Here is a 94,398-nt window from a genome sequence, read left to right on the forward strand (position 1 = left end):
CCGACATCGCGACCAACACGACCGACATCGCGACCAACACGACCAACATCGCGACCAACACGACCAACATCGCGACCAACACGGCCGACATCGCGACCAACACGGCCGACATCGCGACCAACACGACCAACATCGCGACCAACACGACCAACATCGCGACCAACACGGCAAACATCGGGACCAACACGACCAACATCGGGACCAACACGGCCAACATCTTGACCAACACGGGTAACATCGCGACCAACACGGCAAACATCTCGACCAACACGGCAAACATCGGGACCAACACGGCCAACATCTTGACCAACACGGGTAACATCGCGACCAACACGGCAAACATCGCGACCAACACGGGTAACATCGCGACCAACACGGCAAACATCGCGACTAACCGTGGAATAGCCGCAGATGGTATCGCTATTGCTCTTGCTTCTAAGACTCCCACCATCATGCCTGGACAGAACTATGCAGTTACGGCGGCACTAGGTAACTTTGATTCGTCTACCGCATTCGCTTTAGGTGGTGCTATGAGAATTGGCGATCAAATACAGGCATTCGGCACAATCGGCACTGCATTTGGCTCAGGGGAAATAGGGACCAGCATGGGCGTTCAGTGGAATTGGTAAAGACGGTAACGTATAAATAAAAGTGATGACCTTGATCCGCTTCGTGACATATATTTGCACCCAAACGATTTTTGTTTGGGTGCTTACCGCGGGCCTTTCTTTGGCTCAAGAAAAGGCACCTGCAGAAGCGGGTTGGGGCGTCACTTGTTTAACAGACAGAGTTTGCGAGCTAAAAACCGAGATTGTAAGCGGCGCAACAGTTGCAGCTAGAGTTAGCATCATTCATGTTCGCGGAGAATTCTGGCTTCAATACACCATACCACTTGGAGTGGATCTCAGGCGTGGTATACAATTATCCATAGATGATGGCGAAAGTTTTGAAACGACGATAACCAGCTGCACGGCTTACGGCTGTACTGGGCGTTTAGATTTAACTCCTGAAATCATCGAAAGTATGCAGCAGGGTAATATCTTAAGAATATTTTTCGTGCGCCCATCTGTTCAAAGGGTTTTCCTAATACCCTTTTCACTGGTGGGATTCACCGCTGGTTTTGTAGGCCTCACTGAACAGCTGTAACGGCATCGCCAAGTTGTTTGTCCTATCTGGTTGCCGTAGGTGGTTTTCATGAAAATTCCGCCTGATATGCCGCGCCTGAAAGGTTTTCGTTTTCCCCGTGAGATCATCGCCTACGCGGTCTGGGCGTATCACCGCTTCGCCTTGACGGCGGATGTTGAGGATTTTCCGACCGCGCCGCTGTCAACTCAACGCAGCTTCATACCGCCACGCCCGCACCGATGCTTTCAACCTCTGGGCTGACTACACCGCCGAAATGGCGGCATGAGACATGCCTTTGCCTGTCCTTCGCAATCTGCCCTAAACAACTTGGCAATACCGTTTCGACTTATTATTGAGACACAATAATGAGGTGAAACGCTCGAAACCTACTGATGTTGCGGGCGTTTCGAAATCAACTTGTGTCTCAAGTTAATCTCGAAACGCTTTAGGGGCGGAGCGCGGCGTGATCGTCAGCCGTGAGACCATCCGCCTATGGGCAACCGGTTTGGGGCGTATTTTGCCGATTGTATCCGTCGCGGACAACCGTGCCCTAACGACAAATGGCACATGGACGAGGTTTTGATCCCGATCAATGGCGGGAAGCACTGGCGGTGGCGTGCGGTCAACGCCAATGGCGACACACTCGACATTCTGGTTCAGACACGCCGCAACACGAAGGCCACCAGGCGCTTTCTGCGCAGGCGATTGCTCAATTCGGCCAACCAAGGGCTGTCACCACCGACAAATTGCGCGGCTCCATCGAACCGATCACCCGCCAGGCACCTGGTGCCGATCACTGGGCCCACAAGGGGCTCAACAACAGGATCAAGGGCAGCCATAGGCCGACGTGGCGGCGAGATAACCGCCTGAGGGGCTTCGGGCAGGCTGCATTCGGCCAGATGAAAACAGCTTGTCAATGCCCTACCAATAGCTGCAAGCAAGCTATTGAGAAGGAGCGCATTCTTGCCTGCACGAATGAAGAAAACCCTTATCGCCCTATTCTGCACTCAGCCGGAAAGACCCCTGTGACGGCGATGCAGCCTGCCGTCCAGTCGCGGACATTCATTGGGTCGGTCCCCTTGCGCGGTCCGCCGTGGATGAAAATGTTGCCACCGGGCGACTTTCCTTGAGCCTGCGCAAAAGCGATGTCTGCCGCGTTGGGATATGAGATGCCACTTGACAGGTGAAAGAGGCTGTCCGGGTTGCGCCGATCAATCACGTAGGAACCCTCCGGCGTACAGCCGTCCCCCTCGAACTGCTTGTGGCCTTCAGGGGCAAAGCCTAATTCGATGGGATAGGTCCACAAGACGTCATCCGCCCCGTCCAGAACCAGAAAGCGCTGTGCCTTATAGATGCGTAGCCGGGTCACTTCGGGTCCGTTGTACGACCGGAACTTGCTGGCCAGCCTTTTGGGTGGGCGGCCAATCCGCCTACCCAAAAGGCGCGTCGTGGAAATCTAGTGTTTGTCACTGCTCGCCCACTGATTTGCCGCCCGACAGCCCGTCCTTGATCCGGTGACCGTTTAAAAGCCGCAGCGCATTGGCGACCACCAACAGGGATACACCCACATCCGCAGCAATGGCGCCCCACATTGAGGCCATGCCGAACGCGGTCAGCCCGACGAACAGCGCCTTTGTTGTCAGCGAGATGGCGATGTTCTGGTGAATGATCGACATGGCGCGGCGGGAATGGCCAATGAGCCACGGCACGCGACCGATATCATCAGTCATCAGCGCGATGTCGGCCGTCTCGATGGCGGCATCCGACCCGACGGCCCCCATGGCGATACCGTAATGTGCCCGCGCCATGGCAGGGGCATCGTTCACGCCGTCACCGATCATGGCCACCATGTCATGTGTCGCGACCAGCTCTTCGATGGCAGCGACCTTGTCTTCGGGCAGCAGTTCGGCGCGCACCTCGTCGATGCCGACCTCGGCCGCCACCGCACGGGCGGTGCGTTCATTGTCGCCGGTCAGCATGACGATTGTCTTTACACCCTTGGCATGCAGCTCCGCCACGATGCCCTTTGCATCGGGACGGATGCGGTCGCGCAGCTCCAGAATGCCGGTCACGCCTGTTTCATCCCCGACGGCAACGAGCGTGCTGCCGGCCCCTTCGATCCGGTCACGCAGATCAGCCGGGATGGCACTGCCAAACCCTCTTTCTTCGGCGAACCGGTCCGAACCAAGCCAGATGGAGCGCCCGTCGGCGCGCCCTTCCAATCCCCGCCCCGGCACCGTGCGTGTGTCTTCGGCGGCAGACTGGTCAATCCCGTCAGCTTCGGCACGCGCCAGGATGGCACGGGCCAGCGGATGCGAGGACCGCGCCTCCAGTGCCGCCGCACGCCTCAACAGGTCTTGTGCCGACGCACCACCCAGCGGGTAGACAGCCGCCACTTCAGGTTCACCCATGGTGATCGTTCCGGTCTTGTCCATCGCCAGCGCGGTGGTGTGCCCTGGCGCTTCGACATAGGCGCCCCCCTTGATCAGCACACCCGCGCGCGCCGAAGCGGTGAGCGCGGCAACAATCGAGACCGGTGTCGAGATGACAAGCGCACAGGGACAGGCGATGACCAGAAGCACCAGTGCATTATAGAACCAATAGTCCCAGGTCCCGCCAAGAAGGAGAGGAGGCAGCACCGCAATGGCGATCGCCAGCAGCATGACGATTGGCGTGTAGATGCGCGCGAATTTGGCAACCCACTGTTCGACCGGCGCGCGGCGCGCATGGGCGTCGCCGACCATGCGGATGATTTTCGCCAGAACCGTGTCCGATGCGGCCTTGGTCGCTCGTACCGTCAGTGTGCCTTCGCCGTTGATTGTGCCGGCATAGACGTCATCGCCCGGCTCCTTTGGCACAAGCGCGCTTTCGCCGGTAATGGGAGCCTGATCGACGGCTCCCGCCCCCGCCACCACTTCACCGTCGAGGGGGATGCGGTCGCCGCCGCGCACAATGAAGCGATCGTTCACGGCGACTTCTGCCGCAGGCACATCGATTTCGCTGCCATCTGATCGGATCACCCGAGCTGTTGGCGGCGCCAGATCAAGCAAGGCCGATACCGCGTTGCGGGCCCGCCCCACACTCCAGCTCTCAAGGTAAAGCGAAAGTGAGAAGAAAAACGCAACCGTCGCGGCCTCGAAGAATTCGCCCAGCCCGATGGCACCCGCCACAGCGACCACCATCAACAAGTTCATATCAGGGGAAACCCGTCGCGCAGAAGACCAAGCCTTGGGCGCAACCAGCCAGACCCCGAAGAGAATTGCCACCGCGAATAGCCCTGATTCCGCGAGAGGCATTGTCGTCTCTCCATGCCCAGCGAACAGCCCGACCGCCCCCCCCATGCCGGTTTCAACGATGTGGTAGAGAAAACCTGCCGCCCAGAAGAAGCCGCTGAGCGCGGTAAAACGCTTTTGACGTGCGAGATGCGCGGCCTGATCTTCTGCTGCGTTGTCGGCGTCCCACGGTTTTGCGCTCATGCCGGTACTCGCGACCAGCTGCAAAACCTCGTTGTCCGAAATCCTGACTGCGGTATCCAGAATCGTCATCCGCCCATTGATAACATCGAACGCCAGATGCTCAGTCCCGCCGACTTTTGGACCGACCACCCTATTCAGGATTGCCACCTCTTCGGCACAATCCAGACCGGAGACTTGAAAACTTCGCCCATTCGAGGGGATGGGTTGTGCCGGTCCCGTGTTGGCTCCAGCACCGCAGCACGCAGCACCTTTTCCATGAGAGTGGGGAGCTACGCTCGTATGTTTGTGATCATCACCATGATCGTGACTGCAATCAGAGCTGTGCTCGTGGGTGTGGCGGTGGCCATTGGAAGACATGGTATTGACCTCGGGATTCGTTCATTCCACATTGAGATAGCCCCTACAGTAACTAGAGCTTCAAGAGCTAAAACAAAAACTTGGTCAAGTAAGGACACCGGCCTGCGGAACCTTGAAACGCGTTGCCAAGTCTGAGGACGCGGCTGACCTGCCAAAGAGTGAGATAGATATGCTTCAAAAATATGCGGTGATCATGGTTGCAACATTAGCCCTGACTGGCTGTGTGGTACCTCTGAAGGAAGACAACGATCCATTCAGGGTCGGGAATATTCCAGAGTCTGTCGCAGCCCTCGCCGCACCCAACCAGGATCTCAACACGGCACAGCTACGTCCCGAAGATAATTGCTATTGGTATGCGCATAGTGGGCCGGTGGAAACGACCTTGGTCCCGTTGCGATCAGCAGGCGGCAATCCCATCTGCGTCGCGCGCCAACCCTGATTGGCGCGTCCGAGCGCCGGATTGACAGCGCAGCTTGGATCAACTCTGCGGCGTCACGCTGTCCTCGGCCGAATATAGGAACGCCGTCGAGCCAATCTCCACATTCGGATACAGATCGTTTATGTGCGCCATGACCATCCGGACGCAACCGGAACTTGCTCGGCCGCCGATGCTTCGCGGCTGTGGTGTACCGTGGATGCGCAGATAAGTGTCTCGGTCACCGACATAGAGATAAAGCGCCCGTGACCCGAGCGCGTTCTCAGGTCCGGGTTCCATACCGTCAGCGATGTCGGCGTAGAGCTCCGGGTCGCGGTTAATCATGTTCTGTGTTGGCTGCCAATGCGGCCACCTGACCTTGCGCTTGATCGTGTAGACACCCGGCTCATAAAGTTTGCCGCGAGCGATCGCGACGCCGTAGCGCATCGCAGTGCCGCCTTCCTCGATATGGTAAAGATAGCGCGCCACGGCATCCACATGAATGTCACCGGCCACAAGACCATCTTTAGCTATAACCCGCTGCGGCAAAAAGCGCGGGTGTAGGCCCCACGGGTTTGATGTGGCTGGGTTATAGCCCGGCGGTGTAACCTGTGCATCCCAAGCAGCTTTTTCCGCTTCAGTGGGCCAGGTGTCAGCAAGGAGCGGACTCGAGATAGACGCCGAGAACATTGCAGCAGTCGTCTGGATGAAGTGTCGTCTTGTCAGCATGTACCGTGCTCCGCGCAGTTTCTAATTTGGTGCTGGATCTGTCAGATCGATTTTCTTTATGCTAAAATGTCTAGCAACTAGAGGTTCAAGGGTTAAATTTTCACTTTTCATCTAATGGAGTGAAGCCCCCGGCTGCCAGCCGGTCCGCTTCAGCGTATTTTTGCTGATCTTCTTCCTCGGAATCTGAAGCCCCGAAGGGGCTTTGTCACGTCGCTATATAACAACCTGACAAAGCCGTTCGTGCGAGTTGCCTATTCAGGCTTCGATCACAGAATTCAAATAAATGCGAAGCCGCTTGGCCGCGTTTGCGAGATGGCGCTCTGCCGCATCGGCCGCCGCCGCTTCGTTCCCTGCCTCCAAAGCGTTGTATATGGCCTCATGCTCCTCTTGAACCGCCTCCATAAGGTCAGCGTGGTTGGTCTTGGTGTTGCTGCGGGCCTGACGGATGATGTTACGTGCGCTGGATTCCAGGTGCTGGCAAAGCGAGACAAAATGCTGGTTATGCGTAGCCTCAACGATCGCTTGGTGAAACTGATAATCTTCTTCATCGCCCAAACGATCGCTTGCGATGGCATATTCCATGCCAATCAGTGCCCGCTTGATCTTTTTCAGATCCTCCGGCGTGCGGCGTTTCGCGGCGATGCGGGTGGCCGCGACTTCAATGGTCACGAGCAGCTCCATCGCCTCTTCGAGCTGACCTACGTCAGAGACAGAGAAGGTCTGAAAGCGGAAAGCATTTGTTGCATCGCGCCGTGTCACATAGACGCCGCTTCCCGCGCGCGCGGCGACAAGCCCGTCGGATTTCAGCTGCGAGAGCGCTTCGCGCACCACCGCACGGCTGACCTTGTATTGCGTGCAAAGGTCACGTTCGGAGGGCAAGCGATCCCCGATCTCCAAGGCACCTGTCGAGATCTTCATGCCCAGGTCCTGTGCGATCTCGTCTGGCAGATGCCCGCTGCGCAAGGGCGCATTTTTTTGCGGCTGGTCCGCTGTGATTCGACTGGATTCTGACATTTCTGCTCCCATCTTTCGGACTATGATAGATGACTGGTCTGACAGGTTGAAGGGATTAAGCTCAAATATCTTCAATAATTGCGGGGCTGAACATCCAATCTCAACAGAAAACTCTACGCGGCAATAATTGGTCTGATCAATTATTGACTGGTAAGACCATTTTGTGTCATCACCTGAATGGCTGATGGGGGGCCCGGCTCTCCTCGCTATTCAGACATGTCAGGGAGGACATTATGGGATTTCAGGAAATCGCACGCGGAACGGCGGCCATGGTGCTCATCCTGGGGGCTGCAACAGCAGCGCAGGCAGAGCCTTTGAAACTCGCGCTGGTGGAAACACTGTCTGGGCCTCAGGCCTCGACGGGACTACTCTATCGGGACGCAGTGAAATATCAGATCGGCAAGATCAACGCAGCAGGCGGTTTCGGCGGCACGCCGATCGAGCTTCTCGAATATGACAATCAGGGTGGCCCGGTGGGGGCTGCGGACCGTGTGCGCGCGGCGATTTCCGATGGCGCAGACGTGATCCTTCAGGGGTCTTCGTCCGCCGTTGCCGGTCAGGTGACCGAAGATGTGCGCAAACATAACCTGCGCAATCCGGGCGACGAGGTTCTTTACATCAACCTCGGCAGCGAGGCGATGGAACTGACCGGTGCCAAGTGCCACTACTATCATTTCCGCACCAGCCCGAATGCCGCGATCCGCGTCAATACGCTGTTGGACGGGATGAGTGAGGCAGGCGTTCTGGGCAACAAAGTCTATGCGATGAACCAGAATTATTCCTGGGGCATCGACGTGCAGGACAACACCGCCGCTGCGGCCGACCGCCTTGGGTTCGAGATGGTCGAAAAGACGCTGCACGACGTCAACAAAATCCAGGACTTCTCGCCCTATGTACAGCGCGTTCAGGCAGCCGGGGCCGACACGGTTATCACCGGCAACTGGTCAAACGATCTGCTTCTTTTGATGAAGGCGGCGGGCAGCGCGGGTCTTGATGTGCGCTTTGGCACCGCTTTTCTTGATCAGCCCGGCAACATCGGCAACGCCGGTGCGGTGGCCGAGGGTCATTTCCTCTCTGCGTCGTTCAACCCGGAAGTGAACCCGGAAAAGACCGACGTATTCATGGAAGACTACAAATCCGTCACCGGCCACTATCCCAGCTATGTGGAACCCACCGCCGTGTTTGGCATGATGCTGCTGCAAGAGGCGCTCAAGCAGGTGGAGCCGACCGAAGACGGTCTGAACGCCTCGGATCTGGCCGCCGCACTTGAAAATGCCTCTGTGGAAACGCCGATGGGCACCCTCTCGATGCGCGGCGCGGATCACCAGGCCATTCTGCCGATGATCGTGCAAGAGGTCAGCCGCGATGCGAAGCACAAATCCGACGGCACCGAATTTGGCTTTGTTCCGGTCAAGGTGATTTCCGCCGCTGATGCGGAACAGCCGGTGCAGGACAGCTGCCAGATGAAACGCCCGGGCTAACCCCGGCCAACACCTAAGCGCACAAAATGCTTGTGGCAGTCGGGGCTTTTCAGGCCCCGACCATCGAGCCGCTATGCCGATGCTTACGGAGGTCAGTGTGGACCAGATACTCTTCGCCTTGCTCAACGGCACCATCTACGGGCTCTTGCTCTTCATGGTTTCCGCCGGTTTGACGCTCATCTTCGGGATGATGGGGGTGCTCAACTTTGCGCATGCCTCCTTCTACATGCTTGGCGCATATTTCGCCTATACGCTTGAGCCCCTGACCGGGTTCTGGCTGGCAATCATCTTGGCGCCGATCCTTGTCGCGGGCACGCCCGACGATTTGAACGCGCGGCCGGAAATCACCGACGAATGGCTGGCTGTGTAGGGGGACATGCGATGCAAGTGATCTCATTTCTGGTGGAGGTGTCGGTATGATGTTCGATTTCACCAACCGCACGCTGGTTCTGACCGGGGCCACTGGCGGCATCGGCCGCGCCGTGGCCGAGCTGTTTCACGCGGCAGGCGCAAACCTCGTGCTGGCCGATCTCGATGCTGACGCGCTGGTGCAATTTGCGGCAACGCTGACCGCACCAAAGGGCGGCTCGGTCCAGACCCTCGCGGTGGATGCTGCCAGTCCCGAAGACGCAGACCGGATCGTTGCGGCCGCGGCCCGGCTTGGTGGGATCGACTTTCTGGTGCCCTGCGCCGGTATCTACATGGCCGAGCCTTTCGCCGGGATGACCGACGATCAGTGGCGACGCACATTGTCCATCAACCTCGACGGGGTGTTCTATCTGACCCGCCGGTCGGTCGAGCACCTGAAGGCCGGATCGGCCATCGTCAACCTCAGCTCGATGGCGGCCCATCGGGGGGCCAAGACCAACGCACATTACGGCGCCTCAAAGGGCGCGATTGGCGCCATGACCCGGGCGCTTGCCAACGAACTGGCCCCGAAGACGCGGGCCAATGTGGTTGCTCCCGGCATCATCGACACGCCGATGACGCGTGATCTGATCGCGACGCGCGGCAATGACACGCTCAAACATACCCCGCTTGGGCGGACCGGGACGGCATCCGAAATCGCCACCGTGATCGCCTTTCTATGCAGTCCGGCGGCAAGCTTTGTCACTGGCGAAACCCTGCATGTCAACGGCGGGCTTTACATGAGCTGAACGGCCACGCGCCGCCACGAACACCTGCCTTTCAACCCGACGGCCCCGCAGGCCGCTCCCAAACCAGAGGAGAACAACCATGACCATCAGGTTCGATTTCACCGGACGCACCGCGCTTGTGACGGGTGCTGCGTCAGGTCTTGGCCTTGCCATGGGGCGCGCTCTTGCTGGCGCGGGCGCAAATGTCATGTTGTTCGATCTGGACGAAGACGGCGTGCGGGCGGCGGCAGAGGGTCTGAACGCCGACCATCCCGGACACGCCAGGGCGCTGGCTGGCTCGGTGACCGACACGGCGGCCATCCATGCGGCCTGTGAGGCGGCGGTGGCCTTTGGTGGCTCGCTTGATGTTGTGATGAACAATGCCGGAATTGCCGGTAATGCGCCCTCTCTCGATCTGGACGAGGCGACCTGGCGGCAGACCATCGACGTCAATCTCAGCGGGGCCTTTTTCGTCGCCCAGGCCGCAGGCCGGGTTATGGCCGCGCAGGGCGGTGGCAGCATCGTCAACACCGCCTCGATGTACGGCGTTGTCGCCGCCCCGGAACGTGCTGCCTATTGCGCCGCCAAGGCGGGGGTGGTTGCCCTGACCAAGGTTCTGGCCATTGAATGGGCCGACCGCAACATCCGCGTCAACGCAATCGCCCCCGGCTATGTGCGCACCGCGCTGACCGAAACACTTGGCCGTGAGGGGCGCATTGATCTTGACGCCCTGACCGCGCGCGTCCCCGCAGGGCGACTTGGGACGCCCGAGGAAATCGCGTCCGCCTCTCTCTTTCTCGCCTCAGAGACCTCCGCCTATGTGACCGGCCAGACACTGGTCGCCGATGGTGGCTGGTCTTCCTACAGCTATTTGTAAAGGACACCTGACATGCCAATCTATGACGATCTGACGCCGAAAACCTTCTGGCGTGACATCAAAGCCTCGGACGAGGAACGCAGCGCGCTTGAACCCACAATCGGGCGCACGATGCTAAGCCAGCTGCACCTGATCCGCGCCTTCGAGGAGAAGGTGCTGGAGCTTGCCGGACAGGGGCTTGTTCACGGGCCTGCCCACTCCGCAATTGGTCAGGAAGGGGGCGCTGTCGGCTCTGCCATGGCGATGCGCGGCTCTGATCAGGTCAACGGCTCGCACCGGGCGCACCACCAGTTTCTTGCCAAGGCGCTGGCCTATGCAGCACCCGAGGGGATCGACCCGGAGAAGAGCCTGGGCGAGACGCTGCGCCATCTGTCCAAGCGTACCCTGTCGGAAATTCTGGGCCTGTCGGAAGGTTTCTGCAAGGGGCGCGGCGGGTCGATGCACCTGCGGTGGGCCGAAAGCGGCAACCTTGGCACCAACGCCATTGTGGGCGGCGGTGTGCCCATGGCGGCGGGTGCGGCATGGGCGCATAAACAGGCGGGCACGGGCGATGTGGTCTATACCTATTTCGGCGATGGCGCGGTCAATATCGGGTCAGTTCTTGAGACGATGAATATCGCCGCCGCGTGGAAGCTGCCGATCTGTTTCTTCATTGAAAACAACCGCTACGCCGTTTCGACACATGTCGAGGAAGTGACCGCGGAAACCCGCCTGTCGGCGCGCGGTCTGGCCTTCGGCATCCCGGCGCTGCGGGTCGACGGGATGGACACGCTGTCGGTTTATCTGGCCGCTGAGGAGGCCAACAAGATCATGCGCAAGGGCGAAGGCCCGGTCGTGATCGAGGCCGATGTCTATCGCTATTTCCACCAGAACGGCGCGCTGCCCGGCTCTGCCTTTGGCTATCGCAGCAAGGAAGAGGAACTCGAATGGCGCGAACGCGATCCGCTGGACGCCATGGCGCGTGACCTGATGGAGCGTCAGATCATCGGCGCACAAGGTGTCGCGGACCTGCGCGGCCAGTGTCAGGCGATGATGGAGGAGATCGCGGGCGAGCTGATCGAAGACGTCGATGGCAAACGCCGCATCGTGCCTGCGCTCTGGCCAGAAGAGAGCTTTCGCGATTTCGGTCTGCGGGGCGATCTTTCGGAATTCAACGGCGCGCGGTTTGAAGAGATGGAAGACCACTCCGGCACGCTCAAGCAGAACGTCAAATTCATTGATGCCGTGGCCGATGTCATGATGCGCCGGATGGAGACGGACGACCGCGTCGTGGTCCTGGGCGAGGACGTTCACCGTCTGAAAGGCGGCACCAACGGCGCCACCAAGGGCCTGTCGGAAACATTCCCTGATCGCTGCCTCGGCACGCCGATTGCCGAAAACGCCTTTACCGGACTGGCGGCGGGCATGGCCGCTGACGGGCGGGTGCGTCCGGTGATCGAATTCATGTACCCGGATTTCATGTGGGTGGCGGCAGATCAGGTGTTCAACCAGATCGGCAAGGCGCGTCATATGTTTGGCGGCGACAGCCCCATGCCGCTGGTTCTGCGCACGAAGGTGGCGATGGGCACAGGCTATGGCTCGCAGCACTCGATGGACCCGGCCGGTATCTTTGCGACCGCCCCGGGCTGGCGCATCGTCGCCCCGTCGACGCCTTACGATTATGTCGGGCTGATGAACGCGGCCTTGCAGTGCGAGGACCCGGTTCTGGTGCTCGAACATGTCGATCTTTATGCCTCCAAGGGCGCGGGGCCAGCGGATGACCTTGATTACATGATCCCGCTGGGCAAGGCCAAGGTTGTGCGCGAAGGGACCCGCGTGACCGTCCTGACCTATCTGGCCATGGTCGAAAAGACCCGCGAGGTGGTCGAGCGTCTGGGCGTGGATGCCGAGATCATCGACCTGCGCAGCCTTGATCGCGCCGGGCTCGACTGGGAGACCATTGAGGCCTCGATCGAAAAGACCGGCAATGTGCTGATCGTGGAACAGGGGGCGGCGGGCACGTCCTATGGCGGCTGGCTGTCCGATGAGCTTCAACGCCGCTCATTCGATGCGCTCGATCAGCCAATCAAACGGGTGCATGGCGCGGAAGCCTCCCCCAGCATTTCCAAGGTTCTGGAAGCAGCGGCCTGTGCGCGTGCGCAAGACATCGAAGCGGGCCTGCGCGAGGTCATGGCCGACCAGGGCTTGCCCCTGGCGGCGGAATAAAGCGAGAGAAGGAGAAAACACATGCCTAAGGAAATCATACTGCCTTCGCTGTCCGCCGGGATGGAAGACGCGGTGATCGCCACCTGGCTCAAAGCCGAAGGCGAGGCCGTCACAGCCGGAGAGGCTTTGGCCGAGGTTGAAACCGACAAGGCGACGATGGAGTTCGAGGCCGAAGCCGATGGGGTCATCGGCAAGATCCTTGTTCCCGCCGGCGCGCGTGCCGATGTGAATGCGGTGATTGCCGTGCTGCTTCTGGACGGGGAAGATGCCAGTGCACTTGATGGCTATGCACCGGGCGGAACGGCCCCGGCTGCGGGCGTTGAAGTGCAGACCGATGCGCCCAGCACCGAGACCCCCAAAGCGGCCCAGCCTGCAAAAGCCGCGGTCAGCGCCCCGGCCTCACCGCTTGCCCGCAGGATCGCCGCACAAAAAGGCGTCGATCTTTCCGGGTTGACGGGGTCTGGCCCACGCGGTCGCATTGTGCGCATCGACGTGGAGCGCGCGGCAGCGGTCGGGACAACCGCCCCCCCCGTTGCGACCCCCGAGCCTGCGACGGCCCCGACCAACCTGGCGGGCATCGGAGACTATGAGGCAATCCCGCACACCGGCATGCGCCGCACCATTGCGCGGCGTTTGCTGACGTCGAAAACCACCGTGCCGCATTTCTACCTTGAGGCCGATTGCGACATCGAGGCACTGCTGGCGCTGCGCACGCAGATCAACGAAGACCGCGAGAAAGCGGATCGGATTTCAGTCAATGATTTCATCGTCAAGGCGGTGGCAAAGGCGCTGGCCAAAGTGCCTGCCGCCAATGCAATCTGGACCGAGGATGCGGTTTTGCAACTCAAGTCCATCGACATTTCAGTCGCCGTCGCCACCGAGGGCGGGCTGATCACGCCGGTTCTACGCGGTGCCGATCAAAAGAGCCTCGGCGCGCTGTCCGCAGAGATGAAGGCGCTGGCCGCCAAGGCGCGCGACGGCCGTCTCAAACCCGAGGACTATCAGGGCGGCGGCTTCTCGCTCTCCAACCTTGGCATGTACGGGGTCAAGAGTTTCTCGGCGATCATCAACCCGCCGCAAAGCTGTATTCTGGCCGTCGGGGCCGCCGAACGTCGCCCTGTCGGACGCGGCGATCAGATCGTGCTGGCCCCGGTGATGAGCGTCACCCTATCGGTCGATCATCGCTCTGTGGACGGAGCTGTGGGGGCCGAATGGCTCGCGGCCTTCAAGGCAGGCATTGAAGCCCCGATGAGCCTGTTGGTGTAAGCGCAATGATCACAGGACATACCAAAACACTGGCGATCCTCGCCGATCCGGTCGCGCATCTTCGCACACCTCAGGCGCTGAATGCGCGATTTGAAGCCGAGGGCGTGGATGCCGTCCTTGTTCCGTTGGAAGTGCCACCCGAAGCACTGGGCGCGGTGATCAAAGGGCTCGCGGGGGTGCGCAATTTCCCCGGCGCCGTCGTCACCGTGCCACACAAAACCGCCGTGCCCGCGCTTTGCGATGCGCTGAGCGACAGGGCGGCGGCGGCGCAAAGCGTCAATGTCATCCGGCGCCGGGCGGACGGGTCGCTTTACGGCGATACGCTGGATGGCGAAGGCTTTGCCCGTGGTCTGGAACAGGCGGGCATTCCCGTTCAGGGAAAACGGATCTTTCTGGCGGGTGCCGGCGGCGCCGCGAGCGCGATTGCCTTTGCGCTGGCCGAACGCGGCATCGCGGCACTGAGTGTCGCCAACCGGTCGTTGGACAAGGCAGAGGCGTTGGTCGCACGGCTGGCCGCACATTTCCCCGATGTGGCGTTCACCACCACCACGGATCCCGCCGGGCATGACATTGCGGTCAACGCCACCTCATTGGGACTGAACCCCGACGATGCCCTGCCCTTCGATCCGGAAAACCTCAGCCCCGGCACCTTGGTGGCCGAGGTCATCATGCAGCCTGAGATCACGCCGCTTTTGCAGGCCGCCGAGACGCGGGGTCTGCCAATTCATCCAGGCAATCACATGCTGGAAGGCCAATTGTCAGAGATATTACATTTTCTGACCCGCGAAGACGCGAAAGAGGAGAAATGACATGAGTGTACGTCTGGAAAATCTGCGCGCCACTGGGCTCATACGTGACGCCAATCGGTATTGCCAAGTTGTTTAGGGCTGATTGTCAAGGACTGGCAAAGGCATGTCTCATGCCACCATTTCGGCGGTGTAGTCAGCCCAGAGGTTGAAAGGTATTGCCAAGTTGTTTGAATGTGCGATGGCCCGTAAATGCAATGCAGGAATATTCCAGCTGACTTGCCGCGCCTGAAGGGTCCAACCCGAGGTCAGGGCTGCCCCGTCGCGGGTGAAGGTGATGACGCCAGCTGCGCTCCTCGAGGGTGAATTCGATACCAACCTGCCGAATACGAGTGGTGGCTTACTTCTTAGGAATTTTAATATTAAAAATAAGTAAGTTATGACTGAACTGCCAAACGGCGGCCCGTGGGTGTTGGACCCCTGGAAATTGCAACTTCCAGGGGTCCACAAGGCGTCAAAAGCTGGTGTATGCGGTCTTGGATGTCGTGAAGAACTCACGCGCGGCGCGTCCCTGTTCGCGCGAGCCATAGCTCGAGCCTTTGCGGCCGCCGAAGGGCACGTGATAATCCACCCCGGCGGTTGGCAAGTTGACCATTACCATGCCGGCCTGGGACCGGGTCTTGAAGTCCTCGGCAAACTTCAGCGAGGTTGTGCAGATACCCGAAGACAGGCCCAAGGGGCTGTCATTCGCGATCGCGACCGCCTCATCATAGTCAGCGGCCTTCAAAACGCTGACAACCGGGCCGAAAATCTCTTCGCGTACGTGCTGCATCTGGTTTGTGCAGTTCGCGTAAACGGTCGGTTCCATATAGAAGCCGGGCGTGTCGCGGGTAAGCACCTCGCCACCACACAAGCGTTCGGCGCCCTCGCTATCGGCGATGCTGATGTATTTGAGGTTGGTTTGCAGTTGCCGGTCGTCCACCGCGGGGCCGATCTGCGAAGCGGGGTCTAGCGCATGTCCCACCTTCAGGGCGCGTGCGGCATCCACCATGCCGGTGACAAGCGCGTCGTGAATACCGGGGGTGGCGATGATCCGGGTGTTTGACGTGCAGCGCTGGCCTGTCGACAGGACCGAGCCGCCAATGGCGCAGTCGATGGCGGTTTGCAAATCGGCGTCATCCATCACGATCAGGGGGCTTTTGCCGCCCATTTCCTGCTGCACCTTGCCGCCGCGTTCGGCCACCCGGGCGCGAATGCCCGCACCGGTGTGTTCGGAGCCAGTGAAGGAGACCGCCGCCACATCAGGAGAGCACACGATCTCTTCTCCAACAACGCTGCCGCGCCCCATGACCAGGTTGAACACGCCAGCAGGCAGACCCGCCCGCGACAGGATTTCGGCCAGGGCCCAGCCACAGCCGGGTGTCAGGTCTGCCGGTTTGAACACCACCGTGTTGCCATAGGCCAAGGCCGGAGCGATTTTCCAGGCGGGAATCGCGATGGGATAGTTCCAGGGCGTGATCAGCCCAACGACGCCCACAGGTTCGTGACGCACCTCGACCCGGACACCGGGGCGGACCGACGCCATGGACACCCCTTCAATCCGCAAGGCTTCCTGTGCGTAAAACTTGAAGACATGCGCCGCGCGCGTCACCTCGCCGATGCCTTCGGAGAGGATCTTGCCCTCCTCCCGCGACAGCAGTTCGCCCAGTTCCTCTTTGCGCGCCAGCAGCTCGACACCGACAGCCTCAAGCGCGTCGGCGCGTGACTGGGGTGTGGATTGCGCCCAGGCGGGGGCGGCGGCTTTTGCGGCGGCGATCGCCTGACGCGTCTGTTGCGCGCTGGCACGAGCATATTGGCCAATCACATCACTTGTGTCCGAGGGGTTGATATTCTCAGCCCAATCGGTGCCGGGGACCCAGTCCCCGGCGATAAGATTCAGTTTTCCCATGGTGCCGTTCCTTAGTTTTCTTTGACCAGCCGGGTCACGTCGTCGAGCGATTTCTTCACGATGGCGAACAGATCATCGACCTGCTGTTCGGTGGTGATCAGTGGCGGGCAGAAGGCGACCGCATCGCCCAGGTTGCGCGAAATCGCCCCGTTGCGCAGCATGGCAGCGTTCATCAGCCCGCCCAGGGCGCCGACCGGTCCGGTTACGGATTTTGTCGCCTTGTCGTTGACCAGTTCCAGCGCCGAGATAAAGCCGACGCCGCGAACCTCGCCAATCAAAGGGTGATCCTGAAGGCTGTCGAGCTTCTTGTGGAACCGTGCCCCCATCGTTCGCGCCTTGGCCACCAGGTCACGCTCTTCGATGATCGCGATATTTTCCAGCGCGACCGCCGCACCCAGTGGGTGGCTGCCGCCGGTAAAGCCGTGCCCCAGCACACCGATCCGCCCGCTTTCTTCGGCGATGGGCGCATAGAAGCGATCGTTCATCATGAACGCGGTAAAGGGCACATAGCTGGAGGTGATCTGTTTCGACATGATCATCACATCCGGCTTCATCCCAAATGTGTGCGATCCGAACATCTGTCCGGTGCGGCCAAAGCCACAGATCACCTCGTCGGCGACCAGCAGGATGTCGTATTTGTTCAGCACCGCCTGGATCTTTTCCCAATAGGTCTTGGGGGGAACGACGACACCCCCCGCCCCCATCACAGGCTCGGCAAAGAAGGCCGCGATGGTCTCGGGGCCTTCGGCCTCGATCATGGCTTCCAAATCGGCGGCACAGCGGCTGGCGAACTCTTCTTCACTCTCACCGTCCTGGCCGTCTTTCCAGTAGTGCGGGCAGGTCGTGTGCAGCACCCGGTCGATGGGCAGATCGAAAGAGCGATGGTTGGTCGGCAGACCTGTCAGGCTGCCGGCGGCGATGGTGACACCGTGATAGCCGCGCAGGCGTGCGATCACCTTCTTGCGTTCGGGCTGGCCCATGGCGTTCGAGCGATACCAGAGCATTTTCAGCACCGTGTCATTCGCCTCGGAGCCTGAGTTGGTGAAGAAAACCTTGCTCATGGGCACCGGCGCAAGCGAGATCAGCTTTTCTGCCAGATCAATGGCAGGCCCGTGCGATTTGTGACCAAAGTTGTGATAGAAGGGCAGTTTCGCCATCTGATCGGCCGCCGCCTTGGCAAGGCGCGGTTCGTTAAAGCCAACCGCAGCGCTCCAGAGGCCGGAGAGCGCCTCGATATAGCGGGTGCCCTCGCTGTCATAGACATAGATGCCTTCACCGCGCTCGATGATCATCGGGCCGGTCTCGGTATGTGCCGCGGCATTGGTGTAGCCGTGGAAGTGATAGGCGATGTCGCGGGCCTCGGGGGAATTGGGGAGGAATTGCTTATCGTTCATAGGGGTGCCTTGTTCGTACAGTGTTAGATGTGCTGACCACCGTTGATCGGGATTTCCGAGCCGGTGACATAGGAGGATTGTGTGCTGGCCAGGAAGTGAACCACCTCTGCCACTTCTTCGGGACGACCGAGGCGCTTCATCGGAACTTCCCGGTCGACGATCTCTTGTGTGCCGGGCGACAGGATCGCGGTTTCAATCTCACCGGGTGCCACCGAATTGACCCGCACGCCCGAATGGCCGAACTCATGCGCTAGCTCGCGGGTCAGGGTCGTGAGGCCCGACTTGGACACGGCATAGGCCGCACCGGCGAAGGGGTGGACCTGATGGGCAGCGATAGAGGAAACGTTGACGACCGATCCTCTGACCTGCCGCAACGGCTCCATCAGTTCCTGGCACAGCATCAGGGGGGCCACCAGGTTGACATGCTGCACATCCAGAAAGGTCTGGATCGGGGTGTTGAGGGCATTCATCCGCCCGCCCGCCGGCCCTTTGGGCGAGATGCCGGCGTTGTTGACCAGGGCATTCAGGCCGCGACCGCCGATTAAGCGGCGCAGATGTGCGGCGGCATCCAAAATAGACTGACCTTTTGACAGGTCCACCTCGATGTGCCGCACAATTCCATCGGCCCAGGGGCAGTAATCAGAAAACGGGGTCCGCGCCAGAGTGATGACTTCCCACCCGTTATTGTGAAAATGCCTGACGATCGCATGGCCGATCCCACGGCTTGCGCCGGTCACGGCGACGATAGGTTTGCGATGATCAGCTTTTATCTCTGCCATATCCTATGCTCCTATATGCGCGGCGGCGGTTGCAAAGGCGCGGGCATCCTTGCTGTCAAACGACAGCTGGGCAGGTGTTCCTTTGGCCATGCTGACCAGCGGGTTACCAGCCCGAAGTTGCGTCACAATCTGACTGCCGTCTGTCAGTTCGAAAATCATCTTCGCGCTGGCGCCGTGATAGATGGTTTCCACCAGCTTTGCCGAAAGAGCATTGGTTGCCGCACCGGTGGCGTTGATGGTCATCCGCTCCGGGCGCACTGACAACACGGCACTTGTGCCCGATGACACGTCCCCGGCGGCAGTCGCGTGGACCACCTCGCCTGTGGGTAGATGCAATGTGACATCCGTGTCGCTGCGCTCTGCGATGCTTGCTGGCAGCATGTTGGTCTCGCCGATGAAATCGGCAACGAACTGGTTGGCGGGGCGCTCGTAAAGCGTTGCCGGTTTGTCGATTTGCTGGATACGGCCATCTTCGAAGACAGCAATCCGGTCGGACATGGTCAGTGCCTCGTCCTGATCATGGGTCACGAAGACCATGGTGATGCCAAGGTTTTCGTGAATGTGCTTGATCTCGACCTGCATTTCTTCGCGCAACTTCTTGTCGAGCGCGCCAAGGGGTTCGTCCATCAGGACCAGTTCCGGGTCAAAGACGAGGGCGCGCGCAACGGCGACACGCTGTTGCTGACCACCCGAAAGCTGCTTTGGGTAACGCGCGCCAAATGATCCCAGCTGAACCAGATCGAGTGCTTTTCGGGCGCGGTCCTCAATCTCGGATTTGCCAAATTTACGCACACGAAGCGGATAGGCGACATTCTCGGCCACGGTCATATGCGGGAACAGGGCGTAGTTCTGAAAAACCATGCCGATGTTGCGGTTGAAAGGCGCGACACTATTGAGCGTTTTGCCGTTCAGCCGGATCGTGCCGCGGGTTGGTGGCTCGAACCCCGCCAGCAACATCAGGGCCGTGCTCTTGCCCGATCCCGAAGGGCCAAGCAGGGTCACAAATTCCCCCTTTGCGATCGAAAGGTTCAGATCCTTGATGACAAGGTTTTCACCATCATAGGTCTTCTGAATGCCGTCGAATTCTACGAAATTGTCCATTTTCTTATCCGTTCTTCTGGCCGCGTGCCGCGGCATATTGCGCCAGTGCCAGGATCGCGATGGAAACGGCGATCATCACGGTGGCCACTGCGGCGATTGTGGGGTCAAGGTTTTCGCGGATGCCCGAGAACATCTGCCGGGGCAGGGTGTATTGCTCGGTTCCCGCAATGAAGAGCGCGACGATGACCTCGTCAAACGAGGTGATGAATGCAAAGAGTGCGCCCGACAGGATCCCCGGTGCGATTTGCGGCATGATCACAGAGGTAAAGGCGAACCACGGTCGCGCGCCCAGCGAATAGGCCGCCCGCCGCTGGTTCTGGTCGAAACCTTGCAGGGTGGCCGTCACGGTGATGACCACGAAGGGTGTGCCAAGGATGCTGTGGGCCAGGATCATGCCGGCAAAGGAATTGGTCAGACCCAGTTTGGTATAAAAGAAGTAAGAGGCCACCCCGGTGATGATCACCGGCACGATCATGGGCGTCAGCAGGAACGCGGTCATCAGGCCCGGAGCTGGGCAATGGCGTCGTGTCAAGCCGATGGACGCCAGCGTGCCCAGGGCGGTTGCCACGACCGTCGATGCCGCAGCAATGACCAGACTGTTCTTCAGCACTTCGCCCCAGATCGGGTTTTCCCACAGCACCCGGTACCAGCGCAGGCTCCAGCGTTCGACCGGATAGCTCAGGATGCTGTCATGGGTGAAGGATAGCGGGATGATGGTGATGATGGGCAGCACCAGAAACCCCAGAATAAGGACCGAGGTAACGTAGGTGGCCAGCACGGTCAATTTCTCGGCACGGGTCAGGGAAGGATCAAACATGGCTTACACTCCCATCGACACGCGGCCATTGCCGGTGATGCGTTGATACAGGGCATAGAGCACCATCGTGACGATCAGCAGGTTCAGCGCCAGCGCCGAGGCCAGCCCCCAGTTGATCGTATTGTTGGTGTAGAATGCGATGAAATAGCTGATCATCTGATCCTTCGGGCCACCGACGAGGGCGGGGGTGATATAATATCCGATGGACATGATGAAGACGAGGATCGCCCCTGCGCTCAGCCCCGGCAGGGTCTGGGGGAAATAGGCGGTGAGGAAGGCATAAACCGGTCGCGCCCCAAGGCTTTTGGCCGCACGCATGTAGTCGCGCGGGATGGCCTTCATCACGCTGTAAAGCGGCAGAACCAGAAACGGCAGAAGGATGTGAGTGAGTGCGATCAGGACGCCGAAGCGGTTGAAGACCAGCGTCAGCGGCGCGTCGATCAGGCCGAGGCCCTGAAGCGCAGAGTTGATCGGCCCTTCCTTTTGCAAAACGATGACCCAGGACGCCGTGCGCACCAGCAGTGATGTCCAGAAGGGAAAGAGCACGCCCAAGAGCATCAGGTTGCGCCATTTCGGGCTTGCCTGCACCAGCGACCAGGCCAGCGGATACCCCAGCACGCAGCAGATCAATGTCACGGCGAGGCTGATCAGCAATGTGCGCAGAAAAACATTGACGAAAAGTGCCTGATCGGGATCCACGCGGACCAGATTGCCCTCGATATCACGTTCCAGATCCAGCGATTTGAGCAGGTAAAAATCGGTGTTTGGCTGTGCCGAACGACGCATGGCAGCCAGATATTCGGGGTCGGTCCAGCGGTCATCGCGCTCCGCGAACCAATCGGCGAATGTGCCCGGTTCCGGGGTTGTGCGGCGGCTGGCGCGGCTGGCGCTTTTCAGCATGGTGGAGAAACCCGGCTGATCCTGATTAAGCCTACGCCCCACTTTGCCGGTGGTGCGGGCCTCGTCTGCTTCGCGGATATCCTGAAACAAGGCTTCGTAGAAGGCTTCGTCAAACGGAGCATCCGCGCGCAGGTGTTCTGCGGAGCGGGGGAAATTATCAGCGTAAGTCGGACTATGCACTGCGCCGGTCAACAATCCGAGAATTGGCAGGGCGAAGAACACGATTACCAATGCAAGCAGGGGCAGGACCAAAAGCGCGGCAGAACGTGTTTTGCGTCGGTTTGCGCGGGCCAATTCGCGCTTTAGGCCTGATGCCGCCGGCCTGGCCTGAAGGGATCCCGCGTCGGCGGGGGAAGAAAGAAAGGTCATGATTGGGCCTTTGGTTCGACGGGTTTCGTGGGCCGGCCTAGGGGAGAGATCAGCCGGCCCTTGAGAGCGGTTTACGGGATTACTGGGAGGCCCAGTTGTTGAACCGCTCGTTCAGCTCTTCGATGTGGTCGATCCAGAAGTCGGTGCTCTGATGCAGCGCATTTCCCAGATTTTCCGGTGCCGTCGGAAGCTGCGACTTGACCTCGGGTGCCACAGAAGCCCCGGCCGCCGGGTGGATCGTGCCATAGGGGATGGTGTTGGACAGAACCGCCTGCCGCTCGGGCTGGTTGGTCAGGTTCACAAAATCATAGGCGGCATCCATGTTCTCGGTCCCGCTGACAATCGCCCAGCCATCAAGGTTATAGATCTGGCCATCCCACACGGTGGCAAAATCCTGACCTTCCGATACGGCAGTGGAAATGCGGCCATTATAGGCGCTGGTCATGACCACATCGCCCGCAGCCAGCCATTGCGGCGGCTGGGCACCGGATTCCCACCACTGGATATGGTCCTTGATCTCATCAAGCTTGGCGAAGGCGCGCTCGACACCTTCAGGCGTGGAGAGCACGTCATAGAGGTCGTCTACGGCAACGCCATCAGCCATGAGTGCGGTTTCCAGCGTGAACTTGGCGGATTTGCGCAACGCACGCTTGCCGGGCCAGCGTTCGACGTTCCAGAAATCTGCCCAGCTTTGCGGGCCGTCATCGCCCAGTTTGGACGTGTCATAGGCCAGGATCACCGAATAGACGATGGTGCCCACGCCGCAATCGCCCATAGGCGCGCTGTCGATGAACTGTTCCTTGCCGCCGAGGCGATCCCAGTCGATGCGCTCGATCAGACCCTCGTCACAGGCGTTCTCCAGTTCGGGCCCTTCCATCTGCACCACATCCCAGGTGATGTCGCCGGTTTCGACCATGGCCTTGATCTTGGCCAGCTCGCCATTATAGGCCTCATCACGCAGCGGGCCGTGTTCGGCGATATAAGGCTCGAAGTAAGCTTTGCGCTGTGCCTCCTGATAGGCGCCGCCGAAGCTGATGACCGTCAGGTCACGTGCCTGTGCGGCGCTGGCCGCCATCACTGTTGTCAGGGCAATGCCGCCCATCAGTTTGGTTCCAAGTTTCATATTTTCCTCCCTTGGATGGTGAATTTATTCTTTGAGTTTTTTCAGGGCGCGCGCGCCGATCTCCTCTCCGATCGGAAAGGCAGAGGTCGCTGCGGGCGACGGGGCGTTGCAGACATGGATCGAGTGGCGCGTTTCGCGCAGCAGGAAATCGTCGATCATCTTGCCATCGGCACCGACCGCCTGGGCGCGGATCCCGGGTTCATAGGGTTCAAGGTCTTCGAGCTTCAGATCCGGGCAGTATTTCTGGCATCGTTTCAGGTAGACGGATTTCAGCAGCGATCCGCTAAGCTCATGAAGGCCAGGCCGCAGGCTGCGCGCCATCAGTTTCCAAAACCCGGGAAACGCCAGCGACCGACCCAGATCCGCCCAATCGGGCCGGTTGCCCGCATAGGTTTCCCGACCCAGCGAAAACATCGCATTGGGGCCAACTGTGGAATAGCCGCCGATCATTTTCGTCAGATGAACGCCAAGAAACGGAAGGGACGGGTCCGGCACAGGATAGATCAGGTGGTTGACCTGTACCTTTGAGCGGTCTGCGACCCGATAGTATTCGCCGCGAAAAGGGATGATGCGAAAGTCATCCGCAACCCCGGACAGGGCCGCGATACGGTCCGCCTGCAACCCGGCGCAGGCCACCACCAGACGTGTTGACAGGGCGCCGCCAGATGTGGTCACCACGGTTTCATCCGTGCGCTCCTCAAGCCCTGTGACGGCCTGACCGAACAGGAAATCCACACCTGAGCTTTCTAACGTCCTGTGCAGCACCCGGCAAATCTCGCCATAATCAACGATACCGCTGGCTGGGGAAAACAGCGCGCGCACGCCGCGCACCATGGGTTCGCGCTCGGCAAGCTCTTCGCGGCTCACCGGCTGGACAACCTGCCCGTTCTGGGTGGCGCGGCGTTCCAATTCGTCCAATGCGGGTATTTCTGACGCGTCGGTCGCAACAATCAGTTTGCCGCAATTCTCATACGCGATCTTATGGGTGTCGCAGAAGTCTTTTGTAGCCTTGGCACCGGCGGTGCATAGCCTGGCCTTGAGGCTGCCGGGCGCATAATAGATTCCGGCATGAATGACGCCGGAATTATGTCCGGTTTGATGCAGGCCGGGTCCAGGTTCCTTGTCGATGACGACAATTTTCCGATCCGGTGCGGATTGGTGCAAAAAATGAGCAGTCGCAAGTCCGACGATCCCCGCACCAATAATTGTCACATCGTATGTGTTGCCCGAACTTTGCATTGCCCCCCCTTTGGTTTCTGAATGGAGGGTCTATACCGTGAAAGTTAGGCTATAAATTTCAAATTTGATGACTTAAGTTAAACAAAACGAAACAAACGATCAGAGTAAAGGTCATTCCATGCGACAACGCTCGCCCTTTAGCGGCAATCTTTCGGACGTTGATGTGTCCTTGCTGCGCGAGTTCATGGAAATTGTGGCCGCAGGCGGCATCACAGCGGCCGAGCCGCGCCTGAACAAAAGCAAGTCAGCGATCAGTATCGGATTATCCAAGCTGGAACAGCGGCTTGGGGTGCGCTTGTGCGAGCGTGGCAGATCGGGGTTTGCGCTGACCGAACAGGGTCGCCTGATCCACACGGCGACAGAACAGCTGATGTCCGAAATCAACCGGTTCTCGGATTTTGTCGGGTCCGCGTCGCATCGGCTTGAGGGCGAAGTCAGCGTGATGATCGACGACAGTTTCATCTTTGAAATGGAACAGCCCATCGCGTCGACCATCGCCAAGATGAACGAACATTATCCTCAACTAGACCTGAAGATCCGGATGACCGCCCCTGATCGCGTTCTGGAATCTGTTCTGGAAGGCAATGCTGACCTTGGATTCACCGGGTTAATTCGGAGCAGTGATGCGTTGAACCTCATGCCGATGTTTGAAGAAGAGATGGGGCTTTTCTGTGGTGCCGATCACCCGCTGTTCAACATACCCGAGGCAGAGTTGTCATATGAGATTTTGCAGCGCTACAGTTTTGTCCGCACCGGCGTCACGCAAACCGAGGAGTTTAGAAACTTCCTGTCTGGCCTCAGTTTTCAAGCCTCCGCACCAACCATTCTGTCCCGGATCCTGCTGATCCTGTCTTCACGTTATCTGGGATTTGTCCCGCTGGCCTTCGCGGCATTCTGGGAGGGCAAAGGGTCGATCCGTGAACTCCGGGTTCCCGGAAGCCGGGTCAAGATCGGGTGCTATCTGGTTCACAGGAAGTCGCGCCCCCTTGGTATGGCGGCAGGAATATTCAAAGACACTTTGAGCGAAGAGGTTAAGAAACACGTCGCAAGCCTGCCGAAATAGAGACGGCTCTTATTGGGGGAAAGGGGCTTTGGGCCGTAGGTTTCGTGCCCCTCACAACGCCGCGACCCTCATCGCCTAACGCTCTGCCCTTCAAGGTCCGGGGCGTTGGCCTCAAGTGTTTGCAGAAACGCGTTTCGTCCCTGGTCGATATCTGCGGAGATCCATTTTTCGGCGGCGTCGCTGTCCCGTCTGGCAAGAGCGTCAATCACCTTGTCATGCACATCATCGCCCCGATAGGTTTCAATCGCGCCTTCGAAATATCGCGACAGCATTGGACCCATCATGACCCAAAGCTGCTCGATATGGCTTACAAGGGTCTCCTCTCGTGACGCCTTATATACCCCGAAGTGAAACTCGATATTGCTGCGATAGGCCGCGCCGCGCTGTTCGGGAAGGCGGGAGGATTGATATGTTTCGTTCACCTCTTTCAGGGTCTGGAGTTCCTGCGGTGATATCCTTTCGGCGGCCAGTCTCGCCGCCAGCTCCTCCAGCGGCGTCCTGACCAGAATGACCGACCGGTAGCGATCCTTGGTCAACTCGGGGACCTGTGCGAACCGGCCCGATTTGTATTCAAGAGCCCCCTCGCTGACAAGGCGCAGGCAGGCTTCGCGAACGGGGGTAATGGATGTCCCGATCTGATCGGCAAGGTCTTGCAGGATCATCCGTTGCCCTGGGGCATACTGCCCTTCCAACAGGCCGGTTCGAAGAACCTGATAGACACGCAACGACAGGCTTCCTTTAGAGATCTTGTTGGGTGCCGCGCCGGATATACGGTGTGTGCCGGAAGAAGAGGGCGCTTGATCGGGTGTAATAGGGTTTCCAATACTCAACTGCGGGCCTCAATGGATTTAATGTAGGTGGCTCATGGGCCCACTACGCTTTCACAGGTCTTTGGCGCAGCACTTTCGGCTTGTCGCGTGACTTCGTTGGTAACTGATAAATTATCAGTTTTCTACACCCCAAGGTTTGTCGGGTCGAATAGGGATGCCCGATCCCTTTATCCTGATCTTTCTTTTTTAAGCGCCAGTTCACCCTCACCTGATGTCCGCGGCCATAAGGTTCAAAGCACTGCTGCTTGCAGAATATTTACAATTTATAAAATATAAAATAAGAGTCCTGCAAAGTAGCGCCGAAAGAAATGCAGACTCGCTGTCACGTGGGGGAAAGATGATTGGTAAAAGAATAAAGTCACAGTTTGATGATGCCCCGATGGGGTGTGATGCCACCGATGTCGTAATCGCCAAGGTGCAATCATGACGTTTTTGACACCCGGGTCCGACCCCGCGCCGCAAGGGCAGGGCATCGCCTATGATGGTACGACATATGTGCCGTTGCAAAACGCGGTCATCTCAATGCTGGATCGCGGCTTCGTCAGGTCGGACGCGACATATGATGTGACCCATGTCTGGAATGGCAGGTTCTTTCGCCTGGACGATTACGTCGAACGTTTCTTCACGTCGATCGCGGCCCTTGGGATGTCCATTGATGAGACCCCGGAGCAGGTCAAAAATGTGCTGCACGAATGCGTTGCCCGCAGCGGCTTGCGTAATGCTTACGTCCAGATGACCTGCACGCGCGGAGTGCCGCCCTCGGGGTCACGAAACCCGAAAGAGTGCAAGAACCGGTTCACCGCTTTCGCGCAGCCCTTTGTCTGGATCGCAACCCCCGAGCAGCAGAAAACCGGTGTCCACATGATTGTGGCTTCCAACGAACGGATTTCCTCCAGGGCGGTCGATCTGCGGATCAAGAACTTTCACTGGCTGGATCTGACCGCAGGCATTCTGGAGGCCTATGAGCGCGAGGCGCTGATTGCGGTCCATCCCGGACCCGATGGCAAGCTGACGGAAGGTGCCGGCTTCAACCTCTTTGTCGTCAAGAACAACACCCTTTCGACCCCGGATACCAACCTGTTTGAAGGAATGACGCGCCGGACGGTCATTGAAACGGCGGACCGGTTGCAGCTGAACGTCGAGGTCCGCCCCGTCGATCGGACAGAGCTTGAGACCGCCGACGAAGTCTTCGTGACAAGCACCGCAGGCGGGATCATGCCGGTCACGAAGATCGACGCACAAGCTGTGGGCGAGGGAACTCCGGGCGCCCTGACCCGCGCCGTGCAGGATCTTTACTGGTGCTTGCACGAGACACCGGAATTCACGACTGCGGTGCGTTACCCCACCGGGATCGGGACTGAACAGGCCCCAAAAGGCACCGATCAGGATCATGCGCGACAGCCCGCAGACCGAGGGGAAAGCAATGAGTAAGACAAAAGTGCCAGGACTTCGCGGGGTCGAGCATATCGGCTTCACCGTACCCGACCTTGATGAGGCCACGCGCTTTTTCGTCGATGTGCTCGGCTGCGAGCAATTTTATGATCTGGGGCCTTTCAAGTTCGACAACGACTGGATGACACGTCAGCTGAATATCCACCCGCGCACCGTCATGAAGAAATTGCGGTTCTTTCGCTGCGGGCATGGGCCGAATTTCGAGGTATTCGAGTATGATGCACCAGACCAGCGCGCCGAACCGCCGAAAAACAGCGATGTCGGCGGTCATCATCTGGCCTTTTATTCTGACGATTTCGACGCGACCCTGACTTGGCTGCGCGCCCATGAGGTTGAGATCCTCGGCGATCCGGTCGTGCGCCATGAGGGGCCATCGGCAGGTCAGACCTGGGTGTATTTCCTGACGCCGTGGGGGATGCAGCTGGAATTGGTCAGTTTCCCGAATGGCAAGGGCTACGAGGCCGACACAGACCTGCGCCTCTGGAGCCCCGTGAAGCCGGAAGCATAAGCCAAAGCACCACTCCGGCGATATCTTTCGCTTGTCCCAGGCGCCCGCTGGGTATCCTCGGCTCCAGAAGCGTGTGGCGACCAGTAATCTTCAGGGTCTTGGTCATCATTCTGGTTTCGATCTGTCCGGGCAAACCGCATTCACCCGAACCTCGGGGGCGATTTCCAATGCAGAGTTTTGGTCAGGCCGATCAACCCGGCCTTTGAAGTGGCATAAAGCGCAATGTCTGGTATTGCCAAGTTGTTTAGGGCAGATTGCGAAGGACAGGCAAAGGCATGTCTCATGCCGCCATTTCGGCGGTGTAGTCAGCCCAGAGGTTGAAAGCATCGGTGCGGGCGTGGCGGTATGAAGCTGCGTTGAGTTGACAGCGGCGCGGTCGGAAGATCCTCAACATCCGCCGTACTCAAGGCGAAGCGGTGATACGCCCAGACCGCGTAGGCGATGATCTCACGGGGAAGACGAAAGCCCTTAAGGCGCGGCATATCAGGCGGAATTTTCATGAAAACCACCTACAGCAACCAGATAGGACAAACAACTTGGCAATACCCGCCCATGGACCAGACGGACAGGTGACAGAGCACCCGCCCTGCCCTATGTTGCCGGGGATTCGTTATGGCCTTCAACCAGGTCTCCATCTGGAATTTATCAGTTGGATCGCAGGAGGATTACAGAAGGGCCTCGGGGGGATTACTGGGAAATCTCGGGGAAATATCTTTGGGATTGCCCTTAATTTTCAGGGCAAAAGGGGTTGCATACAAATGTATGCTGAAATATATCACCCATAGCTAGCTTCCCCCGGCCCGCCAGATTCTGCTCTGCCCCGGCGTCGAAAGCTGAAACCAAACTCTAACGCGTAGGGATCGTCATGAGCTTGTATACCGACTATCTGACCGAGATCGAAACCCGTAAGGCCCAAGGCCTGAACCCCAAGCCGATTGACGGTGGTGACCTGGTTGCCGAGCTGATCGAACAGATCAAGGACACCGGCAACGAACACCGCGAAGACAGCCTCAAGTTCTTCATTTACAACACCCTGCCCGGCACCACCTCTGCCGCTGGTGTGAAAGCGGCCTTTCTGAAAGAGATCATTCTGGGCACGGCCAGCGTGGCCGAAATCACCCCGGATTTCGCCTTTGAACTGCTGTCGCACATGAAGGGCGGCCCGTCGATTGATGTGCTTCTGGACCTGGCTCTGGGAGAGGATGCCGCCATCGCCGCTCAGGCGGCTGAGGTCATGAAAACGCAGGTCTTCCTTTACGAAGCAGATACTGACCGTCTGGAAGACGCCTACAAGGCCGGCAATGCCGTGGCCAAGGACATCCTGGAAAGCTATGCCAAGGCTGAGTTCTTCACCAAGCTGCCCGAGGTGGAAGAAGAGATCAAAGTGGTCACCTATATCGCCGCCGAAGGGGATATTTCGACCGACCTGATGTCGCCGGGCGCCGAGGCGCATTCGCGCGCTGACCGCGAATTGCACGGCCAGTGTTTCATCACCCCCGAAGCGCAGGACGAGATCCGCGCCCTGCAAAAGGCGCATCCCGATGCGCGCGTGATGATGATTTCGGAAAAAGGCACCATGGGTGTGGGATCCTCGCGTATGTCCGGGATCAACAACGTGGCGCTGTGGATGGGCAAGCAGGCCAGCCCCTATGTGCCGTTTATCAACATCGCCCCGGTTGTGGCCGGCACCAACGGCATCTCGCCGATTTTCCTGACCACTGTTGGCGTGACCGGCGGGATCGGCATCGACCTGAAAAACTGGGTCAAGAAGACCGACGCTGATGGCAATGCGGTTCTGGATGAAAACGGCGACCCGGTGCTGGAACAGACCTATTCGGTGGAAACCGGCAAGGTGCTGACCATCAACACCAAAACCAAGAAACTCTATGATGCGGACGGCACCGAACTGACCGACGTGTCTGCCTCCTTCACCCCGCAGAAGCTCGAATTCATGAAGGCTGGCGGCTCTTACGCCGTGGTCTTCGGCAAGAAACTGCAGACATTTGCAGCCGAAGCCCTGGGGCAGGAACTGAAATCCGCTTACGCACCGTCGAAAGAGATTTCGATCGAAGGTCAGGGCCTGACCGCGGTTGAGAAGATCTTCAACCGTAACGCCCGCGGCACCACCCCCGGCAAGACGCTCTATGCCGGTTCGGATGTGCGGGTGAAGGTGAACGTTGTCGGGTCGCAGGACACCACCGGCCCGATGACCGCGCAGGAACTCGAGGCGATGGCCGCCACCGTGATTTCCCCGTCGGTTGACGTGGGCTATCAGTCAGGCTGTCACACCGCGTCTGTGTGGGACAAGAAGGCACAGGCCAACATTCCGAAACTGATGCAGTTCATGAATGATTTTGGCCTGATCACTGCGCGTGACCCGAAAGGCGTCTATCATTCCATGACCGACGTGATCCATAAGGTGCTGAATGACATCACCGTGGATGACTGGGACGTGATCATCGGCGGCGACAGCCACACCCGTATGTCCAAAGGCGTGGCCTTTGGCGCAGATAGCGGCACCGTGGCGCTGGCGCTGGCCACTGGTGAGGCCGCCATGCCGATCCCGGAATCGGTGAAAGTGACCTTCAAAGGTCAGATGGCCGATCACATGGATTTCCGCGACGTGGTGCACGCCACCCAGGCCCAGATGCTGCAGCAACATGGCGACAACGTGTTCCAGGGCCGCATCATCGAGGTGCATATCGGCACATTGCTGGCTGACCAGGCCTTCACCTTCACCGACTGGACCGCCGAGATGAAGGCGAAAGCCTCGATCTGTATCTCGAATGACGAGACGCTGATCGGGTCGCTGGAACTGGCCAAGTCGCGCATCCAGATCATGATCGACAAGGGCATGGACAATGCAGGCCAGACCCTGCAGGGCCTGATCGACAAAGCGGACAAGCGCATTGCCGAGATCAAGTCGGGCGAAAATCCTGCCCTGACCCCGGATGACAACGCAAAATACTTTGCCGAAGTTGTGGTGGATCTGGACCAGATCGTTGAGCCGATGATCGCTGACCCGGATGTGAACAACGACGATGTGTCCAAGCGCTACACCCACGACACGATCCGTCCGATCTCGTATTACAACGCAGAAAAGACCGTGGATCTGGGCTTTGTCGGCTCGTGCATGGTGCACAAGGGCGACATCAAGATCGTGGCACAGATGCTGAAGAACCTCGAAAAGATCCATGGCTCTGTCACCTTCAAGGCCCCGCTTGTGGTGGCGGCCCCGACCTACAACATCATTGATGAGCTGAAGGAAGAAGGCGACTGGGAGATCTTGCAGAAATATTCGGGCTTCGAGTTTGACGACCTGTTCCCGAAAACCCAGGCACGGACCGAGTATGAGAACATTCTCTATCTCGAACGTCCGGGCTGCAGCCTGTGCATGGGCAACCAGGAAAAGGCCGAAAAAGGGGATACGGTGCTGGCCACCTCAACCCGCCTGTTCCAGGGCCGCGTCGTGGCCGACCTGCCCGAGAAGAAAGGCGAAAGCCTGCTCGCCTCGACCCCGGTTGTGGTCCTGTCCGCCATTCTTGGCCGCACCCCGACCCTTGAGGAATACAAGGCCGCCGTGGACGGTATCGACCTGACCAAATTCGCCCCGCCGCAAGACGTGCCCAGCACCGCGAAATCGGTCCATTTCTAAGATCCCGCTCAATATCCCGACGGGACAACAGAACACGGCAGGGGGGCGCATGCGTCCCCCTGTTTCATTTTACCTGTTTCATTTCAAATACCCCCTCTGGGTCAGAAGGCTTCGTCCTTGACCGATTGCATCGACACATGGGTCGAGGTGCTGGCCACAAAAGGCAGGCCGGAAATCACCTCTCCCAGAATGGTGCGATAGGATTGCATGTCGCGCGTGCGCAGCTTCAGCAGATAATCAAACGCCCCGGCAATCATGTGGCACTGTTCGATTTCAGGCGCCGCCTGCACCGCCGCATTAAACGCGCTCAGCGCCGCTTCGGTTGTATCCGTCAACTCCACCTCGACAAACACGACCTGATCCAGCCCAAGCTTCTCTGGATCCAGCATCGCCTTGAAGCCGTGGATATACCCCTCAGCCATCAGGCGCTTCATGCGCAGCTGGCACGGTGTCTTGGACAGGCCCACCCGGTTTGCAAGCTCGGTCACCGGCAGGCGCCCCTCCCCCGACAGAATCTTCAATATTTCCCGGTCATATCGGTCGAGATTCCCATTTTCAGCCATTCTTCATATCCTTTGACCCATTCTGAACGGCAAAATAGGTCCCTTGGGCCACAAACTCAATCACTTTAGGCATTCTGCCTTTTTGTTCTACGCTACACTTATCCAACCTAGAAACCCCGCCGACCTTTGACACGGCCCACTCTCACGAGGACCGCAATGACCAAGCTGACCCATATCCGCTCCACCCTGCGCGCAAATCACCTGCGCGACGAGCGTGCCGTGCTGGCCGACCTGACCGCCGCCCACCCGTTCAGCGCCGCCGAGCGCGCCATGGCCCGCAATGCCGCCACCCGGCTGGTCGAGGACATTCGCGGCCACAGCGATCCGGGGCTGATGGAAGTGTTCCTGGCCGAATATGGCCTGTCGACCAGCGAAGGCGTCGCCCTGATGTGCCTGGCCGAGGCGCTGCTGCGCGTGCCCGATGCAGATACGATCGACGCGCTGATCGAAGACAAGATCGCCCCCTCGTCCTGGGGCCAGCACCTTGGCCAATCCTCCTCCTCTCTGGTCAATGCCTCGACCTGGGCCCTGATGCTGACCGGCAAGGTTTTACAAGAAGGCGAAGGGGTGATTGCCACGCTCAAGGGCGCCGTGAAACGGCTGGGTGAACCGGTGATCCGGGCGGCTGTTGGCCGCGCGATGAAAGAGATGGGCGCGCAGTTCGTGCTGGGGGAAACCATCAAAGAAGCCGTGAAGCGGGGCAAGAAGAAGGAAAAGGAAGGCTATACCTATTCCTATGACATGCTGGGCGAAGCGGCGCTGACCGCCGAAGACGCCAAGGGCTTCCTCACCGCCTATTCCGATGCGATTGCCAATCTGGCCGCGGAATGCCGCTCAGGTGACATTCGTGAAAATCCGGGCATCTCGATCAAACTGTCCGCCCTGCACCCGCGTTACGAAGTGGGACAGCGCGACCGGGTGATGAGCGAGCTGGTGCCGGTGACGCTAAAACTGGCCCAACAGGCCAAGGCCGCCGGGATGGGCTTCAATATCGACGCGGAAGAGGCCGACCGGCTGGAACTGTCGATGGATGTGATCGAAACCGTGCTGCGCGACCCCTCGCTGGCCGGTTGGGACGGGTTTGGCGTGGTGGTGCAGGCCTATGGCAAACGCGCCGCCCAAGTGATCGACTGGCTTTATACACTGGCCGAAGATCTGGATCGCAAGATCATGGTGCGCCTGGTGAAAGGGGCCTATTGGGACACCGAGGTAAAACGCGCGCAGGTCGAAGGGCTGAAGGGCTTCCCGGTCTATACCCGCAAACTTGCCACCGACATCTCTTATATCTGCAACGCCCGCAAGCTGTTGGGGATGACCAACCGGATCTACCCGCAATTTGCGACCCACAACGCCCACACCGTGGCCGCGATCCTGCAGATGGCCGGCGACAACAGATCGTTTGAATTCCAGCGCCTGCACGGGATGGGCGAAAGCCTGCACGACATTGTGCTGAAACAAAACGGCACCCGCTGCCGCATCTATGCCCCGGTCGGCGCCCATCGCGACCTCCTGGCCTATCTGGTGCGCCGCCTGCTTGAAAACGGCGCCAACTCCTCTTTCGTGAACCAGATCGTCGACGAAGACGTGCCCGCCGAAACCGTCGCCGCCGACCCGTTTGAGGCCTATGGCGCAGGGGGGCAGAACGCCGCGGTCAAAACGCCTGCAAACCTGTTCGGTTCGGAACGGGTCAACTCGAAAGGCTGGGATCTGCATGATGAAGACGACCTGGCCGATATTGTGGCCGCCCGCACCCCGTTCAAAACCAAAACCTGGGCCGTGGGCCCGCTGATCGCAGGCGATGTGGAAGGGGACAGCGCGCATAAGGTGATCAACCCCGCCAACCCTTCAGACGTGCTGGGCGAGGTCACTCAGGTCTCCGCCAAAGATGTGGAAACCGCGCTGAACGCCGCCGCCCCCTGGGATGCGGATGCCGCCACCCGCGCCGAGGTGCTGAACCGCGCCGCCGATCTTTACGAAGAACATTTCGGCGAAATCTTTGCCATCCTCATCCGCGAAGCCGGGAAAACGCCGATGGATGCCATTGCCGAGCTGCGCGAAGCGGTCGACTTCCTGCGCTATTACGCAGCGCGGGGTCTGGAACAGAAACTGCCCGCCCGCGGGGTGATGGCCTGCATTTCACCTTGGAACTTCCCACTGGCGATCTTCTCGGGCCAGATTGCCGCAGCCCTGGCAGCAGGCAATGGCGTGCTGGCAAAACCGGCTGAACCCACCGCCATCATCGCCACCCGCGCCGTGCAGCTGATGCATGAGGCCGGCGTGCCAGTCTCAGCCCTGCAACTCCTGCCCGGTCGCGGATCGGTTGTCGGCGCGCGCATCACCTCGGATCCGCGCATCAAAGGCGTCTGCTTCACCGGCTCCACCGCCACCGCCCAGACCATCAACCGCGCCATGGCCGAAGGCGTCGCCCCCGGCGCCCCGCTGATCGCCGAAACCGGCGGGCTGAACGCCATGATCGTCGACAGCACCGCCCTGCCCGAACAGGCGATCAAGGATATCGTGGCCTCAAGTTTCCAATCCGCCGGCCAGCGCTGCTCAGCCCTGCGGATGCTTTACGTGCAGGAAGATGTGGCCTCCCCGTTCCTCAAGATGCTGTATGGCGCAATGGACGAACTGGTGGTCGGCAACCCCTGGAACCTGTCCACCGACACCGGCCCGGTCATCAACGAAGGGGCCCGGCGCGAGATCCAGGACTATATCGAGGCCGCGCGGCGCGACGGTCGCCTGCTGAAGGAACTCAACACCCCGCAAGACGGCACCTTCATCGCCCCCACCGTTCTGTCCGTCTCCGGCATTGCCGATCTGGAAAAAGAAGTGTTCGGTCCGGTCATGCATGTGGCCACCTTTAAATCCGATGAGCTCGACGACGTGGTGGCCGCCATCAACGCCACCGGGTTCGGGCTGACCTTCGGGATGCACACCCGCATCGACGATCGGGTCGAACAGGTGACCTCGCAGCTGAATGTCGGCAATATGTATATCAACCGCAACCAGATCGGCGCCATCGTGGGATCTCAACCCTTCGGGGGCGAGGGCCTTTCCGGCACCGGCCCAAAGGCAGGCGGCCCGAACTACGTGCCCCGCTTCACCCAACCCGACAGCCGCACCCTCGCCGCCGAGGCAGGATCAACCGTGGATCTGGCCCGCCTGCAGGCCGCAATTGACGCAGCCCCCCGCCCCGCCCGGCGGGCCCTGACCTGCGACGCCCTGCCCGGCCCAACCGGCGAAAGCAACATGCTGTCCGTCTATGGTCGCGGGCTGTTCCTCTGCACCGGCCCCACATTGGCCGCCGCAAAAGAACAGGCCGAAATTGCCCGGGCCCATGGCTGCACCAGTGTGATCATTGCCCCCGGCGCCTCGGGCGAACACGCGGTGGACGGAACACTGGATCCCGCAAGCCTCACCGCGCTGACCGGGATCGACGGCGTGGTGTCCTGGGCAGAAGAGGCGCCCCTGCGCGACATGCGCCGTGCGCTCGCCGCCCGCAGCGGTGCGCTGGTGGCACTGATCACGGACGAGGATTTCGGTCCACGCTGCCTGATGGAGCGTCACATCTGTATCGACACCACCGCAGCCGGTGGCAATGCCTCCCTGCTCGCGCAAGCGAGCTAAACCGTCCACCACATGAAAAACCGGGAGCCCCCCATATGCGGCTCCCGGCCCTCTTTTTCTTGCTGAAAATACCTCGGGGTGAGACCCGCAGGGTCGAGGGGCAGCGCCCCTCCCGTCAAACCGCAATCCGGGGGCGCCCCGAAGCCTCGGCACTCACATCCGCATCCAAAAACACCTCGCGCCCATCAATTGTGGCGGTCCGGATATTGCGATCTGCCCGGGTGTGGATCCCCTCCGCCCCCGCCGCTTCCGCCTCAGCCTGCGCTTGCACCAACAACAGCTCTTCCACCCGGGCCATGGCCGCATCAGCGGAAGGGAAATCCTCGGGTCCCTGTTCCAGATGCGCCCGGAACTTGCCTTCGGAGGGGCTTGTCACACTCGCGCTATGGCGAATGGTGATCCGCCCCACCACCGCGCCAATGGCATTGGCCACATGGGCGTGGCGCGGCAGTTTCATCTCACAGCCCAGCCGCGCGCCAACGGCGGGGTAATAGGTCGGCGCCGACGCCCCCAGCCCCACCACCGGAAGGTTCAGACCGGTGTCGATGCGCACAAGCCCACGATGCGCGCCCAGCCCACGCTGGGTCAGCACATGGCGGGCCAGCTCCTCTGGCGACAGGTCAAACCCATCCTCTTCCTGCGCAAAGGCGCTTTCCAGCAGCGCGATCCCGGTCTGGTGTGTCAGCTGATCAATGATCATCCGCGCCACCTCTTCGGCGGATTGCGTCAGCACCTTGCCCGCCCCGGTGCGCTGGCGGCCAAACAGCACCAGCGCCTTTTCCGCCGCCGCCCGGTCCCAGGCCGCATTCAGCCCCAGAACATGGCTCGCATCCGAAGGGGTGATGCCCGAAATCTGCACCAGCCCGCGCTCGATCAGGCGGCGCAGCGCCATATATTCCAACCGCGAGGAGAGCACCTCCCCCAGCGCGTGAATCTCCTCCCCGATCCGGTCCAGCAGCCCGGTTTCCCGCGTGCTCAACCCGGTGCGCAGCGCCCCTTTCACAGGGCGCACGAAACGGGCAAAATGCTCCCCCAGATAAGTGCTTTTCAGCTGTGTATCCAATACCTTATGCACCAAATCAGGGGCTTCTGTGGCAATCAAGGATACCGGCAGGACGCGACGCGGGCCAAGGGTGATCTGGCCCTCAAGGCCACTTTTCACCAGATGCGCCTCACTGTCTCCGCCCAGGCCGGTGGTGCGCATCGCAACCGCTTCGACCATGGTGCGATAGGGGCCAACGCGGGCGCCATCGGGATCAATCGCCGGGCGCCCATCGCGCAGCAGCGCCACATCGGTGGTGGTGCCGCCAATATCGCTGACCAGCGCCTCGGCCACACCCGTCATCCAACGCGCGCCAACAATGCTCGCCGCCGGACCGGAGAGGATGGTCTCAATCGGGCGCTCCAGCGCAAACTCCGCCGAAATCAGCGCGCCATCCCCGCGCACAACCATCAAGGGCGCATCCACACCCAGTTCAGCCAGCCGGGCCTGCGCCCGCGTGATCAGCCGGTTGATCATGCCGATCAGCCGCGCATTCAACACGGCGGTCAGGGCGCGTTTCGGACCGCCCAGCTTGGCCGACAGGTGGTGCGAGCAGCTGACCGGTTTGCCCAGACGGTCTTGAATGATCTCCGCCACCCGCCGCTCATGCCCGGTATTGCGGGTGGCAAATTGCGCGCCGATCGCAAAGGCGGACACCTCATCACCATGCGCCTCCAGCCATTCCACCAGCGCCGCCTCATCCAACGGGGCCGCCTCATTGCCGGCATAGTCATGGCCGCCCGCGACCAGCGCAAAAGGATCGTCCCCAATCGCCTCGGAAAGCCCGTTGCGCGCCATGTCCTTTTCGTCAAAACCGATCAGGACAAGCCCCACCCGCTCGCCCTGCCCTTCGATCAGGGCATTGGTGGCCAGCGTGGTCGAAAGCGACGCGAGTGTCACATCTTTGGGCGACACCCCAGCCTCCGCAAACACCGCCTGCGCCGCCAGACCGATTCCCTCAGCCAGATCGTGGCGCGTGGTCAGGGATTTGGCGGCGGCAATCACCGTCTTTTCATCTTCGATCAGAACCGCATCCGTATAGGTGCCGCCCGTATCCACGCCCAATGCCAATGCCATGTCTCTTCTCCTGTTTCGCCCTTCTCACATAGCGCCCCACCCTGCCCCCTGTCAGGCGATTTCCGACCGCAGGAGTCGTTTTTCACATGTCCCGACACAAAGCACCGCTTGCCTTTTCAAAAACTATAGATAATATCTCCAACCAAATGTCACCTAACGGGGTTTTATCTATAAATGGAAAACGGCAAGAAAATCTGGACCCGGGAAGAGGCGCTCGCCCTGCATGACCAACCGCTGATGGACCTGCTGTTTCAGGCCCAGACCGTGCATCGGGCCAATTTCGACCCCAACAAGGTGCAGATGTCGCGCCTGCTGTCGATCAAGACCGGCGGCTGCGCCGAAGACTGCTCCTATTGCTCACAATCAGCCCGGAACGGCTCAAAACTCACCGCCTCCAAACTGATCGAGGTCGAGCGCGTCCTGTCCGAAGCCCGCAAGGCCAAAGAGGCCGGGGCCACGCGCTATTGCATGGGGGCGGCCTGGCGCGAACCCAAAGAACGCGACATGGACCAGCTCATCGCCATGGTCGAAGGCGTCAAGGCCATGGGCATGGAAAGCTGCATGACGCTGGGGATGCTCGACGATACGCAGGTCATTCGCCTGAAAAATGCAGGCCTGGATTACTACAACCACAATGTCGACACCTCGGAACGGTTTTACCCCGAGGTGATCACCACCCGCACCTATGCGGACCGGATCGACACGCTCAATCGGGTGCGCGAAGCGGGGATCAAGGTCTGCTCTGGCGGCATCCTTGGCATGGGCGAGGAAGGACAGGACCGGGTTGATATGCTGGTGACCCTGGCCAACCTCGAAGAGGCCCCCGACAGCGTGCCGATCAACATGCTGATGCCGCAGGAAAACACCCCGCTGGCAGACCTGAAACCGATTGATCCGATCGCTTTTGTCCGCGTCATCGCCACCGCCCGCATCATGATGCCGCTCTCACATGTGCGCCTGTCGGCAGGCCGCAGCGACATGACGGATGAGATGCAGGCAATGTGTTTCTTCGCCGGGGCCAACTCGATCTTCTGTGGCGACACGCTGCTGACCGCGGACAACCCCGAAGACGACAAGGACATGGCGCTGTTTGCCCGGCTCGGCCTTAAACCGATGGTCGCGGCCGACCATATGGATTGCGACAAGAAGAAAGCCGCACAGCAGCCCCCGATCCCCAACCTGCGCCCTTTTGGGGCCAGCACCGCCCCGGTTGAGGCCGCTGAATGAGCGTCACCGCCCGCCTGTCCGGCGCACTTGACGCCCTGTCCACGCGCCATCGCAGGCGGGCGCTGATCCCGCGCGCAGGGCTGGATTTTGCCTCGAATGACTATCTTGGTCTGGCCGGGTCAGAGCTTTTGCAGGCGGCGGCACGGGACGCATTGTCGCGCAATGTGCCCCTGGGGTCGGGCGGATCCCGGCTCTTACGGGGCAACCACGCAGAGCATCAGGCGCTTGAGCAGGAGGCCGCGCTGTTTTTCGGCGCCGAGGCCGCGCTTTTCATGGGCGGCGGGTTTCAGGCCAATCAGGCGATTTTCTCCACCCTTCCCGCGGCGGGCGACCTGATCTTGCATGACGCGCTGGTCCACGCCTCGGCCCATGAAGGGATGCGGCTGGGCCGGGCTGAGGCGCGCGCATTTGCCCATAATGACCTGTCATCGGCCCGCAGCACACTGGCACGCTGGCGCGCAGAAGGCGGGGCGAAGCGGGAGCGCGCTCAGGTCTGGATTGCGGTGGAATCGGTTTATTCGATGGAGGGGGACGTGGCCCCGCTGAAGGAGCTGGCCCGGTTCGCCGCTAAGGAAAACGCAGTACTCGTGGTGGATGAGGCCCATGCCACCGGTGTGTTCGGGGCGCGCGGCGAAGGGCTTGCCCATGGGGCGGCGGGGCCTCTTGGCGATCACCTGCTCACGCTGCATACCTGTGGCAAGGGGCTGGGGGTATCCGGCGGGCTGATCTGTGGCGCGCGCGTCATGATCGACACGCTGGTCAACCGCGCGCGGCCCTTCATCTTTGCCACGGCCCCGTCACCTTTTGATGCGGCCCTTGTGCGGGCGGTGCTGGCCGGGCTGGCCGAGCACCCCACCCGCGTGCGGGCCGCGCAGGCCCGGATCCGTCATGCCCATGACGAAGCCGCACGAGTGCTGGCCCTGCCTGACCTCTCAAGCCAGATCATCCCGGTGGTGCTGGGGACCGATCAGGCGGCGATGCGGGCGGCGCAGGATCTGCAAAACCTGGGGTTCGACATTCGCGCCATCCGTCCGCCCACCGTTGCGCGTGGCACCGCGCGGCTGCGTGTCTCAATCACCGGGAACGTGACCCACCCGCAGATCACGCAGTTGATGGAGGCCATCGCCGCCACCTGCCCCATGGCACCTCCGCACCCCTCAATGGAGCCCCTCGCATGAAACCGCTTGTCGTGACCGGAACCGATACCGGGGTCGGGAAATCCATCATCGCAGCCGGACTGACCGCAGCCCTTGGCGCGGCCTATTGGAAGCCGGTGCAATCCGGGTTGGAGGACGAAACCGACAGCGCGCTGGTGGCCCGCCTGACCGGCGTCACCCCGCTGCCCGAAACCTATCGCCTGCCCCTTCCGGCCTCGCCGCACCTGTCCGCCGAGGCGGCCGGGGTCGAGATCGACCTTGCAGAGCTGGCCCTGCCCGAGATCGACGGGCCTTTGGTGGTGGAGGGCGCAGGCGGCGTGATGGTGCCGCTGACACGCCGGCATTTCTACCTCGACCTGTTTGCCCGCTGGCAGGCACCGATTGTGCTGGTCGCACGCACCCAGCTGGGCACAATCAACCACACCACCCTGTCGCTGCGCGCCCTGCGCGGGGCGGGGTGCCACGTGGTTGGCGTGATTTTCAACGGCCCGCCGGACCCCGAGGTCGAACAGACCATTTCCGAGATGAATTCCGTCGCCCATCTTGGCCGCCTCGCCCCCCTGGACGAGATCACACCCGACACATTGCGCAGGGGCTTTGGCGCGATCGACATGCCCACCATCCGGAGCGCGCTATGAAAGACACGCTTTCCCCCCGCGCCTTTGACGCCACCCATCTGTGGCACCCCTATACCAACGTGGCCGATCCCGGCCCAATGCATCTGATCACCGGGGCGGAGGGCATCTGGCTGACCCGGGACGATGGCGGGCAGATGATCGACGCCATGTCCTCTTGGTGGTGCACCATTCACGGCCACCGCCACAAGCAGATCACCGCGGCGATGAAAGCGCAGATCGACACGCTGCCACATGTGATGTTCGGCGGCCTCACCCATAACCCGGCGATTGAGCTGGGCCGCAAGCTGGTGGGGCTTCTGCCGGACGGGCTGGACCGGATCTTCTATTGCGACAGCGGGTCCGTGGCGGTGGAAGTGGCCATGAAAATGGCGGTGCAATACCAGATCGCCACCGGCCACAGGAACAAGGTGGAATTTGCGACCATCCGCGGCGGCTATCATGGGGATACCTGGAAGGCGATGAGCGTCTGCGATCCGGTGAACGGGATGCATGGCCTCTTTCACGGCGCGCTGCAGATCCAGCATTTCCTGCCCCGCCCCGCCGTGACCATTGATCAGGACTGGAGCGACGACCCGGTGACAAACGGCCTCGCGGCCCTGTCAAAACTGCTGATCGACAAGGGCGACCGCATCGCAGCCCTGATTGTCGAACCGGTGGTGCAGGGCGCTGGCGGAATGTATTTTTACCACCCGCACTACCTGAAAGAGGCAAAAGCCCTCTGTGCTGCCCATGACGTGCTGCTGATTTTCGACGAAATTGCCACCGGCTTTGGCCGCACCGGCGCGCTGTTTGCCGCCGAGATGGCCGACACGACGCCGGACATCCTGTGCCTCGGAAAGGCCCTGACCGGCGGGCATATCTCTTTTGCCGCCACCGTGACCACACAGGACATCGCCTATGGCATCGGCCGATCAGAGGCGGGCGTGTTCATGCATGGGCCGACCTATATGGGCAACCCCCTTGCCTGTGCAGCCGGGGCGGCCAGCCTGTCGCTGATCGAAACCGGCGCGTGGAAGGCACAAATCGCCGCAATAGAGACACAGATGAAGGCGGAACTCGCCCCCGCCCGCAGCCTGCCCGGCGTGCGGGACGTGCGGGTTCTGGGGGCAATTGGAGTGATCGAAATGCATACTCCGGTTGACCCGCGCGTGGCCCATGCGGCCGCCCCCCGAACCGGGGTCTGGCTGCGGCCCTTTGCCCATAACATCTATACCATGCCGCCCTTCATCATCCCCCCCGACGACCTGTCGCGCGTGACCGCCGCCATGGTCGAGCTTGCAAGGGGGCATGGATGAACGCCCGATGGCTAACCCGAACCGGCGCCCCCGCGCTGATTATCCTTTTTGGGGGATGGGCGCTTGGACCCGAGCCATTTGCGCCACTCACCGGGGGGCAGGCCAGAGATCAAACAGGGGATCAAACAGGGGATCAGGATCTGCTGTTTGTCGATGATTACCGCTGTCTTGACCTGCCCCCGCCCGACCGCACGGCCTATGAAACCGTCACTGTTCTGGCCTATTCCTTCGGGGTCGCTTCGGCATTGCACTGGCTTGATCAGACCGGCTTTTCCCCGGATCACCTTGTTGCCGTGAACGGCACCCCCTGCCCCGCGGATCCGCAAAAGGGCATCCGGCCAGAGGTGGTCCGCGCCACGGCCGACGGGTTGACCGAGGCAAGCTTTGCCCGGTTTTGCCGCCGCGCCGGGATGACCGCCCCGCCACAGATCGACATCGCCCCCCGGCGGGATGAACTTCTCGCGATCCTTGCGCGGGGCAATGCCAGACCACGGCATTTCGACAGGATCTGGATCTCGGCCCAGGACCGGATCATCCCCAGCGCCGCCCAACGCCAGGCCTGGGCCGCGCAGGCAGATCAGATCCGAGAGATCAACGCCCCACATATGCCGTTTGCCCCCGGCCAAACCTGGCAGGGCTGGCTGTCATGAATGCGCTCCCCTCCCCTTCGGCGCCCCCCTCCGCCCGCGTCGGGCGCAGCTTTGCCCGCAATTTCCAGACCTATCACGCCAATGCCCGCCTGCAGGCCGCCATTGCAACGCTTCTGGCCCGCCGGTTGCAGCACCATGGCGCACCGTCCCATTTTGCCAGCGGGTTCGAGTTTGGCTGCGGCACCGGGCATTTGACCGGGGCGCTCCGCGCGCGGTTCACCTTTGGAGAGCTGACCCTGAACGATCTGGTGCCTGAGGCGGCCAAGGTGGCGCGCGCCCATGGGGCCGCGTTCCACCCCGGAGACATCCGTCGCACCCCCTGGCCGGACAGGCCCACCCTGATCGCCTCGGCCTCGACCCTGCAATGGATGCGGGATCCGGCGGCACTGGTGGCGCGGGCGGCGGACCAGCTTGCCCCCGGTGGCTGGCTGGCGCTGTCCGGGTTCGGACCACAGCAATATCGCGAACTGTCCGCATTGGGGTCGGCGGCAGGCGCACCGGGCCTGTGCCACCCCGAAACACTTGCCGCCCCCCTAGAAGGGTTCAGGATCCATGAAGCACGCGGGCGCTGTCATCGTCTTTGGTTCACCTCTGCGCAGGAGGTGTTGCGTCATTTGCGGGCAACCGGTGTGAACGGGGCGGCCCGCGCGGTCTGGACCCGGGCGTGTCTGCGCGACTTCTGTGACGGGTATCGGGCCCGGTTCGAGCAGGATGGGCAGGTCTCGCTGACCTATCACCCGGTCTGGCTGATTGCGCAGAAACCGGCGGCGTGAAGAGGGGCGCGCAGGGGCGGAGCCTGCAAGCAAAAACTTTAAACTTCGCCTCTGCGGCGGTCAGAAACTTTAAACTTTGGCATTTTGACCCGTGTGAAACTTTAAAGTTTCACACCGGCCGGATGTTCAGCCCCGCGCCGGCCCACACCCCTCACAGCACATCAAGAGAGGTCTTGACCCGATCCATCACCACCGCCGTTTTGAACCGGTTGATATTGCTCTCCTCAAAGAAATAATCCTGGGTGAAGGCCTCGTATTCCTTGATATCCTTCACCGTGAGGATCAGCACGAAATCCCCCTCACCGGTGGTATAATAACATTGCTGCACAGCGGGGGCATGGCGCATCTTGCGTTTGAACGCATCCAGCGAGGCGCGGTTCTCACGCTCCATCATCACCTCAACGATAATGGTCATTTCACGGCCAAGTTTTGCGGGCGACAGCACGGCGATCTCCTTTTCGATCACACCGCTGGCGCGCAGTTTCTGGAGCCGCTTCTGCACCGCGGGTGGCGACAAACCGACATCCTGTCCAATCGCCTCTGCGGTCATGCGCGCATTGCCCTGCACAAGGCGCAGGATCGCCAGGTCCTTCTCATCCATTCTGATTTCCATCACAGTTTTGCCAATTTGGTCTGAATTTTATCGCATATTGCCGAAATTGATACGCCATACCTCGTCTATTTTGCGGAATTCTGAACCTACCACAGCACGAGGACCCCCACGAGGACCCCATGGACGACTTCCATCGCCGCCTGACCGCTTTGCGACACGACCTTCACCGGCACCCCGAACTGGGTTTTGAGGAAACCCGGACCAGGCAGGTGATTGCAGACCACCTTCGCGCCCTTGGGATTGAGGTGGAGGAAGGTGTTGGGATCGTTGGTATTTTGCGCGCGGGACGGGGCAACCGGGCGATTGGGCTGCGCGCTGATATGGACGCGTTGCCAATCCATGAAACCACGCAACATGACCATGTTTCGACCACACCGGGGAAAATGCATGCCTGCGGCCATGACGGCCATGTCACCATGCTGCTGGGGGCTGCCGAGCGGCTGGCCCGGACCCCGGATTTCGACGGCACGGTGGTGTTCCTCTTCCAACCGAACGAGGAGCACGGGCTGGGCGCCAAAGCGATGATCGACGACGGCCTGCTGACCCGTCACCCGATTGACGAGGTCTATGCCATCCACAATCTTCCCGGCGCGCCACTGGGTCAGATCTCATCCCGGACCGGTCAGATCTGCGCCAGCGAAAGCCTGTTTGAAATCACCCTCCAGGGTCAGGGCGGTCATGCCTCGATGCCCCATACCGGCGTGGACGCAATCACGGTTGGGGCGGAACTGGTGCTTGCCTTGCAGACCATCGTGTCGCGCAAACTGGCACCCGGCGCCGGTGCCGTGGTCTCGGTGACCGAGTTCCTGACCGACGGGCAGCGCAATGTCCTGCCCGGACGGGCCGTTTTGAAAGGCGATGTGCGCGCCCGCCTCCCCGAAGACCGCGAGGCGGTGGCAGGGTTCATGCATCAGATTGCACAGGGCGTTGCCGCCACACATGGCGTCACGGTGGACGTTCAGTTCAACACCGAATTCATTGAAACCCTTAATGCCGAAGCCCCGACACAGGCGGTCTACCGCGCGGGCGAGGCCGCGGGCTGTGATGTGGTTCGCAACCGCCCCCCAATGAGCTTTTCCGAGGATTTTGCCCATTTCTCCGCCGCGGTGCCGGGATGTTTCCTGCTCCTGGGCAATGGCGAAAAGGGGCCGCATGGCCAACCGCTGCACGCCAGCGATTACGATTTCAACGACGCTCTGCTGCCCATTGGGTCAGAGTTCTGGGTGCAGCTGGTCCGCGACCGTCTGCCCCCCCGCACAGACTGAAAGGACATCTGATGCACAGCGCCTTCTCGACGGCATCCCTCCTCCACACCAAGGGCAATCCGCAGCCCGCCAAAGCGGCGTTTTCCGTTCTGTCAGAACAGGATTTCGCCGCAAGCTGGGCCGAGATCACCGCCTGGCCGGGCTATGCTCCGACCCCGCTGATCTCACTTGCCGGGCTTGCGCGCGAAATCAATGTGGGTGCAATCCACTATAAACACGAAGGACCGCGGTTCGGGTTGGGCAGTTTCAAGGCGCTTGGCGGGTCTTACGCCGCCTTGCGGGTGTTGGCACGTGAACTGTCCGCCCGGCTGGGACAGGAAATCACCCCCGCCGATATCCGCACAGGCCGCTATGCCGACGAGGTGAAAGACATCACTCTGGTGTCTGCCACTGATGGCAATCACGGCCGGTCGCTGGCCTGGGGGTGTCAGACCGTGGGCGCCCCCTGTCGCATCTATATCCATGCCGAGGTCAGCGAAGGGCGCGCCGAAGCCATGCGCGCGCTGGGGGCGGACGTGGTGCGCATCAAGGGGGATTACGACGAAAGCGTCCTGCTGGCAAAATCCGAAGCCGACGAAAACGGCTGGTTCGTGGTCTCGGACACCTCGTGGGAGGGGTATACCGAACCGCCCCGCGATGTGATGGCAGGGTATGGCGTGATGACGCGCGAGCTCTGCGAGGCCCTCGATCAGGCCCCGACCCATGTGTTTTTACAAGGGGGTGTGGGCGGGCTGGCCGCCTCGGTCGCAGCCGGATTGCGGCAGTATTGGGGGCAGGACGCGCCACGCGTGGTGATCGTCGAACCCGAACTGGCGGCCTGCCTGTTTGACAGTGCCAGGGCGGGCAAGGCCACCAATTTTGCCATTCAGCACGAAACCATCATGGCCGGACTGTCCTGTGGGGAACCTTCGGAAATGGCATGGGACATCCTTACGGAGGAGGCCAGTGACTTCCTGACCATTCCCGACAGCATTGTCGCACCAACCGTGCGTCTTCTGGCACGGCCCGAATTTGGGGATGAGGCCATCGAGGCCGGGGAAAGCGCCGTGGCGGGGCTGGCCGCCCTGATTGCGGCCCGACAGGATCCAGCCCTGTCCGACACACTTGGGCTGGACGCCCATTCGCGGGTGTTGTTTATCGGCTCAGAAGGGGTGACCGACCCGGATATTTTTGCAGCCATCATGGACGGGCAGGACAATGTCTGATGAATTGACCCGCGGCTTTCCTGAACAGGAGTTTGCCACCCGCACCGCAGCAGCGCAGGCGCGCATGGCGGAAACCGGACTGGCGGGGATGTTGCTGCTGAGCGAAGCAGAGCTGCGCTATTTCAGCGGGTTTCACACGCTGTTTTGGCAAAGCCCGACCCGCCCGTGGTTCCTGTTTGTGCCCCTTGAGGGCAAACCGATTGCAATCATCCCCGAAATCGGGGCCGCCCTGATGCGCCAGACCTGGGTTGAGGACATTCGCACATGGGCCGCCCCGGCCCCGGACGATGACGGGATCAGCCTGCTGACCGACCTTCTGTCGCCCCTTGCCGCACGGGGCGCAACCATCGGTGTGATGAAGGGCCACGAAACCGCCCTACGTATGCCGCTTGGCGATTACGAGCGGCTGATGGCGCAGCTCCCTGGTCTGCATATCGCCGATTGCACGGCGATTGTGCGCGGGCTGCGCATGGTGAAATCCGAACGCGAGATTGAAAAGCTCACCCGGATCTGTGCCATCGGGTCACACACATTCGCCGAGGTGCCCATGCTGGCCCATGAAGGCCAGGCCTTTGAGGACACGTTCCGCGCCTTTCGCCGCGAAGCCCTTTTGCAGGGCGCGGATGATGTGCCCTATCTGGTCGGTGGGGCCGATCAGGGGGGCTATCATGACGTGATTTCGCCCCCGTCCCGTCGCCCGCTGCAAAAAGGGGACATCATGATGCTGGATACCGGAATGACCTGGGACGGGTATTTCTGCGATTTTGACCGCAACTGGGCAATTGGTCAGGCGGATGATGCGTCACGCCGCGCCTATGATGTATTGTGGCGGGCCACCGAAGCCGGGATTGCGGCGGCCCGGCCCGGCGCCACCTGCGCGGATCTGTTTCATGCAATGCAGCGGGTCATTTCCGAACTGGATCAGAGCGGTGCCTCGGATGGCGATGTCGGCCGGTTGGGTCACGGGTTGGGAATGCAGCTGACCGAATGGCCCTCTCATGTGGCCTGGGACCAGACGGTGATCGAGGAAAACATGGTGCTGACGCTGGAACCCTCGCTGAGCTATGGCGATGGCCGTATCATGGTGCATGAAGAAAATATCGTAGTGCGGGCGGAGGGGGCCGAGCTGCTCTCTCACCGCGCTGCCCCGGAATTGCCGGTGATCTCATGAAACTTCCATTTGAAACCGACATGGGCATTGGCACCCAAGCCACCCTGGGCACCGTGGTCTTGGAAACGGACGAAACGCTGGAGCCGGAATTTGCCCGGATGGTGCCCCGCCCCGGTGTGGCGCTTTACCATACCCGCATTCCGATGGTGGCAGAGATCGCCCCGGACACATTGGCGAAAATGGAGGCAGACCTGCCCGCTGCGGTCCGGCTTCTGCCCCCGTCCCTGACATTTGATGTGATCGGCTATGGCTGCACCTCTGCCGCCACCGTGATTGGATCAGAACAGGTGGCAAAAGCGATCCAGACCGTGTTTCCCGGCGTGTTGGTCACGGATCCCCTTGCCGCCCTGATCGCCGCCGGGCGGAAAATCGGGGCAAGACGGCTTGGGTTTCTGACACCCTATGTGGCCAATGTCTCCAGCCGGATGCGCGGCAGATTGCAGGATGCCGGATTTGAGATCGCAGGGTTCGGCTCTTTCGAAGAAGGGCGCGACCCGGTGGTGGCCCGGATCAGCGAGGCCTCCATCCTGAACGCGGCGGTCACGGTTGCCAGAGCGCAACCCTGTGACGCGATCGTCATCTCCTGCACCAACCTGCGCTGCCTCGATATTCTGGACGAGATCGAGGCCCGCACCGGGGTAACGGCGCTTTCCAGCAATCAGGCCCTGGCCTGGCACATGCTGCGACTGGCCGGCGTGCAGGATCCCCAGATCGGGGCGGGCCGACTGTTTCGAGAGTTCTGACCGGTATCACATCTCGGCCTGTTTCATCCGCGCCATCAGGTTGGTTTTCAGCACAAATTGGTGAAACAGCGCCGCTGCCACAATCCAATGCGTCAAGCGCACGTTTTGCCCTTGCCCTGCCGCGCACAGTAGCGTTCTCTTTCCCGGATTACCTCTGCTGCGGAGTCCCCATGTCACCGACACGTAAAATCAGAATTGGCCTGAATGGGTTTGGCCGGATCGGCCGCTCGATCCTGCGCATCCTGCTGGCAGACCCGAGCGAGTTTGAGGTCGTTTTCATCAACGATATCGAGCCGTTGGATACCTGTGCCTATCTGTTCAAATATGACAGCGTGTTCGGGCCCTGGGCCGGCACGGTCGAAACCGGGCCGGAAGCGCTGATTGTCAACGGCCAGAGGATCCCGTTTCATGCCCATCCCGACATCAGCGTGATGGACCTGTCGGATGTGGATATCGTGTTCGAATGCACCGGCATGGCGGGCAAACGCGCCATGGCCGAGCGAGGTCTGGCAGCGGGGGCCTCTCGGGTGCTGATTTCCGGCCCCTCGGACGAGGCGGACATGACCGTGGTTCTGGGCGCAAATGATGCGGATATTGCTGACCACAAGATCATCTCAAACGCCTCCTGCACCACCAACGCACTGGCTCCGCTGCTGGCAGTGATCGACCGGGAGTGGGGGTTGATCGGTGGACACATGACCACGGTGCATTGTTATACCGGAAGCCAGCCAACCGTGGACAAACCCCGCGCCAACCCGGCGCGTTCGCGGGCCGCCGCCCTGTCAATGGTGCCCACCACCACTTCTGCACATCAGCTGGTCGGAAAAGTTCTGCCCGCGCTTGCAGGTAAAATTGAAGCCCGCGCCATCCGCGTGCCCACCGCCTCGGTCTCCTGCATTGACCTTGTGGTCGAAGTGGAACACGACATTCCCGAGGGTCTGGCCCGCGCCCGGCTGAAGGAGATTGCCCAGTCCAGCGCGGTGCTGGGATGGACCGAAGAGCCGCTGGTTTCGTCAGATCTGCGGATGCGCCCGGAAAGCCTGGTGATTTCAGGGCCTGAACTGTCGATCAGTCCTGGAGGGCTGCTGCGCGTCTTCGGCTGGTATGACAATGAATGGGGCTTTTCCAACCGAATGCTCGACATGGCGCGGCGGATGCGGCAGGGTATGGATTGTTGACAATCCATCCAACCATCGGGCGAGGATCCCATGACCGGCTATCTCACCACCCATGTTCTTGACACCGCACGCGGCTGCCCCGCCGAGGGCATTTCCATCACCCTGTTTCGCCTTATCGGGGATGCGCGGGAAGACATTGCTCAGGCCGTAACCAATTCAGATGGGCGGACCCACACGCCGATCCTGCCGCCTGACAGGTTTCAAACGGGTCAATACGAGCTGGTTTTCTCTTGCGGAGCCTATCTGCGCAAATCCGGGCAGGTCGGCGACTGGACCGGCGATGATCTGTTATTTCTTGATCAGGTGCCGATCCGTTTCGCCATGTCGCAAGAGGCACATTATCACGTGCCCCTACTGCTCTCCCCATACGGCTATTCCACCTATCGGGGCAGCTAAGCGTTTCCGGGCAGATCTGGGTCACAACTGCAACCGGAAACGCCTTTTGTTCAGCTGCGCGACAACACGCTGGCGGGACGCGCCCGGAACAGGGCCTGTGTCAGCAAGCCCGCGATCACCGCTTTCACGATATCCCCCGGCACGAAGGGCGCCATGATCGCCGCGGACGCTGCCACCCCTTTGCCCGTCACAAAGACAAATCCAGCAATGCCAAACGCATAGACCACCACGATGCCGCCAATCATGGCTGCCAGCCCCGCGACCACAGCCAGGTTGCCTGCGCGCATCTTTTCAACAATCAGACCGATGACAAATGCGCCGATCGGGAAACCCACAAGAAACCCAGCGGTCGGTCCGGCGAACACTCCAAACCCGCCACGGCCACCGGCCAGAAGCGGCAAACCGATTGCCACAAGCAGCAAAAACAGCAGCACCGCCAGCGCACCGCGACGGGCCCCCAGCACCGTACCGCACAACATCACCCCAAGGCTTTGCGCCGTGATTGGCACCCCGAACCCCAGCGCAATCGGCGGGATCAGCCCCAGCGCGGCAATCAACGCCGCAAACAGCGCAATCAAAGTCACATTCCGTTCCATAACCCTCACTCCTTCAGGATCGTATTATTTATTTGTGTCTGACATCTGCATGGCCTGAAACCCACCCCTTGCGCGCAAGGCATCGGCCACATGATCCGCATCATCCAGCGCCTGCACCGTAAAAGGTAGCACGATACGCCAGCCGGGCCGGCGGGTCGAACGCGCCTGCCACGCCATGCGCAACCCCTGCCCTTTCTCAACCAGAACCGGTGTGAAACGGATGACCAGAGCGATTGCGATTTCAAGCGCCTCCGCCCGCAGCCCAACCCGCCGCAACGGCCGGGTGATCCAGCGGATCACCGCAATGAAATCCGACAGGCGCGTGGTCATGGTGACAAGATTGGCCAGCCCGACCGCCGTCATCATCCGCAGAACGATCACACTGCCCGCCTCGTAATCTGCGGTGACCAGATGCCAGGCCGCCATCAGGGCCACAAACGGCCAGATCACCCGCACCGCGCGCCAGCCCGCTTTGGCAAATTCCATTCCGGGCAGCGCATAGAGCACCACCATCAGGGCAAAACCCGCCAGCTGCGGTGGGATCGTGCGCGCCGAGAAAAGGGCGACAGTTGCGCCCCCCAAAAGCGCCAGCTTAACCCCGGCGGGCCAATCATGTGGGGGGTCTTAATTGGCGAGGTCAGCGAGATCATTACTCTCTCCTTGCCGCGCCATTTCATCCAGATAGGCAGGCAGCAGAGTATCCGGCGCCCCCTGCCCCACCAAACGGCCCTGATCCAGCCAGATCACATCGTCATACCCGGTCAGGTCCTCTGGCGCATGGGTCACATGCAATAGGTGGCCATCATAGCGGGCAAGACGCCGTGTCAACTGTGCCCGAATGGGCAGGTCCAGACCGGAAAAGGGTTCATCAAGGATCAACCATTTCGGGCGCATCGCCAACACTGACATCAGGCACAAAAGTTGCTTTTGCCCCTGTGACAGCTGACTGACATGAGCATCTCGCCAATGTGTTACCTGATAGTCTGCAAGCCATGTTAGAGCCTGTTTTTCTGCCGCCTCCCTCGTCTCTCCCATCTGGGTCAGACCAAAACACAGCTCTTCCAGAACCGTGGGGAAAATAATCTGGTGATCCGGATTCTGAAACAGGATCCCAACAGCGGACAACGCCGCTTTGCGATTTTTGGAAGGAGAGATGCCGGCGACCCTGATTTCGCCCGTATCCGGGTCCAAAAGGCCGGCCACAAGGCGAGACAGCGTGGTTTTCCCGGACCCATTGCGCCCAACAACCCCCACGCGCCGCGCAGAGACCGACAGTGACACATCCGCCAGGATTGCCTTTCCATCGCGTGCATAAGATACGTCGTCAAACCGTATCCCGTTCATGGGCTGCTGCTGTTGCATGTGTTGCATCGGTCCCGAAAATCTCCCGGCCATCCACCGGATTCGTTCATTGGCAGGGTTTTACGCGCATCGCACCATAAATGCCGCAAGAAAATGCACCAACATCATTTGGGAAAACCTGGGCTGCGCATCAATCATTGAACACCCCTCAGATTGAGACCCCCCGTAATCAGCCTTGATGCACCAATGGATGAGTAGATCCGGGCAGGTTAGAGACTGTTTTTGGACGAATTCTCCCCTAAAACCACAAGCGACCCGGCGGCGGCCAAGGCATCCTCCCGATCATGGGTCACCATCAGAACAGGCAGGTTTTGCGACCTCGCCTGCTCAAACACAACTGCGCGGATCTGATGGCGCAAGGTTTCGTCCAGCCCTGAGAACGGCTCATCCAGAAGAAGGGCCCGCGGCCGTGAAAGCAGGACACGCATCAACGCCACACGTGCACGCTGCCCCCCCGATAGCGTCGCAGGATCGCGGTCTGCAAATCCTTCCAACCCAACTTGTGCCAGTGCGTGTTCTACCGTGGCCCTGCGCTGTTCACGCCGGCCTCCGGGCGCCAGACCAAACGCCAAGTTCCCGCCGACCGACAGGTGTGGAAACAACAGGGCATCCTGGAAAAGGATCCCAATCCGGCGCAAATGAGGAGGCCTGTCGGTAATGTCCTCTCCGTTCAATATGATCCTGCCGCGCAGATCAAAAGCCGGAGCCAAGGATCCGATCACGGCAGACAGAAGGGTCGATTTCCCAACCCCGGATGGCCCCATGAGCGTCAGCACCTCTCCGGGACTGATATGCCGGTCCAATGACACCAACGGCGTTTTATTGTGAGTGATTTCGACCCTATTCAGGCTCAATCCCATGGATTTATCCTTCATGTCGCAACCCCAATCTATTGCGCCAGACCAGCGCAGGGACCAACAGTGCCAGGGCGAAAGGCGCAAGCGCCACCACGGTCTGCAACAACGCAAACACACCAATCGCGCGACGATCGCCCCCGGATGACAGGGCCAGAGCTTCAGTTGTCAGGGTTTCCACCCGGCCGCCGCCCATCAGCAGGGTTGGCAGATATTGCCCAACCGAAACCGCCACGCCGACCGCAAGCGCCGTCAGGACTGGTCCCAACAGCATTGGCAGGCGGATCTGCCAAAACACCCGGTTCGCAGAAGCGCCAAGCGACGCCGCCACCAAAGCCTGCCGCTGATCCCATTGTCGCCACGGATCCTGAAGAGAAAGGCGCATGTAAGGCAACACAAAGACCAGATGAGCCAGCAGCACCCCTGCCCTGCCCGTCTCGATCCCAAACGACAGCATCAAGGTCTGTAAGCCCGGCAGGAACGCGGTTTGCGGCACCAGAAGCGGCAGATACAGAAGCCACATCCCACGGCTGCTCAGACGTTTGCCCTGACGCTCTTCTGCTTCAAGGCATCCTATGGTCAGAAACAGACCCAAACTCACCACAATTCCGGCAATCAAAGCGGTTTCAAGCGTGGCATTCAGGCTGCCCGTGGCATGTCGTTGCCAGCTGCGCAGGGTAAACTGGTCCGGCAACAGGTCAGGAAAGGTCCAAAACCCAGCAAATGACCAAACCAACATTCCCAACAGGCCCAGCATGAGCCACAGAACGACGCTGAACGCCAAGAACAGCCCTCCACCCCGTGCGGCACCATCCACCTCAAACCGAACGCCACGCGCCACCAGAAGGCCACAGAGACCCGCCAACACCCGTTCCAGCCCCCACCATAGGGCGAGCCCCCCCAGAACCAGCCCAAATTGCAGCAATGCGCCCGCAGCGGCGCGCAATCTGAACGCCAGATCGGGGTCCGACATCCAGCGCACAATCTGAACAGAAAGGGTGGACGGCGTGGAAGGCCCAAGGATGACCGCAACGTCAACCACAGACATGGACCATGCCAGCACAACCAAAACCGGCAGTCGAATCCGTTGATAAATGGCGGGGAACACAGCGATCAGCCAACCTGCGACACGCCCATAGCCCAGGGATTGCGCCACAATCAGCCGCCGGTCTCCCCCAACCTGGCCCAACGCAGCAATGGACATCAACAACAGGAACGGAACTTCTTTCATCACCATTCCCGCGATCAGCGAAAGCCCCGCCGGGTCCTGCAGGATCAACAGATCCGGCGGTCGCTCCCACCCGGTCAGACCGGGTGAGATCAGTCGAAACACCCAACCGGATGGCGCAATGAGGAACGCGAACCCAAAGGCTGCTGCCGCATGCGGCACCGACAGTAATGGCGAGAGCGCGCGTTCAACCCAGGCAAACCATCGGGTGCCCGACCACCCCGCGAGAATCAGCGCCACAATGAGCAGTGACAAAGCGGCTGCCGCAAAACCGGTGGTCAGAGACAGCCAAACCGATGCCCCCAACCCCGGCCAGGCCAACAGGTCCCGAAACGGCTCGGTCGATGGGCCGACATAGCCTGCGGCGGGCAGATGGCCAAAAGCGGGTAGGACCACGCCATAGAGTCCGGCAAAAACCGGGCCAAGCAGCACCAGAAGGGTCAAGCCCGGTAAGACAGACAATAGGCTGGCTCGGTTTGACATTCACGCTCCCGACTGACGCATATCAGTCCCTAAACAGGCGAATAGAGACAATTTTACTGCGACACACCGTAACGGGTTTGCCAGTCTTCCGAAATGCGCGTCATCCAGCTCGGATGAGGTTCAGCCTGCGCTTGCCCCAACTCTTCCGGCGACAAGGTCGCAATCCCCAAATCGAGGTCGGCAAACCGGGCTTTATCAGCATCAGACAACGCTGCAACATCCAGCACCGTGCCATATCCAAGCACATTCGGATCCTGGGCTCGGGCCTGCGCTTCTGGGCTCAGCAGAAAGTCGGCCAGAACCATGGCCCCTTCCTTGGAACCGGAATTATAGGGAATTGCCACGAAGGAGGCATTGCCAATGGTACCCTTTTGCAGGACGAATGTGCGGACCGTGTCAGGCAACTCATAGTTTGCAATGGCTGTTGACGCCGCACCTGGGCTGAAGGAAATCGCCAGATCCAGCTCTCCGTCATTGATCAGCTGGATTTGTCTGGTTCCGTTGGGAGGATACGCCCTGCCCTCGCGCCACAGAACCGGAGTGAGCTCTTCCAGATATGCCCAAAGCGGTCCGGTTACGTCGGCATAGGTTTCATCCGACATCGGTTGCGACAACAACGTGGGGTCTTCGATCAGGTCAACCAGCATCTGTTTGAGAAACGTGGTTCCCAGAAAGTCAGGCGGTTGAGGATAGGTAAATCGACCCGGATGCGCTTTTGCCCACTCAAGGATCTGCTTGGCCGACAGCAAAGGCGCATCGATATCTGCAGTGTCATACATGAACACGACCTGCGCCATCGCCCAAGGACTTTCATATCCTTCAACCGGAACGGTGAAATCGGTGCGTACCGTTTTGCCCTCAACATCAACATACCGCCAGCCGGGAAGCTGTTCGGCAAAAGGCCCAAACAACAGGTTTGCTTCTTTCATCGAAGCAAAATTCGCACCATTGATCCAGATAAGATCAATCGCACCATCATCGTCCTTACCCGCCTGTTTTTCCACAAGCACCCGCGTCACCGCATCCGCCGTATCGGTCAACTTCACATGTTCAACCGTCACCCCATATGCTTCCTGCACCCGCTGGCCCGCCCAGGCAATAAACGCATTGGTCGTCGGCGATCCGCCCCAGGCATTCCAATAGACAGTTTGCCCCTCAGCTTTTTGGAGCACGTCACTCCAGTTGCCCGGATCTGTGTCGGCCTGCGCAGAGAACGGGACCAACGCCCCGAAAACGGCTGCCTTCAACATTGTTTTGATCATGGTCTCTCCATCTTTCATATCAGGTCAGAACAGTTTGGACGCGCCAAATACGCGCAACCCGGCCGTGAGGAAGCAAAGGATACCGAACCCCCAGGCCAAAACCGGGAAAATTGCTGGGAAGAGGCAAAGAATTGCAAAAAATGCAATAGTTTCAGTGCCTTCTAGAACTCCATTGGAGTAATATAGCGTTTTCACACCTTGCGCGCGCGTCTCTATGCCAGCTTTGGCCGCCAGAATGGCATATCCAAGAAAGCTGGCGCCATTGGCATAGAAGGACAAAAGCAGAAAGGCCCCAGCAGAAGCGTTGGTCGCGGGGTCCGCAAGGACAAATGCGAACGGAACAGCCCCGTAAAAAACAAAGTCGCAAACGATGTCGAGATAGCCTCCAAATGCGGTCGGCCCGCGTGTTCGAGCCACCGCACCGTCAAGCCCATCCGCCAGTCGAGAAAGCAACATGAAGACAAGAGCAACAGAATAGATTTGCGCAACGATAAGGCCGGCAGCAATCAGCCCCAACCCAAGCCCAATCAGGGTCACCATATTGGCAGAGATACCCAACGCCGCCACGCCCTGCCCCATTTTATTCAACGGAGGATCAATCAGTTTTCGCATGACACGGTCGAGCATCAGTTTCTTGTTCATCTTGTTGGTTTCGGATCTCGTCACCATCCGGTCTAGGAGGAATAACGCCCTTGGTCCATTGCGCAAACAGAAACGTGAGAACTTGTTAAAACGGCAAGTCCGGTCCCGCGGGCCTGAGACACAGGAAGGTTTCGCGGCGAAACCTCCTTCAGTCCGAGAGGAGTGCTGTAAGTTCAGCAGTCAGAGCCTCTATAATGGCTTCGTCCACACCAGCCCCTTCCAACCGAAGAAAAAATCCGCTGGCATCTTTGCCGGACTTTATGACCACAGGCTCCCCACGGCGAAGAGCCTTGAACCGATCTTTGGCGGAAACTGCTTTTCGTGAATTTTTCGGACGCCCCCCTCGAGTACTGTCTTTTGGGCCTTCTTCCGCCGCTTCAATCACCGGCAACAGAGCTGACCATTCCTCCTCAGCAGAGTGCAGCTCTCCATGGGCAAGGCGCTCACGCAAGGCTTGAACATGCCCCATGCGCAAGGCACCCGCTAGACGCAGCCCCTGCTTCTCCGTCAGTTCCGACGCAAACAACATCAGGTCACCCATCTCTTCAAAGACATGTGCAAACGAACGCACCTTCGATCGCTTTGCTTTGGACGCCGACGCAAACAAGGCGGACACTGCGTCCTCAACAGTCTCAAATGCGCCCTTTTGGGTCGAAATCACGGCAATTCTTCCGCGCTCAAAGTGGCTCAGCTGTGAACGCACCTCGTTTTCTTCGACCATGGCGACAAATGCGTCCGGAACAGTCTCTATGGGCTTGATTAGAGCCTTAACTGTCTTGAATTGATCCCGCCCGGTTTCAGCAAGGAGATCTTTGACTGCCAGGACACGCCTAAACCCGGAAACAACGCCAAAACGGTGAGGGTTGCTTGCGTCGTTCAACTCGTAAAGCTCTACGGGCAGTCGAAGCCCATTGGCCGAAATCGAGGTCTTCAGTTCCTCAAGCTCAACTGGGTCGATATTCACGCGATCCCTGATCATATCCTCAAGGTCGATCTTACTCAGATCAACCTCTACCATGACAAGACCTCGCCCTCGGGCGACCCGAAGCTCGTCAGCATCTGCGGCGTCTTTCGCAATTTTTTCCCGCGATGCCGTATCCAGAACGGGGCTTTGACCAGCCGCGTCCGCCGCCACTTGGGCAATCGGCGCCATGGCACCTTTCATGGGGGTTTCGCGGCGAAACTCTTGCTCCAGCCTATCCAGATCAGCTGCTGAAGGGGCTTGTAGTTTCCGTCGTTTTGCCATCTCAAACCTCCTCAGCGTCATTCATTTGAAGATCTCGCCACCAGCAACCTAGGATCAGTTCCTTCACCTCGGCCCATGTGCGATCAAAGGTTTCCCGGCCCCGCACATATGTATCCCGATTAAACTCTCGGTAATCAGCCTCATAAATCCCATTCACTTGCTCACCAGCCTGCCCGACCATCGCCGTAACTTCCTGACGATAGGTGGTCATGAAATCCCCGAAATAAGCCTGGATGACATTTGCCAGATCTGTCTGCTGAGCCGCATCAAACCTGGTGATCAGGGCGCGGACCGCATCCCATTCAAAGCGGACCTCCTCCAGCCCATGCTGACGTCGCATGGCATTTTCTCCCTCTTCGATTGATGCAAAGGTGGAATACAACATGTCAAAAAACCGGCCCGTAGAGTCGAATTCTAGAAAAGACGCGCCGAGCGGGATCAACAGAATATCGGCGGCCGCCAAGGCATTGATGGTCAGATATCCTAGGGCGGGGGGGGTATCCAGGATGATCAGGTCATATTGAGAGAGCAGGTTTTCACTCTCCAGAAAACCAGTCAAGGCGTCCCAAAGCGGCCAGGAGCGCAGTTGCATCCGCCAGACCGGCACCTGAAACTCAGCCCAATACAGGTTCAATTGGGCGCCGATCAGATCGATATTTGGCCAATGGGTGCTTTGAATAACGCGCGTGGCGTCAAATTCCAGCGCCTCCTTGAGTGTCTCGTCAAGTGGTAGGGTAGGGTGCCCGGCAGCGGCACGCACCTTGTTCTCTTCTTCCAAGAACTGGGCATAGTGCTTTGCCATGAGCGGAAAAGCGGTTTGCCATTCATCCTCAACCTGACCGCCCATGATCGACGTCATCGACCCCTGACTGTCGAGATCAATGACCAGAACCTTATACCCGTCCAGCGCTGCGGACATGGCCAGATGCGCCGCGGTTGAGGTCTTTCCAACACCGCCTTTGAAATTCGCAACCGCCAGAACTTTTGCGTCCAATCCTTCCGGGCGCCATGGGCGGTATTCACGTGTCGACACACCTTCTGCGGCGAAATAATCGCGCAATGTCAGAACGTCGGATAATGTGAACCATTTTGAGCCACCATCGCCTTCTCCTTGTGGGAGTGACGGGTTTTGTTTCAGAACTCTTCGAAAATGCGCGGGAGCAACTGGAATGAGGTATTTGCAAACTTCCCAGGTTGAAAACTTACGTAGCCGTTTTCGGCCATCCGGCGCATAGCCCCGCTTGGCCAAATCATCCCGACCACGCGCGGCAAAGCTGGCAGCCTTTGCAAATCTTGCCGTGTTAATTGGTTCGGAAAGTTTGCCTGCGGCCTCTTCTGGGTTAATGTTGAAATACGGAGGAGGAGGTGTTTGAGCTGCTCTAGCCATGGCTTTTCCCATATGTGCGCTTTTTCTGCATTTATTGCGTAAACCATATGACATGACGGTTGCAATGAAAACATCCGATTGGAAAGGGAAGGGTTTCGTCACGAAACCATAAATATTGGCAACAACAATGCTTTATTTTTTTTAAGGTATTTAGAATCTTTCGGGCATAAAACAAACGCAATTCCAAAGGCTTAACTTCATTAGGGGACCTGCTTACAGGAGTAAAGGAACCCTTTGACAGGATCAGGGGCACCAATACCCGTGTTGGAGAGGTCTGATTCGCAGGGAGAAGGGGCCCTGCCTCCAGTTTCTGAGGATAACTCACGCTTTTTGTGGATAACTGGGGTAAATGGGCGCGCCGCAGTCCCGTGTATGGGTACCTAAAACTCCCAAAGGTACCTGTTTCCGGTCCCGCAGAACTTCGCAAAGGAACCCGCTGCCGACTTGTCATAAGGTGCCTATCATGCGATTGTTGGCCAGTTTCAAAGAGGTCGAGCAGAATGGACCCGATTCCCAAAGACCGCCTGACAGGCGCATTACGGCGTGAAAGCGTCAAAAAGAACGTGGCAGCAATCCACGTATCCGGCAAGTTGTCTCTGTTGCAGCGAAAGCTGTCCAACGTGCTGTTGCTGAATGCCTATGATACGTTGACCTCTCAGGCCTGCCACAGGATTGACGCCCGAACCCTGTGCGCGATGATTGGGTATAACTCAAACGATTTCGATACTTTGAAAGCGTCGTTGCGCGGATTGGCCGAGACGGTTGCGGAATGGGATATGCTGGACGAAGCGGGGCGGCAGGAATGGGGCGTTTCGGCGTTGCTGTCCTATGCCAAGCTGAAAGGGGGGGTCTGCGAATATGCCTATTCCCCTGCGTTGGCAGAGAAATTGCATGACCCCAAGGTGTTCGCCCTCATAAACCTGAATATTCAGCGGCAGTTTACCGGCGGGCATGCGCTGGCGCTTTATGAGAACTGCTTTCGCTTTGTGAATACCGGGTCAACCGGATGGTGGACGCTGGAGATCTTTCGCCGGCTGATGGGGGTGGATGACAGTGACTATTACAAAAGTTTCAAACACCTGAATGCCAAGATTATCAAACCCGCCGTGGCAGAGGTGAACAAGGTCAGTGACATCATCGTCACGCCGGAAATCCGCAAGATGGGGCGGGCGGTGACGGACATTCGTTTCCTGATCAAACGCAACCCGCAGCTGACCATTCTGGATATTGATGACGGCAAGGGGCTGCGCAACACGGCGACCTATGACCGCCTGACCAGGCTTGGTGTGAGTGATCGCCTGGCGCGCCAGTGGATCGGCCAGCATGGCGATGTTTATGTGTCAGAGAAGATTGATCTGGTCGAGGCGCGGGATGGGGTGAAAAGCCCGGTCAAATACCTGTCGGCCGCAATTACCGAGGATTACCAGCCACCGGAAACCGGGCAGGGCAGGGCGGTCACGCCACAAACGCGCGCCCGCGGGGCCCGGATTGGGCGTGTGCTGGAGGTGGCCAACAAGCGTTCCCCTACACAAAAAGACGCTGATCGCCGCCTGTTCATGAGCCAATTGTCCGACCCGGATGCGCGGGATGATTTTGAACGGCATGGATGGACCTCGGCATTGAATGTCGAGGCGATCTTTGCCTTTTGGGAAGATATGGTGCCTGGCCTGTTCGAGGATCTGAGCAGCTGACCGAGATTGGGGGCGCTGCACTCAGGCGGCTGATGCGGTGTAAGAGGATTGTCGCAACGCGCAGGGCGTCACCTCATACACGGTGCGGAACCAGCGGGTCAGGTTTGATGTTGCGCCAAACCCCGTGGCAATAGAGATTTCACGCAGCGGCATGCTGGTCAGCGTGATCAGTTGATGCGCCCGTTCAAGCCGCAGGTTTCGATAGACGGCAAGGGGCGTTTCCCCGGTCAGGTCCATGAAACGGCGCTGCAACTGCCGGGACGAAATATTGTGCCGCTCCGCCAGTTCTTCGATCGCCAAGGGTTGCTCCAGATCCGCCTGCATCGTGTCCAATGCCGCGCAGATCAGGCGATCACCCCCGGATTTTTGGCGGATCTTCAGGGCAAATTTGCTCTGGCTGCGCTCAAAGCCGGTTTCCAGCCCGATATAGTCGCCCAGAGCGCCCGCCACATAGTCGCCGTGACGATGGGCAAATTGTTTCAGCAACAGGGTCAGGGCGGCAAAGCTGCTGATGGCGCTGTCGATGCGGCCGGAAGAGGCGTATTTCATGCCGATATCACCGCAGATCAGGCCTTCCTCTTCCGCGGCGGCGAGGAAATTTGGGTGAATGGCCAAGGGCAGGTCAGAGGCCTGACCGGACTGGCACAGAAGAAAGATGGCACCGCCAACGAGGACAGAGCGCCCGGAAAGGCGCAGGATCTGTTGGGCGCGGCCACGTTCCTCGCGCGAAAAGGACCAGCGAGACCGGATATCCCCCAGAAACAGGACGGTCCGGTCGCGCCAGTATAACGGGTCACTTGCGGGGCTGTCGGTAAGCGTATGGGTATCGACAACATATAGGCTGTTCGGCGCCAGATCATTGGCCGCCGAAAAAAGGTCGTTGAACATCTGGGCGCTGGCCGCGTTTGCGCGGGCCGGCAGGATAATGTTCACGTGATGCATGGTCAGGTGGGCCGCGGGGGCGGGCAGGGCGGTCTCATTATCGAGAGCGGCGGGAGAAATCTGGTTCATTTCTGTCTCCTGCTTGGGGTCAGACCCCGCCAGCGAACTGGCGGGGCAGAGTGTTTTGGACGTGCCAGGCCTTACTCGGCGGCGTCTTCGTAGGCCTCCATCGGGGGGCAGGTGCACACGAGGTTACGGTCGCCATAAGCGTTGTCCACGCGGTTGACCGGGGACCAGTATTTGTCGACCCCCAGGGACCCGGCCGGGAAACAGGCTTCTTCGCGGGAATAGGGTCGATCCCAGTCCCCCACCAGATCGCGCACCGTGTGCGGCGCGTTTTTCAGCGGGTTGTTTTCCGCGTCGATCTTGCCGTCGATGATGTCCTGCGCCTCACCGCGGATCGAGATCATGGCGTCGCAGAAACGGTCCAGCTCGTCCTTGGGTTCCGACTCGGTTGGTTCCACCATCAGCGTGCCCGCCACCGGCCAGGACATGGTCGGTGCGTGGAAGCCGCTGTCAACGAGGCGCTTGGCGATGTCGTCCACGGTCACGTGGCCCGCTTCGTCCAGCGGACGGGTGTCGAGGATGCATTCATGCGCGACCCGGCCCGTTTCCGAGGTGTAAAGGATCGGGTAGCTGTCCTTGAGGCGCGCCGCGATATAGTTGGCGTTCAGGATCGCCACTTTTGTCGCTTGCGTCAGGCCAGCACCGCCCATCAGCAGCACATAGGCCCAGCTGACCGGCAGGATCGAGGGCGAACCGAAGGGTGCGGCGGAAACCGGTCCAATGGCATCGTTCAGCTCTGGGTGGCCGGGCAGATAGGGTTCGAGATGTGCACGCACACCAATCGGACCCATGCCGGGGCCGCCCCCACCATGCGGAATGCAGAAGGTTTTGTGCAGGTTCAGGTGGCTCACGTCACCGCCGATCTTGCCCGGTTGGGCCAGCCCGACCATGGCGTTCATATTGGCGCCGTCGATATAGACCTGACCGCCAAAATCATGGGTGATCTGGCAGACCTCCTGCACGGTTTCTTCAAACACGCCGTGGGTGGACGGGTAGGTGATCATGCAGGCGGCCAGCTGTTCGGAATGTTCCGCAGCCTTGGCCTTGAAATCCACCACGTCGATATTGCCGTTCTCATCCGCTTTCACCGGCACAACCTTGTAGCCCACCATCTGAGCGGTGGCCGGGTTGGTGCCGTGGGCCGATGTCGGGATTAGGCACACGTTGCGGTGTCCCTCCCCACGGGCCTCGTGGTAATTGCGGATGGTCATGAGCCCCGCATATTCGCCCTGGGCGCCTGAGTTCGGCTGCATCGAGATCGCGTCATATCCGGTGATCTGGCACAGCTTGTCGGAAAGATCCTCGATCATTTCCTTATACCCAAGCGCCTGATCTTCCGGCACAAACGGGTGCAGGTTGGCAAATTCGGGCCAGGTGACCGGGATCATTTCGATCGTGGCATTGAGCTTCATCGTGCAGGACCCGAGCGGGATCATCGCGCGGTCAAGTGCCAGGTCACGGTCAGCCAGACGGCGCATGTAACGGGTGATCTCGGCCTCGGCCCGGTTCTTGTGGAAGATCGGGTGGGTCAGATACTCGCTTTCACGCAGCGCATAGTCGGGCAGGCGATAGGCGCGGTTGGCGACACTGTCGTCTTTCTTGTCGATGCCAAAGGCCCCCCAGACCGCTTCGATGGTCTCGGCGCGGGTCTGTTCGTCAAGCGAAATGCCGATGCGGTCGTCGCCCACCTTACGCAGGTTCACGCCACGGGCCACGGCGGCCTCCATCACGGTTTTCTGCAGAGGGCCAACCTTGATCGTGATCGTGTCGAAGAACACGGCCGGATCCACCTTGAAGCCGTGCTCTTCCAGCCCGGCAGCGAGGCGCGAGGTCTTGCGGTGCACCGATTGTGCAATCGCCTTGATCCCGTCGGGGCCGTGGTAAACGGCATACATCGACGCCATGACCGCCAACAGTGCCTGGGCGGTGCAGACGTTGGAGTTGGCTTTTTCGCGGCGGATATGCTGTTCACGGGTCTGCAGGGCAAGGCGATAGGCCTTGTTGCCGCGACTGTCGATCGACACGCCGATGATCCGGCCCGGCATGGAGCGTTTCAGCTTGTCACTTGTCGACATATAGGCCGCGTGCGGACCACCATATCCCATCGGTACACCAAAGCGCTGGGTTGAGCCAATGGCGATATCGGCCCCCATCTCGCCGGGAGATTTCAAAAGCGCCAGAGCCAGAATATCCGCAGCGACAATTGCAATGCCCTTGTGTTCATGGATTGCGGTGATCTCGGCGGTGAAATCACGCACATGGCCGTAGGTGCCGGGATATTGGAAAATGGCCCCGAAATAGGCGCCGGGTTCCAGCTCGTCCGGGTCGGCCACGGTCACGTCGACCCCCAGCGGCTTGGCGCGGGTCTTGATCACTTCGATGGTTTGGGCGTGGCAGTTGCGGTCGACAAAGAAAGCGGCGGCATTCGATTTCGACTTGCTGGCGCGTTTCGCCATTGCCATGGCCTCGGCCGCGGCGGTGGCTTCGTCCAGAAGCGAGGCGTTGGCCACGGGCAGCCCGGTGAAATCCGAGACCATGGTCTGGAAGTTCAGAAGCGCCTCAAGGCGGCCTTGGGAAATCTCGGGCTGATAGGGGGTGTAAGCCGTGTACCAGGCCGGGTTTTCCAGAATGTTACGCAGGATCGGGGCAGGCGTGGTTGTGCCATAGTAACCCTGACCGATCAGAGAGGTCAGAACCTTGTTCTTGTCCGCCACCTGTTTCATGTGGAAAAGCGCGTCGCGCTCGGTCATTGCATCCCCCCAGTCCAGCGCATCTTGCTGGCGGATGGAGGAGGGCACGGTGGCGTCGATCAGCTCATCAAGGGTTTTGAAGCCGATCACTTTCAGCATGTCGGCCATCTCTTGCGGCGATGGGCCGATGTGGCGGCGATTGGCGAAATCATAGGCTTCGTAGTCGGTCAGTTTGAAAGCCATGCTGTGATCCTTTGCGTGGGAGGGTCCCCCGCCGGGACGGGTCCGGCGGGGCCGTGAGGGGATGTGGTGGATTTAACCGATAAAGGTTTTGTAGCCGTCCAGATCCATCAGATCTTCCAGCTGCGCAGCGTCGGACAGTTTGATCTTGTAGATCCAGGCACCGCTTTCCGGGCTTTCATTGAGCGAACCGGGGTTGCCTTCCAGATCCTCGTTCACTTCGACGACAACGCCGTCCACCGGAGCATAGATCTCAGAGGCGGCTTTGACCGACTCGATCACACCGATCTCATCGCCTTTTTCAAATTCATCATCGGCTTCTTTTTGCTCGATGAAAACAACTTCGCCCAGCTGGTCGGCAGCGTGTTGGGTGATACCGATCGTGGCGGTGTCCCCTTCAACGGTCAGCCATTCATGTTCTTCGGAATAATAGGTGGTCATAGGGACTCTCCTGTCTGGTAGTGGGGCGCGGCGGGAAAGGTAGTCGCCGCGCCGTTTTCAAAGCGTTAGCGTTTGTAGTTCTGCTGGACGAAGGGCAGGGCAACAATCTCAGCCGGTTGTGCCTTGCCGCGGATGATCAGATTGACCTTCTCGCCTGTTTCGCCATGTCCTTTGGCAACATAGCCCATGGCAACCGGACCACCAACCGTGGGGCCAAAGCCACCCGAGGTGATCTCGCCGATGGTGTTGCCGTCTGCGCATTGGATTTCCACACCCTGACGGGCGGGCGCGCGGCCTTCGGGCTTGATGCCCACCAGTTTGCGGGCCGGTCCCTCAGCCAGTTCCTTTTGAACGCGATCAGCCCCCGGAAACCCGCCTTCTTCCTTGCGGCGCTTCTGGATTGCCCAGCTCAGGGACGCTTCGATCGGCGAGGTGTCATTGTCGATATCGTTGCCATAAAGGCAAAGACCGGCCTCAAGGCGGAGCGAGTCACGCGCGCCGAGGCCTGCGGGTTCACAATCCTCATGGGCAAGGAAAGCACGGGCCAAGTCGACGGCTTTGTCTTCCGGGATCGAGATTTCATAGCCATCTTCGCCGGTATAGCCCAGACGCGAGATGCGGCATTCGATGCCGTTGATGTCAGCCACGGTGGTTTCCATGAATTTCAGCTCGCGCGCAGCGGGGCAAAGCTCGCCCACCACGTCTTCGGCTTTCGGGCCCTGCACGGCCACCAGTGCGCGGTCGAAGATCTCGGTCACTTCAACGCCATCCAGATGGGCCTTCATATGCGGGATGTCCTGGTGACGCATCGAGGCGTTGACCACAACAAAGAAATACTCACCGGCGTTTGAGACGATCAGGTCGTCCATGATGCCGCCGTTTTCATTGGTGAAGAAGCCGTAGCGGGCCTTGCCCTCTTTCAGGGTTGCATAGGCCTGTGGGCAGATGGTTTCCAGCTTCTCACCGATGTTTTCGCCTTTCAGGATCACCTGACCCATGTGGCTGACGTCAAAGAGGGCGGCCTTCTCGCGGCAATGCTTGTGTTCGCCCATGATCCCCATCGGGTATTGCACGGGCATTTCCCAGCCGGCGAAATCAACCATCTTGCCGCCAAGTTCCACATGCAGGTCATAAAGCGGGGTGCGTTTGGGGGCATCGGTCATGTCAGTGCCTTTCCTCTGAGCTCGGCGGGCCCGCCGCCAGTAATGTCGTGTAGGATAGAGTGCCGATGACCGGCACTCGTTGATTTTTGTCAGTCGCGCACAACGGTCACAGTGCAATATGCGTTGCGCACCACGCGGGCCAGGTTCGGGCCGATTTCGTAATTCGGGAAATCGCCCTTGGACGAGGCCATGATGATGTGGTCAAAGCCTTCCTTATGGGCCAGCTTCAGGAGCGGCATGAATTGCAGCATCACCTGAAGCAGAAACCCTACCCCAAGAAACAGGATCAGCGGCTCCCACACGACGCCATTGATTGCACCTACGATATCGTTCAACGCTTCCATGGTTTCCTCTCCATAGCGCTCATCCCGCCGCGCCAATTTCGGCCTGACCCGTTTGGCGCGGTTTGGTCTGGTTCACGTGTCGCTTTTGGTGGTCGGAGCGGCGTCTTTTCCTCAGCGTTACGCGAAGCGCGTTCCTTATAGGAAACTTTTCCACAATGGGCAACAAAAGTATGCCGATGTGCACATGTCGGGATTTTGACATGTAAAGTGTGCAGGGATAGGCTTTTAGAAAATAGGGAGAAAAGTGCCGATGGAATGGATTCCACGTGAGGAAAACATTGCAAATGCGGATGTAGAACAGGCCCCGGATGGTGAGGTTCTGGGTAAAATGATTCGAGAAGCGCGCAAGGATAAAGGGCTGACACTGGAAGAAGCCGCAGGGGCGGCAGGTATTGGCAGGTCGACCCTGTCCAAGATCGAAAACAACCAGACAAAGCCCAGTTTCGATATCATTCGCCGCCTGATGCAGACACTGGAACTGGAAACCCCACAGCTTTTCGTGCAATCCGCCAAGTCCGATATTTCTGGCCGCCGCGATTTCACCCCGTCAGGGCAGGGCGAACACAAGGAAACGCGCACCTATGACCATGAACTCCTGTGCAACGAACTGACGTCAAAACGCATGGTGCCCTATATCTCGACCATCAAGGCGCGCGAGGCGGCGGATTTTGATGGTTGGGTGCGTCACAGCGGCGAAGAGTTCATGTTTGTCCTCTCCGGCACGCTGACACTTTATACCGAACATTACCGCCCCTTGCAGATGGGGCCGGGCGACAGTGTCTATTATGACAGTGGAATGGGGCATGGCTGCGTGTCGACCAGTAAGGAAGACGCCAAGGTGCTGTGGGTGTCGCTGCAAGACTGAGCAGAACATCCGGTATACCGCAGGATGCGGGGGCGCATCCTGCCCGCCACCTGTCGCAACCTGCTGCTTGCGCGTCCGGTATTCTGATAGGTTTCGTCAGACGTGAAACCGGGATGACCAGCGGGGATGATCCATGAATGATCTGTGGGACGGGATGGTGCAGGCCGTGTGGCTTCTGATCTCGCTTGACCGCGATCTGGTCGAGATCACTTTGCGCAGCCTTGCCGTCACCTGTTCCGCCGTGGTGATCGCTTCGGCCATCGCCCTGCCGCTTGGCGCGTTGCTGGCGGTGCGCCGGTTCCGACATCGCCGTCTGACCATCGCGGTTCTGAATGCGCTGATGGGTCTGCCCCCCGTGGTTGTAGGGCTGATCGTCTATGTGATCTTCTCACGTTCCGGTCCCCTGGGGGTCATGGGGCTGCTGTTCACGCCAACCGCCATGATCATTGCGCAGGTCATTATCATCGTGCCGCTGATTGCGTCGATCACGCAGCAGGCGTTGCGAGAGCTCTGGTCTGATTACCGCGATCTTCTGATCTCGCTGAACACTTCCCTGCCGCAGCGCCTGGGCACGCTGTTGTGGGATGGACGTCGCGCCCTCCTGACGGCTGCGCTGGCGGGGTTTGGTCGTGCGATTGGCGAAGTCGGGGCGATCATGATTGTGGGCGGCAATATCGACCACCACACCCGGGTGCTGACAACCGCCATTGCGCTGGAAACCGGCAAGGGGGAGTTTGCCATGGCGCTTGGGCTGGGCTTTATCCTGATTGGCCTTGCCGTCGCGGTGAATATCGCCATCCACACCCTTAGCCATACCGAACAGGAGGGACGTTGGTGATGTCCTCCCAATCCCTCTTTCCGATCAAAGCCCGCGCAGTCACCGTGCGCCGTCGGGGCCGAAACCTGATCGGTCCGCTTGACCTGACCGTAGAAGGGCAGGGGGTCACGATTGTCCTTGGTCCAAACGGGGCCGGTAAGACCACGCTTTTGCGGGCGCTGCATGGGATCGAGCGGCTGAGTGGCGGACAGATCACCTATGGCTGCCCACGGCCCGAGGCGCTGGCCGCCCAGGCATTTGTCTTCCAGACCCCGGTGATCATGCGGCGCAGTGTGCGCGAAAACATGTCCTATCCGCTGGCCCTGCGCAAAATGCCCAAGACTGACATCGCGGCACGGGTGGAAGAGGTGGCGGATCGGGTTGGTCTGAGCTTTGCCCTGAACCGCCCCGCGCGGGTCCTGTCGGGCGGAGAACGCCAGAAGCTCGCCCTTGGTCGTGCCCTGACCCTGCGACCGGAACTTTTGTTTCTTGATGAGCCCTGTGCCTCGCTGGATGGGCGCGCCACCCGTGAGATCGAGGATGTGTTGCAGCACGAGATTTCACGCGGCCGCCGGATCATCATGTCGACCCACAATCTTGGCCAGGCCCGCCGTCTGGCCCAGGATGTCTGGTTTGTCCACAAAGGCCAGATCCATGAGGCCGCCCCGGCGGACCAGTTTTTCAACACCCCCGCCACCGAAGCGGCGCGGGCATTCATAAACGGAGATATTGTCGAATGAAGAAGATCCTGACGGGGTTTTTTGCCCTCCTGTTGCTGACCGGGCTGGCACAGGCGGACAGTATGAAGATGGCGGTCACCACCTCATTTCACAATTCTGGTCTGGCCGAAGTGCTGTTGCCGGAAATCCAGAATGATCTGGGGCTTGAAGTGCAGCTTCTGGTCGTGGGTACCGGGCAGGCGCTGAAGCTTGGCCGGGCAGGGGATGTGGATGCCATCCTCGTGCATTCGCGCAAATCCGAAGAGGCGTTTGTGGCTGAAGGCTTTGCCCCCCATCGCACCGAGATCATGTATAACGACTTTGTGTTGATCGGCCCGAAATCCGACCCGGCGCAGATTGCCGGCGCCAACAGTGCCGCAGATGCCTTGGCGCGTATTGCCAAAGCCGAGGCGCCTTTCGTCAGTCGCGGCGATGATAGCGGCACCCACAAAAAGGAACGCAGCCTCTGGGTGGCAGCCGAAGTGGCCCCGGCCGGGGACTGGTATCGGGAAGTGGGGGCGGGCATGGGCGCGTCGCTCAATACCGCTGCCGGGATGGGGGCCTATATCCTTTCGGACCGCGCCAGCTGGCTGAACTTTGCCAATAAGGCCGATCAGGCACTGCTTTTTGCGGGGGACAAGGTTCTGTTCAATCAATACGCCTATTTGCCGATCAGTGCGGAACGCCACCCGCATGTGAAATCTGAACTGGTCGCAAAACTTGAGGCTTGGCTGGTCTCGGACCGGGCAAAAGCCCTGATCGACGGCTATCGTCTGTCGGGTGAACAGCTTTTCACCTTCAATGCAAAGTAACGGCGGGGGCGCAGGCTTCTCCTCCGCCCGCCTTTTTCGTAATGACCCGAAATTTTTGCCCAAACCCTAAGGGGTTTGGGCTTTGCCCTGAAAAGGGCAGCGCAGGCGCCGCCTCAGATTAATTTGATCTTGTCGCTCTTGCCTAAACCCGTCACTCTCCGCACATGTTTTCGCGCCTGATCAAATCCCTTATGGCCCTTGCGCTTTCCGTGTGCTTTGCGGTGCCATCCGTGGCCGGTCAGGTCACAATCTTTGCCGCGGCCAGCCTGAAAACCGCGTTGGAGGATCTTGCGCCGGTTTTGGAAAATGCCACCGGGCATGAGCTGACCCTGTCTTTTGCCGGCACCTCGGCGCTTGCGCGGCAGATCGAGTATGGCGCCCCTGTTGATATCTTTATTTCCGCCAATCCCGACTGGATGGATTATCTGGAGGCCAAAGGTCTGACCCAGCCCACCAGCCGGACTGACCTTGTTGGCAACCGGCTGGTCCTGGTGGGGCAGGGGGCGGCGGCTGATCTCAACAACAGTTTCGACTTTGGTGCCCGCCTGAAGGGAGGGCGGCTTGCCATGGCGCTGGTTGATGCGGTGCCTGCCGGTATTTATGGCAAGGCGGCGCTGCAATCGCTGGGCAAGTGGGAGGCGCTGATGCCGCAGGTTGCGCAGGCCGACAATGTGCGCGCTGCCCTTGCTCTCGTGGCACAGGGGGCCGCTCCGCTGGGGATTGTCTATGAAAGTGACGCAAAGGCTGAACCACGCACCCCTGTTATCGGTGTCTTCCCGGCGGATACGCATCCGCCGATCCGCTATCCGGCGGCGTTGACCCTGGGCGCAGCTGGTGACGCGCGCGAGGTGCTCGACTGGCTAATGGGTCCTCGTGCGCAGGATGGTTTCCGAAGCCACGGGTTTCAGGTTCCGGGGCAGGGGATGCAATGATGGACTGGCTGGGGCCACAGGAATGGGACGCGGTGCGCCTGTCGCTCAAGGTTGCCTTCTGGGCAACGCTTCTGGCCCTGCCGCCGGGTGTGCTGGTGGCGTTACTCCTCGCACGAGGGCAGTTTTTCGGCAAACAGATCTTGAACGGGCTGGTGCATCTGCCGCTGGTCATGCCGCCGGTGGTGACAGGGTATCTGCTGTTGGTGGGCTTTGGTCCCAACGGGCCTTTGGGCTGGCTGTTCGGGCAGATTGGTGTGGTGTTTGCGTTCCGCTGGACCGGGGCCGCCCTGGCCGCGGCCATTATGGGATTTCCTTTGATGGTGCGGGCCATCCGCCTGTCAATCGAGGCGGTGGATCGCAAGTTGGAACAGGCCGCGTCGACCCTTGGGGCCTCGCAGGTCATGGTGTTTTTCACCGTCACCTTGCCGTTGATCCTGCCCGGCCTGCTGACCGGGGCAATCCTGGCCTTCGCCAAGGCGATGGGAGAGTTCGGCGCCACCATTACCTTTGTGTCCAACATTCCCGGTCAGACCCAAACCCTGCCATCGGCCATTTACGCGTTCTTGCAAGTGCCAGGTGGCGAGGCGGCGGCCACGCGCCTTGTGGTGATCTCAATCGCCATTGCGATGGTTGCTCTTGTCGCCTCGGAAGTGCTGGCGCACCGATTGGCCAAACGGATCGGGGGCGAGGATGCTTGACGTCCGGCTGAAACACCGGTTTTCCGGCATGGATCTGGATCTGGACTTTACAGCTCCGGATGGGCTGACCGTGCTTTATGGGGCGTCTGGGTCCGGCAAGACAACTGTCGTGAATGCGGTGGCAGGTCTGTTGCGCCCGGATCAGGGTCGGGTTGTGGTCGGGGACGAGGTGCTGGGGGATACGTCACGGGGGATCTGGCTGCCGCCACACAAGCGCGGGTTGGGTTATGTGTTTCAGGAAGCGCGGCTGTTTCCACACCTGACCGTGCGTCAGAACCTTGCTTACGGGGGCTGGTTCGGCCGCCGTCCCTCGGCACCCGATACTGTTGCCAGCTTTGATCAGGTGGTCGACATGCTGGCTATCGCCCCGTTGCTTGCCCGTCGTCCCGCCAGCCTCTCGGGCGGGGAAAAACAGCGTGTTGCCATTGGGCGTGCCTTGCTAGCCCGTCCAAAATTGCTTTTGGCGGATGAGCCCCTCGCGGCGCTGGATCAGGCGCGGAAATCTGAAATTCTGCCCTATTTCGAACGGCTGCGGGATGAGATCGCGTTGCCGATCCTCTATGTCTGCCATGCCCCCGAAGAAGTCGCGCGTCTGGCCACCACCGTTGTGGCGCTGGATCAGGGGCGGATCCTCAAAGTGGGGCCGGCAGAAGACGTGCTGGCGGATCCGGGCTTTACCCCGCAAGGCCCGCGCGCCGTGGGCGCCATTTTGCGGGCGCAGGTGGCTGTTCAGCACGAGGATGGCCTGACCGAGCTGGACGCAGGAGGCGTACCGCTTTTTGTCCCCCATATCCAAAAACCTACCGGGAGCAGGCTGCGCCTGCGCATTGCCGCTCAGGATGTGATTCTGGCCCGGGACCTGCCCGGTGATATGTCTGCGCTCAATGTCTTGCCGGGCGTGATTGAAGAGCTGCGTGTGGGGGATGGTCCGGGGGCCATCGTATCCCTGACGACACCCGCAGGAAAACTCCTGGCCCGGATCACCCGCCGGTCCGCCGGCTCCATGCAGCTTGCACCGGGACAGCCCATGAACGCGATCGTGAAAACCGTTGCCATCGCACCCGAGGATGTGGGGCGTTAATTCCGGCTCTTTTGTAAACTTTTCGGCAGGCCGCAATCGCCCTTCTGATAGGCACAATTATGCTGCGCGCTGCTGTTCAAGCCACGCCATTGTCTCTGGCATGACACATGGCCCAACACCAAAGGCACGTTCGATCATGCGCTTTTCGCCGATGGGGTCGCGGGTCAGATTGAACATGCGGCCTTTTCTGTGTTGATCTTACTGGGTTTTTTCCAGTCCTTGCAGCCCTTTATGGCCTTGCCCAGAAAGCGGGTCGCCTTATTATTGAGACACAATAATGAAGGCGAAACGCTTTAGCTGATGCCACAGCGGCAGTCCCACCGACCCGCCCAAAGCACGACCTCACCCGTGAAATGACGCCCTTTGAAAGCACTCATGGCTTGCCTCCTTCGACACCGCCTTGCCAGCTTGAAAAAAGTTGAGAAAAGCTTGCAACAGAGCCCTTGGCATTGCGTAAAAAAATGCCAATCCGCGAGAGATTGCGGCGAGCTGGCCTGTCCCGCAATGCCATCAGGATGTACCTGCTCGAAGGCGCGGTTGAGCTGAAGTTCAAGACGCCAGCGCGGCCGAGAAAACTTGATCTATACGTAGGCCGGCTGTTTGCCTTGCTTCTGGCACAGACACGGAAGTCGCGCACAGAACGCCGCACCGTGAAGCAAATGCACGCTGATCTGGCGTAACTCAGGGTCAGGCTTCAAACCCAATAGATGACGAGTGTCGCGAGGGCGAGGGTCGATCTTTTCAGTCTTCGGATACGGACGGAGGAACGGCCCCTTCCTGCCGGAAATTCGCGACTGTTTTCAGGCGTGAGGTGGTGCCGATCTGTTTGAAGATGGCCGATACATGGGATTTGATTGTGCTTTCGGACAGGTCAAGTAATCTTGCGATTTCCTTGTTGGCCAACCCCTTGCACATCAGCTCAAAGACATCGCGTTGCCGGGGGGTGAGGCTTTGCTCGGGCCGTTCGGAAACATCCAAAGGCACCGGTGTCTCTGCCGTCATCCCTCCTTGCAGATAAGAGCGGGGCAGGAAGATCTCGCCTTCCAGGATCAGGGACACTGCGTGTATCAGGACCTGCGGGTCCGCTGATTTGGGGATGAAACCATCCGCTCCAGCCTCCAGTGCGACCCTGATCAGATCATAATCCGTGTGCCCCGAGATCAGCGCCACCGCATTTGAGGGATCGAACTGCTTGAGGCGGATCAGCCCGTCAATTGCATCGGAATCCGGCAGGTGCACATCCAGCAGAACCAGATCAACCGTGTTCTCTGCACCCAGAAAGGCCAGCGCGTCCGATACCGTCTCGGTCCCTTCGACACGCATGCCCGAAAAGGCACCTTCCAGTAGGTTCTTCGCACCTGCCCGGATCAGATGATGGTCATCCACGATTAACACAATAGTCATTGCCTGCGCTCTCCCCCTATCCGCAGCAAGACTAGCAGTTCAGGTATGCTGTTTCCATGGCTATCAGTGCATCATGACAGAGCTGTCCCGGCCTCCGATCTTGGATGCAGTGTAAATATGATAATAGATGCGTGAAAAATCCCGAAGCAGTTCGTTATGCAACGATGTGGTGCTGATCGAGGACAGGGTGCCCTCGGCAAGGCGACTGAAATGGGCCTGGCGGCTTTCGTCCACCATCCGCTCCAGTTCCTTGCGTCCCTTTTGCAGTGTCTTGCGTACCTTGGCGTCGCCAAGCAGCGCGGCGGACAATGCGAGACGGATACCCTGATGGATCATCTCCAGCATCTCCAGCAACTCGGCGGCTCCGGCATCCGAGAACCGGATCTGCTCTTGCGAGGTCGAGGCTGTCAGTTCGACGGCATTCGTTACCAGTTCTGAAACATGGCCCAAATTGGTCGCGATCAGCAGCAGGTTCATCGCCTTGGCACTGTCACCTTCCGAGATTTCCTCGCGGGTGATATCGGTCAGATAGAACTTGAACTCCTCCAGCATCTTGGCGACTCGCGTTTGATTTTCTTGGGCGCCCTGCACATCGACCTGATCTCGTGCGGCGATGCCAACCGACAGCAGGGCCAGGGAATCCTCGATCCTCTCATTTACCCGGTAAAGCTCACGCGTGGCACTGGTTAGGGCCAGAACGGGCGAAGAGATCAGTTCCTTATCCAGATATTTTGTGACCGGTTCGGCGGCGCCGACGCCGGGATCGGGAAAGACACGCGCCAGCAGGGAAGCGGCGGTCTGTACCCAGGGCAGGAACAGCGTGGCCACCAGCAGGTTGAATGCCATGTGGAAATTCACCAGTGCCTGCGCTGCGCCGCCAAAGGATTGGAGTTGGTCGCTTACCCAGGGCAAGAACGGCAACACCAGCAGGCTGGCAAGCAGCTTGAAACCTGCGTTGCCAAGGGCGGCGTGCTGGCTTTGGGGGCCGGTGCTGAGCGTTGCGATGATCGGAGGGATTGTGCCGCCGATATTGGCCCCCAGAATCATGATCAGCCCGGTGCCAGCGGGAACGATGCCCGCGCTGGCTAGCGAGGCAGTCAGCAGCACCACCGCCAGACTGGAATGCACCAGCCAGGTCAGCACCGCCATCAGGAACAGGGTCAGAAGGGCCTCGCCCTCAAGCGCCGAAAGAACATAGGCCAGCCCGTCGGCTTCTCGCAACGGCTGTGAGGACATGCGGATCAGGCTGAGCGCCAGCAGAACCATGCCCAGCCCGACGATGGCGCGACCGATTTGGCGGGTAGCGAAGCGTCCACCCCGGCCATGCAGGAAAAAGCCTATCAGGATGGCCGCGTAGGCCAGCCAGGACAGGTTGAACGACAGAATCTGGGCCGAGATCGACGTCCCCACATCCGCCCCCAGCATCACCGCAAGCGCCGCTGGCGTCTGTACCAGCCCCTTGGAGGCGAAGGACGATATGATCAATGCCGTCGCGGTGCTGCTTTGCAGGAATACCGTGATCGCCAGCCCAACCCAGAATGAGGTGAACCGGCCACTGATCGCCAGCCCGAGATAATGCCGAAGTGAGCCGCCAAAGGCACGGATGAACCCCGTGCGGACAAGACGAATGCCCCAAAGCATCAACGCTACAGATCCAACGATCTGCACAAGTACAACCGTGCTGGTAATGGCCAATCCTCCCTTTTGGTTCCGACTGAATCAGTGTGACAGGATCTGGCTCAGGAATTTCTGGGTGCGATCCACCTGCGGATTATCAAAGAACGCGGCTGGCGTGTTCTGTTCGACGATCTCGCCGCCATCCATGAAGATCACCCGATCGGCCACCGATCGGGCAAAGGCCATTTCATGCGTGACGCAGATCATGGTCATGCCGGTGTCGGCCAGCTCGATCATCACGTCCAGCACCTCCTTGATCATTTCGGGATCAAGCGCAGAGGTCGGCTCGTCAAACAGCATTACCGAAGGGTTCATGCACAGCGAACGCGCGATGGCGACGCGTTGTTGTTGGCCGCCGGACAGCTGGCCGGGATACTTGTCCTTCTGCGCACCGATGCCGACCCGCTCCAGATAGCGGCAGGCGGTTTCCTCGGCCTCATCGCGCGGCATGTTGCGCGCCCAGACCGGGGCAAAGCACAGGTTGTCGAGGATTGTCATGTGCGGAAACAGGTTGAACTGCTGAAACACCATGCCGACCTCGCGGCGGATATGGGTGATGTTCTTGATGTTCTCGTTCAGCACGGTGCCGTTTACGGTGATCATGCCTTCCTGATGCTCTTCCAGGTGGTTGATGCAGCGGATCAGGGTTGATTTCCCCGATCCCGACGGGCCGCAGATGACGATGCGCTCGCCCTTGGATACGGTCAGGTCGATATCCTTTAGGACATGGAACTCGCCGTACCATTTGTTAACCTTTTGCATCTCGATGACGGTTTCGCCGGATGCGATATGGCTTTCGATTTTGACAGTCATTGGTGTCTCCAGTGTTCGATTAGCGCGTGGAACCGGCAGGTCCGCGACGTTCAAGAGCGCGTCCGTAAAGGCTGAGGCTGTAGCAGATCAGCCAGTAGACAAAGGCGGCGAATACATAGGCCTCAGCCTGGAAACCCAGCCATTCGGGGTCGAGTGCGGCCCCCCGGACCATGCCCAGGAAATCCAGAAGGCCGACGATGATCACCAGCGAGGTATCCTTGAACAGCGCGATGCAGCGTCCGATCAGCGGGGGCAGGACATGGCGCAGTGCCTGGGGCACCACGACAAAGATGATCGTGCGGGCCGGCGACACACCCAGCGCAAGCGAGGCCTCAGTCTGTCCCTTGGGGATGGCCTGCAGCCCGCCGCGCACGACCTCGGCCATGTAGGCGGACGAGAACAGGATCATGCCGATCTGGATGCGCAGCAGGTTGTTGATCACCAGATCCGGCGGCAGGAACAGCGGCATCATCACCGAAGCCATGAAAAGGATGGTAATCAGCGGAACGCCCCGGACCAGTTCGATAAAGGCGACGCAGATTGCCTTGACCGCAGGCGATCCGTAATGGCGCCCCAGCGCCAGCAGAACACCCAGCGGGATCGAGACGATCACACCGACCAGCGCCAGCAGCACCGACAGCATCAACCCGCCCCAAAGCGATTGATCAACTTCTTGCATGCCGAAGGCACCGCCGATCATGATCAGGGCAAAGATTGGAAGCAGCGCCCAGGCTACGATCAGGGCAATTCCGCGGATCCGGTCGGCATATGTAAACCCGGCCAGAACCAGCAGCGCAATCGTGGCGATGGCGGGGCGCCAGGACAGGTCCTGTGGATAGACACCGACCATCAGAACCTCGAACTTCGCTTGCAGGAAGGGCCAGCAGGCACCCGCGTTTTGCCGACATGTCTCGTCGTTGCCGAAGAAGGTGGCGTTGATCAGCAGCCACTCGATCAGATTGGGGACAACGGCCAGCAGTACCGCTAGAAGGGACAGCGTGATTGCGGTGTCCTTCCAGCCGCCGAACATATTGGCGCGCAGCCAGGCGATCGGTCCGATCTGTGACGCGGGTGCCGGGCGCGCGGCTTTGGGCTGGAACAGGATGGAATCTTGAGACATTGCGTTACCTTTCAACAAGCTGCACACGGGCGTTCAGCGTGTTCATGCCCAGCGAGATGATGAGGTTGATGGTCAGATAGACCGCCATCCACATTGCGATAATTTCGATCGCCTGACCGTTCTGGCCGATGATCGTCCCCCCGACCGAAACCATGTCGGGATAACCGATCGCTACGGCGAGAGAGCTGTTCTTGACCAGGCTGGCATAGTCGTTGGTGGTTGCAGGGATCGTCACGCGAAGCGCCTGCGGCAGCAGAACCATCCGCGTCACCACGCCGCTGGAAACACCCAGGGCATTGGCGGCTTCGATCTGTCCGGCATGAACCGACTGGATGCCACTGCGCACGTTTTCGGCGACATACGCTGCGGTATAGAGAACCAGACCGATCAGCAGCGAGGCAAACTCGGGTTTGATCGACAGACCGCCTTTGAAGTTGAACCCTTTGTAGACCGGCAGTTCACTGGTCAGAGGCTGCCCGCTGGCCAGAAAGGCGAGCCCGCTCAGGGCAAGGAAGATCGTCAGCCCACCGCGAAGCCCGGGCACCGAACGGCCGGTACGCACCTTATAGGATTTGGCCCAACGCCAGAACATCACCGCCAGAACCAGCGCCACGGCAGAGGCCCCAAGAAACAGTCCGATCCCGTCTTCGGCAACCGGCCGGGGCAGGTAGAACCCGCGTTTGGACAGGAAGATACCGTCGCTCAGCGCGATGGCATCGCGCGGATGCGGCAATGCGGCCAGCACCACCGTATAGATGAAGAAAAGCGTCAGCAGCAGTGGCAGGTTGCGCAGGGTCTCGACGTAAATGGCTGCGCCCTTGGCCAGCAGCCAGTTGCGCGATACCCGCGCGACGCCGATGACGATCCCCAGCAGGGTTGAGAACACGATGGCCAGAACCGAGACAAAGAGCGTGTTCAGGATCCCGACCAGAAAGGCATATCCGTAGCTACGGGTCGGGGAATAGTCGATCAGACTGTCGCCGATGGGCAGGCCCGCCTCATGGCCGAGAAAGGCGAAACCGCTCTCGATCCCACGGATGGCCAGGTTTTCCTGCGTATTCGTGAACAGGACATAAAGGATCGCGAGTACGACGAACAATACCCCTCCCTGTGACAGGAGTGAGCCCGGGGACCAGGCTGCCGTTTTCTTGGATGAAGGCATATCAGGATTCACCATTCTGTTTCTGAGGACGGTCGACCCAAAAGGCCGACCGCGAGTGTTTCAGATCAAGGATAGGAGCTATCAGCGAACCGGCATCGCATAGAGAATGCCGCCATCGGTCCACAGCGCGTTTACGCCGCGCTCCAGACCCAGCGTTGCGGTCAGGTTGCGCTCATAGATCTCGCCATAGTTGCCAACCGCGCTGATCGTATCGACCATCCACGTGCTGTTCAGCCCGAGGAAACCACCGGTGTCGCCGGACGTTCCCAACAGTCGCTGGATGCTCGGATTGGTCGAGCTTTCCTTCATCTCGGCAACATTGGCCTGGGTCACACCCATTTCCTCTGCGGTGATCAGCCCGTATACGACCCAGGTCACGATGTCCTTCCACTGGTTGTCGCCATGTGCGACAAACGGGGCGAGGGGCTCTTTCGAGATGATCTCGGGCAGGATCTTGTGTGCCGACGGGTCAGCAAAGCCCGCGCGGAAGGCCGCAAGCTGGCTGGAATCCGTGGTCAGGGCGTCACACCGGCCCGAGGCATAGGCCTCGACCGCCTCGCGTTTTCCCTCGAAGACCACCGGCTCAAGGGTCAGACCGTTGGCACGGGCGAAATCGGCCATGTTAAGCTCGGTCGTGGTGCCCGTCGTCAGACAGACGGTCGCCGCGTCCAGTTCCTTCGCACTGGTTACACCAGCATCGGCGCGCACCATGAAGCCCTGACCATCGTAATAGACGACCGAGGTGAAATCGACGCCTTCGGCCGAATCACGCTTCATGGTCCAGGTGGTGGTGCGCGAGGTCATGTCAACCTGACCGCTGGAAACGGCCAGCACCTTTTGCTTGGAGGCCAGAGGCACGAACTGCACGGCGTTTGCATCGCCCAGCGTTGCCGCCGCGACCGCACGGCAGATGTCCGCGTCCAGACCGGTCCAGACCCCTTCGGAGTTCGGGTTCGAGAAGCCCGGCACGCCTTCGCTGACACCACAGGCCAGTTCGCCTGCCGCCCGGACATCGTCCAGCTTGCCCGCATGGGCGCTGGTCGCCATCGCGGCAATCGCTGTTGCCAGGATCACGAGTGATTTTTGGTTCCGCATTTTATCCTCCCAGTTCTGCGTCACGCGCGGCCTTGTGTCCCTGTTGCAGGCATCGACCGGCTTAAGGGCAAGACTAGGTAGAGGCCCGCCATCGGGATATTGGCCTGAAGGGGGAGGCGGGCGGTTTTCGGGCCCTACCCGATCGCCCGATCCGGCACCAGGGGACTAGTCCTTATGGATGAATTCGATTTTAACGTCATATTATCAATGTCTTGTCATCCCCGTTTTGGGACACCACTCCCCGAGTGGCCTCGTCATTCAGGCGTATTGGTCATTCGCCGCGATGGGGTCATACCTGAGGTGTTCAGGGCAGGAGAGGAGAAATACGATGACAAGATTTCTGATGATACCAGGTGAAAACGGTGCGAGCGCGGCCAATTTCGCCGACTTTGTCAGCCATGTCGGCGCCACTGCGGGGCCGGCCACGTCTTCATCGACGCACATATTCGATACATCACCGACCGCTGGTGAACCCGTTGGCGAACGGGCCCGGTTGCGCGAAATGGCCGCACGACAGGGGATGGATATCTGTTTCCTGCGCGGCAATCCGTTCAAGCATCAGTTGCTGGTGGCGGATATGGAAGCGACGATCATTCTCGATGAAATGCTCGACCTTCTGGCCGAGGAACGCGGCCAGGGTACCGAGGTCGCCGCAATCACGGCCCGTGCCATGGCGGGCGAACTGGACTTTGCCCAGTCGCTGACCGAGCGCACCCGGCTGTTGGCAGGAACTCCGCTGGCCCAGCTTGAGGCGCTCTGCCAGCGTATCCGGCTGGCCCCCGGCGCCCGGGCGCTGGTGCAGACCATGCGCACAGCAGGCGCCCGCACGGTTCTGGTAACTGGCGGCTATGGGATCTTCGCTCAAGAGGTCGCCCGGCTTTGTGGGTTCGATCATGTGGTGGCTAACAATCCGGTGATTGAGGGGGGCGTCATGACCGGTGCGCTCGAATTGCCGATCTGTTCCGCCGAGACCAAGCGCGAAGTGCTGTTGGCCGAATGCGCCGCCCTAGGCATCGGACCGGAAATAGCCTGTTGCATTGGCGATGGAGCAAATGACATGTTGATGCTGCGGGCCTGTGGCCTGCCGGTCAGCTATAGGGGGAAACCGGTCGTGCAGGAAATCGTCGATCTTAACATTACGCAGGGCGACCTGACCGCCGCGCTGTTCGCGCAGGGCTTTACTGCAGAAGAGATCGAGAGGCGGTGATGCAGTTTCGCGGTGCGATGATACTTGGTCTTTGGCTGGCGGCTGCGCTGAGCGCACAGGCCAGCGAGGGCGATACTGGCACTGCGATCCGGGATCGCGGCTATCTGCTGTGTGGCGTCGGCAATGATGATCCGGGTTTTGCAACGCTGCGCTATGATGGCGAATGGACCGGGTTCGACGTCGATTTCTGCCGCGCGGTGGCGGCGGCCATACTGGGCGACGCAACGGCGGTGGAATTTGTTCCGTTGGACAGCCTGAACCGGCTTGAGGTTCTGGCCCGGGGCGAGGTGGATGTATTGTTTCGCACCACCACCTATACCTTTGACCGGGACGTGAACGCCGCGCTCGAATTCCCGGCCATCACCTATTATGACAGCCAGAAAGTGCTGGTCTATGCCGATACAGGCGCCCGCACTCTTTCGGATCTGGCCGGCAAGACGATCTGCGCCAATTCCGGCACCACCAGCATCACCAATATCCGTCAAAGGATCGACAGTATGGGCGGCGAGATCGGCATTCAGGAATACGCCTCGCAGGCGGGGCGGTGGCGGGCGTTTTTTGGACGGGAATGCGAGGCGGTGACCGCCGATGGCAGCGATCTGGCCGCGATGATGGCAAGCCGCCCCGGCTATCGTGACGATTTTGTCCTGCTCGGGGACGAGATCGCGAACGAGCCGCTGGGACCGGTCGTGCGCGAGGATGACCGGCAATGGGAGCAGATCGTCCGCTGGGTGATCAACCTGACCCTGGTCGCCGAGACAGCCGGGATCGGACAGACCAGCAATCCGGAAGAGATTGCCAGTCTTCCCCTGCCTGCAGGCTCCGATCTGGGTGTGGTTGACACCTGGGAGGCAGAGGTGATCCGCCAGGTTGGCAATTACGGTGATATCTTCAGCCGCAATCTGGGTGACGGCTCTGAGCTGAGGATGGCGCGCGGGCGCAACGCGCTCTGGACGGACGGCGGCCTGATGTATCCCCTGCCGATGACACCGCCATGATACGCAGGGTGCAGGTAAGTGTTGGGCGGATCGTCTTTCTGGCGCTGTTCTGCATGTCACTTGGGGCGTTGGCGATCGGCTTTGTCTCGGTTTATGGCGCCCAAACCTTTCGCCAGGAATTCGAGCGGCTGGTCGACGAGGACCTGCCGCAGGCGACGGTGGCAACCCGACTGAACGCCGAGATCCTCGGGCTGACCAGTCTGGTCGGATTGCTGGTCTCCGCCGAGACCGAGATCGCTGCGGCCACCACCCTTATTCAGCTTCAGGATCAGCTCGACGCGATCGAACGGCAAAGCCGCGACCTGAGCGGTTTTACCCTGCGGCCCGGCGAATACTCCGATATCGAAACCGCGCTGGCCCAGCTCACCGAAAACCTGGATAGCTTGGTCGCGCTGAACACACTTCGCCTGCGCAGTGAGGCCGGGATGCTCGCATTGTCGGAGCGGGCAACCGGGGTATCCGCCGAACCGGACGCGCGGCTGGCCTTCCTGCTCTGGCGTCAGGACCTTGATGCCGCGAACTGGACGCGCGAGCTCCGTGCGCTGGGGCAGCGGCTTGACGCGTTGTTCGCCCCGGACCAGACCCGCCCGCTGGCGGTGATCGGGCACGAGATGCTGGCAATGCGCCGAACCCTGCTGGAAACGGAAACCGTGCTTCGCGGACGGCTCAAGAACCATATCCAGCTGTCCTATCGGCTGGCCGACAGCACCCGGTTCATGTCCTCGCGCCTGATTTCCGGGGCCAACCAGCGCGGCGATGCCATCCTGTCACTGATTCGGACGAATATGTACCTGATCCTGATCAGTTTTCTGATCTTTGCGACGATCAGTGCGTTCATCTACACTTTTCTGGACAAGCAGGTGGTCGGTCGAGTGCAGAAACTGACCCAGCGCATCCGCGCCTATGAAGGGAGCGGACGCGAGCCTGATCCGGTTGGGCGCAACGAGATTACCCTGATCGAGACGGCCTTTTCGAACTTGACCGCAACGATCGCCGAACGCGAGGGTCGTCTTGTTGCGCTGAACCAATTGGCCAGCGACGCCCGGCTTGAGGCGGAGGAGGCCAACAGGTCGAAGTCAGAGCTTCTGGCCGCGGCCAGCCATGACCTGCGTCAGCCAGTGCACGCCATGGGGCTTTTGATCGGCGGCATCGACCGCAGTGCGCTGGATGTCGCCTCGTGCGAAACTCTGGATCAGCTGGCGCGGCTGACGCAGGAAACGATGCAGCTGTTCAATTCGATCCTCGACCTGTCAAAGCTGCAAGCCGGAACCTTTACCGCAGCACAAGAGCCGATCCGGCTGGCCGAGTTGTTCGGGCGCATAGAGGCCGCGTTCGGAAAACGCGCCGAACTGGCGGGTGCAACTCTGGACATTGCGCGGCCGGCATCTGACCTCTGCGTACTTGGCGACGATCAGGCGCTTTATCGCATCCTGGGTAACCTGATTGACAATGCGATCCAGTATGCGGGCGGCGGGCACATCAGACTTCATTGTGCCATAGAAGGGGAAAACTGCACCATCACGGTCGAAGATGATGGGCCCGGCTTTGTTCTGGATGGCGACAAACCGGATATGTCCGGTCGCAGGCAAAGCAGTGCAGGTTACGGTCTGGGCCTGTCGATCTGCTTTGCCCTGGCGAAGGCGATGCAAAGCCAGATGACGATTGATCGGCCCGAGGCGGGCGGGATGCGGTTCTCACTGCCGCTGCCGCAGGTCGTCCTGACAGAGGCACACCCTCGGGCGCTGCCGGATTCGTTGCTCGGGGGCACCGCGCTTGACGGGGTAAGCATTATCCTTCTCGAAGACGAGCCCGAAGTGCGCGCCGCGACCCTTCAAAGCCTCAGGCGTCTGAAGTGCGACGTCACGGACTGCGCGTCGCGGGAGGATGCACGGCGGCTCATCTCACAACAGACAGGGCCGTTCCTGTTGATCACCGATCTGGATCTTGGACGAGGACATCAGGTCTGCTCGCTCGTTGACGAGGTGCTGGAGACTGCCGCGGGTCTTGCCGGTGTCATCGTCACCACGGCCAGTCCTGCTGCGGTACCAGAGGCCTGGCGCCGGACGGGCAATGTCGCCGTTCTGGAAAAACCGTTCTCAGTCAGTCGACTGGTGCGTCTGGTCCGTTTCCTAGCCAAACGGCGCAATAGTATTAGCGACACCTGAACCGCGCCTCCTATTGGCCATGATGCCAGCGGCGCTGGCCGTAACCTCCGCCCTTATCTTTTCGAGAGATTTCCCCCAGGGTGTTTCCCATGACCTCGTGAACGATTGACACAGGCGGCATATCTAATTGACTGAAGGAGGTTTCACTGAAACGCTCGAAACCTACTGATGTTGCGGGCGTTTCGAAATCAACTTGTGTCTCAAGTTAATCTCGAAACGCTTTAGCGCGCCAGCACATGTCGCACGCCGGATCACCTTTTGACAAAGTAACAGGGCGGGTGTAGTGCCCGCGATCACCGTCTCCTGCAATGATATCCGCACCAGGCCAGTCATAGGTGCACCAACTGCGTCTAAATACCTCCAGAACCCTGGGGTCGTTGGTTTCCTCAGAAAGACGGCGCGCAAAGGACTGCGGCGGACAATGAGTGAAACGGGTGAGGATGTCGTCGCCTTGACGTATGATACGAACTTCGTACCCAGGCGCCCCCGGTGCGTTGAACGGAAACCAGAGCAACATGCGAATTGTCCAGCGTAGACGCCGCCCGGGATCTCGTGTGATTAACCCGATGACGGAAGTGCTGGGTAAGAGCAACCTGCGATAGATGCCCCAGCCGAGGTCACTGACGATTTGAGCAGCAACATTTGGTTCCACCCCAAGTTTTCGCAAAACACGGTCTGCAGAAACTGTGTAGATTGTCGCCTCAACCATCAACTGGTTGCCAAAGGACGGCAGGTTTTCCAGCCCTGCCACCGGGCGTAGCGTGTCCACGTCAGCTTTCATATCTGCAATAAACTTCTCTATTTCCCTCTCAAGCCAGCGGATCTGACGTCCCTCAGCGTCGACAAGCGAGCGATCGACCAAAACACGCTTGGCCGCTTTTACGACAACGCGCCGAAACCTATAGCTGACGATGCGCCATCTGAGCGGCGGGGTGTCCATATTACGTGGCCTTTGCGGACTGGCCATAAATAAGCCAGCCATAGAGCAAACCACCGATAACAGCCGGGATGACCCCGCTCAGTATAAACAAGGTCATGTTTTCGACGCTTCCAAAATAGCCCAATTGGGCATCGATTTTACTGCAAATCCAGGTGCAGTAGCTGCCAACGGAGGCCATCACGAGTGCAGCCCCCAAGATGGCCTTGCCACCATGGAACCGCTCTTCCACCCAGAGATAGGTCAAGGCGCCAATCACCAGCCCCATCGCAATACCGCAGGTCAGGAGCCAGACCAATTTGCCAACGACATGACCTTCCGGAAACAAGTATAATCCCCAAACCATGAAGTAGACTATTCCCGCCGTTGTGGTGAGGGTAACAGCGATTATGAAAAGATGGTGGGGCGTGTGATTGTTGTCACCCGCCATGGCGATGCCCCCCCCTGCGTTCAATTGCCGACAAATCAATTGTTTCGGCGTCGTTTTCATCGAGGCATTGCGTTTCAAGCTGAAGCGTCACGAAGAAGAACCCATAAGTTTCGCGCAGTTTGGAATGCGCCTCTTCCAAGATCGCGTGTTGGGGAGCACCTTCCGCAATGCGCAAATGAGCGGAAAACACATACCGCCCGCTTGTTAAGACCCAGGCATGGGCGTGATGGATGTCCCTGACACCTTCAAGCTTTTCGAGGGCCAGGCTAACCTCTGGCAGGCTGACATCGGGTGGTGTGCCATCCATCAACAGATGCGCCGCCTCCTTAAGGATTTTCCAACTGGCCCAGAGCAAGACAAACCCGAAACCCATGCCAAGAAGCGGGTCGATCAAAAGGAAGCCAGTGTATTGGATCACCAGTGCGGTTACGATGATCAATAGACTTCCGACGAAGGTCTGGATGATGTGCCAGAGTGCCCCTTTGGTGTTGAGATCATCCTTGCTCTGTTTCCACAGCAGGCCAAGCGATATGAACTCGGTAATAAGCCCCCCGGCGGCCGCGATCAGCATCGGGCCTGTCGGAAGATCAATCGGCTCGGATAGGCGCATCGCGGCCATGGCGATGACGACAAGCGCCATGGCCAACAAGAACCCGCCATTGACGAGCGCGCCGATGATCTCGGCGCGATACCAGCCGAAGCTGCGGTTCTCATCTGCAGGCCGTCGCGCCAGATTTGCAGCGACGATGGCGACCAACACCCCCCCCACCGCTGAAAACGTGTGAAACGCATCAGAGATGACGGCGATGGATCCGGTCCAGAGGCCGATCCCCAACTCGATGACGAAGTATATTCCCGTCAGCCAAGCTGAAATGGTCAATCCACGACCGCTGGCAGGCATGTGCCCCTGATGTCCGTTTGCCATAATTCTTCACTCCTTAACCGGGATCAAAGGCGCACACGCCGCAGACGCAACGCATTCGAGATGACCGAGACGGATGACAGGCTCATTGCCGCGGCGGCAATCATTGGTGACAACAAAAGACCAAAGACAGGGTAGAGAATTCCGGCGGCGACGGGAACACCGGCGGCGTTGTAGGCAAAGGCAAAAAACAGGTTCTGTTTGATGTTGCGCAACGTCGCCTTTGCCAATTTGCGTGCCCGGACAATCCCGACCAAGTCACCGCGCAGAAGCGTGATCCCTGCGCTTTCGACAGCCACATCCGCCCCGGTTCCCATGGCTATGCCAACATCTGCAGCAGCGAGGGCAGGGGCGTCGTTAACCCCGTCGCCTGCCATGGCAATATACGCTCCGTTACGGCGCAGCTCCTCGACCAAGGCTTTTTTGTCCTCGGGCAGAACGCCCGCGTGGACGTCGTCGATGCCCAATTTCCCGGCAACGGCTTCTGCGGTCCGCTGGTTGTCGCCCGTGGCCATGATGACGCGCAGGCCGAGCGCGTGCAGCTCGCGGATGGCGCCTTGTGTCGTCTCCTTGATCGGATCGGCCACGGCAACGATTCCAGAGAGCGCGCCATTTACCGATATATACATTGCTGTTTTCCCGTCGCTGCGCAGAGCGTCGGCAGTTTCATCCGCTGATGCCGTGTCCAGGCCCAATTGCTGCATCATGGCGGAATTGCCGAGCGAGACCGTGCGGCCATCGACAACGCCCTGAACGCCCTTGCCGGTGATGGCCATGAATTGCTCAGACTGCGACAGGGTTATACCCCACTCCCGCGCACCCTCGACAATAGCTTCGGCCAGCGGGTGTTCTGATCCGCGCTCAAGCGCTGCGGCAAGCGCCAGGATCTCTGTCTCATCCTGGTCCCCGAACGCGATCACATCGGTGAGCTTCGGTTTCCCCAGGGTCAATGTGCCGGTTTTGTCCACGATCACGGTGTCAACACGCGCCATGCGTTCGAGTGCCTCTGCGTCTTTGATGAGAACACCAGCCTGGGCTCCTCGTCCTGCTGCAGTCGTGATCGAAATCGGTGTTGCCAGTCCAAGGGCACACGGGCAGGCGATGATCAGCACCGAAACGGAAGCGGCAATCGCAAAGACCAGTGCCGGGCTTGGACCAAATGCCAACCAGAACAGGAATGCGGCAATCGCAATGATTACGACGGTGGGCACGAAAATCGAAGAAACCTTGTCGGCAAGACCTTGAATTGGAGCCCGAGAACGACGCGCACCGGCAACCATGTCAACGATCTGGGACAGAACGGTGTCCGCACCGACCTGGGTTGCCCGGATCGCAATCGTGCCGTTCTTGTTGATGGTGCCGCCCGTGACACGATCGTTCTTAGTCTTTTCAATTGGGACCGGCTCACCGGTGAGCATGCTCTCGTCGACCGAGGTCCGGCCGTCTACAACCTCACCATCGACAGGGATACTGTCGCCTGGCCGGACGCGGAGCAGATCACCTTCGATGATGTTTTCAAGCGGAGCATCATATTCCGTTTCATCGGGCAGGATCCGTCGGGCAGTTTTTGGCGCCAGATTGAGAAGGGCGCGAATGGCATCGCCCGTTTGTTCCCGCGCCCGCAACTCCAGCACCTGTCCTACAAAAACCAGTGCGACGATTACCACGGCGGCTTCGAAGTAGGTGCCCACCGCTTCGCCGGCACGGTATTGCTCGGGAAAGAGATCAGGAAGAAACGCTGCGAAGAGCGAGTAGATATAGGCAGCCCCCACCCCGAGCGAGATCAGCGTCCACATGTTGGGCGACATGTTCCTGATCGAATCCCAACCGCGCCGGAAGAAGGGCTGCGCGGCCCAGATTATGATTGGCGTTGCCAGGAGGAACTCCACATAGGTTGAAACCCGGAGCCCGATCCAGTCCCGCACCGGCAGGCCGATCAATTCGCCCATTGTCAGAATGACCAAGGGGATCGCAGCCGCAGCGCTGATCCACATGCGCCGGGAAAAATCGGTGAGTTCCTCGCTCGGTTCGTCTGAAGGCAACATTGGCTCCAGCGCCATGCCGCAGATCGGGCACGCACCAGCTTCGTCGCGGATGATTTCGGGGTGCATCGGGCAGGTCCATTGCGTGCCCAATTGGGTTTTCTGGGCAGATTTTTGGGCGTTTCCCGTGGCATAGAACCAGGGATCACCCGCGAACTTGGCCTGACAGCCATCCGAGCAGAAGAAGAAGTCCTGACCGTCATAGCTAACTGTTCTTACATCGCTCGACTGCGTGACTTCCATTCCGCAAACGGGGTCAGTCGCGGTTTTAACGCCAGGAGGCTTGCTGCCGGACATATGATCATTTCCCGGGTGATGGTGTGTATGGTTGGGCATAGTTGTCTCCTGTCTATATAGAAAACCTAGGGCTTCCAGCCACGGGAAGGTCAAGGCTCAGATCAAAAGAGAAATGTATCATTTTGTATCATGGGTAACCCCCCGTTTTGCGGTTGGTTTCAGGAGCCTAAATTTCCGCTAAGAACTGAGGGAGTGACCGTGTCTTCTGCGTCTGAGAGCGATAACCAATAGTGGTATTGCGGTAAGCAAACCGAGCCCGAGCGCCAGCCATTCAGCTAAACCGAAATCGCCGGACATCGCTTCACTGCCAAAATGGGCCAGCACAAAACTTGCTGGAATTATCCCGGCGAGTGTTGCGAGCAAAAAGCGCCACAGCTGAATACCACTGAGCCCGGCAGCGTAGCTCATGGCATCGAAAGAAATGAACGGAAGCAGGCGGCTCGTGAAGATGATAATTGTCAGGGCATTCTGAGAACCTAAAAGTCCATGATCAAGCTTGCTACCAAAGAGCGTCGACAATGAATCCCTTCCGAGGTAGCGCGCGATCAGAAAGGCGATCATCGCACCCAGCTCTGAACCTATCGCGACATAAATGGCTCCGGCGTAATGACCGTAGGCGGCACCGGCGGCCAATGCTATGGGCGCACTTGGAATCGGGCTTGCGACCACTGCCACGGTCATCAGAAGAACTATGATAACCGGGCCCTTATAGCCTGCGTTTGAGACGAGTTGATCAATGGCTTCGCGATCAAACCGACTGATCTGTTCTGGCGCCCATGTTAGGAAAAGGGCTCCAAACGCAACAAGGGCCAGTAAAGGCAGGATGGGTCGAATTCGCTTGATCAACGCGCGGTCCGGATACATGATTTACTTTCGCAGTTTAAAGTGTTTCGCCTTATTATTGTGACACAATAATGAGGCGAGACGCTCGAAACCTACTGATGTTGCGGGCGTTTTGAGATTAACTTGTGTCTCAAGTTAATCTCAAAACGCTTTAATATTTTGTCGCCTCGCGTTTCAATACGGAGGAGAGCGGCTCTCCTGCGCGCTGAGCGGGATTGGCAACCGCCTTCACGAGGATCTGTAGGTGATCAACACTCATTGCCACAGGTCTTCAACTAATCAGCTATGCCTGATCGACCGCTTCAATCAGCATTTCGCGCACCGTTTCCGCCACTGCTTGAAGATTACGGTTTTGGACTGCAGCCATAGATGCAACGGGATCAACTGCGCTGATTTCGGTTCCACCTTCAAGGCTTCGCAGGACCACGTTGCAAGGAAGCATGGCTCCGATCCGCGCCTCACTGTCCAGGGCCTGATACGCCATGTTCGGATTGCATGCGCCGAGAATACGATAGCCATCCATATCCATGTCGATTTTCGCTTTCATGGTTTCCTGCACGTCGATCTCAGTCAGGATACCAAAGCCTTTCTCCTGCAACGATTTACGGATGCGCATATCCGCGTCGTCAATGTGAACGCCGGCCAACAGGCGATCGTAAGTGTAGCTCATTTCGTTACTCCAAATAGAAAACTGCCCCGATCGAGTGTTCTCGATCGGGGCAGTTGTGTGAGCGCGGATCAGTTTCCGTCATTGCTCATGTTGGTGTCACCCATCATAGTGCCAGGCTTCATTCCATCATGCATCATGTTTCCAGGCTTCATCCTGTCGGCTGGAGCTGTCATTTCCTCTGCGGTCACCTTGCCATTGCCGTCGGCATCAAGGTGCTGAAAGCGGTCGACCATGGAGTTACGGATCATGGAACTGTGCAGCATTTCGAATTCTTCGATCGACAGCGTACCATCTTTGTCAGCATCAAAGCTCGAATGCATCGCCTGAAGTTGCTCGCGCATCTTTTCAGGTGAGGCCGTGCCATCACCCATCATCATGCCCATCACGTTCTGGTCCATCATGCCCATACCGCTGCCGCCCATCATTCCGGCATGCATCTGCATCATCTTCATCATGTCATGCCCGCCACCATTCATGGCCATGCCTGTCCCTGCCTTCGGCGCGTTGTCGCCATGGCCATGATTTGTATCGGCAAGCGCAATACCGACCGAGGCAGTCGAAAGAACGACGGTGGCGGCAAGAAGGGAGATTTTTTTCATTGTTTCCTCACGGGGTTGGTTTCGGTCACTATTACTTCGGTATGAAAATCCGATTTTGAATGATCTACACGGAGTGTTTTGTAATGGTCTGTCGCAAGACCCGTGAGCTGATACAATTGGTGACAAAAATGGCCCTGACCTATCGAAACGGCACTGATTAAAAGGAAAAACATGTCCGAGGTACCGCATATCCTGGTGGTCGATGACCACAAAGAAATACGAGAAAGCGTATCGCGCTTTCTGGAAAAGAACGGCCTGCGGGCGACAGCCGCCAAAGACGCACATGACATGGACGCCAAACTGGCCCTGGGGCACTATGATCTCATTGTGCTGGACGTCATGATGCCAGGAGAAAGCGGGCTTTCTGTCTGCCAACGGCTTTCTGCGGATCGTAAGCTGCCAATTATCTTGTTGACGGCGCTTGGTGAAGAAACCGACCGGATCGTAGGGCTCGAGATAGGCGCTGATGATTATGTGAGCAAACCGTTCAATCCCCGCGAATTGCTCGCCCGTATAAAAGCTGTGCTGCGCCGGTCCGAACGATCGGAAATCCATGCAGGTAAATTCGCGGGTAAAAAGATCCGCTTCGCACATCTGATACTTGATACCGACAGGCACATCTTGATCGACGAGGCTGGTGAAGAAACGCCTCTGACCACTGCGGATTTCAAACTGCTGACGGTTCTTCTCGAAAGGGCCCGCTTGGTTATGAGCCGCGACCAGTTGCTGGATCTGACCGCAGGCCGTTCAGCCGGGCCGCTGGATCGAACAATCGACAACCAGATCAGTAGGCTGCGTCGGAAAATTGAACGGGATGTGCTGCGCCCGAAGATCATTACAACCGTGCGAAACGGCGGGTATTGTCTGGCAGCAGATGCCGAGGTGCTCAAATGATGCGGTGGCGGGCCAACACATTGCGCGTTCAATTGGTCCTGTTGGTTGTTGCGGCCTTGGCTGCTGCACAGATTATCAGCCTGTGGCTCTTTGTTGATGAAAGAAGCCTCGCGATCCGGGCCGCATTCGGGTTTGAAGCCGCTGGCCGAGCAGCGAACGTCGCGCGGCTGATCGAAGAAGCCCCGCCAAACCTGCACGCCTCGATCCTGCGCGCGGCCAATTCCCCCCTGGTGCGTTTCGATATGTCGGACACGCCAAGCGTAAATGATACCGATCATACGGAAAGTGGCCTGGTGGAGGATCGCATCCGCGCCCTTTTAAATGACACCTACAGCCGCGACATCCGTGTTGAACTTCACGAAATTGAGGGGCAGATCCTACCTTTGCCACATTTGGCGCCAGAAATGGCAGAAATGCATGTTGCCATGATGAATGGCGAACTCTCAGCGGTCGAAATGAACCTGTCAATCTCGATCACAGGTGGCCAATGGCTGAATGTTGGTACGAGATTCGAACGCCCTCCGCTTCAATGGCCATTGTTTTCGACACTTACGTTTGCCCTGACAGCTGCGGTCCTGCTAATCGTCACCTTCTGGTTTCTTCTCTCGCGTCTGACCGGGCCACTGCAAAGGTTAGTAAAAGCGGTGGACGATCTTGGTCGAGGCGAAGACGTAGCAGATCTGCCGATGTCCGGGCCGAAGGAGGTGCGCGACCTTACAGCGGCGTTCAACCGAATGCAGGATCGCCTGACGCGTTTCGTGGCCGACCGGACCCGGCTGCTGGCAGCTCTGGGACATGATCTGCGTTCGCCGCTGACAGCACTGCGTGTGCGAGCTGAATTGGTGGATGAACCGGAAACGCGCGACAGCTTGGTGACGTCGATTGAAGAGATGCAGACAATGGTCGAGGCCACACTTACTTTCGCTCGTGGATTGGGCGGATCGGAAGCCGCCTATGAGGTCGATGTCAACGAATTTCTTTCTTCACTGCGAATTGATATGGTTGAGGAATTTGATCTGACTACAGGCCAGGCGATACAGGCGCGCATTCGTCCCAGCGCATTCCGCCGCGCCTTGCGAAACGTCATTGAAAATGCAGTTCGTTATGGACGCAAAGCCCGCGTAAGCTATTCGGTTCGCAACAGCGACCTGCTGATTTTCGTTGACGATGAAGGCTCAGGCATTCCCGCGGCCGAACTGGAGCGTGTGTTTGACCCCTTTTATCGGCTTGAGGAATCCAGGTCTCTTGAAACAGGAGGTCATGGCCTTGGGCTTGCAATCGCGCGCACCATTGTTCGGGCGCATGGCGGCGATATTTCACTGGCAAACCGGGAAGAAGGCGGGGTGCGCGCGACAGTTACCATCCCGCTGGCCGGTGCTGACGATCAAGAAGAATGAAGAGATGCGACTTTTGGCCGGAGTACCTGCATTGGCACCGACATTCGTGGCATGGCTCTTTTGCAAACTTTTCGGCAGGCCACAATCGCCCTTCTGAGAGGCACAATTATGCTGCGCGCTGCTGTTCAAGCCACGCCATTGTCTCTGGCATGACACATGGCCCAACACCAAAGGCACGTTCGATCATGCGCTTTTCGCTGATGGGGGCGCGGGTCAGATTGAACATGCGGCCTTTTCTGTGTTGATCTTACTGGGTTTTTTCCAGTCCTTGCAGCCCTTTATGGCCTTGCCCAGAAAGCGTTTTGCCGCCTTGGCGTCGCGCTGGCGCTGACTGATCGGCCGTGATCGCCGTGAACGGTAGCCACGATCGGTTACTCCAGGCAGGCCGCAGAGCTGGCGCTGGCTGAGTGTACCGTCGTACTGGTCGATGAATGCGACCCTCACGTCTTTTGCCTCGCGAAAAGGCCGTGGCCTTTTTTAGCACGCCCCTCTCCTCCTTCAGGATGCGGTTCTCCCGTCGAAGCCGTTCATTCTCCC

At 59.6% G+C, this 94,398-nt stretch carries 83 protein-coding genes and 6 pseudogenes; 43 read left to right on the plus strand and 46 right to left on the minus strand.

From position 1 onward, the window contains the following. From AKJ29_RS18810 to AKJ29_RS11345, 4 genes and pseudogenes are all read left to right on the plus strand, one after another. Positions 1–629 (plus strand): YadA-like family protein (locus tag AKJ29_RS18810; protein WP_200909155.1); only part of this gene is annotated, 629 nt, incomplete at its 5' end. A 25-nt stretch (positions 630–654) separates the two neighbouring features. Then, positions 655–1,146 (plus strand): invasion associated locus B family protein, encoded by a 492-nt coding sequence (locus AKJ29_RS18815; protein ID WP_074963717.1) that lies wholly within the window; start codon positions 655–657, stop codon positions 1,144–1,146. Between the two features lie 48 nt (positions 1,147–1,194). Continuing rightward, positions 1,195–1,308 (plus strand): annotated as a pseudogene (locus tag AKJ29_RS20675) (IS6 family transposase); the annotation flags it as partial. 268 nt (positions 1,309–1,576) lie between these two features. Further along, positions 1,577–2,003 (plus strand): annotated as a pseudogene (locus AKJ29_RS11345) (IS6 family transposase); the annotation flags it as partial. A 146-nt stretch (positions 2,004–2,149) separates the two neighbouring features. Here the strand turns inward: AKJ29_RS11345 and AKJ29_RS11350 are convergent. Continuing rightward, a pseudogene (locus AKJ29_RS11350) lies at positions 2,150–2,595 on the minus strand (L,D-transpeptidase family protein); the annotation flags it as partial. Beyond that, the gene (locus AKJ29_RS11355; RefSeq protein ID WP_235477479.1) at positions 2,592–4,958 is read right to left on the minus strand and encodes a heavy metal translocating P-type ATPase; all 2,367 of its coding nucleotides are present in this window, start codon (positions 4,956–4,958) and stop codon (positions 2,592–2,594) included. The gene AKJ29_RS11355 and the pseudogene AKJ29_RS11350, both read right to left, overlap by 4 nt. Positions 4,959–5,127: 169 nt before the next feature. On the opposite strand from AKJ29_RS11355, the gene AKJ29_RS18825 reads away from it, so the two are divergent. Beyond that, positions 5,128–5,397, plus strand: coding sequence for a hypothetical protein (locus AKJ29_RS18825; protein ID WP_074963719.1), 270 nt, complete (start codon positions 5,128–5,130; stop codon positions 5,395–5,397). Positions 5,398–5,436: 39 nt separating this feature from the next. On the opposite strand, the gene AKJ29_RS11360 is transcribed toward AKJ29_RS18825, so the two are convergent. Both AKJ29_RS11360 and AKJ29_RS11365 read right to left on the minus strand, forming a co-directional pair. Beyond that, a complete protein-coding gene (locus AKJ29_RS11360) occupies positions 5,437–6,102 on the minus strand; it encodes a L,D-transpeptidase (RefSeq protein WP_055190970.1) in 666 nt (221 codons plus the stop codon). A gap of 255 nt (positions 6,103–6,357) precedes the next feature. After that, complete coding sequence (locus AKJ29_RS11365; RefSeq protein ID WP_314732201.1) at positions 6,358–7,128, minus strand: FadR/GntR family transcriptional regulator; 771 nt, start codon at positions 7,126–7,128, stop codon at positions 6,358–6,360. 221 nt (positions 7,129–7,349) lie between these two features. On the opposite strand from AKJ29_RS11365, the gene AKJ29_RS11370 reads away from it, so the two are divergent. From AKJ29_RS11370 to AKJ29_RS11400, 7 genes are all read left to right on the plus strand, one after another. Further along, positions 7,350–8,597 (plus strand): branched-chain amino acid ABC transporter substrate-binding protein, encoded by a 1,248-nt coding sequence (locus AKJ29_RS11370; protein WP_055190973.1) that lies wholly within the window; start codon positions 7,350–7,352, stop codon positions 8,595–8,597. A gap of 97 nt (positions 8,598–8,694) precedes the next feature. Beyond that, complete coding sequence (locus tag AKJ29_RS11375) at positions 8,695–8,967, plus strand: ABC transporter permease subunit (protein WP_200909157.1); 273 nt, start codon at positions 8,695–8,697, stop codon at positions 8,965–8,967. Between the two features lie 46 nt (positions 8,968–9,013). After that, positions 9,014–9,754 carry an SDR family NAD(P)-dependent oxidoreductase gene (locus tag AKJ29_RS11380; protein ID WP_082392582.1) on the plus strand — a complete coding sequence of 247 codons (741 nt, stop codon included), beginning with the start codon at positions 9,014–9,016 and terminating at the stop codon, positions 9,752–9,754. A gap of 79 nt (positions 9,755–9,833) precedes the next feature. Then, entirely contained in the window at positions 9,834–10,610 is a 777-nt protein-coding gene (locus AKJ29_RS11385) for an SDR family NAD(P)-dependent oxidoreductase (protein WP_055190977.1), read from the plus strand. Positions 10,611–10,622: 12 nt separating this feature from the next. Further along, on the plus strand, positions 10,623–12,815 hold the full coding sequence (locus AKJ29_RS11390; protein WP_055190979.1) for an alpha-ketoacid dehydrogenase subunit alpha/beta: 2,193 nt from the start codon (positions 10,623–10,625) through the stop codon (positions 12,813–12,815). 21 nt (positions 12,816–12,836) lie between these two features. Then, complete coding sequence (locus AKJ29_RS11395; protein WP_055190981.1) at positions 12,837–14,081, plus strand: pyruvate dehydrogenase complex dihydrolipoamide acetyltransferase; 1,245 nt, start codon at positions 12,837–12,839, stop codon at positions 14,079–14,081. Between the two features lie 5 nt (positions 14,082–14,086). After that, positions 14,087–14,890: a shikimate dehydrogenase family protein gene (locus AKJ29_RS11400; protein ID WP_055190983.1), complete on the plus strand. Its 804-nt coding sequence runs from the start codon at positions 14,087–14,089 to the stop codon at positions 14,888–14,890. 451 nt (positions 14,891–15,341) lie between these two features. Here AKJ29_RS11400 and AKJ29_RS11405 read toward each other — a convergent pair whose 3' ends face one another. From AKJ29_RS11405 to lhgO, 8 genes are all read right to left on the minus strand, one after another. Then, a complete protein-coding gene (locus tag AKJ29_RS11405; protein ID WP_055190985.1) occupies positions 15,342–16,775 on the minus strand; it encodes an aldehyde dehydrogenase family protein in 1,434 nt (477 codons plus the stop codon). An 11-nt stretch (positions 16,776–16,786) separates the two neighbouring features. Further along, the gene (locus AKJ29_RS11410; protein WP_055190987.1) at positions 16,787–18,169 is read right to left on the minus strand and encodes an aspartate aminotransferase family protein; all 1,383 of its coding nucleotides are present in this window, start codon (positions 18,167–18,169) and stop codon (positions 16,787–16,789) included. Positions 18,170–18,192: 23 nt separating this feature from the next. Then, positions 18,193–18,948, minus strand: a complete 756-nt coding sequence (locus AKJ29_RS11415; RefSeq protein ID WP_055190989.1) for an SDR family NAD(P)-dependent oxidoreductase — start codon at positions 18,946–18,948, stop codon at positions 18,193–18,195. Between the two features lie 3 nt (positions 18,949–18,951). After that, positions 18,952–20,049, minus strand: coding sequence for an ABC transporter ATP-binding protein (locus AKJ29_RS11420; protein WP_055190991.1), 1,098 nt, complete (start codon positions 20,047–20,049; stop codon positions 18,952–18,954). A 4-nt stretch (positions 20,050–20,053) separates the two neighbouring features. Further along, a complete protein-coding gene (locus tag AKJ29_RS11425) occupies positions 20,054–20,866 on the minus strand; it encodes an ABC transporter permease (protein ID WP_055190993.1) in 813 nt (270 codons plus the stop codon). Positions 20,867–20,869: 3 nt separating this feature from the next. Further along, positions 20,870–22,135, minus strand: a complete 1,266-nt coding sequence (locus tag AKJ29_RS11430) for an ABC transporter permease (protein WP_055190996.1) — start codon at positions 22,133–22,135, stop codon at positions 20,870–20,872. A gap of 79 nt (positions 22,136–22,214) precedes the next feature. Beyond that, on the minus strand, positions 22,215–23,258 hold the full coding sequence (locus AKJ29_RS11435) for an ABC transporter substrate-binding protein (RefSeq protein ID WP_175502278.1): 1,044 nt from the start codon (positions 23,256–23,258) through the stop codon (positions 22,215–22,217). Between the two features lie 24 nt (positions 23,259–23,282). Continuing rightward, a complete protein-coding gene (gene lhgO, locus AKJ29_RS11440) occupies positions 23,283–24,497 on the minus strand; it encodes an L-2-hydroxyglutarate oxidase (protein ID WP_055190998.1) in 1,215 nt (404 codons plus the stop codon). A gap of 118 nt (positions 24,498–24,615) precedes the next feature. On the opposite strand from lhgO, the gene AKJ29_RS11445 reads away from it, so the two are divergent. After that, positions 24,616–25,560, plus strand: coding sequence for a LysR family transcriptional regulator (locus AKJ29_RS11445; protein WP_055191000.1), 945 nt, complete (start codon positions 24,616–24,618; stop codon positions 25,558–25,560). A 68-nt stretch (positions 25,561–25,628) separates the two neighbouring features. On the opposite strand, the gene AKJ29_RS11450 is transcribed toward AKJ29_RS11445, so the two are convergent. Then, the gene (locus AKJ29_RS11450; protein WP_161805407.1) at positions 25,629–26,285 is read right to left on the minus strand and encodes a GntR family transcriptional regulator; all 657 of its coding nucleotides are present in this window, start codon (positions 26,283–26,285) and stop codon (positions 25,629–25,631) included. A 528-nt stretch (positions 26,286–26,813) separates the two neighbouring features. On the opposite strand from AKJ29_RS11450, the gene AKJ29_RS11460 reads away from it, so the two are divergent. Together AKJ29_RS11460 and AKJ29_RS11465 are read left to right on the plus strand one after the other, a co-directional pair. Beyond that, positions 26,814–27,821 (plus strand): aminotransferase class IV, encoded by a 1,008-nt coding sequence (locus AKJ29_RS11460; protein WP_055191005.1) that lies wholly within the window; start codon positions 26,814–26,816, stop codon positions 27,819–27,821. Beyond that, complete coding sequence (locus tag AKJ29_RS11465) at positions 27,781–28,350, plus strand: VOC family protein (RefSeq protein ID WP_200909159.1); 570 nt, start codon at positions 27,781–27,783, stop codon at positions 28,348–28,350. The genes AKJ29_RS11460 and AKJ29_RS11465 overlap by 41 nt, the downstream gene beginning before the upstream one ends. Before the next feature lie 380 nt (positions 28,351–28,730). Here AKJ29_RS11465 and AKJ29_RS19330 read toward each other — a convergent pair. Beyond that, positions 28,731–28,850: pseudogene (locus AKJ29_RS19330) on the minus strand (IS6 family transposase); the annotation flags it as partial. Between the two features lie 365 nt (positions 28,851–29,215). Between AKJ29_RS19330 and AKJ29_RS11470 the strand changes: the two are divergent. Further along, positions 29,216–32,005 (plus strand): bifunctional aconitate hydratase 2/2-methylisocitrate dehydratase, encoded by a 2,790-nt coding sequence (locus AKJ29_RS11470; RefSeq protein ID WP_055191010.1) that lies wholly within the window; start codon positions 29,216–29,218, stop codon positions 32,003–32,005. Positions 32,006–32,106: 101 nt separating this feature from the next. On the opposite strand, the gene AKJ29_RS11475 is transcribed toward AKJ29_RS11470, so the two are convergent. After that, the gene (locus tag AKJ29_RS11475) at positions 32,107–32,568 is read right to left on the minus strand and encodes an Lrp/AsnC family transcriptional regulator (protein ID WP_055191012.1); all 462 of its coding nucleotides are present in this window, start codon (positions 32,566–32,568) and stop codon (positions 32,107–32,109) included. Between the two features lie 156 nt (positions 32,569–32,724). On the opposite strand from AKJ29_RS11475, the gene putA reads away from it, so the two are divergent. Further along, positions 32,725–36,198 (plus strand): bifunctional proline dehydrogenase/L-glutamate gamma-semialdehyde dehydrogenase PutA, encoded by a 3,474-nt coding sequence (putA, locus tag AKJ29_RS11480; RefSeq protein WP_055191014.1) that lies wholly within the window; start codon positions 32,725–32,727, stop codon positions 36,196–36,198. 115 nt (positions 36,199–36,313) lie between these two features. Here the strand turns inward: putA and AKJ29_RS11485 are convergent, their stop codons facing one another. Continuing rightward, on the minus strand, positions 36,314–38,317 hold the full coding sequence (locus tag AKJ29_RS11485; RefSeq protein WP_055191016.1) for a hydantoinase/oxoprolinase N-terminal domain-containing protein: 2,004 nt from the start codon (positions 38,315–38,317) through the stop codon (positions 36,314–36,316). Between the two features lie 174 nt (positions 38,318–38,491). Here AKJ29_RS11485 and bioB point away from each other — a divergent pair, with 174 nt between their 5' ends. Genes bioB through AKJ29_RS11515 form a run of 6 tightly spaced genes read left to right on the plus strand, consistent with a single transcriptional unit; the run spans position 38,492 to position 44,057 of the window. After that, positions 38,492–39,544, plus strand: coding sequence for a biotin synthase BioB (gene bioB, locus AKJ29_RS11490; RefSeq protein WP_082392584.1), 1,053 nt, complete (start codon positions 38,492–38,494; stop codon positions 39,542–39,544). Continuing rightward, positions 39,541–40,722 (plus strand): 8-amino-7-oxononanoate synthase, encoded by a 1,182-nt coding sequence (locus AKJ29_RS11495; protein WP_055191018.1) that lies wholly within the window; start codon positions 39,541–39,543, stop codon positions 40,720–40,722. Before bioB ends, AKJ29_RS11495 begins: the two co-directional genes overlap by 4 nt. After that, positions 40,719–41,339, plus strand: coding sequence for a dethiobiotin synthase (gene bioD / locus AKJ29_RS11500; protein WP_055191020.1), 621 nt, complete (start codon positions 40,719–40,721; stop codon positions 41,337–41,339). The genes AKJ29_RS11495 and bioD overlap by 4 nt, the downstream gene beginning before the upstream one ends. Further along, positions 41,336–42,634: an adenosylmethionine--8-amino-7-oxononanoate transaminase gene (gene bioA / locus AKJ29_RS11505; RefSeq protein WP_055191022.1), complete on the plus strand. Its 1,299-nt coding sequence runs from the start codon at positions 41,336–41,338 to the stop codon at positions 42,632–42,634. Before bioD ends, bioA begins: the two co-directional genes overlap by 4 nt. Continuing rightward, a complete protein-coding gene (locus AKJ29_RS11510) occupies positions 42,631–43,284 on the plus strand; it encodes a pimeloyl-ACP methyl esterase BioG family protein (protein WP_055191024.1) in 654 nt (217 codons plus the stop codon). Before bioA ends, AKJ29_RS11510 begins: the two co-directional genes overlap by 4 nt. Continuing rightward, the gene (locus AKJ29_RS11515) at positions 43,281–44,057 is read left to right on the plus strand and encodes a methyltransferase domain-containing protein (protein ID WP_055191026.1); all 777 of its coding nucleotides are present in this window, start codon (positions 43,281–43,283) and stop codon (positions 44,055–44,057) included. Before AKJ29_RS11510 ends, AKJ29_RS11515 begins: the two co-directional genes overlap by 4 nt. Before the next feature lie 151 nt (positions 44,058–44,208). Here the strand turns inward: AKJ29_RS11515 and AKJ29_RS11520 are convergent, their stop codons facing one another. Beyond that, positions 44,209–44,658, minus strand: coding sequence for an Lrp/AsnC family transcriptional regulator (locus tag AKJ29_RS11520; protein ID WP_055191104.1), 450 nt, complete (start codon positions 44,656–44,658; stop codon positions 44,209–44,211). A 131-nt stretch (positions 44,659–44,789) separates the two neighbouring features. Between AKJ29_RS11520 and AKJ29_RS11525 the strand changes: the two genes are divergently transcribed. The 6 genes from AKJ29_RS11525 to uraH all read left to right on the plus strand — a co-directional run bounded on the left by AKJ29_RS11525 (position 44,790) and on the right by uraH (position 50,628). After that, the gene (locus AKJ29_RS11525; RefSeq protein ID WP_055191028.1) at positions 44,790–45,935 is read left to right on the plus strand and encodes an amidohydrolase; all 1,146 of its coding nucleotides are present in this window, start codon (positions 44,790–44,792) and stop codon (positions 45,933–45,935) included. An 11-nt stretch (positions 45,936–45,946) separates the two neighbouring features. After that, positions 45,947–47,140: a diaminopropionate ammonia-lyase gene (locus AKJ29_RS11530; protein ID WP_055191030.1), complete on the plus strand. Its 1,194-nt coding sequence runs from the start codon at positions 45,947–45,949 to the stop codon at positions 47,138–47,140. Continuing rightward, positions 47,133–48,311, plus strand: a complete 1,179-nt coding sequence (locus AKJ29_RS11535) for a M24 family metallopeptidase (RefSeq protein WP_055191032.1) — start codon at positions 47,133–47,135, stop codon at positions 48,309–48,311. The genes AKJ29_RS11530 and AKJ29_RS11535 overlap by 8 nt, the downstream gene beginning before the upstream one ends. Further along, positions 48,308–49,054 (plus strand): maleate cis-trans isomerase family protein, encoded by a 747-nt coding sequence (locus AKJ29_RS11540; RefSeq protein WP_055191034.1) that lies wholly within the window; start codon positions 48,308–48,310, stop codon positions 49,052–49,054. The genes AKJ29_RS11535 and AKJ29_RS11540 overlap by 4 nt, the downstream gene beginning before the upstream one ends. A 170-nt stretch (positions 49,055–49,224) precedes the next feature. Next, positions 49,225–50,232: a type I glyceraldehyde-3-phosphate dehydrogenase gene (locus AKJ29_RS11545; protein WP_055191035.1), complete on the plus strand. Its 1,008-nt coding sequence runs from the start codon at positions 49,225–49,227 to the stop codon at positions 50,230–50,232. A gap of 30 nt (positions 50,233–50,262) precedes the next feature. Continuing rightward, positions 50,263–50,628, plus strand: coding sequence for a hydroxyisourate hydrolase (gene uraH / locus AKJ29_RS11550; RefSeq protein WP_055191037.1), 366 nt, complete (start codon positions 50,263–50,265; stop codon positions 50,626–50,628). Between the two features lie 50 nt (positions 50,629–50,678). On the opposite strand, the gene AKJ29_RS11555 is transcribed toward uraH, so the two are convergent. The 9 genes from AKJ29_RS11555 to AKJ29_RS11595 all read right to left on the minus strand — a co-directional run bounded on the left by AKJ29_RS11555 (position 50,679) and on the right by AKJ29_RS11595 (position 59,688). Beyond that, entirely contained in the window at positions 50,679–51,224 is a 546-nt protein-coding gene (locus AKJ29_RS11555) for a biotin transporter BioY (RefSeq protein WP_055191039.1), read from the minus strand. 24 nt (positions 51,225–51,248) lie between these two features. Further along, on the minus strand, positions 51,249–51,806 hold the full coding sequence (locus AKJ29_RS11560; protein WP_314732202.1) for an energy-coupling factor transporter transmembrane component T family protein: 558 nt from the start codon (positions 51,804–51,806) through the stop codon (positions 51,249–51,251). A 42-nt stretch (positions 51,807–51,848) separates the two neighbouring features. Then, positions 51,849–52,568: an energy-coupling factor ABC transporter ATP-binding protein gene (locus tag AKJ29_RS11565; protein WP_055191113.1), complete on the minus strand. Its 720-nt coding sequence runs from the start codon at positions 52,566–52,568 to the stop codon at positions 51,849–51,851. A 227-nt stretch (positions 52,569–52,795) separates the two neighbouring features. Beyond that, positions 52,796–53,446 (minus strand): ATP-binding cassette domain-containing protein, encoded by a 651-nt coding sequence (locus AKJ29_RS11570; protein WP_235477483.1) that lies wholly within the window; start codon positions 53,444–53,446, stop codon positions 52,796–52,798. 4 nt (positions 53,447–53,450) lie between these two features. Next, positions 53,451–55,151 carry an ABC transporter permease gene (locus AKJ29_RS11575; RefSeq protein WP_055191043.1) on the minus strand — a complete coding sequence of 567 codons (1,701 nt, stop codon included), beginning with the start codon at positions 55,149–55,151 and terminating at the stop codon, positions 53,451–53,453. Between the two features lie 53 nt (positions 55,152–55,204). Next, positions 55,205–56,413: an ABC transporter substrate-binding protein gene (locus tag AKJ29_RS11580; protein ID WP_235477493.1), complete on the minus strand. Its 1,209-nt coding sequence runs from the start codon at positions 56,411–56,413 to the stop codon at positions 55,205–55,207. Positions 56,414–56,437: 24 nt separating this feature from the next. Then, positions 56,438–57,040: a CDP-alcohol phosphatidyltransferase family protein gene (locus AKJ29_RS11585; protein WP_055191118.1), complete on the minus strand. Its 603-nt coding sequence runs from the start codon at positions 57,038–57,040 to the stop codon at positions 56,438–56,440. 163 nt (positions 57,041–57,203) lie between these two features. Next, the gene (locus tag AKJ29_RS11590) at positions 57,204–58,073 is read right to left on the minus strand and encodes a ParB/RepB/Spo0J family partition protein (protein ID WP_235477496.1); all 870 of its coding nucleotides are present in this window, start codon (positions 58,071–58,073) and stop codon (positions 57,204–57,206) included. A gap of 229 nt (positions 58,074–58,302) precedes the next feature. Then, entirely contained in the window at positions 58,303–59,688 is a 1,386-nt protein-coding gene (locus AKJ29_RS11595; protein ID WP_055191047.1) for an AAA family ATPase, read from the minus strand. A 500-nt stretch (positions 59,689–60,188) separates the two neighbouring features. On the opposite strand from AKJ29_RS11595, the gene AKJ29_RS11600 reads away from it, so the two are divergent. Next, complete coding sequence (locus AKJ29_RS11600) at positions 60,189–61,379, plus strand: replication initiation protein (protein WP_055191049.1); 1,191 nt, start codon at positions 60,189–60,191, stop codon at positions 61,377–61,379. A gap of 21 nt (positions 61,380–61,400) precedes the next feature. Here AKJ29_RS11600 and AKJ29_RS11605 read toward each other — a convergent pair whose 3' ends face one another. The 5 genes from AKJ29_RS11605 to AKJ29_RS20055 all read right to left on the minus strand — a co-directional run bounded on the left by AKJ29_RS11605 (position 61,401) and on the right by AKJ29_RS20055 (position 67,265). Next, the gene (locus AKJ29_RS11605; protein ID WP_055191051.1) at positions 61,401–62,390 is read right to left on the minus strand and encodes a helix-turn-helix domain-containing protein; all 990 of its coding nucleotides are present in this window, start codon (positions 62,388–62,390) and stop codon (positions 61,401–61,403) included. Positions 62,391–62,461: 71 nt separating this feature from the next. After that, positions 62,462–65,320: an aminomethyl-transferring glycine dehydrogenase gene (gcvP, locus tag AKJ29_RS11610; protein WP_055191053.1), complete on the minus strand. Its 2,859-nt coding sequence runs from the start codon at positions 65,318–65,320 to the stop codon at positions 62,462–62,464. 72 nt (positions 65,321–65,392) lie between these two features. Beyond that, positions 65,393–65,758, minus strand: a complete 366-nt coding sequence (gene gcvH / locus AKJ29_RS11615) for a glycine cleavage system protein GcvH (RefSeq protein WP_055191055.1) — start codon at positions 65,756–65,758, stop codon at positions 65,393–65,395. A 65-nt stretch (positions 65,759–65,823) separates the two neighbouring features. Further along, positions 65,824–66,921 (minus strand): glycine cleavage system aminomethyltransferase GcvT, encoded by a 1,098-nt coding sequence (gcvT, locus tag AKJ29_RS11620; RefSeq protein ID WP_055191057.1) that lies wholly within the window; start codon positions 66,919–66,921, stop codon positions 65,824–65,826. Positions 66,922–67,010: 89 nt separating this feature from the next. Continuing rightward, positions 67,011–67,265 (minus strand): adenine nucleotide alpha hydrolase family protein, encoded by a 255-nt coding sequence (locus tag AKJ29_RS20055; protein WP_074963725.1) that lies wholly within the window; start codon positions 67,263–67,265, stop codon positions 67,011–67,013. 250 nt (positions 67,266–67,515) lie between these two features. Between AKJ29_RS20055 and AKJ29_RS11630 the strand changes: the two genes are divergently transcribed. The 7 genes from AKJ29_RS11630 to modC all read left to right on the plus strand — a co-directional run bounded on the left by AKJ29_RS11630 (position 67,516) and on the right by modC (position 73,189). Then, complete coding sequence (locus AKJ29_RS11630; RefSeq protein WP_055191059.1) at positions 67,516–68,130, plus strand: helix-turn-helix domain-containing protein; 615 nt, start codon at positions 67,516–67,518, stop codon at positions 68,128–68,130. A 133-nt stretch (positions 68,131–68,263) separates the two neighbouring features. Continuing rightward, positions 68,264–68,968, plus strand: coding sequence for an ABC transporter permease (locus AKJ29_RS11635; RefSeq protein WP_055191061.1), 705 nt, complete (start codon positions 68,264–68,266; stop codon positions 68,966–68,968). Then, on the plus strand, positions 68,968–69,687 hold the full coding sequence (locus AKJ29_RS11640; protein WP_055191063.1) for an ATP-binding cassette domain-containing protein: 720 nt from the start codon (positions 68,968–68,970) through the stop codon (positions 69,685–69,687). Before AKJ29_RS11635 ends, AKJ29_RS11640 begins: the two co-directional genes overlap by 1 nt. Next, a complete protein-coding gene (locus AKJ29_RS11645) occupies positions 69,684–70,478 on the plus strand; it encodes an ABC transporter substrate-binding protein (RefSeq protein ID WP_055191065.1) in 795 nt (264 codons plus the stop codon). The genes AKJ29_RS11640 and AKJ29_RS11645 overlap by 4 nt, the downstream gene beginning before the upstream one ends. A gap of 164 nt (positions 70,479–70,642) precedes the next feature. Next, a complete protein-coding gene (gene modA, locus AKJ29_RS11650; protein WP_055191067.1) occupies positions 70,643–71,410 on the plus strand; it encodes a molybdate ABC transporter substrate-binding protein in 768 nt (255 codons plus the stop codon). Beyond that, positions 71,410–72,108 (plus strand): molybdate ABC transporter permease subunit, encoded by a 699-nt coding sequence (gene modB / locus AKJ29_RS11655; protein WP_055191069.1) that lies wholly within the window; start codon positions 71,410–71,412, stop codon positions 72,106–72,108. Before modA ends, modB begins: the two co-directional genes overlap by 1 nt. Beyond that, entirely contained in the window at positions 72,101–73,189 is a 1,089-nt protein-coding gene (modC, locus tag AKJ29_RS11660; protein ID WP_055191071.1) for a molybdenum ABC transporter ATP-binding protein, read from the plus strand. Before modB ends, modC begins: the two co-directional genes overlap by 8 nt. A gap of 296 nt (positions 73,190–73,485) precedes the next feature. On the opposite strand, the pseudogene AKJ29_RS20585 reads toward modC, so the two are convergent. Beyond that, positions 73,486–73,566 (minus strand): annotated as a pseudogene (locus AKJ29_RS20585) (IS6 family transposase); the annotation flags it as partial. Positions 73,567–73,632: 66 nt separating this feature from the next. On the opposite strand from AKJ29_RS20585, the gene AKJ29_RS11665 reads away from it, so the two are divergent. Continuing rightward, entirely contained in the window at positions 73,633–73,869 is a 237-nt protein-coding gene (locus AKJ29_RS11665) for a hypothetical protein (RefSeq protein ID WP_055191073.1), read from the plus strand. Between the two features lie 61 nt (positions 73,870–73,930). Here the strand turns inward: AKJ29_RS11665 and AKJ29_RS11670 are convergent, their stop codons facing one another. From AKJ29_RS11670 to AKJ29_RS11695, 6 genes are all read right to left on the minus strand, one after another. After that, entirely contained in the window at positions 73,931–74,593 is a 663-nt protein-coding gene (locus AKJ29_RS11670; RefSeq protein ID WP_055191075.1) for a response regulator transcription factor, read from the minus strand. 63 nt (positions 74,594–74,656) lie between these two features. Next, positions 74,657–76,288 carry a Na/Pi cotransporter family protein gene (locus AKJ29_RS11675; RefSeq protein WP_235477503.1) on the minus strand — a complete coding sequence of 544 codons (1,632 nt, stop codon included), beginning with the start codon at positions 76,286–76,288 and terminating at the stop codon, positions 74,657–74,659. A 24-nt stretch (positions 76,289–76,312) separates the two neighbouring features. Continuing rightward, the gene (locus AKJ29_RS11680; RefSeq protein WP_055191077.1) at positions 76,313–77,083 is read right to left on the minus strand and encodes an amino acid ABC transporter ATP-binding protein; all 771 of its coding nucleotides are present in this window, start codon (positions 77,081–77,083) and stop codon (positions 76,313–76,315) included. Between the two features lie 19 nt (positions 77,084–77,102). Then, positions 77,103–78,203: an amino acid ABC transporter permease gene (locus AKJ29_RS11685; RefSeq protein WP_055191079.1), complete on the minus strand. Its 1,101-nt coding sequence runs from the start codon at positions 78,201–78,203 to the stop codon at positions 77,103–77,105. 4 nt (positions 78,204–78,207) lie between these two features. After that, positions 78,208–79,302, minus strand: a complete 1,095-nt coding sequence (locus AKJ29_RS11690) for an amino acid ABC transporter permease (protein WP_235477505.1) — start codon at positions 79,300–79,302, stop codon at positions 78,208–78,210. 144 nt (positions 79,303–79,446) lie between these two features. Beyond that, on the minus strand, positions 79,447–80,460 hold the full coding sequence (locus AKJ29_RS11695; RefSeq protein ID WP_055191081.1) for an amino acid ABC transporter substrate-binding protein: 1,014 nt from the start codon (positions 80,458–80,460) through the stop codon (positions 79,447–79,449). 328 nt (positions 80,461–80,788) lie between these two features. On the opposite strand from AKJ29_RS11695, the gene serB reads away from it, so the two are divergent. From serB to AKJ29_RS11710, 3 genes are read left to right on the plus strand one after another with little or no spacing between them, the layout of a single operon-like run. Further along, complete coding sequence (serB, locus tag AKJ29_RS11700; protein ID WP_055191083.1) at positions 80,789–81,667, plus strand: phosphoserine phosphatase SerB; 879 nt, start codon at positions 80,789–80,791, stop codon at positions 81,665–81,667. After that, complete coding sequence (locus AKJ29_RS11705; protein WP_235477508.1) at positions 81,667–82,665, plus strand: amino acid ABC transporter substrate-binding protein; 999 nt, start codon at positions 81,667–81,669, stop codon at positions 82,663–82,665. Before serB ends, AKJ29_RS11705 begins: the two co-directional genes overlap by 1 nt. Beyond that, entirely contained in the window at positions 82,662–84,830 is a 2,169-nt protein-coding gene (locus AKJ29_RS11710; RefSeq protein WP_074963722.1) for an ATP-binding response regulator, read from the plus strand. The genes AKJ29_RS11705 and AKJ29_RS11710 overlap by 4 nt, the downstream gene beginning before the upstream one ends. A gap of 205 nt (positions 84,831–85,035) precedes the next feature. Here the strand turns inward: AKJ29_RS11710 and AKJ29_RS11715 are convergent, their stop codons facing one another. The 7 genes from AKJ29_RS11715 to AKJ29_RS11745 form a co-directional block, all read right to left on the minus strand. Then, complete coding sequence (locus AKJ29_RS11715) at positions 85,036–85,770, minus strand: hypothetical protein (protein ID WP_055191087.1); 735 nt, start codon at positions 85,768–85,770, stop codon at positions 85,036–85,038. Between the two features lies 1 nt (position 85,771). Further along, entirely contained in the window at positions 85,772–86,197 is a 426-nt protein-coding gene (locus tag AKJ29_RS11720; protein ID WP_139231404.1) for a hypothetical protein, read from the minus strand. Next, positions 86,187–87,122 (minus strand): cation diffusion facilitator family transporter, encoded by a 936-nt coding sequence (locus tag AKJ29_RS11725; RefSeq protein WP_055191091.1) that lies wholly within the window; start codon positions 87,120–87,122, stop codon positions 86,187–86,189. Before AKJ29_RS11725 ends, AKJ29_RS11720 begins: the two co-directional genes overlap by 11 nt. A gap of 23 nt (positions 87,123–87,145) precedes the next feature. Beyond that, positions 87,146–89,458, minus strand: a complete 2,313-nt coding sequence (locus AKJ29_RS11730) for a heavy metal translocating P-type ATPase (RefSeq protein ID WP_055191093.1) — start codon at positions 89,456–89,458, stop codon at positions 87,146–87,148. A gap of 177 nt (positions 89,459–89,635) precedes the next feature. After that, positions 89,636–90,322 (minus strand): TVP38/TMEM64 family protein, encoded by a 687-nt coding sequence (locus AKJ29_RS11735; protein WP_055191095.1) that lies wholly within the window; start codon positions 90,320–90,322, stop codon positions 89,636–89,638. 262 nt (positions 90,323–90,584) lie between these two features. Further along, positions 90,585–90,971: a DUF302 domain-containing protein gene (locus tag AKJ29_RS11740; RefSeq protein WP_055191097.1), complete on the minus strand. Its 387-nt coding sequence runs from the start codon at positions 90,969–90,971 to the stop codon at positions 90,585–90,587. Positions 90,972–91,039: 68 nt separating this feature from the next. Beyond that, positions 91,040–91,570, minus strand: coding sequence for an EF-hand domain-containing protein (locus AKJ29_RS11745; protein WP_082392585.1), 531 nt, complete (start codon positions 91,568–91,570; stop codon positions 91,040–91,042). A 171-nt stretch (positions 91,571–91,741) separates the two neighbouring features. On the opposite strand from AKJ29_RS11745, the gene AKJ29_RS11750 reads away from it, so the two are divergent. Next, entirely contained in the window at positions 91,742–92,464 is a 723-nt protein-coding gene (locus AKJ29_RS11750) for a response regulator (RefSeq protein WP_055191099.1), read from the plus strand. Continuing rightward, entirely contained in the window at positions 92,464–93,861 is a 1,398-nt protein-coding gene (locus AKJ29_RS11755) for an ATP-binding protein (protein WP_055191128.1), read from the plus strand. The genes AKJ29_RS11750 and AKJ29_RS11755 overlap by 1 nt, the downstream gene beginning before the upstream one ends. Positions 93,862–94,089: 228 nt before the next feature. Here the strand turns inward: AKJ29_RS11755 and AKJ29_RS19340 are convergent. After that, positions 94,090–94,182: pseudogene (locus tag AKJ29_RS19340) on the minus strand (IS6 family transposase); the annotation flags it as partial. Positions 94,183–94,398 lie beyond the last annotated feature (216 nt).

It is taken from the genome of Aliiroseovarius crassostreae (assembly GCF_001307765.1).
Lineage (GTDB): Bacteria > Pseudomonadota > Alphaproteobacteria > Rhodobacterales > Rhodobacteraceae > Aliiroseovarius > Aliiroseovarius crassostreae.

Excerpts from the sequence above, each read along its gene's own strand:
- AKJ29_RS11390 (WP_055190979.1), top strand. The coding sequence starts at position 10,623 with ATGCCAATCTATGACGATCTGACGCCGAAAACCTTCTGGCGTGACATC.
- AKJ29_RS11585 (WP_055191118.1), bottom strand. The coding sequence starts at position 57,040 with ATGCTCGACCGTGTCATGCGAAAACTGATTGATCCTCCGTTGAATAAA.
- AKJ29_RS20055 (WP_074963725.1), bottom strand. The coding sequence starts at position 67,265 with ATGGAAGCGTTGAACGATATCGTAGGTGCAATCAATGGCGTCGTGTGG.
- AKJ29_RS11635 (WP_055191061.1), top strand. The coding sequence starts at position 68,264 with ATGAATGATCTGTGGGACGGGATGGTGCAGGCCGTGTGGCTTCTGATC.
- gcvT (WP_055191057.1), bottom strand. The coding sequence starts at position 66,921 with ATGACCGATGCCCCCAAACGCACCCCGCTTTATGACCTGCATGTGGAA.
- modB (WP_055191069.1), top strand. The coding sequence starts at position 71,410 with ATGGACTGGCTGGGGCCACAGGAATGGGACGCGGTGCGCCTGTCGCTC.
- AKJ29_RS11715 (WP_055191087.1), bottom strand. The coding sequence starts at position 85,770 with ATGGACACCCCGCCGCTCAGATGGCGCATCGTCAGCTATAGGTTTCGG.
- gcvP (WP_055191053.1), bottom strand. The coding sequence starts at position 65,320 with ATGGCTTTCAAACTGACCGACTACGAAGCCTATGATTTCGCCAATCGC.
- AKJ29_RS11465 (WP_200909159.1), top strand. The coding sequence starts at position 27,781 with ATGCGCGACAGCCCGCAGACCGAGGGGAAAGCAATGAGTAAGACAAAA.
- putA (WP_055191014.1), top strand. The coding sequence starts at position 32,725 with ATGACCAAGCTGACCCATATCCGCTCCACCCTGCGCGCAAATCACCTG.
- AKJ29_RS11510 (WP_055191024.1), top strand. The coding sequence starts at position 42,631 with ATGAACGCCCGATGGCTAACCCGAACCGGCGCCCCCGCGCTGATTATC.
- AKJ29_RS11590 (WP_235477496.1), bottom strand. The coding sequence starts at position 58,073 with ATGGTAGAGGTTGATCTGAGTAAGATCGACCTTGAGGATATGATCAGG.
- AKJ29_RS11570 (WP_235477483.1), bottom strand. The coding sequence starts at position 53,446 with ATGGGATTGAGCCTGAATAGGGTCGAAATCACTCACAATAAAACGCCG.
- AKJ29_RS11435 (WP_175502278.1), bottom strand. The coding sequence starts at position 23,258 with ATGAAACTTGGAACCAAACTGATGGGCGGCATTGCCCTGACAACAGTG.
- serB (WP_055191083.1), top strand. The coding sequence starts at position 80,789 with ATGACAAGATTTCTGATGATACCAGGTGAAAACGGTGCGAGCGCGGCC.
- AKJ29_RS11575 (WP_055191043.1), bottom strand. The coding sequence starts at position 55,151 with ATGTCAAACCGAGCCAGCCTATTGTCTGTCTTACCGGGCTTGACCCTT.
- gcvH (WP_055191055.1), bottom strand. The coding sequence starts at position 65,758 with ATGACCACCTATTATTCCGAAGAACATGAATGGCTGACCGTTGAAGGG.
- AKJ29_RS11685 (WP_055191079.1), bottom strand. The coding sequence starts at position 78,203 with ATGTCTCAAGATTCCATCCTGTTCCAGCCCAAAGCCGCGCGCCCGGCA.
- AKJ29_RS18825 (WP_074963719.1), top strand. The coding sequence starts at position 5,128 with ATGCTTCAAAAATATGCGGTGATCATGGTTGCAACATTAGCCCTGACT.
- AKJ29_RS11475 (WP_055191012.1), bottom strand. The coding sequence starts at position 32,568 with ATGGCTGAAAATGGGAATCTCGACCGATATGACCGGGAAATATTGAAG.
- AKJ29_RS11705 (WP_235477508.1), top strand. The coding sequence starts at position 81,667 with ATGCAGTTTCGCGGTGCGATGATACTTGGTCTTTGGCTGGCGGCTGCG.
- AKJ29_RS11405 (WP_055190985.1), bottom strand. The coding sequence starts at position 16,775 with ATGGGAAAACTGAATCTTATCGCCGGGGACTGGGTCCCCGGCACCGAT.
- AKJ29_RS11695 (WP_055191081.1), bottom strand. The coding sequence starts at position 80,460 with ATGCGGAACCAAAAATCACTCGTGATCCTGGCAACAGCGATTGCCGCG.
- AKJ29_RS11630 (WP_055191059.1), top strand. The coding sequence starts at position 67,516 with ATGGAATGGATTCCACGTGAGGAAAACATTGCAAATGCGGATGTAGAA.
- AKJ29_RS11385 (WP_055190977.1), top strand. The coding sequence starts at position 9,834 with ATGACCATCAGGTTCGATTTCACCGGACGCACCGCGCTTGTGACGGGT.
- AKJ29_RS11565 (WP_055191113.1), bottom strand. The coding sequence starts at position 52,568 with ATGAACGGGATACGGTTTGACGACGTATCTTATGCACGCGATGGAAAG.
- AKJ29_RS11370 (WP_055190973.1), top strand. The coding sequence starts at position 7,350 with ATGGGATTTCAGGAAATCGCACGCGGAACGGCGGCCATGGTGCTCATC.
- AKJ29_RS11725 (WP_055191091.1), bottom strand. The coding sequence starts at position 87,122 with ATGGCAAACGGACATCAGGGGCACATGCCTGCCAGCGGTCGTGGATTG.
- AKJ29_RS11540 (WP_055191034.1), top strand. The coding sequence starts at position 48,308 with ATGAAACTTCCATTTGAAACCGACATGGGCATTGGCACCCAAGCCACC.
- AKJ29_RS11580 (WP_235477493.1), bottom strand. The coding sequence starts at position 56,413 with ATGATCAAAACAATGTTGAAGGCAGCCGTTTTCGGGGCGTTGGTCCCG.
- AKJ29_RS11410 (WP_055190987.1), bottom strand. The coding sequence starts at position 18,169 with ATGAACGATAAGCAATTCCTCCCCAATTCCCCCGAGGCCCGCGACATC.
- AKJ29_RS11605 (WP_055191051.1), bottom strand. The coding sequence starts at position 62,390 with ATGAACCAGATTTCTCCCGCCGCTCTCGATAATGAGACCGCCCTGCCC.
- uraH (WP_055191037.1), top strand. The coding sequence starts at position 50,263 with ATGACCGGCTATCTCACCACCCATGTTCTTGACACCGCACGCGGCTGC.
- lhgO (WP_055190998.1), bottom strand. The coding sequence starts at position 24,497 with ATGCAAAGTTCGGGCAACACATACGATGTGACAATTATTGGTGCGGGG.
- AKJ29_RS11445 (WP_055191000.1), top strand. The coding sequence starts at position 24,616 with ATGCGACAACGCTCGCCCTTTAGCGGCAATCTTTCGGACGTTGATGTG.
- AKJ29_RS11600 (WP_055191049.1), top strand. The coding sequence starts at position 60,189 with ATGGACCCGATTCCCAAAGACCGCCTGACAGGCGCATTACGGCGTGAA.
- AKJ29_RS11555 (WP_055191039.1), bottom strand. The coding sequence starts at position 51,224 with ATGGAACGGAATGTGACTTTGATTGCGCTGTTTGCGGCGTTGATTGCC.
- AKJ29_RS11520 (WP_055191104.1), bottom strand. The coding sequence starts at position 44,658 with ATGGATGAGAAGGACCTGGCGATCCTGCGCCTTGTGCAGGGCAATGCG.
- AKJ29_RS11750 (WP_055191099.1), top strand. The coding sequence starts at position 91,742 with ATGTCCGAGGTACCGCATATCCTGGTGGTCGATGACCACAAAGAAATA.
- AKJ29_RS11530 (WP_055191030.1), top strand. The coding sequence starts at position 45,947 with ATGCACAGCGCCTTCTCGACGGCATCCCTCCTCCACACCAAGGGCAAT.
- AKJ29_RS11645 (WP_055191065.1), top strand. The coding sequence starts at position 69,684 with ATGAAGAAGATCCTGACGGGGTTTTTTGCCCTCCTGTTGCTGACCGGG.
- bioB (WP_082392584.1), top strand. The coding sequence starts at position 38,492 with ATGGAAAACGGCAAGAAAATCTGGACCCGGGAAGAGGCGCTCGCCCTG.
- modC (WP_055191071.1), top strand. The coding sequence starts at position 72,101 with ATGCTTGACGTCCGGCTGAAACACCGGTTTTCCGGCATGGATCTGGAT.
- AKJ29_RS11430 (WP_055190996.1), bottom strand. The coding sequence starts at position 22,135 with ATGACCTTTCTTTCTTCCCCCGCCGACGCGGGATCCCTTCAGGCCAGG.
- AKJ29_RS11730 (WP_055191093.1), bottom strand. The coding sequence starts at position 89,458 with ATGTCCGGCAGCAAGCCTCCTGGCGTTAAAACCGCGACTGACCCCGTT.
- modA (WP_055191067.1), top strand. The coding sequence starts at position 70,643 with ATGTTTTCGCGCCTGATCAAATCCCTTATGGCCCTTGCGCTTTCCGTG.
- AKJ29_RS11545 (WP_055191035.1), top strand. The coding sequence starts at position 49,225 with ATGTCACCGACACGTAAAATCAGAATTGGCCTGAATGGGTTTGGCCGG.
- AKJ29_RS11495 (WP_055191018.1), top strand. The coding sequence starts at position 39,541 with ATGAGCGTCACCGCCCGCCTGTCCGGCGCACTTGACGCCCTGTCCACG.
- AKJ29_RS11735 (WP_055191095.1), bottom strand. The coding sequence starts at position 90,322 with ATGTATCCGGACCGCGCGTTGATCAAGCGAATTCGACCCATCCTGCCT.
- AKJ29_RS11710 (WP_074963722.1), top strand. The coding sequence starts at position 82,662 with ATGATACGCAGGGTGCAGGTAAGTGTTGGGCGGATCGTCTTTCTGGCG.
- AKJ29_RS11745 (WP_082392585.1), bottom strand. The coding sequence starts at position 91,570 with ATGAAAAAAATCTCCCTTCTTGCCGCCACCGTCGTTCTTTCGACTGCC.
- AKJ29_RS11460 (WP_055191005.1), top strand. The coding sequence starts at position 26,814 with ATGACGTTTTTGACACCCGGGTCCGACCCCGCGCCGCAAGGGCAGGGC.
- AKJ29_RS11740 (WP_055191097.1), bottom strand. The coding sequence starts at position 90,971 with ATGAGCTACACTTACGATCGCCTGTTGGCCGGCGTTCACATTGACGAC.
- AKJ29_RS11470 (WP_055191010.1), top strand. The coding sequence starts at position 29,216 with ATGAGCTTGTATACCGACTATCTGACCGAGATCGAAACCCGTAAGGCC.
- AKJ29_RS11670 (WP_055191075.1), bottom strand. The coding sequence starts at position 74,593 with ATGACTATTGTGTTAATCGTGGATGACCATCATCTGATCCGGGCAGGT.
- AKJ29_RS11415 (WP_055190989.1), bottom strand. The coding sequence starts at position 18,948 with ATGGCAGAGATAAAAGCTGATCATCGCAAACCTATCGTCGCCGTGACC.
- AKJ29_RS11360 (WP_055190970.1), bottom strand. The coding sequence starts at position 6,102 with ATGCTGACAAGACGACACTTCATCCAGACGACTGCTGCAATGTTCTCG.
- AKJ29_RS11485 (WP_055191016.1), bottom strand. The coding sequence starts at position 38,317 with ATGGCATTGGCATTGGGCGTGGATACGGGCGGCACCTATACGGATGCG.
- AKJ29_RS11535 (WP_055191032.1), top strand. The coding sequence starts at position 47,133 with ATGTCTGATGAATTGACCCGCGGCTTTCCTGAACAGGAGTTTGCCACC.
- AKJ29_RS11400 (WP_055190983.1), top strand. The coding sequence starts at position 14,087 with ATGATCACAGGACATACCAAAACACTGGCGATCCTCGCCGATCCGGTC.
- AKJ29_RS11365 (WP_314732201.1), bottom strand. The coding sequence starts at position 7,128 with ATGGGAGCAGAAATGTCAGAATCCAGTCGAATCACAGCGGACCAGCCG.
- AKJ29_RS11355 (WP_235477479.1), bottom strand. The coding sequence starts at position 4,958 with ATGTCTTCCAATGGCCACCGCCACACCCACGAGCACAGCTCTGATTGC.
- AKJ29_RS18815 (WP_074963717.1), top strand. The coding sequence starts at position 655 with ATGACCTTGATCCGCTTCGTGACATATATTTGCACCCAAACGATTTTT.
- bioA (WP_055191022.1), top strand. The coding sequence starts at position 41,336 with ATGAAAGACACGCTTTCCCCCCGCGCCTTTGACGCCACCCATCTGTGG.
- AKJ29_RS11595 (WP_055191047.1), bottom strand. The coding sequence starts at position 59,688 with ATGGCTAGAGCAGCTCAAACACCTCCTCCTCCGTATTTCAACATTAAC.
- AKJ29_RS11525 (WP_055191028.1), top strand. The coding sequence starts at position 44,790 with ATGGACGACTTCCATCGCCGCCTGACCGCTTTGCGACACGACCTTCAC.
- AKJ29_RS11755 (WP_055191128.1), top strand. The coding sequence starts at position 92,464 with ATGCGGTGGCGGGCCAACACATTGCGCGTTCAATTGGTCCTGTTGGTT.
- AKJ29_RS11720 (WP_139231404.1), bottom strand. The coding sequence starts at position 86,197 with ATGGCGGGTGACAACAATCACACGCCCCACCATCTTTTCATAATCGCT.
- AKJ29_RS11395 (WP_055190981.1), top strand. The coding sequence starts at position 12,837 with ATGCCTAAGGAAATCATACTGCCTTCGCTGTCCGCCGGGATGGAAGAC.
- bioD (WP_055191020.1), top strand. The coding sequence starts at position 40,719 with ATGAAACCGCTTGTCGTGACCGGAACCGATACCGGGGTCGGGAAATCC.
- AKJ29_RS11425 (WP_055190993.1), bottom strand. The coding sequence starts at position 20,866 with ATGTTTGATCCTTCCCTGACCCGTGCCGAGAAATTGACCGTGCTGGCC.
- AKJ29_RS11515 (WP_055191026.1), top strand. The coding sequence starts at position 43,281 with ATGAATGCGCTCCCCTCCCCTTCGGCGCCCCCCTCCGCCCGCGTCGGG.
- AKJ29_RS11420 (WP_055190991.1), bottom strand. The coding sequence starts at position 20,049 with ATGGACAATTTCGTAGAATTCGACGGCATTCAGAAGACCTATGATGGT.
- AKJ29_RS11640 (WP_055191063.1), top strand. The coding sequence starts at position 68,968 with ATGTCCTCCCAATCCCTCTTTCCGATCAAAGCCCGCGCAGTCACCGTG.
- AKJ29_RS11380 (WP_082392582.1), top strand. The coding sequence starts at position 9,014 with ATGATGTTCGATTTCACCAACCGCACGCTGGTTCTGACCGGGGCCACT.
- AKJ29_RS11680 (WP_055191077.1), bottom strand. The coding sequence starts at position 77,083 with ATGACTGTCAAAATCGAAAGCCATATCGCATCCGGCGAAACCGTCATC.